Annotated in this window: 105 protein-coding genes, 6 tRNA genes, 1 other RNA gene and 1 pseudogene (2 of these 113 only partly in view); 56 read left to right on the top strand and 57 right to left on the bottom strand. The window is 44.3% G+C overall.

The window, feature by feature from the left end; translation table 11 throughout:
* Both Y697_RS02220 and guaA read left to right on the top strand, forming a co-directional pair.
* Window positions 1-319: the 3' end of a hypothetical protein gene (locus Y697_RS02220; protein WP_121550070.1), read on the top strand. The gene continues 509 nt to the left of window position 1, outside the view; the window shows 319 of its 828 coding nt (coding positions 510-828); the start codon falls outside the window, past its left edge; it ends in the stop codon at window positions 317-319.
* Window positions 320-497: 178 nt separating this feature from the next.
* Window positions 498-2,003 (top strand): glutamine-hydrolyzing GMP synthase, encoded by a 1,506-nt coding sequence (gene guaA, locus Y697_RS02215; protein ID WP_121550069.1) that lies wholly within the window; start codon window positions 498-500, stop codon window positions 2,001-2,003.
* A 215-nt stretch (window positions 2,004-2,218) separates the two neighbouring features.
* On the opposite strand, the gene Y697_RS02210 is transcribed toward guaA, so the two are convergent.
* The 3 genes from Y697_RS02210 to Y697_RS02200 all read right to left on the bottom strand — a co-directional run bounded on the left by Y697_RS02210 (window position 2,219) and on the right by Y697_RS02200 (window position 2,480).
* Window positions 2,219-2,293: transfer RNA gene (locus tag Y697_RS02210), tRNA-Gly, on the bottom strand.
* Between the two features lie 26 nt (window positions 2,294-2,319).
* Window positions 2,320-2,404: transfer RNA gene (locus tag Y697_RS02205), tRNA-Leu, on the bottom strand.
* Window positions 2,405-2,480 (bottom strand) — tRNA-Lys (locus tag Y697_RS02200). It lies immediately after the preceding tRNA gene.
* A 171-nt stretch (window positions 2,481-2,651) separates the two neighbouring features.
* On the opposite strand from Y697_RS02200, the gene Y697_RS02195 reads away from it, so the two are divergent.
* From Y697_RS02195 to Y697_RS02165, 7 genes are all read left to right on the top strand, one after another.
* Window positions 2,652-3,437 (top strand): type III pantothenate kinase, encoded by a 786-nt coding sequence (locus Y697_RS02195; protein ID WP_121550068.1) that lies wholly within the window; start codon window positions 2,652-2,654, stop codon window positions 3,435-3,437.
* Window positions 3,415-4,761, top strand: a complete 1,347-nt coding sequence (locus Y697_RS02190; RefSeq protein WP_121550067.1) for a radical SAM protein — start codon at window positions 3,415-3,417, stop codon at window positions 4,759-4,761. The genes Y697_RS02195 and Y697_RS02190 overlap by 23 nt, the downstream gene beginning before the upstream one ends.
* The gene (folK, locus tag Y697_RS02185) at window positions 4,751-5,281 is read left to right on the top strand and encodes a 2-amino-4-hydroxy-6-hydroxymethyldihydropteridine diphosphokinase (RefSeq protein ID WP_121550066.1); all 531 of its coding nucleotides are present in this window, start codon (window positions 4,751-4,753) and stop codon (window positions 5,279-5,281) included. Before Y697_RS02190 ends, folK begins: the two co-directional genes overlap by 11 nt.
* Window positions 5,278-5,787 carry a hypothetical protein gene (locus tag Y697_RS02180; RefSeq protein ID WP_121550065.1) on the top strand — a complete coding sequence of 170 codons (510 nt, stop codon included), beginning with the start codon at window positions 5,278-5,280 and terminating at the stop codon, window positions 5,785-5,787. The genes folK and Y697_RS02180 overlap by 4 nt, the downstream gene beginning before the upstream one ends.
* On the top strand, window positions 5,777-6,682 hold the full coding sequence (locus Y697_RS02175) for a TIGR01212 family radical SAM protein (protein ID WP_121550064.1): 906 nt from the start codon (window positions 5,777-5,779) through the stop codon (window positions 6,680-6,682). Before Y697_RS02180 ends, Y697_RS02175 begins: the two co-directional genes overlap by 11 nt.
* A 4-nt stretch (window positions 6,683-6,686) precedes the next feature.
* Window positions 6,687-7,015, top strand: an RNA gene (gene rnpB / locus Y697_RS02170) — RNase P RNA component class A.
* Window positions 7,016-7,032: 17 nt separating this feature from the next.
* A complete protein-coding gene (locus Y697_RS02165) occupies window positions 7,033-8,775 on the top strand; it encodes a YgiQ family radical SAM protein (RefSeq protein WP_121550063.1) in 1,743 nt (580 codons plus the stop codon).
* Here the strand turns inward: Y697_RS02165 and Y697_RS02160 are convergent.
* Window positions 8,707-9,990, bottom strand: a complete 1,284-nt coding sequence (locus Y697_RS02160) for an SLC13 family permease (protein ID WP_259462295.1) — start codon at window positions 9,988-9,990, stop codon at window positions 8,707-8,709. The two genes, Y697_RS02165 and Y697_RS02160, sit on opposite strands and share 69 nt — an antisense overlap.
* A gap of 114 nt (window positions 9,991-10,104) precedes the next feature.
* Between Y697_RS02160 and Y697_RS02155 the strand changes: the two genes are divergently transcribed.
* Entirely contained in the window at window positions 10,105-11,505 is a 1,401-nt protein-coding gene (locus Y697_RS02155; RefSeq protein WP_121550061.1) for a Do family serine endopeptidase, read from the top strand.
* 102 nt (window positions 11,506-11,607) lie between these two features.
* Here the strand turns inward: Y697_RS02155 and fabZ are convergent, their stop codons facing one another.
* On the bottom strand, window positions 11,608-12,015 hold the full coding sequence (gene fabZ / locus Y697_RS02150; RefSeq protein WP_121550060.1) for a 3-hydroxyacyl-ACP dehydratase FabZ: 408 nt from the start codon (window positions 12,013-12,015) through the stop codon (window positions 11,608-11,610).
* A gap of 132 nt (window positions 12,016-12,147) precedes the next feature.
* Between fabZ and Y697_RS02145 the strand changes: the two genes are divergently transcribed.
* The 4 genes from Y697_RS02145 to fabF are packed head-to-tail and all read left to right on the top strand — an operon-like array spanning window position 12,148 to window position 15,533.
* Window positions 12,148-13,101 (top strand): nitronate monooxygenase, encoded by a 954-nt coding sequence (locus tag Y697_RS02145; RefSeq protein WP_121550059.1) that lies wholly within the window; start codon window positions 12,148-12,150, stop codon window positions 13,099-13,101.
* Window positions 13,095-14,030 carry an ACP S-malonyltransferase gene (gene fabD / locus Y697_RS02140; RefSeq protein WP_121550058.1) on the top strand — a complete coding sequence of 312 codons (936 nt, stop codon included), beginning with the start codon at window positions 13,095-13,097 and terminating at the stop codon, window positions 14,028-14,030. The genes Y697_RS02145 and fabD overlap by 7 nt, the downstream gene beginning before the upstream one ends.
* Before the next feature lie 29 nt (window positions 14,031-14,059).
* Complete coding sequence (gene acpP / locus Y697_RS02135) at window positions 14,060-14,308, top strand: acyl carrier protein (RefSeq protein ID WP_121550057.1); 249 nt, start codon at window positions 14,060-14,062, stop codon at window positions 14,306-14,308.
* A 1-nt stretch (window position 14,309) separates the two neighbouring features.
* Window positions 14,310-15,533, top strand: coding sequence for a beta-ketoacyl-ACP synthase II (gene fabF / locus Y697_RS02130; protein WP_121550056.1), 1,224 nt, complete (start codon window positions 14,310-14,312; stop codon window positions 15,531-15,533).
* A gap of 129 nt (window positions 15,534-15,662) precedes the next feature.
* On the opposite strand, the gene trmB is transcribed toward fabF, so the two are convergent.
* Window positions 15,663-16,601, bottom strand: coding sequence for a tRNA (guanosine(46)-N7)-methyltransferase TrmB (gene trmB / locus Y697_RS02125; RefSeq protein WP_121550055.1), 939 nt, complete (start codon window positions 16,599-16,601; stop codon window positions 15,663-15,665).
* Between the two features lie 174 nt (window positions 16,602-16,775).
* Here trmB and hpt point away from each other — a divergent pair, with 174 nt between their 5' ends.
* The 17 genes from hpt to Y697_RS02040 all read left to right on the top strand — a co-directional run bounded on the left by hpt (window position 16,776) and on the right by Y697_RS02040 (window position 41,982).
* Window positions 16,776-17,309 (top strand): hypoxanthine phosphoribosyltransferase, encoded by a 534-nt coding sequence (gene hpt / locus Y697_RS02120; RefSeq protein WP_121550054.1) that lies wholly within the window; start codon window positions 16,776-16,778, stop codon window positions 17,307-17,309.
* A complete protein-coding gene (locus Y697_RS02115) occupies window positions 17,309-17,620 on the top strand; it encodes a hypothetical protein (protein WP_121550053.1) in 312 nt (103 codons plus the stop codon). Before hpt ends, Y697_RS02115 begins: the two co-directional genes overlap by 1 nt.
* On the top strand, window positions 17,617-18,513 hold the full coding sequence (locus Y697_RS02110) for a DegV family protein (RefSeq protein ID WP_121550052.1): 897 nt from the start codon (window positions 17,617-17,619) through the stop codon (window positions 18,511-18,513). The genes Y697_RS02115 and Y697_RS02110 overlap by 4 nt, the downstream gene beginning before the upstream one ends.
* The gene (recG, locus tag Y697_RS02105; RefSeq protein WP_310793763.1) at window positions 18,486-20,870 is read left to right on the top strand and encodes an ATP-dependent DNA helicase RecG; all 2,385 of its coding nucleotides are present in this window, start codon (window positions 18,486-18,488) and stop codon (window positions 20,868-20,870) included. The genes Y697_RS02110 and recG overlap by 28 nt, the downstream gene beginning before the upstream one ends.
* 1 nt (window position 20,871) lies before the next feature.
* On the top strand, window positions 20,872-21,429 hold the full coding sequence (locus Y697_RS02100; protein ID WP_121550050.1) for an RsmD family RNA methyltransferase: 558 nt from the start codon (window positions 20,872-20,874) through the stop codon (window positions 21,427-21,429).
* On the top strand, window positions 21,426-21,896 hold the full coding sequence (locus tag Y697_RS02095) for a Mut7-C RNAse domain-containing protein (protein ID WP_121550049.1): 471 nt from the start codon (window positions 21,426-21,428) through the stop codon (window positions 21,894-21,896). Before Y697_RS02100 ends, Y697_RS02095 begins: the two co-directional genes overlap by 4 nt.
* Window positions 21,874-24,588, top strand: coding sequence for an ATP-binding protein (locus Y697_RS02090; RefSeq protein ID WP_259462265.1), 2,715 nt, complete (start codon window positions 21,874-21,876; stop codon window positions 24,586-24,588). Before Y697_RS02095 ends, Y697_RS02090 begins: the two co-directional genes overlap by 23 nt.
* Window positions 24,566-24,928, top strand: coding sequence for a response regulator (locus Y697_RS02085; protein WP_121550048.1), 363 nt, complete (start codon window positions 24,566-24,568; stop codon window positions 24,926-24,928). The genes Y697_RS02090 and Y697_RS02085 overlap by 23 nt, the downstream gene beginning before the upstream one ends.
* A gap of 23 nt (window positions 24,929-24,951) precedes the next feature.
* Window positions 24,952-29,679 (top strand): SLBB domain-containing protein, encoded by a 4,728-nt coding sequence (locus tag Y697_RS02080; protein ID WP_121550047.1) that lies wholly within the window; start codon window positions 24,952-24,954, stop codon window positions 29,677-29,679.
* A 12-nt stretch (window positions 29,680-29,691) separates the two neighbouring features.
* The gene (locus tag Y697_RS02075) at window positions 29,692-30,354 is read left to right on the top strand and encodes a CpsB/CapC family capsule biosynthesis tyrosine phosphatase (protein WP_121550046.1); all 663 of its coding nucleotides are present in this window, start codon (window positions 29,692-29,694) and stop codon (window positions 30,352-30,354) included.
* A 14-nt stretch (window positions 30,355-30,368) separates the two neighbouring features.
* A complete protein-coding gene (locus Y697_RS02070) occupies window positions 30,369-32,579 on the top strand; it encodes a polysaccharide biosynthesis tyrosine autokinase (RefSeq protein WP_121550045.1) in 2,211 nt (736 codons plus the stop codon).
* A gap of 109 nt (window positions 32,580-32,688) precedes the next feature.
* Complete coding sequence (locus Y697_RS02065; protein ID WP_121550044.1) at window positions 32,689-35,463, top strand: O-antigen ligase; 2,775 nt, start codon at window positions 32,689-32,691, stop codon at window positions 35,461-35,463.
* A 60-nt stretch (window positions 35,464-35,523) separates the two neighbouring features.
* Entirely contained in the window at window positions 35,524-37,431 is a 1,908-nt protein-coding gene (gene metG, locus Y697_RS02060) for a methionine--tRNA ligase (RefSeq protein ID WP_121550043.1), read from the top strand.
* 22 nt (window positions 37,432-37,453) lie between these two features.
* Window positions 37,454-39,880, top strand: coding sequence for a DNA gyrase subunit A (gene gyrA / locus Y697_RS02055; RefSeq protein ID WP_121550042.1), 2,427 nt, complete (start codon window positions 37,454-37,456; stop codon window positions 39,878-39,880).
* Between the two features lie 31 nt (window positions 39,881-39,911).
* Window positions 39,912-40,538: a transcriptional repressor LexA gene (gene lexA / locus Y697_RS02050; RefSeq protein WP_121550041.1), complete on the top strand. Its 627-nt coding sequence runs from the start codon at window positions 39,912-39,914 to the stop codon at window positions 40,536-40,538.
* A 23-nt stretch (window positions 40,539-40,561) separates the two neighbouring features.
* A complete protein-coding gene (gene rpiB, locus Y697_RS02045; protein WP_121550040.1) occupies window positions 40,562-41,023 on the top strand; it encodes a ribose 5-phosphate isomerase B in 462 nt (153 codons plus the stop codon).
* A 38-nt stretch (window positions 41,024-41,061) separates the two neighbouring features.
* Window positions 41,062-41,982 (top strand): histone deacetylase family protein, encoded by a 921-nt coding sequence (locus Y697_RS02040; protein ID WP_259462264.1) that lies wholly within the window; start codon window positions 41,062-41,064, stop codon window positions 41,980-41,982.
* Between the two features lie 44 nt (window positions 41,983-42,026).
* On the opposite strand, the gene Y697_RS02035 is transcribed toward Y697_RS02040, so the two are convergent.
* From Y697_RS02035 to minC, 20 genes are read right to left on the bottom strand one after another with little or no spacing between them, the layout of a single operon-like run.
* Complete coding sequence (locus tag Y697_RS02035; RefSeq protein WP_121550038.1) at window positions 42,027-44,498, bottom strand: POTRA domain-containing protein; 2,472 nt, start codon at window positions 44,496-44,498, stop codon at window positions 42,027-42,029.
* The gene (locus Y697_RS02030; protein WP_121550037.1) at window positions 44,488-45,051 is read right to left on the bottom strand and encodes an ATP-binding protein; all 564 of its coding nucleotides are present in this window, start codon (window positions 45,049-45,051) and stop codon (window positions 44,488-44,490) included. Before Y697_RS02030 ends, Y697_RS02035 begins: the two co-directional genes overlap by 11 nt.
* Window positions 45,042-45,761, bottom strand: coding sequence for a PHP domain-containing protein (locus Y697_RS02025; protein ID WP_121550036.1), 720 nt, complete (start codon window positions 45,759-45,761; stop codon window positions 45,042-45,044). Before Y697_RS02025 ends, Y697_RS02030 begins: the two co-directional genes overlap by 10 nt.
* Before the next feature lie 6 nt (window positions 45,762-45,767).
* Window positions 45,768-46,103: an iron-sulfur binding hydrogenase gene (locus Y697_RS02020; RefSeq protein ID WP_121550035.1), complete on the bottom strand. Its 336-nt coding sequence runs from the start codon at window positions 46,101-46,103 to the stop codon at window positions 45,768-45,770.
* A gap of 1 nt (window position 46,104) precedes the next feature.
* A complete protein-coding gene (locus tag Y697_RS02015) occupies window positions 46,105-47,082 on the bottom strand; it encodes a CBS domain-containing protein (RefSeq protein ID WP_121550034.1) in 978 nt (325 codons plus the stop codon).
* Entirely contained in the window at window positions 47,057-47,419 is a 363-nt protein-coding gene (locus Y697_RS02010) for a hypothetical protein (RefSeq protein ID WP_121550033.1), read from the bottom strand. The genes Y697_RS02015 and Y697_RS02010 overlap by 26 nt, the downstream gene beginning before the upstream one ends.
* Entirely contained in the window at window positions 47,416-48,108 is a 693-nt protein-coding gene (thyX, locus tag Y697_RS02005) for an FAD-dependent thymidylate synthase (protein WP_121550032.1), read from the bottom strand. Before thyX ends, Y697_RS02010 begins: the two co-directional genes overlap by 4 nt.
* Window positions 48,098-49,270 (bottom strand): hypothetical protein, encoded by a 1,173-nt coding sequence (locus tag Y697_RS02000; RefSeq protein ID WP_121550031.1) that lies wholly within the window; start codon window positions 49,268-49,270, stop codon window positions 48,098-48,100. Before Y697_RS02000 ends, thyX begins: the two co-directional genes overlap by 11 nt.
* Window positions 49,267-50,061 carry a type I phosphomannose isomerase catalytic subunit gene (locus tag Y697_RS01995; protein WP_121550030.1) on the bottom strand — a complete coding sequence of 265 codons (795 nt, stop codon included), beginning with the start codon at window positions 50,059-50,061 and terminating at the stop codon, window positions 49,267-49,269. The genes Y697_RS02000 and Y697_RS01995 overlap by 4 nt, the downstream gene beginning before the upstream one ends.
* Entirely contained in the window at window positions 50,058-51,356 is a 1,299-nt protein-coding gene (gene trmFO, locus Y697_RS01990) for a methylenetetrahydrofolate--tRNA-(uracil(54)-C(5))-methyltransferase (FADH(2)-oxidizing) TrmFO (RefSeq protein WP_121550029.1), read from the bottom strand. Before trmFO ends, Y697_RS01995 begins: the two co-directional genes overlap by 4 nt.
* Window positions 51,353-52,249 carry a DNA-3-methyladenine glycosylase gene (locus tag Y697_RS01985; RefSeq protein ID WP_121550028.1) on the bottom strand — a complete coding sequence of 299 codons (897 nt, stop codon included), beginning with the start codon at window positions 52,247-52,249 and terminating at the stop codon, window positions 51,353-51,355. Before Y697_RS01985 ends, trmFO begins: the two co-directional genes overlap by 4 nt.
* Window positions 52,246-52,551 carry a hypothetical protein gene (locus tag Y697_RS01980; RefSeq protein WP_121550027.1) on the bottom strand — a complete coding sequence of 102 codons (306 nt, stop codon included), beginning with the start codon at window positions 52,549-52,551 and terminating at the stop codon, window positions 52,246-52,248. Before Y697_RS01980 ends, Y697_RS01985 begins: the two co-directional genes overlap by 4 nt.
* Window positions 52,551-53,330 carry an epoxyqueuosine reductase QueH gene (locus tag Y697_RS01975; RefSeq protein WP_121550026.1) on the bottom strand — a complete coding sequence of 260 codons (780 nt, stop codon included), beginning with the start codon at window positions 53,328-53,330 and terminating at the stop codon, window positions 52,551-52,553. Before Y697_RS01975 ends, Y697_RS01980 begins: the two co-directional genes overlap by 1 nt.
* A complete protein-coding gene (locus tag Y697_RS01970; RefSeq protein WP_121550025.1) occupies window positions 53,327-54,097 on the bottom strand; it encodes a ComEA family DNA-binding protein in 771 nt (256 codons plus the stop codon). The genes Y697_RS01975 and Y697_RS01970 overlap by 4 nt, the downstream gene beginning before the upstream one ends.
* Window positions 54,094-54,834 (bottom strand): sporulation protein, encoded by a 741-nt coding sequence (locus tag Y697_RS01965; RefSeq protein WP_121550024.1) that lies wholly within the window; start codon window positions 54,832-54,834, stop codon window positions 54,094-54,096. Before Y697_RS01965 ends, Y697_RS01970 begins: the two co-directional genes overlap by 4 nt.
* Window positions 54,831-55,820, bottom strand: coding sequence for a 3-dehydroquinate synthase (locus Y697_RS01960; protein ID WP_121550023.1), 990 nt, complete (start codon window positions 55,818-55,820; stop codon window positions 54,831-54,833). The genes Y697_RS01965 and Y697_RS01960 overlap by 4 nt, the downstream gene beginning before the upstream one ends.
* Window positions 55,817-56,827, bottom strand: coding sequence for a M42 family metallopeptidase (locus Y697_RS01955; protein ID WP_121550022.1), 1,011 nt, complete (start codon window positions 56,825-56,827; stop codon window positions 55,817-55,819). The genes Y697_RS01960 and Y697_RS01955 overlap by 4 nt, the downstream gene beginning before the upstream one ends.
* Window positions 56,824-57,864, bottom strand: coding sequence for a M42 family metallopeptidase (locus tag Y697_RS01950; RefSeq protein ID WP_121550021.1), 1,041 nt, complete (start codon window positions 57,862-57,864; stop codon window positions 56,824-56,826). The genes Y697_RS01955 and Y697_RS01950 overlap by 4 nt, the downstream gene beginning before the upstream one ends.
* Window positions 57,861-58,874, bottom strand: a complete 1,014-nt coding sequence (locus tag Y697_RS01945; RefSeq protein WP_121550020.1) for a M20/M25/M40 family metallo-hydrolase — start codon at window positions 58,872-58,874, stop codon at window positions 57,861-57,863. The genes Y697_RS01950 and Y697_RS01945 overlap by 4 nt, the downstream gene beginning before the upstream one ends.
* Window positions 58,871-59,614 (bottom strand): septum site-determining protein MinC, encoded by a 744-nt coding sequence (gene minC / locus Y697_RS01940; protein ID WP_259462263.1) that lies wholly within the window; start codon window positions 59,612-59,614, stop codon window positions 58,871-58,873. Before minC ends, Y697_RS01945 begins: the two co-directional genes overlap by 4 nt.
* A 62-nt stretch (window positions 59,615-59,676) precedes the next feature.
* On the opposite strand from minC, the gene Y697_RS01935 reads away from it, so the two are divergent.
* The 9 genes from Y697_RS01935 (at window position 59,677) to Y697_RS01895 (ending at window position 65,953) form a co-directional block, all read left to right on the top strand.
* Window positions 59,677-59,752: transfer RNA gene (locus Y697_RS01935), tRNA-Glu, on the top strand.
* 5 nt (window positions 59,753-59,757) lie between these two features.
* Window positions 59,758-59,832 (top strand) — tRNA-Val (locus tag Y697_RS01930).
* A gap of 7 nt (window positions 59,833-59,839) precedes the next feature.
* Window positions 59,840-59,915: transfer RNA gene (locus tag Y697_RS01925), tRNA-Phe, on the top strand.
* 99 nt (window positions 59,916-60,014) lie between these two features.
* A complete protein-coding gene (locus tag Y697_RS01920) occupies window positions 60,015-60,524 on the top strand; it encodes a transcription repressor NadR (RefSeq protein WP_121550019.1) in 510 nt (169 codons plus the stop codon).
* Window positions 60,525-60,535: 11 nt separating this feature from the next.
* Entirely contained in the window at window positions 60,536-61,813 is a 1,278-nt protein-coding gene (locus tag Y697_RS01915; RefSeq protein ID WP_121550018.1) for an MFS transporter, read from the top strand.
* A 349-nt stretch (window positions 61,814-62,162) separates the two neighbouring features.
* The gene (locus Y697_RS01910; protein WP_121550017.1) at window positions 62,163-62,537 is read left to right on the top strand and encodes a DUF2089 domain-containing protein; all 375 of its coding nucleotides are present in this window, start codon (window positions 62,163-62,165) and stop codon (window positions 62,535-62,537) included.
* Window positions 62,538-62,697: 160 nt separating this feature from the next.
* Window positions 62,698-63,612, top strand: coding sequence for an alpha/beta fold hydrolase (locus Y697_RS01905; RefSeq protein ID WP_121550016.1), 915 nt, complete (start codon window positions 62,698-62,700; stop codon window positions 63,610-63,612).
* Between the two features lie 17 nt (window positions 63,613-63,629).
* Window positions 63,630-64,598: a DUF523 and DUF1722 domain-containing protein gene (locus Y697_RS01900; protein WP_121550015.1), complete on the top strand. Its 969-nt coding sequence runs from the start codon at window positions 63,630-63,632 to the stop codon at window positions 64,596-64,598.
* Window positions 64,595-65,953: a deoxyribodipyrimidine photo-lyase gene (locus Y697_RS01895; RefSeq protein ID WP_121550014.1), complete on the top strand. Its 1,359-nt coding sequence runs from the start codon at window positions 64,595-64,597 to the stop codon at window positions 65,951-65,953. The genes Y697_RS01900 and Y697_RS01895 overlap by 4 nt, the downstream gene beginning before the upstream one ends.
* Here the strand turns inward: Y697_RS01895 and Y697_RS01890 are convergent.
* Window positions 65,916-66,734 carry a protease complex subunit PrcB family protein gene (locus Y697_RS01890; RefSeq protein ID WP_121550013.1) on the bottom strand — a complete coding sequence of 273 codons (819 nt, stop codon included), beginning with the start codon at window positions 66,732-66,734 and terminating at the stop codon, window positions 65,916-65,918. The genes Y697_RS01895 and Y697_RS01890 overlap by 38 nt on opposite strands.
* Before the next feature lie 189 nt (window positions 66,735-66,923).
* Here Y697_RS01890 and Y697_RS01885 point away from each other — a divergent pair, with 189 nt between their 5' ends.
* Genes Y697_RS01885 through Y697_RS01875 form a run of 3 tightly spaced genes read left to right on the top strand, consistent with a single transcriptional unit; the run spans window position 66,924 to window position 70,034 of the window.
* Window positions 66,924-68,204 carry an extracellular solute-binding protein gene (locus Y697_RS01885; protein WP_121550012.1) on the top strand — a complete coding sequence of 427 codons (1,281 nt, stop codon included), beginning with the start codon at window positions 66,924-66,926 and terminating at the stop codon, window positions 68,202-68,204.
* Between the two features lie 56 nt (window positions 68,205-68,260).
* Window positions 68,261-69,172, top strand: a complete 912-nt coding sequence (locus tag Y697_RS01880; protein WP_121550011.1) for a carbohydrate ABC transporter permease — start codon at window positions 68,261-68,263, stop codon at window positions 69,170-69,172.
* Window positions 69,173-69,182: 10 nt separating this feature from the next.
* Entirely contained in the window at window positions 69,183-70,034 is an 852-nt protein-coding gene (locus Y697_RS01875; RefSeq protein ID WP_121550010.1) for a carbohydrate ABC transporter permease, read from the top strand.
* Here Y697_RS01875 and Y697_RS01870 read toward each other — a convergent pair.
* Window positions 70,013-70,981, bottom strand: a complete 969-nt coding sequence (locus Y697_RS01870; protein ID WP_121550009.1) for a hypothetical protein — start codon at window positions 70,979-70,981, stop codon at window positions 70,013-70,015. The genes Y697_RS01875 and Y697_RS01870 overlap by 22 nt on opposite strands.
* A gap of 148 nt (window positions 70,982-71,129) precedes the next feature.
* Between Y697_RS01870 and Y697_RS01865 the strand changes: the two genes are divergently transcribed.
* The 4 genes from Y697_RS01865 to Y697_RS01850 all read left to right on the top strand — a co-directional run bounded on the left by Y697_RS01865 (window position 71,130) and on the right by Y697_RS01850 (window position 77,073).
* On the top strand, window positions 71,130-71,609 hold the full coding sequence (locus Y697_RS01865) for a hypothetical protein (RefSeq protein WP_121550008.1): 480 nt from the start codon (window positions 71,130-71,132) through the stop codon (window positions 71,607-71,609).
* Between the two features lie 118 nt (window positions 71,610-71,727).
* Window positions 71,728-73,737 (top strand): hypothetical protein, encoded by a 2,010-nt coding sequence (locus Y697_RS01860; RefSeq protein ID WP_259462262.1) that lies wholly within the window; start codon window positions 71,728-71,730, stop codon window positions 73,735-73,737.
* 22 nt (window positions 73,738-73,759) lie between these two features.
* Complete coding sequence (locus Y697_RS01855; protein WP_121550006.1) at window positions 73,760-74,953, top strand: BREX system ATP-binding domain-containing protein; 1,194 nt, start codon at window positions 73,760-73,762, stop codon at window positions 74,951-74,953.
* Window positions 74,947-77,073, top strand: coding sequence for a DEAD/DEAH box helicase (locus Y697_RS01850; protein WP_121550005.1), 2,127 nt, complete (start codon window positions 74,947-74,949; stop codon window positions 77,071-77,073). The genes Y697_RS01855 and Y697_RS01850 overlap by 7 nt, the downstream gene beginning before the upstream one ends.
* Window positions 77,074-77,158: 85 nt before the next feature.
* On the opposite strand, the gene Y697_RS01845 is transcribed toward Y697_RS01850, so the two are convergent.
* The 10 genes from Y697_RS01845 to Y697_RS01805 form a co-directional block, all read right to left on the bottom strand.
* Complete coding sequence (locus Y697_RS01845; RefSeq protein ID WP_259462261.1) at window positions 77,159-77,440, bottom strand: hypothetical protein; 282 nt, start codon at window positions 77,438-77,440, stop codon at window positions 77,159-77,161.
* A gap of 237 nt (window positions 77,441-77,677) precedes the next feature.
* Window positions 77,678-79,291, bottom strand: a complete 1,614-nt coding sequence (locus tag Y697_RS01840) for a dipeptidase (RefSeq protein ID WP_121550003.1) — start codon at window positions 79,289-79,291, stop codon at window positions 77,678-77,680.
* A 114-nt stretch (window positions 79,292-79,405) separates the two neighbouring features.
* Window positions 79,406-80,968 (bottom strand): dipeptidase, encoded by a 1,563-nt coding sequence (locus Y697_RS01835; RefSeq protein WP_121550002.1) that lies wholly within the window; start codon window positions 80,966-80,968, stop codon window positions 79,406-79,408.
* A 54-nt stretch (window positions 80,969-81,022) separates the two neighbouring features.
* Complete coding sequence (locus Y697_RS01830) at window positions 81,023-82,216, bottom strand: deacylase (protein WP_121550001.1); 1,194 nt, start codon at window positions 82,214-82,216, stop codon at window positions 81,023-81,025.
* A 13-nt stretch (window positions 82,217-82,229) separates the two neighbouring features.
* Window positions 82,230-82,406 (bottom strand): hypothetical protein, encoded by a 177-nt coding sequence (locus Y697_RS14535; RefSeq protein ID WP_183083680.1) that lies wholly within the window; start codon window positions 82,404-82,406, stop codon window positions 82,230-82,232.
* 13 nt (window positions 82,407-82,419) lie between these two features.
* Window positions 82,420-83,721 (bottom strand): TRAP transporter large permease subunit, encoded by a 1,302-nt coding sequence (locus Y697_RS01825; protein WP_121550000.1) that lies wholly within the window; start codon window positions 83,719-83,721, stop codon window positions 82,420-82,422.
* Window positions 83,722-83,771: 50 nt separating this feature from the next.
* Window positions 83,772-84,374, bottom strand: a complete 603-nt coding sequence (locus Y697_RS01820) for a DUF6305 family protein (protein ID WP_121549999.1) — start codon at window positions 84,372-84,374, stop codon at window positions 83,772-83,774.
* Window positions 84,375-84,873: 499 nt separating this feature from the next.
* Window positions 84,874-85,527 carry a 3-oxoacid CoA-transferase subunit B gene (locus Y697_RS01815; protein ID WP_121549998.1) on the bottom strand — a complete coding sequence of 218 codons (654 nt, stop codon included), beginning with the start codon at window positions 85,525-85,527 and terminating at the stop codon, window positions 84,874-84,876.
* Window positions 85,524-86,180 carry a CoA transferase subunit A gene (locus Y697_RS01810; protein ID WP_121549997.1) on the bottom strand — a complete coding sequence of 219 codons (657 nt, stop codon included), beginning with the start codon at window positions 86,178-86,180 and terminating at the stop codon, window positions 85,524-85,526. Before Y697_RS01810 ends, Y697_RS01815 begins: the two co-directional genes overlap by 4 nt.
* A gap of 191 nt (window positions 86,181-86,371) precedes the next feature.
* Entirely contained in the window at window positions 86,372-87,760 is a 1,389-nt protein-coding gene (locus Y697_RS01805) for an MATE family efflux transporter (protein WP_121549996.1), read from the bottom strand.
* Window positions 87,761-88,171: 411 nt separating this feature from the next.
* Here Y697_RS01805 and Y697_RS01800 point away from each other — a divergent pair, with 411 nt between their 5' ends.
* Entirely contained in the window at window positions 88,172-88,903 is a 732-nt protein-coding gene (locus Y697_RS01800; protein ID WP_121549995.1) for a Nif3-like dinuclear metal center hexameric protein, read from the top strand.
* Here the strand turns inward: Y697_RS01800 and Y697_RS01795 are convergent.
* From Y697_RS01795 to Y697_RS01705, 18 genes and pseudogenes are all read right to left on the bottom strand, one after another.
* A complete protein-coding gene (locus tag Y697_RS01795; protein ID WP_121549994.1) occupies window positions 88,900-89,433 on the bottom strand; it encodes a GNAT family N-acetyltransferase in 534 nt (177 codons plus the stop codon). The genes Y697_RS01800 and Y697_RS01795 overlap by 4 nt on opposite strands.
* 78 nt (window positions 89,434-89,511) lie before the next feature.
* The gene (locus tag Y697_RS01790) at window positions 89,512-90,819 is read right to left on the bottom strand and encodes a uracil-xanthine permease family protein (RefSeq protein ID WP_121549993.1); all 1,308 of its coding nucleotides are present in this window, start codon (window positions 90,817-90,819) and stop codon (window positions 89,512-89,514) included.
* 364 nt (window positions 90,820-91,183) lie between these two features.
* The gene (locus tag Y697_RS01780; RefSeq protein WP_121549991.1) at window positions 91,184-91,627 is read right to left on the bottom strand and encodes a ferritin family protein; all 444 of its coding nucleotides are present in this window, start codon (window positions 91,625-91,627) and stop codon (window positions 91,184-91,186) included.
* A 110-nt stretch (window positions 91,628-91,737) separates the two neighbouring features.
* Window positions 91,738-92,013 carry a stage V sporulation protein S gene (locus Y697_RS01775; protein WP_121549990.1) on the bottom strand — a complete coding sequence of 92 codons (276 nt, stop codon included), beginning with the start codon at window positions 92,011-92,013 and terminating at the stop codon, window positions 91,738-91,740.
* Window positions 92,014-92,131: 118 nt separating this feature from the next.
* A complete protein-coding gene (locus Y697_RS01770; protein WP_121549989.1) occupies window positions 92,132-93,286 on the bottom strand; it encodes a 2-oxoacid:acceptor oxidoreductase subunit alpha in 1,155 nt (384 codons plus the stop codon).
* Window positions 93,279-93,503: a ferredoxin family protein gene (locus Y697_RS01765; protein WP_121549988.1), complete on the bottom strand. Its 225-nt coding sequence runs from the start codon at window positions 93,501-93,503 to the stop codon at window positions 93,279-93,281. Before Y697_RS01765 ends, Y697_RS01770 begins: the two co-directional genes overlap by 8 nt.
* A 22-nt stretch (window positions 93,504-93,525) precedes the next feature.
* Window positions 93,526-94,502: pseudogene (locus Y697_RS01760) on the bottom strand (sodium ion-translocating decarboxylase subunit beta).
* 61 nt (window positions 94,503-94,563) lie between these two features.
* On the bottom strand, window positions 94,564-97,206 hold the full coding sequence (gene ppdK, locus Y697_RS01755) for a pyruvate, phosphate dikinase (RefSeq protein ID WP_121549987.1): 2,643 nt from the start codon (window positions 97,204-97,206) through the stop codon (window positions 94,564-94,566).
* A gap of 209 nt (window positions 97,207-97,415) precedes the next feature.
* The gene (locus tag Y697_RS01750) at window positions 97,416-98,300 is read right to left on the bottom strand and encodes a glycine betaine ABC transporter substrate-binding protein (protein ID WP_121549986.1); all 885 of its coding nucleotides are present in this window, start codon (window positions 98,298-98,300) and stop codon (window positions 97,416-97,418) included.
* 21 nt (window positions 98,301-98,321) lie between these two features.
* Window positions 98,322-98,963, bottom strand: coding sequence for an ABC transporter permease (locus Y697_RS01745; RefSeq protein ID WP_183083679.1), 642 nt, complete (start codon window positions 98,961-98,963; stop codon window positions 98,322-98,324).
* 4 nt (window positions 98,964-98,967) lie between these two features.
* Complete coding sequence (locus Y697_RS01740; protein WP_121549985.1) at window positions 98,968-100,095, bottom strand: betaine/proline/choline family ABC transporter ATP-binding protein; 1,128 nt, start codon at window positions 100,093-100,095, stop codon at window positions 98,968-98,970.
* 11 nt (window positions 100,096-100,106) lie between these two features.
* Window positions 100,107-100,769 (bottom strand): ABC transporter permease, encoded by a 663-nt coding sequence (locus Y697_RS01735; protein WP_121549984.1) that lies wholly within the window; start codon window positions 100,767-100,769, stop codon window positions 100,107-100,109.
* Window positions 100,770-101,067: 298 nt separating this feature from the next.
* Window positions 101,068-102,240, bottom strand: a complete 1,173-nt coding sequence (locus Y697_RS01730) for an MFS transporter (RefSeq protein ID WP_121549983.1) — start codon at window positions 102,238-102,240, stop codon at window positions 101,068-101,070.
* Window positions 102,241-102,513: 273 nt separating this feature from the next.
* Complete coding sequence (locus Y697_RS01725) at window positions 102,514-103,776, bottom strand: ABC transporter substrate-binding protein (RefSeq protein ID WP_121549982.1); 1,263 nt, start codon at window positions 103,774-103,776, stop codon at window positions 102,514-102,516.
* Window positions 103,777-103,814: 38 nt separating this feature from the next.
* A complete protein-coding gene (gene coaE / locus Y697_RS01720) occupies window positions 103,815-104,387 on the bottom strand; it encodes a dephospho-CoA kinase (protein WP_121549981.1) in 573 nt (190 codons plus the stop codon).
* Entirely contained in the window at window positions 104,387-104,644 is a 258-nt protein-coding gene (locus tag Y697_RS01715) for a hypothetical protein (RefSeq protein ID WP_121549980.1), read from the bottom strand. Before Y697_RS01715 ends, coaE begins: the two co-directional genes overlap by 1 nt.
* Complete coding sequence (locus Y697_RS01710; RefSeq protein ID WP_121549979.1) at window positions 104,641-106,005, bottom strand: glucose-6-phosphate isomerase; 1,365 nt, start codon at window positions 106,003-106,005, stop codon at window positions 104,641-104,643. The genes Y697_RS01715 and Y697_RS01710 overlap by 4 nt, the downstream gene beginning before the upstream one ends.
* A 14-nt stretch (window positions 106,006-106,019) precedes the next feature.
* Window positions 106,020-106,532: an adenine phosphoribosyltransferase gene (locus Y697_RS01705; protein WP_121549978.1), complete on the bottom strand. Its 513-nt coding sequence runs from the start codon at window positions 106,530-106,532 to the stop codon at window positions 106,020-106,022.
* 130 nt (window positions 106,533-106,662) lie between these two features.
* Here Y697_RS01705 and Y697_RS01700 point away from each other — a divergent pair, with 130 nt between their 5' ends.
* The 8 genes from Y697_RS01700 to Y697_RS01665 all read left to right on the top strand — a co-directional run bounded on the left by Y697_RS01700 (window position 106,663) and on the right by Y697_RS01665 (window position 114,800).
* Window positions 106,663-107,157 (top strand): NAD(P)H-dependent oxidoreductase subunit E, encoded by a 495-nt coding sequence (locus tag Y697_RS01700; RefSeq protein WP_121549977.1) that lies wholly within the window; start codon window positions 106,663-106,665, stop codon window positions 107,155-107,157.
* Window positions 107,157-107,534: a ferredoxin gene (locus Y697_RS01695; RefSeq protein WP_121549976.1), complete on the top strand. Its 378-nt coding sequence runs from the start codon at window positions 107,157-107,159 to the stop codon at window positions 107,532-107,534. The genes Y697_RS01700 and Y697_RS01695 overlap by 1 nt, the downstream gene beginning before the upstream one ends.
* A 17-nt stretch (window positions 107,535-107,551) precedes the next feature.
* The gene (locus Y697_RS01690; RefSeq protein WP_121549975.1) at window positions 107,552-109,351 is read left to right on the top strand and encodes an NADH-quinone oxidoreductase subunit NuoF; all 1,800 of its coding nucleotides are present in this window, start codon (window positions 107,552-107,554) and stop codon (window positions 109,349-109,351) included.
* 70 nt (window positions 109,352-109,421) lie between these two features.
* Window positions 109,422-109,919, top strand: coding sequence for an NAD(P)H-dependent oxidoreductase subunit E (locus Y697_RS01685; RefSeq protein ID WP_121549974.1), 498 nt, complete (start codon window positions 109,422-109,424; stop codon window positions 109,917-109,919).
* A 2-nt stretch (window positions 109,920-109,921) separates the two neighbouring features.
* Window positions 109,922-111,544, top strand: coding sequence for an NADH-quinone oxidoreductase subunit NuoF (nuoF, locus tag Y697_RS01680; protein WP_121549973.1), 1,623 nt, complete (start codon window positions 109,922-109,924; stop codon window positions 111,542-111,544).
* Between the two features lie 66 nt (window positions 111,545-111,610).
* A complete protein-coding gene (locus Y697_RS01675) occupies window positions 111,611-112,423 on the top strand; it encodes a transglycosylase SLT domain-containing protein (RefSeq protein ID WP_121549972.1) in 813 nt (270 codons plus the stop codon).
* Window positions 112,420-113,907 (top strand): glycoside hydrolase family 13 protein, encoded by a 1,488-nt coding sequence (locus Y697_RS01670; RefSeq protein ID WP_121549971.1) that lies wholly within the window; start codon window positions 112,420-112,422, stop codon window positions 113,905-113,907. Before Y697_RS01675 ends, Y697_RS01670 begins: the two co-directional genes overlap by 4 nt.
* Window positions 113,904-114,800, top strand: a complete 897-nt coding sequence (locus Y697_RS01665; protein ID WP_121549970.1) for a DMT family transporter — start codon at window positions 113,904-113,906, stop codon at window positions 114,798-114,800. The genes Y697_RS01670 and Y697_RS01665 overlap by 4 nt, the downstream gene beginning before the upstream one ends.
* A gap of 1 nt (window position 114,801) precedes the next feature.
* Here Y697_RS01665 and smc read toward each other — a convergent pair whose 3' ends face one another.
* Window positions 114,802-115,343 carry the final stretch of a chromosome segregation protein SMC gene (gene smc, locus Y697_RS01660; protein WP_121549969.1) on the bottom strand. 2,983 nt of this gene lie beyond the right edge of the window, so 542 of the gene's 3,525 nt are visible here — the last part of the coding sequence; the start codon falls outside the window, past its right edge — the gene reads right to left on this strand; its stop codon occupies window positions 114,802-114,804.

Here is a 115,343-nt window from a genome sequence, read left to right as displayed (position 1 = left end):
AATCGACCTACTTGCTGGAATAAGGTTCGTCCCAGATCCGTTCATGATAGGCCTTGAGTTAGGTACTAGAAACGGGATGGAAGTCAAGTATCTTGGTCTTTCAACGCAGTACACATATAAGAACCTCTTTTCGGCGCGTGCGGGAGTATCAGTGAATGCCGACCTCATACACAACATTGATTTCATTGTTGGAGGCGGTATTGAAGTTAGGGTGGGAGATATGATAATAACAGCCGGAGTAGGGGCCAACCTGACTAACAAGATAGAATCGCTCAGTTTTAAGAAGACCTGGAATGTGGGGCTTCTCGGGCAGTGGTGATTCACTGTTTACTAACACGTAGTGCAGTCTGTGAAACAAGGTGATACAATCCAGTAGCAAAATTATTCCTCAAATCGGTTTGGTCGGTTTGGCGGACTTCACTATGAGGCCGTAATCTTCTTTCTTGGGGAGGGCACTTCTACATCACCCCCTGTGGGTTTTTCTTTTTGGAGGAAAAATGGATAAAATAGCAGTTATCGACTTCGGATCTCAATATACTCTTCTTCTGGCAAGAAGAATTCGAGAGATCGGTGTTCTTTGCACGGTAGAGAGTCCAGATAGCTTCAAATTCGAGAAAGACATAAAAGGCGTGATTTTGTCTGGTGGACCCCAGAGTGTTTATGAAGAAGGCTCTGCAGGTTTCCCTGAACAACTGAAGTTCCTCTCAATACCGATTCTGGGAATATGCTATGGGATGCATCTCTTGGCAAAAGAAGTTGGAGGAGTCGTTTCAAGGGGATTGAGAGGCGAGTATGGCCTCACATCAGTATTAATTGAAAATGCTTGCCTTAGAAGTATCCCGGGCGAAATTATTGCATGGATGAGCCATGGCGATGAAGTGACTAAACTTCCAGATGGATGCCAGATCGTGGCGAGAAGTAGAAATGGGACAATTGCGGGATTCACAGATGGAAAGAATATCGCTCTCCAGTTTCACCCAGAAGTTCATCACACACAATTTGGGAAAGAACTACTCGAAGAATTCGTGATCGACATCTGTAAAGCATCACGAGACTGGAAGATTTCTGACATTGCTGATGAGAAAGTGAAGAGCATTCAAAGAATCGTTGGCGATCAAAGAGTTGTTGGAGGTCTTTCAGGAGGAGTAGATTCAACAGTAGCGGCAACGATAACTTCGAGAGCGATCGGCGAGAGATTCACCGGGATTTTCGTTAATCATGGATTAATGAGAAAAAACGAAGAGATTGAAGTTCCAGAGGCCTTGAGAAAACTGGGAATAAATGTAGAGACAGTTGACGCGTCAAAGGAATTCTTCCATGAACTGGAAGGAATACTGGACCCAGAGGAAAAGAGAAAGGTCATTGGGCGGACATTCATAAGAGTGTTTGAGAGAGAAGCTGGCAGACTGAATGCAAGCTTTTTGCTTCAGGGAACGATTTATTCGGATGTTATTGAATCCGGAGCTGCTTCCAAGAATGGTGAAAAGATCAAGAGTCACCATAATGTCGGAGGTCTTCCCGAGAATATGAGGCTGGAATTGCTTGAACCACTTAGAGAGCTTTTTAAGGATGAGGTTCGAAACCTCGGTCTCTCTCTTGGAATAGACAAATTCCTGATCAGCAGGCAGCCATTTCCCGGCCCAGGTCTTGGGGTGAGAATACTCGGAGAAGTAACTTCGGAGAAGGCACATATTCTGAAGGAAGTTGATTCTATTTTTATGGAAGTACTTCGCGAATCGGGTGAACTCGATAAGATATGGCAGTCATTTGCTGTCCTTCTACCAGTATCCAGCGTGGGTGTAAAAGGAGATAAACGATCATATGGTTATGTAGTTGCTCTTCGGGCCGTTAATAGTTCAGAAGGTATGACGGCATCTTGGTACGAACTTCCGCACGCGGTACTTAGGCAAGCTTCTTCAAGGATTACATCTGAAGTAAAAGAGATAGGCAGGGTCGTTTTCGACATTACTGACAAACCACCGGCCACAATTGAATGGGAATGAAATCAGAATAAAATCAAATAAAATCAAGAGAAAGAAAAGAAGGATCAGCATTTCAGAAGGGATCAACTTTTCTCGACCTGAGAATTCTCCGAGACAGGATCACACCTCTAGCCAGAAGGTTGTACGTTTGTATCGCTATAGGGTGATTTAACTAAGCTGATTGGTAAATAAGAGCAACAAATGTACACAAAAAAGACGCCCTTCCGGCGTCTTTCTGGAGCGGAAGACGGGGTTCGAACCCGCGACCCCCTGCTTGGCAAGCAGGTGCTCTACCACTGAGCTACATCCGCGAAAACTTGCTTTCCGTAAATCACTCTGGTGCGAGAGGAGGGACTTGAACCCTCACAGGTCTCCCCACTGGATCCTAAGTCCAGCGCGTCTGCCAATTTCGCCACTCTCGCTGGTGACTCGCGCGGGATTCGAACCCGCGACCCCCTGATTAAAAGTCAGGTGCTCTACCAGCTGAGCTAGCGAGTCGCTCCCACTTTCAGTCTCCAGCCTGCGCTGGCAGAAAGATTATATCATCACATCATCTGCCTATCAAGTGGAGAGAAATATTAAGAAAATGTGAAACAATATAGGCTCCTGAAAGAGACGTCAGTAGAAAGACCGACTACGAGATGTTAATATCTAGGTAGGAGGTTTTGCATGCTGTTACTTGCAGACATCGGAAATACGACAACCGTCTTTGGACTTGATAATGGAAGAGATATTGAGGCAGTTTGGAGATTACCTTCCTCCAGGATTGAAACAGAGGATGAACTCTTCGTAATTCTGGACGGATTACTGAGGAGCAGGGGAAGTTCTCTCTCCGAGGTAACCGGACTATGTGTTGCAAGTGTTGTGCCGAGACTCAATGGATCGGTGAATTACTTTGCCAGAAAATATCTGTCGAAACCAGCAGTTTTTGTGAAGGCCGACGAATTCATTTCGGTTGGACTCAACACTGACAATCCCACAGAGATCGGCGCAGATCGGCTGGCAAATGTAATTGGAGCCCGAGAATGTTACGGGGCAAACGCAATAGTCATAGACGTCGGCACGGCAATAACCATAGACATTCTTAAGGATGGAATCTTTGCAGGAGGCGCAATTCTTCCTGGTCCGGCAACGGCAATGTCTTCTCTCTTCTCTCACACCGCTAAGCTTCCTGAAGTTGAGCTCTTTTTTGAAGATCACTACTTTGGAACTAATACCGAAGATAACCTAAGAATCGGTATTGTAAACGGAACCTACTTTGCTCTCCAAGGTATAATAGGCAACATAATCAAGGAATTTGAAGAAAAGCCAAGAATCATTGGAACCGGCGGCGATGTCTATATGTTCATAGATGAAGGTGGTTTCATAGAAATCGACGATCCCATCCTTACCTTGAAGGGCCTAAGATCTTACTACAACAGAGTGAAGTTAGTTGAAAAGAATACTGCTGATTAACCCCTGGATTGAGGATGTATCGGCTTACGATTACTGGTTGAAGCCTCTAGGACTTCTTTATATTTCGTCTGCCCTCAAACATCTCGGTATTGAACCGGTTGTAATAGATTGTCTCGATAGATATGATCTTGAGCTTGTCTCGTTTGGTGCCGGACAGGGAGATAGACACTTCGGAACGGGAAAATTTCTTGAAGAGGAAATAGCTAAACCTCGATCCATTTCATCAATTCCAAGGAAATTCAAGAGATTCGGTTTCCCCGAGGGAATCTTGCGAAAGAAACTTAGGGAGTCGGGAAGTGTAGATGGAGTATTCGTGACTTCGATGATGACTTACTGGCACTATGGAGTAAGCGACACTATACGGGTAATTCGAGAGGAGAAGCCCGGAATTCCAGTTCTGCTGGGCGGAGTTTATGCTACACTGCTTCCTGATCATGCTAGGCAATACTCAGGAGCAGATTTTGTTTGCCCCGGAACTGGAATGAAACCGCTTGAGAAAGCTCTGGCTTATCTCGGCATCGACAGTACATTGCAAATTGACTGGTTCGAAGACCTTGATCCCGATTATTCTGTCTACGACTCACTTCGCTATGCAGTTGTTATTACAAGCCTCGGCTGTCCGTTCAGATGTACGTATTGCGCCAGTAATTCTCTCTGGAAAGGATTTCATAGTAGAGATTCAGTTAAGACCGCCGATTACATTCAGTTTCTAGTAGAGAAGAAGTATCTTTCCGACCTAGTCTTCTTCGACGATGCCATTCTAGTAGGTAATGGGTTTAAAGAACTGATGCGCGAAATAGATAATCGAAGAATTAGAGCAAGATTTCACTTACCAAACGGTGTCCATGCCAGATTTCTGGACATGGAAACTGCAGGTCTGATGTTCGAAAACAATTTCAAGACAATAAAGATCGGACTAGAGACTGTGGATCCAACTTTGCAGAACACGACGGGAGGAAAAGTAAGTTCAAGAGATTTCTATCAAGCAATTCAAAACCTCTATGAAGCTGGATTCACTTCTAGAGAAGTTAGTGCCTACATCATGGTGAATCTTCCCGGCCAGAGCGAAAAGGATGTTCTGAATTCACTAGAAGTCTGTGAAGAACTGGGAGTTAACCCGAGCGTTAATGAATTCACACCCATTCCTGGCACGATGCAATGGAGGGATTTAGTAGATAGAGGGATGTTTAGTGAAGAGATTGATCCACTGCTTCTCGACAATTCGATTCTTCCTCTCTGGTGGGAAGGGGGATTTTCTTTGAAAACCGTACAGAGATTGAAGGAAGCGGCGTGGGCATTGCGGAGGAAACTAAATGGAGAGTGATCTGTTCCTCGCCTTCGGTAGCAATATCGGAGATAGATTGCGTTACATTGTCAAAGCCTTCAAGAGACTCATAGAAATGGGGCTGTTTCCCTCAGCAGTCTCCTCTATTTATTACACTCAACCATATGGAAACACTGAACAGGAAGAATTCCTGAACTGCGTCGGGAAATTCCGACACACCGGAGACCCGGAGCTCTTGCTAAGAGAAATAAAGTGTGTTGAAAAGTCTGTGGGGCGAGTAGAGCGATTTCGATGGGGTCCGAGAGAAATAGACATTGACATTATTCTTTTTGGAGAAACTGTCGTAACTACAAAGGAGCTTACAATTCCCCACAACGATATAATTAAGAGGAAATTCGTTCTGGTTCCTCTGCTAGAAATAGAAAGCGAGATTAGGGATCCCAGAAATGGGGTCTTGTTTTCGGATTATTTAGAGAGGTTGGGGCAAAGTAACTGGCCCAAGATCTATATGAAAGCTAACTCCTTCAGAAGACTCATAGAATGGGAGGTGAAGAAATGAGAATTAGGCTACCCCACATAATAGCAGCATTTTCTATCCTGATAATCTTTATTTCTTCCTGCGGAAGCACACGGTCGGAACTGGTGCCGGGACGATTTGCGGGATTCACACTAAGTGAATATATGGATATCTCTACCTTAACTAGCGTTGGCGGCAAAGTTCTGGACATCAGTGTAGGTGATACTGCTCTGTTTCTTCAGAAAGAGTTTGCAAAGGGTACAAGAAAGCTCAGTGTTTATGTAGCGAAATTCGAAAACGTCTCTCAAAGCACGAGTTTTTGGTATACCCTAATAAGAGACGTCTCAAGTGAACTGAGAGCATTTGTAAGTGCCATTCCTTGGGTTTACGGAGAGTTTTCTGGGGAAATCGATGAAGGCTACATCAGAACGTGGTTTTCAGGGAAATGGTTCTACCTTTTTCTGGGAAACACAAAGGAAGAAGTGAATTCCTCTGTGGATGCTTTCAAAGAGTTTGAGAGAAGCCTGGTGAGATCTGTTGAATCGTAAGCCCTATAACGATCTAAAGACTCATTTAGTGCTCAAATACGGAGAACCCGTTCACAGAGTTCCCATCGATGCGGGTTTTTCTTGCCCGCACAAAATCAAGGGGACAGGAGGTTGCATATATTGTGATCCTTCAGGAAGCGGGTTTTCAATCGACTCTAGCCTTTCGCTTAGAGAACAAATGGAACAAAGGATATCACTGCTCAGGAAGAAAGGCATACACAAGTTTATGGCCTATTTTCAGCCAAATTCAAATACATTCGCTCCGATCGATATCCTTCGAAGAATTTATCGCGATGCGATTATTGATGACGTAGTTGTTCTCGACATATCTACGAGACCAGATCTTGTTTCTGACGATGTGCTCGACCTTCTTGAAGAGTTTAAAGAAGAAGTAGACGTTATTCTTGAGCTGGGACTACAAAGCATTAATCCAAATACACTGAAGACTATCAACAGAGGGCACACTCTGTCACATTTCATCGATTCGTCCCTGAGAGCCAAGAGCAGAGGCATAGAGCTTGTTGCTCACGTCATAGTCAATCTTCCGTGGGACACAGAGGAGGATGTATCTGAGGCGGCAAGGTTGATATCGGTGCTGAGAATTGACGGAGTCAAAATCCACTCTCTATATGTGGCTGAAGGTACCGAACTGGCAAGACAGTATCGGGCAGGAGAAGTCACAATTGGAAGTTTGGAGCAGTTTTTGGAGCGAGTGGTTATCTTCCTAGAAAACCTCAATAGTGAAGTGATTGTGCATAGGCTTGTTTCAGACCCGCCATTGGAGGGTACTATTTTTGGAAACTGGGGAATGTCAAAGATCAAGCTCTTGAATATGATTGAAAGAAAGATGATAATTGAAGGTAGAAGTCAGGGCTGCAAGGCTCTGAAGATTTAGTAGGGAAGCGAAATGTGTGACCGCGGATGATCCGAGGAAAGTCCGGACTCCATGGGCAGGGACGCTGGGTAATACCCAGGGAGAGTGATCTCCGGAAAGGGCCATAGAAAACGAAACCGCCTTCGGGCAAGGATGGAAAGGTGAAGGTAAGAGCTCACCGGCTGCCGGGCGATCGGCAGGCCTGGTAACCCCCGTCTGGAGCAAGTCCAAGCAGAAAGGGTCTGAGGTTGCCCACCGAACCCCTTTCGGGTAGGATGCTTGAGGGTCATGGCAACATGACTCCCAGATAGATGGTCACAATAACAGGATCCGGCTTACGGTTTCGCTTCCCTGCTTTTTGGAGTGACGTTATGATTTTTCCAATGACCAAGAGAGAGATGGATCAGAGAGGTTGGACTTTTCTTGACATAATACTTGTTACTGGCGATGCTTTTGTTGATCATCCATCATTTGGATCGGCAATGATCGCCAGAGTTCTTGAATCTGCTGGCTGGAAAGTAGGCGTGATTTCGCAGCCAGACTGGCGAACAACTGAAGACATTTCAGCACTGGGGAGGCCAAGGCTCTTCTTCGGCATAACCTCCGGAAATGTTGATTCTATGGTTGCTAACTACACTTCAACCGGAAGGAAGAGAAAGAGCGATGATTACACTCCTGGCGGGATTGGCGGAAAGAGACCTGATCGTGCAACTACAGTCTATTCAAATTTGATAAGGCAGGCTTTCAAAGACACTATCGTTGTCATTGGAGGAATAGAGGCAAGCTTGAGAAGGTTCTCGCATTATGACTGGTGGAGCAACAGAATAAGAAAATCCATTCTTCTTGACTCTAAAGCAGACTTGCTTGTATACGGAATGGGTGAGAAACCCATAACCGAAATTGCCAGTAAAATATCAGAATCAGGACAAATCCCTAAAGATGTCGAAGGAACCGTTTTCTGGTCGAGCGTAAAACCAATTGGAGTTGAGCTTCCATCTCATGAAGAAGTCTTACTTGACAAACGGAAGTACTTTAGACTTACAAGAATCATTCATGAAGAGACTGACCCTGTAAGGGGCACCTGTCTTTATCAGCTTCAGGATAATAGATATGTTGTACAGAACAAACCTCCACAGGTAAGTTCACAGGAATTGGATTCCTTCTATTCTCTTCCATTCAGTAGAAGAGTACACCCATGGTCTCTTTCGAAGGGAAAGGTCAAGGCGATTGAAACCGTTCGAAATTCGGTAACGAGTCACAGGGGTTGCTACGGTGAGTGCAACTTCTGTGCGATTGCGATTCATCAGGGAAGAACAGTAGTATCGAGAAGTGAAGACTCAATAATCAAAGAGATCGAAACCCTTACCGAAGACATTGAATTTCACGGAACAATAACCGATATAGGCGGTCCGACAGCAAACATGTATGGATTCGAGTGCTCTGTAAAGGAAAAAGCCGGGGCTTGTGCAGATAAGAGATGTCTCTTCCCAAAAGTATGTCGTTCTCTTAGACCCGATCATAGCAGATACCTCAATCTATTGAGAAGAGCAAAGAGAATTCCTGGGGTTAAGCATGTTTTCGTCTCTTCTGGAATAAGGTACGATCTCATTCTCAACGATGAAGAATCCGGTGGGGATTTCCTCAAAGAATTGATCGAAAATCATACCTCCGGACAATTAAAAATAGCACCCGAACATTCCGTTGATCATGTACTGAAGCATATGGGAAAACCATCAGAAGAGGCTCTCCGTAACTTCTTAAGAGAAGTAAGTCTTCTCTCAAGCAGAAATAGATACACTATCGGGTATTTCATTGCTGCTCATCCGGGATGCTCGATGCAGGACATGGTCGAACTGAAGACATTCGTGAACAAGGAAATGCATTACAACCCAGAGCAGGTTCAGATATTCACACCTACACCGGCAACGTACTCCACAGCAATGTACTACACAGGAATTGCCTCGGAAGATGGCGACCAAATCTTTGTGGAGAGATCGACCTCCGGAAGAAGAGAACAGAAAGACGTTCTCACGAAAAAGGAGAACCTAAAGCGAGAATCTGAGCAGAATATAGGCGGTACCGGCAACAAGCGTCATAATCGTAACTGGCATTGAAAATCTCAAAAAATCCCCGTACTTGAGACTCTCCTTTGAGTGTTTTTCTATCAGCCCAACTCCAACCATATTGGCGGCCGCGCCGGCAATAGAAAAACTCCCTCCAAGACAGGCCGAGATTGAGATTACCCACCAAATTTCGACAGGGACACCGTAATTTGCCGTCATTCCCTGTATAACTGGAATCATAAAAGTGACTGCGGGGACCGCGCCGATGAATCCGCTCATTACTGCCGACAACCAGTAAAGGGTAAGAAACAGCACTACTCTATTGCCCGAGAGTGTACCCAGAAGACCGGATATAAAGGAAGTAATACCAACCTCTTGCAGAGCGAATGCGAGAACAAAGAGCCCCATAAAGAAGAAGATTGTATCCCATTCGATATCCTCGGACAGACTGGAAAAACTTTTCCCATTCAGAATCATCGCGGCAGCAGCACCTGCGAGAGCGACAAGAGAAGGCTCGATTCCTATCAACCCATGGAGAAGAAACCCTGCTATGATTCCAAAAAACACTGCAAGTGATTTATAGAGAGCCGGTTTTGAGACTATAGCTTTGTTGGGATCCATGCTGGCAAGGCGCTGCAGCTTATCTCCCATTGATCTGTAATCCTTAAAGACCTTTCTATCAAGATATATAACAGTTATTAGTAGGGCAATGAGAGTGATTGGCCCATCAATCCTGAGAAAATCCATGAATCCAAATCCGCTTGCGGAACCGATTAAAATGTTTGGTGGATCTCCGATCAAAGTCGCGGTACCGCCGATGTTTGCTGAAAGAACTCCCGCCAGCAAAAATACCCGTGGTGAAACTTCGAGCGCATCGGCAACAAGAAAAATTATGGGTGCAAAGAGGAGTATCGTAGTAACGTTGTCAAGAAAGGCAGAGAAAAGAGCAATTGTAACCATGAAGAATACCAGAAGAGCTCTTACGTTACCCTTAGAGACTCTAACAACATGCACTGCAATGAATTCGAAGAATCCCGTTGTTCTTAGCGTTCCGACAACTATCATCATGCCGATGAGGATACTTATTGTATTGAAGTCTACAAGATAACCGAGCTCCTTCATATCGAAGTCAGGAATTATCTTAGACAAAAGTATTATGATTCCCGCAGCGAAGGCGACTGTGGACCTATTGAATTTTCCTGAAATAATCAGATAATACGCAACAACAAAAACGATCAGAACGAACAACCACTGCAACAGACTCACCCCTGAAAACATAACTTTATCAGTATATCACCTTCTCATTTTTTGAACAATGAATTCGGCCGATCAGTCAAATTACATACCGGAGTAGCCAAATCGAAGAAGGAGGTCAGAGTTATGAGGAAAGTTCTTTTAGTTGTGGTTGTTGTTCTGTTATCAGTGGCTTCTCTGGCCCTGGTTAATGAAGGCTACGAGAGTCCCGTGGTCAACGTAGTCCAAGCAGCAGGACCAGCAGTAGTAAAAGTAGACGTCGAAGCTACCAGAAAGTATTCAGTAACCGACCCTTATGGGTTTGAGGATTTCTTCAGGCGTTTCTTTGGAGAGATTCCTGATCAGAAAGTAACAGGTGTTGGTTCTGGATTTATTTTCAGCAAAGACGGTTACATTTTCACCAACGAACATGTAGTTTCTGGCGCCGAAAAAATCACAGTGTCTATGCTCGATGGAAACTCCTATCCCGCAAAATACATTGGTGGAGATGCAGAGTTGGACATCGCTGTTATTAAGATAAATCCCGATGGGATTGATCTTCCAATAGTGGAACTCGGTGAATCTGACTCGCTTAGGATAGGGGAATGGGCAGTTGCAATCGGAAATCCTTTCGGACTCAAACACACTGTGACGCTCGGTGTAATCAGCGCAGTTGGAAGGCAGTTGCCAAAACCTGATGGGAACGGGGTTTACTCGAATTTAATACAGACTGATGCGGCAATTAACCCCGGTAACAGCGGAGGTCCATTGTTGAACATCCATGGTCAGGTTATTGGTATCAACACCGCCATAATCTCCTCGGACGTCGGAACTTCACTAGGCTTTGCAATACCCATAGATGTGGCACTGAGATTTGTCGATTCGATAATAGAAACAGGATCGGTTCAGAGAGCCTATCTTGGGGTTTACATGGATACTGTCACAGAGGCCATCTCCAGATCGCTTGGATTAAAAGTCGATAACGGTGCTCTCATCACCGATGTAGTCCCAGGCTCTGCAGCAGAGAAGGCCGGAGTGAAGCCTCAAGACGTAATCATCGGTTTTGAAAATCTTGAGATCACAAATTCTTCTGAATTGAGGGCCGCCGTTCTTAACTACCCGGCAGGTTCCGAGGTTAAGATTACAATCGACAGATTTGGAGAGAGAATTGTGCAATCGGTAATTCTGGGATCACTTTCTCAAGAGAGTGAATCCTCATCACTCGATGATATTGAGGAATCCGAGATTTATGAAAGCTCTTTTGGAGTATCCGTTTCCGATTTAACTCCTGAAGACAGAGAACGGCTCGGACTACCTTCAGAATTCAGAGGAGTAGTTATAAGAAAGGTTGATTCAGAAGGAATCATCTACAGACTCGGCATCAGCAAAGATGATGTGATCACCCGTTTGAGTATAAATGGCAATCAGGAACCGGTCGAGAATGCGAACGATTTTAAGGCGCATGTCGAAAAGATCAAGAAGGGAGACTATGTGGCATTCTTTGTCTACAGAAGTGGCGTGAGATTCGTGGCTTCCTTCCAGTTCTAAATGAAAATGCCGCCACCCGGTAAAGGTGACGGCTTACCCCCTTTAATCCCCTGTGCAGGATTAACGCCTAGATTATAGCACAGGGGTTTTTTCTTTCCAAAATCATAATGAAGAAACAAGAAGTGTAGCTCTGGCACAAATCTTCCCTTCAACATGAGCAATGCCCTCTACCTTCACAATGTTCATCTTCTTTCCGATTACTCTCACGTTATATTCCAGTCTGCACGGTGGCCGCACTATTTCCTTGAATCGTGCGTGTTCAATGCCGGCGAAGAGTGGGGTCTTTTTCGGCTCCAGTAGAAGAATTCCCGCTGTCTGAGCAAGGCCCTCGATCATTAGCACGCCTGGATAAACTGGGTTGCCAGGAAAGTGACCTCTAAATATGGGATCCTCTTCAGACAAGTCCCTGTAGGCCTTAATCTCACTATCACCAATTAGAGTTACACAGTCAACTAGAAGAAAGGGATCCCTGTGCGGGATTTTACTCTTCACATACTCCTTATCTTTCACAAATCACCTCCCGTTTGATTTCCGGACTTAGGAATCGCATAGGGTTCGATATTCGTACTGAGATTACGTTTTTTGTCCCTGGTATGGCATTGCTAATAAACAGTCAGCATTTTCGTGCCAGGAGGATCAATTTTGGGACATAAGAGACAATCACTGACCGAGTTACTTGAAATCAAATATCCGATACTCCAGGGAGGAATGGCCTGGGTTGCAGACCACACTCTAGCTGCAGCAGTCTCAAATGCTGGCGGCTTGGGCATTATCGCTGGAGGCAACCTCTCCTCGGAGGAGCTGCTTGTCGAAATTCACGAGGTTAGAAAACTGACTTCCAATCCATTTGGAGTAAACATCATGTTGCTTTCCCCATATGCTGAAGAACAGATGGAAATAGTTCGAAAAGAGAAAATCCCGGTTGTGACTACTGGAGCAGGAAGTCCTTCTCGCTTTGTCGATGGACTTAAGTCTGCAGGGACAAAAGTGATCCCAGTAGTAGCTTCTGCAGGACTCGCCAAGAGATTGGAGATGCAGGGAGTCGATGCGGTTATCGCTGAAGGAATGGAAGCGGGTGGCCATATTGGAAAAGTGACATCCATGGTTCTCGTCCCGGCCGTTTCTTCTGCAACACAGATTCCGGTTGTCGCAGCTGGAGGTATCGCAGATGGAAGAGGATTCGTTGCGGCACTGGCGCTAGGGGCCAGTGGAGTTCAAATGGGAACAAGGTTTATCTGCACGTCCGAGTGTTCGGCACACCTTCGCTATAAGGAGAAAATTCTATCATCAAACGAGCTCGATACAGTTGTAACGGGAAATGCAAACGGCCATCCTGTTAGAGCCTTCAGAAACAGACTCACAAGATACATAGAGGAGCTTGAGAAAAGAGGCGAGGGATTCGAGGAAATTGAGAAAGTAGCCGTTGGTGCACTTAAAAGAGCCGTTAAGGAAGGTGATCTCAATTCAGGCTCTTTGATGGCCGGTCAATCTAGCGGCTTGATAGGGGAAGTATTAAGTGTGAACGAACTAATCAAATCAATTATTGAAGAGGCCGAAGAAATCATCGGCCATCTGGGAGGGATCGCAAAATGGTAGCATGGATATTTCCTGGACAGGGAAGTCAGTATGTGGGCATGGGAAGAGCCTTTTGCGAGGAAAGCGTACAACTCAAAGAATTTCTTGGAATCTCAGGCCGCATGCTGGGATTTGATTTGTTGAAAATGATGCTTGAGGGGCCGGAGAGAGAACTTACACTTACTGAAAATGCGCAGCCGGCTATCCTGTCTCTTAGCGTAGCTCTTTCAGACATCCTTGGAGAAATTGGAGCTAAACCGGACATTGTTGCGGGTTTATCCCTTGGTGAATTCACTGCACTTACAATAGCTGGGTCACTTGAATACGCCGATGCTCTTCGCCTTGTCAGGCTGAGGGGAATGGCCATGCAAGATACCATTTCTCCAGGCGAGGGAAGTATGGCGGCGATAATCGGTCTGCGAGATGAAGTTGTTGAAAGGATCTGCTCCGAGACTTCATCGAGTGAAGAGGTAATAGTTGCGAACTATAACTGTCCGGGACAGGTTGTGGTCTCAGGTCTTACAGAAAAAGTTAAAGTCGTAATGGAGAGTTCTAGAAGAGAAGGCGCAAAGAGATGTGTAGAGCTTTCGGTAAGTGCACCTTTCCACAGTCGATTCTTACAGCCTGTAGGAGAGATCTTGAGAGAATTCCTTGATGGTGTCAAGGTAAGCCCCCCGAAGATCCCGGTAGTATCTAATGTAACCGGTGATCTCTTCCCCGAAGATCCGAATGAGATAAAGGAGCTGTTGATTTCTCAGACATACAGCCCCGTAAGGTGGGAGCAATCTATAAGAAGGATGATTCAGCTGGGCGTTGACAAATTCATTGAGGTAGGTCCGGGAAAGGTTCTCAGCGGATTCATGAAGAAGATTGACGGGAGTATTACCGTAAACACTACAGACAGCGAAAGCCTTGAAACACTAAAAGAATTTCAGGAAATTTCTAACTAGACTGATTTTATTCATGAGAGGTGAATTAAATGGAAGGAACTTCAACAATCCAAGAAAGGGTTATTTCAATAGTTGCAGAAAATCTCGGGATCGATGCAGGTGAGATCAAGGGGAATTCCAGATTCATAGAGGACCTTGGCGCGGACTCGCTTGATCTAGTAGATCTGGTAATGGAGCTGGAAGACAAATTTGACATTCAGATCAGCGATAGCCAAACCGCAAGCTTCAAGACAATCGACGACGTAGTTGGATTTATACTTGCACTGGAAACTAAGTAGAATGAGAAGAGTTGTAGTTACGGGCATGGGAATTATAAGCTCTATCGGAAGCAACCTGGAAGAATTCTGGGAGTCCCTGAAGTCAGGAAGATCGGGAATCGATTGGATTGACACATTTGATGTTTCGGAATATGGATCTAAAGTCGCGGGTCGAGTCAAGAATTTCGACCCGACTTCCTATATGGAGAAGAGAGAAGCCAAGAGAACTGCCAGGTTTGTCCAGATGGCGATTGCAAGTGCCAGCGAGGCTTACAATGACTCCGGTCTAGAAGAAGAGCTTTTTGATTCGGAAATGGCTGGGGTCATATACGGTGTGGGACTAGGTGGAATGGACGTTATTGAAGATCAACATCTGATTCTTATGGACAAAGGCCCTTCTCGAATCACTCCATTTTTGATACCGATGACAATCGCAAATATGGCTCCTGGCCTTCTTGCTATCCGTTTCGGTTTTAAGGGAACCAATTTCACCATCTCAACTGCCTGCGCTTCTGGAACAAATGCAATCGGAGAAGCAACCCGGCTCATTAGAAGCGGAGTTCTTGACGTCGCAATGACTGGCGGCACGGAGGCGACGATTACACCTCTTGCTCTTGCCGGATTCTCGAATATGACTGCCCTTTCACGAGGAACTCCTGAATCGGCTTCAAGACCATTCGATAGTAAACGAGATGGATTTGTCATGGCTGAGGGTTCTGCAACACTAATAATCGAGGAGTATGAGCGCGCTTTGAGACGCGGTGCGAGAATTTACGGGGAAATCGTCGGTTACGGTTCTACTGACGATGCATTTCACATAACTTCGCCCGAGGAATCTGGAGATGGGGCATATAGAGCAATGAAAATGGCTCTAAAAGATGCTTGTGTTGACCCTTCAGAAGTTGACTACATTAACGCTCACGGAACTTCGACTCCGCTAAATGACGTAATAGAAACTAGAGCGATCAAGCGCCTTTACGGAATAAGAGAAAGCCTAAATATTAGTTCCACCAAGTCTATGGCTGGTCACGCTCTGGGAGCCGCTGGAGCTATCGAATCAGTGGCGACATTTCTCTCGATAAGGAATTCATTTGTGCCACCCACAATAAACTACTCTAATCCAGACCCAGAATGTGATCTTAACTACACTCCCAATTTCGGAATTGAAAAAGCCATAAATTTCGCAATGAAAAACTCATTTGGCTTTGGTGGTCATAATGCTTCTTTACTCTTCAAGAGGCTATAATCGATGCATTCCGGACGGGGCGACTACGCCCCGTTTTTTTTGATATCGGCTTACTTCTGTGGTGCAAAAGCCGGCGAAACCAATTGTTCAGATTCTAGCAGAGAGTTTCAGCCTGACTGACAATTCACTTCAAACCGGTTCTTTCCCGACTAGACTGGAAAGCGTCTTCAATGCGAATCTCACCGCCTGAGTTCTAATCGGTCTTAACTGACTGTCCAGTTGAATAAGCCATCCGGCTTCTCTCCTGGAAAGAGTTATGTTGAATCTCTGAGAGAAGCCTCTATCAACCGACAAGGTTTCGATCAGGAAAGCCTCACTTTCCAAGCTTCTATAAACTCCAAGAAACTTCACAAAAACCTCGTTTCTCGAAAAGGCTTCCCCAATAAGTCTCCCGAGTCGAACTTCGTCGACTTCTTTCAACCACAGATGTGACACATGAATCACGTCCTTTTCAATACTGACGACTCTTTCTTTTCTCTTGCAGTAAAACCTGAAGATCTCTTTCTCCATCGACAACCATTTTCTTTCGTACCTGGTTTTTGCCCCAGATGATGGGTTTTCTTCGAAAGTTAGAGTGCTAAACAACTTCGTTTCATTCACACTCAACATCATCTGGTGTACGAACTCTTTTGAGTCGGAATATAGTTGAAAGAACCCGTCCGGTTTCAGGACAGCGGCAATTTTCTCAACAAAAGCAGTGTCATTTAGGCGCCGACTTGAATGCCTCTTTTTTGGCCACGGGCACGGGAAGTTCATATATACTCCCGAAATCGAAGTAGGAGGAATTATATTAGCCAGGGCAAAGGATGCATCGATAAGAAGAACGCGTACATTGTCCAGAGAATTCCTGACCAGTGACTTCAATAGCTTTTCAGCGCTAATCATAGAAAGTTCAACACCCAGCAAGTCCACTCCTGGATTCTCAACTGCCTTCTGGACAAGAAATTCGCCGCTGCCGAATCCTATTTCTAAAAAGACGTCATTATCTCTTCCAAAGATACAGTTGAGATTCAGGGGCAAATCAAATTCAGTAGCGTCAAGATAGTTTCCAAGGTAATGAAGATTCATAACATCGCTCCGCTCAATTGATCCGCCCAGTTGCCGGGCCAGATTGTAATCGTTTCACAAAAAGCATTCTAACTCAATTCACCCAATATTTCCATCTTGAGCCCTCAACGAAGATAATCGTTTCATCCCCTTTTTGCGATGGTATAATTATCGTGACTCTCGGAGGTGAAGGAAATGCACTTTGACCCCGCTAAAATCGAAGTTCTATACTCTGAAGAAAAACTTAAAAGAATTGTTGATAGACTTGCTGAGAGAATCAATGAATACTATTCTCCAATTACAGATGAGATAACAGCCGTTTGCATCCTGAAAGGGTCAGTGCATTTTTACAGTGACCTTCTGAAAAGGATTGGTCTTAAAGTACGATACAACTTTGTCCATGTTTCTAGCTATGCCGGGGCTTCAACGACCGGAAGAATACGTGTAAAAACCTGGGTAGATGAATCGGTTACTGACCGTTATGTTCTATTGGTGGAAGACATAGTCGATACAGGAGGAACTCTCAGGTACATAATCAACTATATCTGGAAACAGAAACCTGCAGACGTGAAGCTCGTATCGCTATTTGAGAAGACTATTCACGATCACGGTGTGAAAATTGATTTCACTGGAGAAAGGATTGGTGATCAGTTTATAATAGGCTACGGACTCGATTATGACGAAGTATATAGAAATCTTCCTTATGTGGGTTGCTTGAAAGGTGAATAATGAAGAAAGGCAACATCGTTACACTAGTTCTCGCTGTACTGCTTCTGAGCATTTGTACGATAACTTCTCTCTTCGCATTGAGTGTAGTTAGTTCAAATCGAAAGAATACTCAGTTGATGTTAGAAGCTTCGATTATAAGAGGAGTAAGAGCTTCCGCAAAGAAACTTCTCGAGTTCAGTGCAGTTCGCGGCGAGCCATTGGCTGTCGTAATAAACGGGTATTCGCTTGAAACTGACCTGATTGACGGTAGATGGTGTGTGAGAGTTGGCGACGGGGACGAAGAAGAGATAATATTCGCCGAAGGCAGGTGAAAGATTTGATAGCAATATCCATTGATTCCGGTTGTGCACCCACGAGAGATTTCATTCAGTCCCACAGGCTCTTCTTCATGGGAATGAAAGTAATCATTGATGAAACGGAATATAACGATGAGTTTGATCTTATGGAAAATGTCTTCTACAGAGTTGTCGATAGCTCTAAGGAGTTTCATACAGCGCAACCACCTCTTGGCCAAGTCCTTGAGTATTACAATGATATAAAATCCAGGGGATTTACGGAACTCCTAGATATTCACTTTTCTTCGAAGATGTCTGGCCTTTACGATACTTGCTTAATGGCTTCGAAGATGGTTGAAGGACTGGAAGTACACGTGGTCGACACAAAGAAGGTCTCCATAGGGGCACATCTGGTTGCAAAAAGATTGATCGAACTTGCCGAATCTGGACTTAAAATCGACGATGTCATGAAAAGAGTACCCTGGGTTATTGATAACACATTCATGGAATTCAGCGTGCCCACTCTTAAGTATCTTATTAAGAATGGCAGAATAGGAAGGGCTCAGGGCCTCGCAGGAACTCTGCTGAACATCAAGCCAATTCTTTCAGTGGATGAAGAGGGTTTCATAAGCCCCATAGCCAAACTCAGGGGAATGAAACGACTGCAAGATGAAATGGTCTCAAATATCGTCGGGTTTCTGGAGAAAAGAAGAAGGTCGATAACTCTATACTCAATCTATGGAAGCGAAGAATACTTAGGAGTAATGAAAGAAACAACTGAGAGGGCCATAGAAACAATTGAGATGAATTTGGGTATTTCGAGAGAAGAGATCGAACTCATAAGCGGGAGAATCTGGCCAACAATTGCTTGTCACAGTGGCCCTGCAGTCTTTGGGTTGGCATGCTACGGGGAGAAAGAAATAGAGTAATGCTCTTTGAGCAATTCCTCGATAGATGCGAAGAGCTTTTTGAGACTTCTTTGACAGGGAAGAAAGAAGTAAGTCTTCTCCCCGAATTCAGACAACTTGTTTCGTTAGTGGATAAGGAAGAGCTTTCTTCCTATGTCTCGCTTGAGGATTACTTTTCGAAATTTACTTCATACTTTTCAAAAATCGACAACCTATCGAATGATCGCAAGTTCAGAAGGTTGAGAAACGGACTTGAAATGATTGAGAAACTGAGAAGGATCTTTCTTTTGCGTTCAACCGAAGAAATCGAATCCCTTCTCGGAAGACCTGTTTCTCACTCAACTCCGATCAAATTCGCATATTCTGTTGGCGAAGCAAGATCAAAAATACTTAAGAGAATGGATATCGAAACAATCGGAGATCTGATTCACTACTTTCCAAGAGACTACGAAGATCGCAGGATAATTGTCTCTATTTCCTCGATCGTTCCTGATTGCAAGGTAAGCGTGAAAGGTCGAATTCTAAATTTCTCGGTCAAGAGAGTCTCGGGATACACGATTATTTCAGCTGTAGCGAGTGACGGCTTTGGTCAATTGCTTTTGAAGTGGTTCAATCAGGACTATATTCTTCAAAAGCTGAAGAAGGAGAGAGAGTATTTAATTCATGGATTGGCAAAGAAGACTCCTTTTGGGCCCCTGGAGATGAACTCCCCGGAAATTGAGGAAGTTGAAGGCGAGGTACCAAGAGAGATTCTCCCGGTCTATTCTCTGACTTCGGGGATCTCAATGAAGATGATGAGAAAAGTAATAAAACGTAACCTTGGATTAGTTAGGTCGCTGGATAATATTGTCCCGCTTCCTTTTGTGAAGAGCAGAAACCTTCTTGATAGGAAACATGCCTTTGTTTCAATTCATTTTCCAAAGAGCCAGTTCGAAATAAGAAAAGCACACGACACTCTTGCGTATGAAGAGTTCTTCGTATTCCAGGCTGCAATCCTTCATAGAAGAAGGCAGATTCAGAAGCGTTATCAAGGCCTTTCGAAGGACATCAGTGGAGTTCTTTCCAGGAAATTGATTCAATCATTGCCCTTTGAGTTGACAGAAGACCAGGTGAAAGCCTTTAATGAGATTAGAGAAGACATGAGAGCCTCTTCGCCTATGAGCAGATTACTTCAGGGTGATGTCGGATCTGGAAAGACTCTTGTCGCAGAACTGGCAATTGTGGACAATTATGAAGCTGGTTACCAGAGTGCCCTCATGGTCCCGACTTCGGTCTTGGCAATACAGCATTACGAGAAAATCAAACGAGATCTGTCACCTATTGGAATTGAAGTAGCGTTGTTAACCGGTTCAATGAAAAGAAGTGAACAAGACTCTGTAAGAAACGCGATGATTACTGGAGCAGCAGACTTGGTTATTGGTACTCATTCTCTCATTCAAGAGGGAGTGGAATTCAAGAATCTTGGACTCGTAGTAGTCGACGAGCAACATAGATTCGGAGTGAAGCAGAGAGAAAATCTTACATCTAAGGGAAGTCTTCTAGACAGTCTAGTAATGACCGCCACTCCAATTCCAAGGACTCTTGCCCTAACGGCTTATGGGGATCTCGATATTTCGACTATTCTAACGATGCCGAAGGGAAGAACACCGGTGAGAACAATTCTGCTTGCCAGGAGTAGGTTGAGAGAGTTATACTCTTTCATCTCAGATGAACTGAAAATGGGGCATCAGGCCTTCTTCATATATCCTCTCGTTGAGGAATCAGAACAAGTCGATCTCAAGAATGCAACAGACGAAGCTGCAAGGCTTAGAGACAACGTTTTCCGTGGAGTAGGTGTTGAATTGCTACACGGAAGATTCACTGACACGGAGAAACAAGAGATAATGCAGAGATTCAGAACGAAAAAGAGCATGATTCTTGTTTCCACAACGGTCGTTGAAGTCGGAATTGACGTACCCTCGGCAACGGTAATGGTAATCGAACACCCTGAAAGATTCGGAATGGCACAGTTACATCAGCTCAGAGGACGGGTGGGAAGAAGCAGCCTCAAATCGATATGCACAATGGTTATGAATCGTTCAATTTCAGAAGAAGCTCTTGCAAGGCTAAGAGAATTTGCATCCACCTCAAGTGGGTTTGATGTTGCAGAACTTGATTTGAAGCTGAGAGGACCTGGAGAGTTCCTCGGGTTGAGACAGCATGGAATTCCCCAATTTAGAATTGGAGATATAGTTGCTGATCGAGATCTGCTTTTCAAGGCTAGAGAAGACGCAAAAAAGCTGATTTACGAAGATCCCGAACTCTCCGAACACGGCTCTCTACGAATTGAGATGGAGAGAGTCTATTCAGAAAAGATAAATTTGATAGAGGTCGGATGATATGTTGACAATAACAGGAGGAAAGTGGACCAGAAGATCGATAAAGACGACGGCCAGAAGAAATACCAGATATACACCACAGTCGGCAAGGAAAGCTCTCTTTGACATTGTGGATGTAACTTCGAAGACTTTCATCGATCTTTTTGCTGGAAGCGGAATAATGTCCTTTGAAGCAATGAGCAGAGGCGCTGTAAATGCAATGTCTGTCGATGTGTCGAAGAAAGCGTGCAACTCGATTCTTGATAATAAAAATGACCTCGATTCTTCAATGAATCTCAGGATCATTTGTGCCGATTTTCGAAGAGCGATCCCTTCGCTTGTTAGAAAGGGAGTGGGTGCCGACACTGTATTTGCTGACCCTCCCTTCGATGAAGAATACATTGAGCCTCTCTTTGCTGTTCTGAACCAGAACCCCGAACTCGTAAACAACCAGGGTCAATTGATAGTCGAAACTTCAGATAGAGAGAAGAGAGCTGTGCTGGAGTTTTCCTCGTTGTTCCGACTTGTTGATCAAAGAGAATATGCAGGCATAGTATTCTCAATTCTGGTGAGAAAATGAAGTTTCTTGTCGAAGATTCTTTAACAAAGCTGGCAAAAAAACTTCGACTAATGGGGTTTGATACCGAGATTTGTACTAGAAGCGAAATTAGCGAAGCATCAAGAGATAGAGAAGTATTTCTGACAAAGAGCAAGAAGTCACTGGAAATTGCCTGGAAAAACAAGATTAAGTGCTATCTCATAAAATCGGAAAACTGGAAGTCTCAACTGAGGTCAGTTATTCAAAGGTTCAAGATAGATGCAAACGATGTGCACTTCTTGAGCAGGTGTTCGAAGTGCAACGGTATGCTTGTTGAGGCATCTCCAAATGATTTGACTGACGTTCCGGAATATGTGGCACTCACGAAAGCCAGGTTCTGTAGATGTATACACTGTGGTCAAGTCTATTGGGACGGAAGTCATGTCGAACATATAAAATTGATGAATTCCTTCTTGGAGAAGAGTGGTGGTAGAACTGAAGAGATCTAATTTTGAGATTTCGGCCGATGAATTAATAAAGAGAATTCTCAGGAGAATTTCTTCAGAAGTCTCTTCCGATGCATTCCTGTTCATACTGGAAAAATACCGCGACGTGTTCAAAGAAGTTGATCCGAGAGATGGTCTTTCTCGAACGGGAAGAGAGATAAAGTTGACCAGCAATGACTTCCTCAGAAAGACGTCGGAGAATATCATCGAAGAGAAGAATGTCATCTTATCTTCCCGTCATGGAGAACAAGAGGAGCGGGTTAAACTAATACATCTTTCCTACAATAATGAACCCCTTGGTTTGCTACTGCTTTCTGCCGGCTCTGAAGTTAAGGACTCACTCAAAGCCTGGATTAAGGAACTCGAACTTGCATTATACTATTCTCTCAAGAGATCGGCTGAAGAAGAAGGGTACAGGAGACTGAAACTCGTATCTAGATTGACTTCAGTTCTTGAAACAGAAACTCATTCTGAAGAGTTGATCTACAAATCTCTAGAGATTGCAAGAGAAATGCTGAGGGTTAGGTGGATCTTTTTCCTAGAGAAAGTCGAGACCAAATTCCGCCTAAGAGCTGCCATAGGTGAAGGTACAAACCCTCTCAGAGGAATTGAGATTATGATTTCTGAGGAACAGCTCGATTTACTTTCTCAGGAGAGACTATTCGTTTCAGCCAGGAAGTCAGTGATTTCATCATTGATTTTCAGAGAAGAGATTTCGGTTGGCTCATTTGTTGCGATCCCTCTTACGGTTGAAAAAACTCTTGTTGGACTGATAATTGCGGCGGACAGGGAGGAAATTGAAGGCGAATTCAGGGCCTACAAACATCTCGATAAAGAAGACTTGAAGATGCTGGACGATATCAGCAGAAGGATGGCCGTCGCGATAAGCAAAATAAAGCTTACTTCAAAATTAGAGCTAGAGGTTAGAAAACTTAGACAACTTGGAAAGAAACATGAAGAACTTATAAGTGAGCAGAAAGAGCAGCTTTTCAAGCTTAGCGTACTTCATAAAATAACAGACGCTATGAAACGGAGCCTTGATCGAGAGAGAGTAGTCAGAATTCTTCTAGTAGGTGCAACCGACACTTCGGGGTTGAAATTCGACAGAGCGACATTCTTTAAAGTAGATACCGTCCGCTCCCTACTTGTTTCAGAAACCAGAGTCACTTCTGCAAGAAAAAACAGTGAACATGACAAATCTATATACAGCGATCTTTCCAGATATCTTCAGGACGCATCTCTTGAGCCATATGATGCTCAAGATGACAGGCAATTGGGTTCAATACCGTATCCGGGAAATCTGATTCTCGAGAGGGTGGTCCTCAGAAAGAAGATGGTTCATGTAACCCCGGAGATGTTGAGATTGAGAGTTGATGAATTGGCTCTTATGAATAGAATAATTGGAACCAATGAATACTTGATCGCTCCAGTAGCCGGTGAAGAGGACGTTCTGGGAGTTCTGGTAGTCGACAACAATGATTCCGGAAAGAAAATTAGCAGTGCAGATATGGAAATCCTTGGGCTGCTTGCCGATAGTACGGGAGTAGCCCTAGAATTGACTGAAAATTATAAAAGAATTCTTCAAATGGCTGAGAGTCTAGAGAAGGAGCGAAATCTGTCTAATTACTACCGCAAGTTCGTTTCAAGCATACTGCAGTCTCTCGAGTCCGCGATAATAGTCTGTTCCGTAGAAGGTGAAATAACAGAACTTAACAGAACAGCAGAATTTCTTCTAGACCTGAGCAGGGAAGAACTAATCGGGAAGAGCATTCGATCAATTCGAACGAAACTTGGTAGTATTATTGACCTGCTCTCTGATGCTATAAGAATTGGGGAGACAATTACGTTAACGGATCAACATTTCGAAGCTTTTGGCGAGAGACATTTCGATGTTCGAATCACCCCTTTGAGAGAAGAAAAGCGGAAGAGGCTTACAGGCGTAATTCTATCACTTGATGACATAACTAGGAGGAGAAAACTCGAACAAGAGCTCAAGAGCAGAGAAAAGCTTGCAGCATTGGGCGAGATGTCGGCAAAAGTAGCCCACGAAATCAGAAATCCAATAACAATAATCGGTGGTTTTGTGAAGAGAATACTGGCTTCCTCAGATAGGGAAAAAACTGAGGAATATGCAAGGATCTTGATGGACGAACTTCAGAGGTTGGACGGTATAGTAGGAGAAGTGCTGGAAATTTCCAGAAGAAAGGCCAAACCTTCCGAAGAAGAGTTTGATCTTGTTTCTGTCACACGCGAAATACTGGCAGGTTTTGAAGAAAAAGCCTCGAGAGAAAATGTTAAACTTGTCCTATATGCGAAAGAAGATAGAATTGAATATTACGGAAATAAAGATAGGATTAAACAGGTTATAATCAATCTTGTTCAGAATGCTATTGAGGCCTCGGAGAAAGCCGGGCAAGTTCTCATCACTCTAGAGAGAAAGGCTGAGTACGTTTATTTCTCGGCCAAGAACGGTGGGAATATTATCCCGGAAGAGACTCTGAAGCGAATCTTTGAACCCTTCTTCACAACGAAGACTTTAGGCACGGGTCTCGGCCTTTCTATATGCAAGAAGATCGTTGAAGAACACGGGGGAGAGATCCACGCCTCAAGCGGAATGGAAGGAACGGTTTTCACCTTCACTTTGCCGACTAAGAACTTTGGGAGGTTTGAACTTGAAAAGGATACTGATAGTTGAAGATGAAAAGAACATGAGACTGCTTCTCGAAGAAGAACTTGAGGAGTCTGGCTTCGAAGTGGTGAGCGCCAGTAGTGCTGAAGAAGCAATAGGAATTCTCAATCTTGATACTTCGTTCAACCTCATAACTATTGACATTGAAATGCAAGGGATGAATGGCCTCGAACTTGCCGGAACAATACGCAAGCAATACCCTGAGAAGAAAATTGTGCTTCTAACCGCCTACACACATTATAAGCATGATCTATCTTCCTGGGCTGCTGACGCCTACGTAGTTAAGTCTCCTGATTTTTCGGAGCTCAAATCGTTGGTTGAAGAGCTTCTCGGGGAAGAGAAATGATTACAATATAAGGAGGAAGTCATATGCGTGTGAGAATTATCTCACTTTCGGTCCTGTTATTGCTTACGGTCTTTCTGTTTGGATACTCGGTTAGACCGGGCGACCTCTTGACAGTTTCTGTCTATGGTTCCGCTGATCTTTCCAGCGAAGCCCTCGTGGGGCCAGACGGTACTGCTTCTGTGCGTCCGCTTGGGAATGTAATGTTACTTGGAAAAACTCTTGAAGAAATCCAGTCGTTGTTGTCATCCCAGTTTCTCAGCCAGGGCATATTGACATCAAAACCGCAAGTAACAGTATCAGTAAAATCGTTTGCTCCTTTCATGTTCTATGTTCTTGGTGAAGTAAGCAAACCTGGAGCCATAGAATGGCATGATACTACAATTGGGATTTCTCAACTCCTGGCACTTGCCGGTGGCCTAAGAGATGGTGCGGATCTTTCTTCTTCATTTGTTGTGGGAAAGGATGGGTCTAGAAAGCAAATTGACCTGTCTTCGATTCTCTATGGGGGAGCGGCTCTTACAGAAAGACTACTTGAGGGTTCAACTCTATTCGTACCTGCCGGTGCGCGGGCGTGGATAATGACGATGGGTGAGTTTAGATCTCCTACTCTTGTGAAGTTCAATCCCGGAATTACTCTAACCCAGGTGATTGCTAAGTCAGGAGGATTGACAGAAGGAGCCGACAATGAAGAGATCCTATTAATCAGTGATGATATTGAAGGCAACACTACCACAATAAACCTGAACGCTATTCTCTCCGGAAGAGACAAAGACATCCAGTTGCCTGCAGGAAGTATCGTCATTGCAAATGATTCCTCCTCAAAATCCGTAAAACTTCTGGGCGAGTTCAACAATCCAGCATCAATTCCCTATCATGAGAAACTAACTCTATTGCAGGCGATTGGAAAGGTTGGCGGGCTAAGACAGACAGCTTCTGATGAACTGTATATTTTAAGGATTGGCCTTACAGTACCTGAATCAGTAGAAGTTAGTTCTCTCTTTAGTGGCTCAGTCGAAGACATTTCCCTGAATCCTGGCGATACGATATTCGTTCCTCGTCAACAGGAACGATTTGTGTACATCGCCTCTGCATCATTTGGAGGAAAAGTTGAGTTCAGTACAGACGAAAAACTCTCTCTTCTGAGCGCGCTGGTGAAGGTTGATCTTTACGATCCCACAAATCAAGATTCGATAGTTGTGGTAGAGCCTTCAGGAGAGCGATTAGAGTTCTCACAGAAAGAAGACGCTGAACTGGAGCCTGGATCGATGATAATATTACCTCGCGGAGAGAAGAACGTGTTCGTAACTGGCGAGGTCATGAATCCCGGTTCAATACCATTTGCTAACTTCGAAGAGATTACTCTTGGAAAGGCAATTGCCAAGTCCGGAGGAGTCACTCAGAGCGCAGGTATGGTCGAGTTAGTAACCGAGTCAGGGACTAGATTGTTCTCTGTTGAGGAATCGACGAAAAGCCCTCTGATTCTAAGTCCTCAGTCAATAGTTAACGTCAAGGAAAAGGAACAACGATACGTGTACGTTATCTCTTCAACAGAGGGCGGAAGAGTCGATTTTAGCGAGAAGGAGTCCTTCACTCTTAGGAACTTGCTGGCGAAAATTAATCTACTTAATCTCAGTTCAGACAAGGAAATTTCAATCATTGACGCATCAGGCGGGAGTCAACTTTTATCAATTTCCAGACTATCTTTTGACGACTATGGCCTTGAAACGGGTTCGATTGTAATAGTCCCCGATACCAGTACCTGGATATATGTGTTCGGAGAGGTGGGAAGACCTGGGAAAGTTGAGCTTGACAAAGATGACCTCTTGTTAACCCGCGCGATCAGTACAAGTGGAGGCTTCACGCAGAATGCCGATATTTCTTCTATACAGATTCTCTCAGGTTCTGATGCTACCGAAATTGATCTTGATGAAGTTCTAAGAGGTGCTTCCAAAGACCCTTCAATCAAATATGATGACTTGATCTACGTTCCCAGAATTGATAATAGGTTTGTTTATGTAATCTCGGAAGAGAGTGGTGGTAAGGTTGATTTTTCAGCAGGAGAGAGTATCACTTTGAGAAATGCTCTTGCAAAACTGAATCTTGTGGAGATTTCATCAGAAAAAGAAATTCTGGTAATTTCGCCAGAAGGTGACAAGTTTGAGATTCCGGTAAGTTCTCTTGGACAATCCGATTGGAAGCTGGAAACCGGAAGTGTGATCTTCTATCCTCAGGCAAGCAATGTGGCAAATGTGCTTGGCCAGGTGCGAAGTCCCGGTACGGTCACCCTGAAGCCGGTCATTCCTTTCAATCTTTCGACAGTAATTGCCGCCGCAGGCGGCATTACCGATCTGGCCGACAGATACAATATTGCAGTAATTGACTCTAAGTCTGCTTCAACAGTCACTTATTCAGTAGAAGATCTTTCGCGTGATCCTATTCCCAGCATCCCAGACGGCGCCACCGTCTTTGTTCCTGAAATGGCTTCGAAATATGTCTACATTCTAGGCGGAGTGAGAGAACCGGGAATGAAGCTGATAAGTCGCGAAGAGTCAAACCCAACGTTAACTAAACTCATTGCCATATCGGGCGGTTTGACTGACCCTCTAACTGCGGAGATCGAAATTGTCGATGTGAGTGGGAGAAGAAGGCTTGATCTTCAGGAAATACTTAGAGGCTCAATTCAAGACCCGCAGATAGCGAGCGGCTCGTTAATATATGTTCCTGAGACTTACGGTAGATTTGTCTATGTAATCTCTAGAGAGAAAGGCGGAAGAGTCGATTTTGCAAGTAACGAAGAGATTACATTGAGAACAGCTCTCGCAAAACAGAATCAGCTCGACTTTGATTCAAGTGGTAGGGTCACTGTAATCCTTCCGGATGGATCAAAGAGGGAACGGCAAATTTCGGATCTCAAAGACAACGATATGATCCTGTCGCCAGGATCGATAGTTGTCTATCCAGATGTAGTACGCCAGGTCTTTGTGGTCGGTGCCGTAAATAATCCAGGGTTGGTGCAGTTTGAACCTGGAGACAAAATCACTCTGACAACTCTCCTTGCTCGCGCGGGAGGAATGACCCCACTGGCTCTAGGCAACAAGATTCAAATTACTGATCCCTTTGGAAGAACAACCACAGCGAGCGTTGACCCAATACTCCTTGGAAAGGCACTGGATTTGAGCCTGGAGGATGGTTCTTTCGTTTATGTCCCGATATATGAACCAGTTAGAGTAAGTGTAATTGGAGAGGTTAAGAACCCGGGTATGGTCGAATTTGCTAAAAATGAATCTCCAACAGTGCTACTGGCGATTTCAAAGGCCGGTGGACTAACTGAGAGAGCTGCAACCAACATCAAAATTAGTGATCATGACAGGGAGATTTTTTGGCTTGATCTTGTCGAAGGAAACGATGTGCCGTTGGCCGGTGGTCAAACTGTTTACGTAGCTGGAGATGATCGGTTCATATATGTCAGCGGTGAGGTTAACTCACCGGGCAAATACGAATTTGCATTGGAAGAGGAAATAACGATTCTGAGGATACTGGCAAGAGCCGGGGGAGAAAAGGCCTCTGCTGCTGATCAAATAAGGATTTTGCTGCCATCTGGAGAGATCCTCCCAATGAGTCTTTCTCAGATCAAGAACGAAGGAAAGGATGCCTCTATTGAGGCTGGCAGCACAGTTTTAGTGCCAAAGCAGGTAATTCGAATTACTGTTCTAGGTGCAGTTAACAGCCCCGGCCTGTACACTTTCAATCCCGATGAGAGTCATTCTCTATCTGACACACTGGCGAGGGCCGGAGGCCTCATAGATGAGAACATCGTTGACAAGATAGCAGTTCAGGATGGGAAGTTCTATAACGAATTCACTACATCTGTCCTGCAGAAGCGTGGAGATTCGCTTTCAGACAACTCGTTTGTCTATGTATCAAGCAAATCATCCATTTCTGTTACGATCCTCGGAGAAATCGCAAGGCCCGGAAAGTACGAAATCGATGGTGCCAGGCCTTCTATAGCGACGGTAATTGCAGTAGCGGGAGGACTTGATCAATCAGTGACTACGTTAAGCCTTGTAGGAAGTGACGGAAGAGTCCAGCTAATCGATGCGCGCAAAACTGAGGAGTTGGCCAGAAGCCACCTGGCAGATGAGGATACTATAGTTGCACTGAAGAACTATGAGTCTTTCGTCACAGTAATTGGTGACGTGAAGTCGCCGGGAGTGTTTTCGGTCTCGGAATATGGAGATCTATCACTTGCCGAACTTCTAAGCCTTGCTGGCGGTCTATCCAACTTTGAAACGAGAGGACGAATATTCATTTCTTCGGAAGGAAAAACCGAAGAGATATCCACTACACCAGAGGACTTCATCTCACTTACTAGAAAGGTCGTTTCTCCTGGATCAACTATCTACGTACCTTATTCTGAACCGGCCAGAGTGTACGTTTTCGGTGAAGTACAGAGACCTGGAGTAGTAAGATTCTATGAAGGCATGACTGCAATTGAAGCGGTAATCGAGGCCGGCGGTCCGACCAGTTATGCCGTACTCGGTAATGCGCTGCTATTCCAGAATCTTGAAGAGCAACCGCTTGTTCTTGACCTCGATCAGCAGAAGGGGAAGCCTGCAAAGGGCAGTGTTCCACTTTTGCCAGGCAACATCATATTCGTTCCTCAATCGTCGATCGTCAATATAAAAGATATAATGTCGATTGTTGCTTCATCCCTCAGCATAGTGAATTCTGCTGTCGGCATTTTCAAGTGAGGTTGAACTGTATTGAACATTGATTCTCATTGTCATCTGCTTCCGGCAGTAGATGACGGTGTTGAAAGTATTCAGGAGTCAATTACGCTCCTGGAAGAGATGAAAGTAAAAGGAGTCGAGAGATTATACTTGACACCACATTTCTTGTCTCCAAGGAGTCCAACAAGCACATCGGAGATCATGAAAAGGTGGAATGAATTTGAGTCTGAATTGAACGGTCATTCAGTCGAGGTATTGCTTGGCTCTGAGATATTTCTAAGGCCCGAGGTTCTTGAACGCAACCTGATTTCTATGGGTGAGTCCGATATTATTTTGGTTGAGCTTCCAACTCAGCAAAAACCTCATTACCTTTTCGAAGTGATAGAGAAGCTTCAAGCAAAAGGTTTCAGGGTTTTGCTCGCTCACGTGGAAAGGTATGATTACTTCTTCAAGAAAAGTGGATTCCTCTTTGGAAAAACGAAGCTTACAGGGGATATCTCGCGGCTTAGGGACATGGGAGTTCTATTTCAGGTAAACTGGAACAGTCTTGATAGAGATCCAAAAGCCAAAGCTCTTATTGAAGAGAGAACTGCCGACGTCACCGGAAGCGACAAGCACAGAATAAACGACGGAAGACTGCTCATAGATTTCGGCGATGATCGATACGAACTTTTTCTGAATGACTATTATCTATAGATGGAGGTGCTTTCGTGAGCGAGTTCGAGGGTAGCGATTATAGGGAACTAACTCTTGAAGACATTTTTAGAATGTTTAAGAAACGAATGATTCTTTTCGTTTCAATTGTACTGGCCGTGGTTGTTGTCACAGGAATTTACCTAATTTTCGCTACACCCATATATGAAGCCAGCGTCACCATCAAGGTTGATCCTACTTCTCAATCTTCAGTAGGTGATCTATTCAGTAGTTCACTTACAGGAAGTTCAGGATCAAACATCTCGACAGAAGTTGAACTGATCAAAAGCAGAACTAATATTGAAGAGATAATTGAAGTTTTGGGTTTGGTTGACAGGGTTTATTCAGAAGAAGCGAAGGCCCGGCTGCTATCTGAAGGATATTCGGACCGCGATCTTATAACCTCTCTCACGCGAAGCATTTCGTCGATGATAACCGTATCACCTGTTAAAGATACCAGGATTGTCAGAGTCTCCGTACAGAACAAAGAACCCATTCTTGCAAGGGACATCGCAAATACCCTGGCCGATGTTTACAACACTAAATTGGCAGAACTCTCAAAAAGAGACCTGACAAGGAAACGAGAATTCATTGAAGCACAGATTCCACTTCTAGAGAGCGATCTGAATGAGGCTACAGATAAAATTAAACAGTTTAAAGAGGAGACAGGTATCTATGTCCTGGACAAGCATGCCGACCAGCTCTTTCAGATGCTTAGCGGCTATGACAATCAGTACAATGAGCTTATGATATCTGCTGAGGAGAAAAAGGCCGAAATCGAAACTTATCAGAGTATGCTCGATGACTTCGATAGTGATGATTCGAAAAGCATAAAGGCACTTTGGGTGCAGACATCTGAGAGTTTTTCTGTCAATCCTGTGCTGACCAGTCTGAGGCAGAACCTCGCTACTCTTCAAGTTGAACTTGCTTCCTTGGAAGAACAGTATCCAAAAACCGACCCAAGAGTTAGATCGAAAATCACGGAGATTTCGAAGACTGAAAGCCTGATTGCAGAGCAAATTCAGAATGAGTTCATAGTCTCTGGGCAGGGTATGACGCTGAATCCCGCATACCAGCAGATAATAACAGGCGTCATCAGTTCAGAAGCCGGATTTCAAATCCTTCAAGCTTCGATTCAGGCGGTAGCTCTCCTGAGGGATCAATATCAGTCTGAACTGAGAAATCTACCCGCGAAAGAGCAACAGCTGCTCGATCTGGAGAGGCAAATAGCAGTGAAAGAGAGCCTGTACACTCTGCTTCTTGAGAGACTTGAAGAGGCGAAGATCAGTGAAGCTGCCGTAGTTGGAAACGCAGCTATTGTCGATCCCGCGACCGTGCCTCAGTCGCCCGTGAAACCTAACAAAAAGCTATCTCTGGCCATTGGAGGAGTTTTAGGGATTTTTCTTGGAATGCTAATGGTTTTTCTTGCCGAGTATCTCGACAAGACTCTCAAAACCGAAGAAGAAATCGAAAGATTCAGTAGGCAACCCATTATCGGTCGAATTCCAAACATTGAAGGCACAAGAGAAGAGATGTATGTCGAGAAAAACCCAACGGCACCTTCTTCAGAGTCGATAAAACTTGCAGCAAGCAACCTCTCCTTCACGATGGGCGAGGGAAAAACTGTGGCAGTTACATCGGTTCTACCTACTGAAGGAAAGAGTTTTGTAATTGCGAATATTGCCTATTCAATGGCAAACAGCGGTCAAAGAGTAGTTCTCCTGGACCTTGATCTGCGTCGCCCCAGGATCGAAAAGATACTTAAGGCAGGCAAGAGAAGCAAGGGCGCGGTAGATGTAATAATGGGAACTGCATCAATTGATGAAGTTGTCGAGAACTACGCTGAAAACATGGATTTCATAGGAGTGGGCAGCATTCCCCCGAATCCCACAATAGTCCTTTCGTCGAAAAAGATCGACACTTTCCTTTCTGAATTGAAGCAGAGATATGACAGGGTTTTGATAGATATGCCACCTGCCGTTGTCACTTCCGACGTATCTTTGGTTGGGAACAAGCTCGACGGAATTGTACTTGTGGTAAGACCCGGAAGAGCAATAAAGGATGGTTTGAGGATAGTCGTTGAGAACTTGAAGACAGTTGGGGTCAAGATTCTTGGGGTAATAGTCAATGGAGTTGATGAGAAGAACTCAAGCTATTACTACCACTACTATTACTATTACAATGAAGAAGGAAAGAAACAGAAAAGAAGAAAGCGCAAAGAGAAGTAATCAAAGGTATCAATAATACGGATAGTCTCGAATGATTTTGTTGAGAGAAGCTAACGCGATCAGCCGTACCATTTGAGAGCGGATGAAGTGGCTTAATGAGGTGGTCTAGATGACAGAGAAGAAACACCTGATAGATTTCGAAACCGTTGTTTATTTGATTTTGACCCTATTCATCCCTTTATTTGTGACCAAGGGATTTACGCATGAACCCTCAACAGGGAAGCATCTTTTCTACGTTGTAGGATTCGCAATTATCTTTCTTTCTATGGTGCTGAAAAAGAAAGAAATTCCCATCGAATTCGGATTCGTTCATCTAGCGTTTTTCGGGGTCGGAATCGCTGCTTTGCTCTCGCTTATTGTTGTTTCAATTGATAATCCCCAATATTTCAGGTATTCTCTAGAGATCGCTCTCTACATTGTCTTTCTCTCTTTCACAGCCCTTTACATTTCGAACAAATGGGACACGGTTGAGAAAATTGAGGTTGTAATGCTGTTCTTTGTTATAGGAGCAGCCGCAGTTGCCATAGATGCACTGCTCAACTTCTATCTGGGGTTCGATATCTTTCTAGGAAAAGTCGGAGAACCATTTGCAAGAGCCTCCGCAAGATCGACAATTGGAAATCCAAACTTCGTATCCGATTATATGGGGATGACCATCCCCATGATATTCTATTTCATAATTTCTAGAAAACCACTTGGCTTGCTCTTCAAGAAACCTGTTGGACAGTTGATTCTCAAGAGCGTCATGGTCATTTTTCTAGTTCCGATGGTCGGTTCTGTATTTGTTTCTCAGACTAGAACTGTCATAACAGCAATATTCTTCGGAAACCTTCTCTTCCTACTCCTCTATTTCTTCCTGAAGAGGGGAAAGAAACCCGAAGCGCTTGAAGATTCTGAAAGCAGGAAATTCAAAAGGCTTTCTCTGATCTTCCTTCTAATAGCTTTGATAATCATTGGAGTTTTATCGTACATGTACTTGACACCTTCTCCTCTGTCTGGAGATGGGAAAATCAATATAACGGCCAGGTTGGAATATGCACTGACTTCATCGGGATCGTGGAATGAGAGATTTTCGGCCTGGTACAACTCAATCTTCCAGTGGCTAGACGATAGCAACAAGTTGAGAATTCCCTTTGGCTCTGGAATCGGTACGTTCCAGCTCTACCATTTGCTGTACAGCCCTCAGGTGCTGGAACATAACCCCGACTACATGCTTGTCTGGAATAACTTCAAGAGGACTCATAATGATTACGTTCAGGGTTTGGGAGAGATGGGAATTTTCGGTCTCCTCTTCATTGTATTGATGGTGGGTCTGCTGGTATTCAGGTACCTCAAGAATTTGTTCAAAATCGACAACAAGAGGGATCTGTTGATTTATGGTTCCCTGGGAGCGGGGATATTTTCCCTGGCAGTTCACAGTTTTTTTGAGTTTCCTCTTCATATGCAGCCGAATCTCATGCTCGCAATTTTCCTGGGATCTGTTGCTGTAGGAAAGTACTTCAATCCAGATCTCAAGAAGAAAATTGCATCGAGGACTCTGACTGCAGTAATACTATTTACTCTGTCCGGTGGCTTGATCTTCCTCAAGACAACGGCCTTTCTTGGTGAAGGATTCTTCAGGACCGGGCAGACCAATCAACAGTATTATCTTGCTTACTTCAATCAGGCACAAAATCTTAATCTCAGTGCTCTCCAAAAAGCCAAGAGTGAAATTGCAAATTTCACTGGCAATTACTCATATCTGGCGGACGTTTCTAGTTATATGGATGTTAAGGGCACTGAAATCCGGTCAAAGTATCCGGGCGCAAATCAAATAGATCTTCTTGAGCAAGCCGAGAAAGAGCGTCAGAACGAGATTAGAAGATTGACTGATGAAATAGACAACCGTATCAACCAGTACAACTTCTACATTTCAAAATCGGCTGAATACTATGAGCAGGCTATTGCGGATTTCAAACTCTCAAATAGACTGTATCCCGTATTTGGTAAACCTCTTTGGTATATTGCCGGCCTGGGAACAAAGACACAACGACTTGAGACAGCAAGAGACAACCCGGAGCTCATGAAGGCCATTCTAACTGGAAAGGATGATTATACCTCTGACATAATACTTGAGTTCAAGGGAGATCCCGAAATAATTCCTGTTCACAGAACTAACATCAGAACTCTTCCATTCGGTGAGTTCTTCGAAAAGCATGCTTCGGTCTTCGACAATGCTGAGTTTGTATCGGGCTTACAGCTCTACTTTATAACACAGATTCAGATGATACTCGACGCTGCCGACTACTATGAGTCCTCAACAATATTATTCAGTGAGCGCCAGACCCCGAGGATTCTTGGACGACTCTACACTAGCATAAATAGCGAACTCAAAAAATACTACAACTTCGTGAATTCAAGAGAGAGCGTTATCAATGCGGCCTTCGGAGGGAGCGAAGAGTTTCGGCAGATTATTATTGATCTGGTATACGAAAGTAGCAATAGAGCTACGTACTGGTTTGATCTGGGAATTCATCTCCTTCCCGGCACCTGGAACAGATATCCAGATTGGGAAGACATTTATATCGAGTATTTGAATTCGATCCCCTCTATTCTTGACACAGTTGAAGAAAGGAAATTGAAGATCCTTTCTGTTGCAGAAAAACATGTATGGGCCTGTGAGAACATGGGACCGGCAACTCCAGACGAAACACTGCAATTCGCAGTACAGTGGGGCAGATCAAATCTCTCTGGAGAAGAATTAAGTAGCTTCGAGCAAAACCTGAAAGATGTTTTCGAAAGAGTGGTCAGTCTAAATAGGGATCTGATTGGGAAGACGCCCAATCTTCCGGAAAAAACCGTTGATCAGATACAAAGCTTAATCTCGCTCTTCGAAACGCTTTGAGTGATTTCTCCTGGTATACATTTAGCTAGGTAAATGATATAATACTTCTGGAGGTGTCCTGTGAAGAAGTTCTATGTTACCACGCCAATATACTACATAAATAGCGAGCCTCACATTGGCTCTGCCTATTCCACAATAGTTGCAGATGTGATCGCCAGATACAGGAGACTCTCCGGCTATGAAGTATTCTTCCTCACTGGCACCGATGAGCACGGTCAAAAGGTCTTAAATGAAGCTCTAACGAGAAATATCAACGCTCAAGAATATTGCGATATAATGGCCGAGAAATTCAGAAAGCTATGGAAAGAGCTTGAATTGACGAACGATGGGTTCGTGAGAACTACTGATGAGAATCACATGAGAACCGTGCAGGAATTCGTTTCACGACTAAAGGAAAACGGTGATATATATAAGGGAAGATACGAAGGGTGGTACTGCATACCAGATGAAACTTTCTGGAATGAGGAAGATCTGAAGGAAGGGAAGACTTGCCCAGAATGCGGCCGCGAAGTGAAATGGGTGAGTGAAGAGAACTACTTTTTTAGACTTTCGAAGTACAATGATCCTCTTCTCAAACTCTACAAAGAGAACCCAGAGTTTGTCCAACCGGATTTTAGAAAGAATGAAATGCTGAGAATTCTTGAATCCGGACTGAAGGATTTAAGTATAACGAGAACGTCTTTCAATTGGGGAGTACCGATGCCCGATGATCCAGAACACGTAATCTATGTTTGGGTAGACGCCCTCATTAATTACCTCAGTGCCATCGGTTTTCCTAATGACAACGAGACTTTCGAGCGATTTTGGCCTGCAGATGTACATCTCATTGGAAAAGAGATCAATCGTTTCCACTCTATTATTTGGCCCGCAATGCTTATCTCTGCGGGGATACCTCTGCCAAAACAGATTTATGCGCACGGATGGTTGACGGTAAACGGTCAGAAGATTTCCAAATCGCTTGGTAATGCTATCAGTCCAATGGCTTTTGTAAATATTTATGGAAACGACTCTTTGAGATATTACCTGTTGCGGGATATCCAGTTCGGTAGAGATGGCGACTTTTCTGAGGACAATCTAATAGGAAGGATCAATGCCGATCTTGCAAACGATCTGGGAAATCTTCTACATCGGACAATTGTTATGATTCAGAAGTTCAACAAGGGTCTTGTACCTGAAATGGGCATCGAAGATCCAGTAGATGATACTCTTAGAGAGCTTGCTGAACGCACATTCTCAACTTATCGGGAGTCAATGGATCAGCTGAAGTTTACTCAGGCTCTTGAAGGAATTTGGGAACTCATTCGATTTGGCAACAAATATATCGACTTGACTGAACCATGGAAGCTGGGAAAGAATCTTGAGAGTAAAGAACGGCTGAACTCTGTTTTGCACAATCTGGTTCGTGTCCTGAAAAACGTTTCGCTAATGATAGAGCCCGTGATGTTCAAAACGGCTGGCGAGATCAGGAAGAGACTGGCCCTTGATGAGAAAATGACTTTCAAAGATCTCAATTGGGCAGCCTTGCCTGCATGTAATGAAGTCCGTCACGGCGAGCCGATCTTTCCAAGAATCGATACTGAAAAACACAGGAAGGTGACAGAAGTGGAGAACGAAGACATGCTGGCAGAAGCTAAGGATAATCTTTTGATAAGCATAGACGATTTCTCAAAGGTTGAGCTAAGAGTGGCTAGTGTTATTGAAGCAGAGATTGTTCCTAAGTCAAGAAAGCTCATGAGATTGCAGCTTGATTTGGGAGAATTCGGAAGGCGACAGGTAGTTGCTGGTATTGCTCAGTTCTACAGTGCAGATGAGCTAATTGGTATGAAAATAGTTGTCGTTGCAAATCTGCAGCCTGCAAAGTTAATGGGAATAGAGTCGAACGGGATGATTCTAGCTGCAAAGATTGGAGACTCGCTTTCGTTACTGACTGTACATAAGGATCTGCTTCCCGGCGCAAAAGTTTCTTAACGATTAGAGGAGGATAACGTCTTTGCCTGAAGAGATAATTCATAAGAACATCGACGATGAACTGATTAATTCATATATGCTCTATTCAATGAGCGTAATTGTAGGTAGAGCTATTCCTGACTTGCGTGACGGTTTGAAGCCCGTGCAAAGAAGAATACTCTTCGGAATGTCGGAACTTGGTCTTCGCCATAACCAAGGCTTCAAGAAGAGCGCGCGTATCGTTGGAGAGGTCATGGGAAAGTTCCATCCACACGGTGACGCCGCTATATACGATGCCCTTGTCAGAATGGCTCAATCTTTCTCGATGCGTTATCCCCTTGTTGAGGGACAGGGCAACTTTGGGTCAATCGACAGAGATCCACCAGCTGCAATGCGATACACCGAAGCAAGGATGCAATCCTTGTCTGAAGAACTTCTTCAGGATATCGATAAGAACACAGTCCCAATGCTGCCCAACTTTGATGGGTCTCTTTCTGAACCAGATGTGCTTCCAACTAAGATTCCCAATCTACTTCTCAATGGTACTTCTGGAATCGCTGTCGGAATGATGACTAGCATTCCTCCGCACAATCTAATCGAGATTGTAGAAGCCGTAAATCTGCTAATTAGTGACCCTGAATGTACGGTTTCCGACCTTCTAAAATACGTTAAAGGACCTGATTTTCCGACTGGCGGCATGATAATGGATGCAGGATCGATTCCATCGATTTATCAGGAAGGAAAGGGCCGCATGACTGTCAGGGCAATTGCAGAGATTGAGGAGTCGGCGGGAAGTTCTCAAATTGTTGTTCATGAGATACCTTACAATACATCGAAAGCAGATCTCATACAACAAATCGTTAATGCCACTCAGAACCATCGCGATCTCCAGATAAGGAATATTAGGGATGAATCCGATCAAAAGGGACTCAGAGTAGTAATAGAGTTGAAACGAGGAGCCGACCCGAATGTTGTTCTTAATCTCCTGTTCAAGCACACCCAACTGCAGACGACATTCAGCGTGAACATGCTGGTTATCGACGAGAAGAAGCGCCCAAGAGTACTGAATCTCAAGCAAATTCTTCAGGGCTTTCTTTCTCACCGGTTCAATGTAATTAGAGCCAAGACTGAATACGACCTTGAGCAGGCATCAAGAAGAGCGCACATTGTTGAGGGTTTGACTAAGGCTACAAGATCCATCGATACAGTTGTTGACATTATTCGCAATTCGGCAAATGCTGAGGAAGCTTCAAAAAACCTAATGGAGACTCTTGAAGTAACCCAGGAGCAAAGTTCCGCAATTCTTGACATGAGAATGGGAAAACTGACAGGAATGGAAATTGAGAAGCTTCTCAATGAATACAGAGATTTAGTCGCTAAAATCAACGAATACAGATTGATTCTCGCGAGTGATGAGAAGGTTTACGAGATTATTCAGAAAGAACTCGGTGAGATAAAAGAAAAGTATGGTGATGCAAGGCGAACCAAAATTGATCTAGGAAACGGAACGGATTTCAACATAGAAGATGTGATCCCCGATGAAGAAATCGTTCTCATGGTAACGAAGAAGGGCTACATAAAGTCAACTCCTCTCGAAAGTTACAGGAAGCAAGGCAGAGGCGGTAAGGGTGTCATTGGAGTACGAACAGGTGAAGAGGATTTTGTCGTCAATATACTGACGACTACGAGGCTTAGCAAAACTGTTATCATAACTTCGAAGGGCAAAGCATACGTGCTGAGCAATCACATAATTGATCACTCTTCAAGGGACTCAAAGGGAAAGCTCCTTGCAAATTACATAAAGATCGACCCCGACGAAAACGTTCAGGCCGTTCTTTCAACAAGAAGGGAAGAGGTTAAAGGAAAGCATCTCGTCATTACAACCCGTTCCGGCAAGATAAAGAAGACTGAGTTTGAGGCCTTCCTTAATGTCCGTGTGTCCGGAATCAAGGCTATCAGCTTGAACGAAAGCGACAGAGTTATTGATGCGTCGCTTACAACAAAAGAGAATGACACAATTATTATCTCTACGAAAAATGGTATGGTGATTAGATTCTCTCTCGAACAGGTACGTTCGATGGGCAGGAGCGCCGCGGGCGTGATGGGAATCAGGCTGAAGAAGAACGATGAAGTCGTCGGAGCTAACATCGTAGCGGCCGAAGATGAGAGATTTCTTCTCACTGCGACTCAGAAAGGCGGCGGCAAGAGAACCCGCATTTCAGAATACAGATGTCAGAACCGGGGCGGCTTGGGAGTGAAGAATATTTATGGGCTGGAGAAGATTGGTCAAGTTATTGGAACTCTTGTGGTTAATGGCGATGATGGAGTGATACTTGCTACCAAGTCAGGGATGTCAATAAGAATCCCCATTTCCCAGGTTAGACCCACTGGAAGAGTGACCAAGGGAGTCAGGATAGTGGATCTAAAAGAAAACGATATCGTTGCGACGATGGCTGTAGTAGTTGACTGAGATCCCGGCCGAGAATAGGGGGTGTCATGAATTGACGCTGACGGAGAAACAGAAGAAGATTCTGGAGTACATCGAGAACTTCATTAAGCTTTATGGTTACCCGCCAAGCATCAGAGACATCTGTAGAGATTTTGACATTTCTTCTCCTCGGGGAGTGGCAAAACATCTCGAGTCTCTGGAGAAGAAGGGCTACATCGAAAGAACAGGTGTCTCTCGTGGAATAAGAGTCTTAAAAAGCCCAGACGGTTCTTCACTGACACCTGGCGAAGATGTGGTCATGCTCCCTGTCATCGGCAATGTTGCAGCGGGCGAAGCAGTACAGGCTGTTCAAACAGAAGAAGAGAAGATCCCAGTTCCTCTTTGGATGATTAGAAGAGGATTTGAGTACTATATGTTGAGAGTCACCGGCAACAGTATGATTGATTCCCATATAGTAAATGGCGACTTCGTGATTATAAGAAAACAGGAGTGGGCGAATAATGGCGACATTGTGGTGGCTTTAATAGATGATGAGTACGCTACTCTCAAGAAGTATGAAAACGAAGGACCAAAGATTCGACTTGTGCCTTCAAATCCGGAGATGCTTCCTATCGTCGTAGAAGCAAATAGAGTGAAGATACAGGGCCGGCTTTCCGGAGTCCTCCGCTGGTACAAGTAATTTGAAAAATTAGGAGTCATAAGATGAAGATTGCGATTGGTTCTGATCACGCTGCATATGAGCTGAAATCCTATCTCGTTAGATACATAGAGAAAAAGGGTCACACAGTATATGATCTTGGTCCGGAATCGGGCACCTATTCGGTGGACTATCCTGACTTTTCTCAGAAGGTATGTGGATCAGTAACGAATGGGGAAGCAGATTTTGGCGTTTTGCTTTGTGGAACTGGAATTGGGATGTCGATTGCGGCAAACAAGCACAGAGGCATTCGGGCAGCTCTATGCTTTTTCCCCGAGATGGCAGCGCTTGCCAGAAGACACAACCACGCTAACGTTCTTGTTCTCGGAGGCAGACTGATTGGCAGCGAACTGGCAAGTTGGATTGTTGATGCTTTTCTCAGCTCGTCAGAAGAAGGCGGCCGTCACCAGAAAAGAGTTGATAAACTTGAAATTAAGGTCGATGAGAATCGGGTGACAGACAGTTGATGGTTTTTTACGATAGAAGACATCTCTTTCATCTGCCAATGAAAGAGCTTGAAGATGGGATTTGGATTGAAAATCCAGACAAACCGGAGAGAATTGAGGCAATTCGGAGTGCTCTGGAATCGTCTGGATTCCAGATTAAGGAACCGCGTGACTACCATTGTTCTCATGTATACCAGGTTCATACACCTGAATATGTAGAATGGTTAAAAGAAAAGAGTCTATCTGTATCAAAAGACAGAGAATACTTTCCAGAGGTTTTTGGGTATGATAAGCTTTTTGACACAGGTACCCCAGTCACTTCGGGCTGCTATCTTGGAGCCCTAGCATCCGTCTCCACAGCCCTGAATGCTGTAGATTCTATTCTTGAAAGCGAAAGTGTATCCTATGCGCTATGCAGACCGCCTGGACATCATGCTGGAATATCGACTGGCGGAGGTTATTGCTACTTCAACAACGCGGCAATTGCTGCCAGGTATTACCAGAAGCACACGAGGGGTTTTGTTGCGATTCTGGATGTTGATTTTCATCATGGCAATGGTACCCAGGAGATTTTTTATTATGACGACACAGTCTTCTATGTTTCAATCCATGGTGATCCAAAGATATTTTATCCGTGGATAAGCGGTAATCCATGGGAGATAGGTTCAGATTCTGGAGAAGGGTTTAACATGAATTTTCCGCTTGCCGGCGGGACAGAAGGTCCTGAATACATGCGCACACTTTCAAAGGCTCTTCAGGAGATAGATGACTTTGCTCCAGACTTGCTCATTATTTCCTTGGGAATTGACGGCCACAAGAACGACGGCATTGGCCACTTCAATTTGAATGATGAAGACTTCTCAATGATGGGAAGGCTCATCGGTGAAATTGATGTTCAGAAACTGATAGTTCAGGAAGGCGGGTATAATCCAGTTGCCAACTCGTCCTCTGTTCTGAACTTCCTTCACACAATAAGATGATGGTATAGAAAAAAGCGCGGCAGACGCCGCGCTTTTTTGTTCTATCAGAAGGCAGGTCCGAAACCAAAGAAGGGTGTTCCATAATAGGGCTTCCCAGTCGTCGAACTTTGATCAGCCAGATAAGTATTATATCCATAACCCAGTCTGACTAGTCCAATCATAGGTATTGAGATATCCAAACAGAGACCGAAGTCTGCAAGGAAGTTACCTCCAATAACATCTCCACCAGAGGTATTGCGATAGAAAAGCAGATCGCCAAACCCTACAACGTCTACTGGTATTGATGAAGCTTCAGGCGTAAGCGGATATCTTAACTGCGCAGAACCGACGGTTACCCCGTACGCGTTTTGACCTATACTCTGTGAACCTCTTACCCTAATGAATGTGTCGGGGCTCAACAAATAGCTCCTGAAGACCCCCTGAGGAGAAAGAGGGAATAACTGCTGAGTTCTTATTCTGAATCCGAGAACTGGATCTCCTATAGACATGAAGTTCCTATATTCTACGTAACCTGATACAAATAACTTGTTTTCCTTTCCAAATATCCCTCTGACGTTCAACCCTGCAAGGTACTCGCTTCCCATCGTCGGCCTCATAAGATCATCACGAGTCGTAAGTTCGTAGCTCAAACCGGTGAAGAGACCGTCAAAACTTTCGGATAGTCTGCCTGTCTCTGTTCCGGTTGATGCCTTGGTCGCTGTGGAAACCTGACTCTCGGACATCAAGTATTCATAGCCGGCAGTGAATCCAACTTTCTGTCCTGGCGAGATATTGTAGATAGGAGTCAAGGAAAACATGAACTCAGTTTCCTGCGATGACTTTTCAACCAGGGTATCCGTTGAATCGACAGTCGTATTAAATCCGGTAAATTTTAGTTTGAAGGCTGTATCAAGATCAAGACGAGAGCCAGCGATTTTCGGTATTGAATAACCGATCGTAGCATCAAAGGCAGGTCTTCTAGTAGTTGTTTCAGTGGCACCGTTAGTGATAACTATTTCCTTATTATTAGGCATGGGAAGCGTAACGCTGAGAGTAGTTGAAATGTTCTGACCGTAACCCCAAACATTGAGAAGGCCGAGGTCCAGATAGAGATTCAGTCCATTCTGCCAGCCTCCGCCGCCGCCAATTTTGTTATTCTTATCGGTTTCCCTGAGCGTGATATTGACGTCGAGAGCATCCGTACCGACAGGTACGGGAACGATGTCCACTTTGGAAAAATAGCCTGTGTTGTTCAAGAACGCATAGGTGTTTCTAAGTTCATCTAAGGACAAGACCTTGTTCTTTCCTATAACTATCTTCTCACTAATCAGATAGTCCTGTGTCTTCTTTGGACCATCAAACTCGACCGTGACATCTCTGACTAGCGGCTCCGTAATCTTGAGACTGAAGAAACCTATCTTCTCATCGATTGCTGGCTCGATTCTCATGAAGGGATACCCACTGTCGCTGTACAAATCCTGAACAGCCTGGATAGCCTTCGTTGCGACTTCGTTGTCAACCTTTTGACCTTCGATAAGCCCGGTCTCCCGAAGGATTTCGCCTTTTTGGAGATTGACGTTTCCTTCAACAAAAACGCTCCTAAGACTGAAATCAGACTTCACATATTCTACAGGTGTAAAGGTTATGCTCATCGATAACGCGCTGCTTTCCTTCACCTCTTCAGGAAGGGTTACCTGCCTCACGCTTTTCAAAGCATTGTTCAACGTCACGATCATTGCTTGGTAAGTAAAGTCGTCAAGTCCCCAATGGCCATTTCGATTAGCGTAGTAAGTACTGTAAATTGTCTGAACAACTGTGTTTATGTCTTCTATCTTGGGGACGTACTTTTTCTTTGAATTAATCCACCTTATAAGAATCGAGGTATCGTAATATTTCTTCAAGTAATTTATCTGCAGCTTACTAGCGAGATAGGATTTTGCGTCATCGGAAATAGGTGCATCTATCGTAATTTCCCAGAGGAAGGAGACTTTGACTTTGAAGGTTACCTTCACCCTGTCAGAAATGTTGCCGGAAAAGATGTCTGATCTGCTCTTATCTGTTTCCCAATCTACTTTGACAAACGGTTCTATGTAACCGTTTCCGCTTAATTCAGCCTCAATGGCTTCCAAAGTGAGCGGAATGTCATACATAAGTCTGGAGGGATTCATAGGCTTGCCACTTTTAATAACTGAAACAGACTCCAGAACAGATTCTTCAACGACTTTTGGTCCATCGAACGCAACTACAACATCCACCACGGGATACTCTTTAACCTGTATTGATAAAAGGTTAGAGGATTCATCAAAGGAGTAGTAGACGTCGGAAAAATAGCCACTGCTCTTTACTCTTTCCAATGCATCTCTGATTTCGGAATCGCTGATCTCTTTACCACGTTGAATGTTCAACATCCCAAGAACCTCATTATCTGAGATCACTCTGTTGTCAAGAATTGTGATTCTTGTGGGAATCATAGTTGCTGCAGCAAAAGCAGAGGTCAGAACCAATGCAATAATTACAAACAGTCTTCTAGTAGACATTCGATAAACCTCCCAGTGATATTTCTGCCTCTTGAAGAATTCCTAGAATCATCTTCATTTTGACTGGAAAAGTGAAACAGTCGTTCCCCAAAGCTTCTCGAAACTGAGATGAAGAGAATTTATATCCATCTTCATCGAGAACTCTCTCTACTGTCCAGTCTACATCATCATTCATAGTAATTACAGCAAATAGAGTCGAGGGAATATCTCCCACGGGCTGACAATCCACACTGGAGAGCAAGAAAGACGCGGTTATCTCCGTACCAGATCCCAGTTTTGAATCAATACTGAATCTTCCGCCAGTAGCCTCCGCTGCAAATTTCAGCATTGGGAGGCCAAGGCCGAATTTCACTTTCTTTCTCTTCTCTGTATAGAAGGGATCTAGGACAGCCTCAAGAGATTCAGAAGGAATTCCCTTCCCCCAATCAATTACTGAAAAAGAGAAGCAATTTCCTCTCTTCTCCTGGATTCTTAGTTTAGCCTTTTTCGCTCCGGAATCTATTGCATTTTGAGCAATGTCAAGTATATGATCGGATATTGTTCTTAGTCCCATATTATTTCTAACGCCCTTCCAAACGAAAAAATCGCCGCCCTAAACTCTTCAAAACTCCTTGTCTTCGCCGAAATGGACACAGTGGGTGTGATTACATTCAAACTGTGCGCATCACTTGAGTGAAGGATGTTTCTTGCCTCAAAACCTTCAACTAAAGTCCTTCTAAAAGAGATCTCCATCGGTACTTCTCTGTACTCCTCGGGAATAACTCCGAGCTGAGTTATAAGGCCCATCTTTCTGTCAATATGAGCCATAACTGATATACCCCCGTTATCATTAACAGCTTCTAGAGTTTCTGAAATGCTCAAAGTAGTTGGTTGGCCAAGCCAGAATTCTTCCACGCCGGTAAAGGAATCATCATCATCAACAAACAACTGATAACCGGATATTTCTGGATCCACAGAAACATGCGGAAGCCTTTCCCTTCTAATCCAGTCAGAAAAAGCCTCAACTAGCGAAACCTCTGGAAAATATGCCAAAACATGAACATCTTCAACTGTATGAACTTCTATACCAGGAATTAAAGACACTCCAGCTCTACTCAGAACTTTACTGAAAACCCTGACATTCCCGGCACTGTTGTGATCCGTAATTGAAACCCAATCGATCCCTTTCGATACGCATACTGAAGCTATCTCACGAGGGGTCATCGTGATATCTGCACAGGGAGAAAGGCAACTATGAATATGAAAATCACAAAGAAATGACAAATCGATTCAACCTTTCAAACCACTCTTCATTAGCTTCAAAGCAAGATTGAAGGTCGTTTCATCGCTTTCAAGAAGCACAACACCTGTCTCGTCGGCTTTGCTTATCGTAGCTTCCTCAAAATGCAGACCATTACAAAGAACTATCGCTCTAGCTCCAACAATTGTGGCTACAGCAAGTATGTTCAAATGAGACTGAACAGTTAACCAGATTGACTCTGATGGGGCGTTCCCCATTACGTCGCTAAGCAAATCTCCGATGTAAGCGTCTGATATGTCTGTCTCCAGAGGTAAGCTTGTGATCACTCTGAGTTCACATTTTTGAACTAGTTCGTTCAGCTTCATATCATTTCCTCCCATTCCGATAGAAGTGCATTTCCACGACGACCCCTTTTCCTGCTTCAGAGACCACAACCATCTTGTCCGAATATCTCCTCATGTTTGGCAGACCCATTCCAGCGCCAAAACCAAGTTCTCGAACATGATCTGAAGCAGTTGAGAAGCCTTCCTTCATCGCCTGTTCAACATTGTCTATTCCTCTTCCATAATCCTCAACCCTTACTCTAGCAACGTCTTCATCGTACCAGGCAAAAATATAACCTTCACTTCCGCTATGGATTACAACGTTGACTTCAGCTTCGTAACAGGCAATCGAAACCCTTCTTATGAGGGTATCATCATCTGTCAGTGTCTTCAAATAACTCTTCAACTTGGCAGAGCCGACTCCCGCCGTGTCAATATCGGTATAATCAATGTGGTAGACGAAATCTGCACTGGTTTTTTCAACATAGTCACCTGAAATCAAAGACTTATCAAACCAGTCAACGCTTCTTTCCAGCACTTCCCTTCGTCGCGTGTCGTGAACGTAAATAAGCCTAAATTTGTCAAGAACCGCCCCGATTATGTCCTTCTTGGAAATTATGCCGAGAAGCTTTCCGTTAGAATCCACTACCGGAAATCTACCGTACCTGTAACGGTTGAATCGCTCAATTAACATCTCAAGATTAGTCTCCGGCGAGAAAGTTATTAGGTCCCTGGTCATGTGTTTTTCTATTGAATCTGTAATGTAGTTTCCTTCCAAAGCGACAATTATATCTTCTATGCTGACTATTCCTTCAAGCTGATTGTCACCATCGGTAATGGGGACACCCGAAATCTTGCAGATTCTCATGAGCTCCTTAGCCTGCCACATTGTTCTATCCTTACTGAGAGTAACAACGCTTTTTATCATTATGTCTTCTGCCGTAATATCGGCGAATAAACCCCTTAGTTTATCAAGAAGGTCATCAACATTTCTTTCAGCCAAGATGTTTGCCTTCCTCAAGAGAATCTCCAAGACCCTCTCTGAATAGGATCCCGCAGGCTCTGTACATCGACATCTTTGCATGAACAAGAGGCATGTCGAGTTCCTGGGCCAGCTCAATAGTGGTATCGGGAACATTTCTCTTTCTAATAATTACTACTGCCGCAGCTCCGACCACAGAAGCCGTTCTAACACATTGAGGAGAGTTCAAACCCGTCACGAGAATCATTCCGGGGCCTCCAAAAGCCAGTACGTCACTCATCAAGTCGGCAGCACCCACTGACTCTATCTCAGGATCTTCATCTTTGATGATGAGCACTTCACATTCGAGTAACTGGATGATTTTGGATAACCTCATCCCTTAACCTCCTTGTTGAGAAGATCACCTGTGTAGTTGTGCTGAATAAAGGCATCAAACGTCACAGGACAGCTGGTCTCAAGAATCTCTGCAATTGCGATTGCATACTGCTGAATTTCCTCTTGCGCATGTGAATCTGCCCTCTGGTTGAGGAAGTTCATCATCGACCTGACGTTTATAGTCCAGTAAGCTTCTGTGTACATTGAAGTTGGTAGAACAACCCTTGCCACCTCTCTCGCAACTCCAATTTCAAGAAGCTTAGAATAAGCATCAAAGGAGTTCTTATAGGCTTTGTTGATAATCTCGATCGCCGTTCTATTCAGCGTTGGGTCGTCACTAACAACAGAACCCTGCCTGTTGTCTTTGTCGGGAGTTCTTATTTCGCTCGGCAGATACCATTCTTCTGCGAACTCTGTATATCTACCACTCCGCTCGTTGATAGATGCTATCCTATGTCGAACAAGCTGTCTCATCACAAAGATTGGAAGTTTCAAATGGAACTTAAACACAATGTGTTCAAAGGGAGAATGATGACCGTTCTTCATAAGATAGTGGATTAGGCGATCGTCTCTCTCTTTGTTTGTTAATCCCTTGCCGTAGCTAGTTCTCGCAGCTTGGACCGCAGAATAGTCGTCACCCATCCGATCCACTAGCTCAACAAAACCTTTATCAAGAACATCAATCCTCATTGTTTCCTCCGTCTTCTCTCATTGCCTTCCGTTCTTGTGAACTCTTTCTCTTTCTACTAACGTATTCTAACAGAAAGAGTCCAACAACTACTACCACCGTCAGCGGAACCACTGTAACAAGTGCCAACTCAAATATTGCTCTCCTTCTCAGTTCCCTCAAGGCCGAGCTCACTTCAGAATCGAAATCTTCATAGCCACTAAGTTGTAGATAGAATCTTGCCAGATCATAGTAGTCTCGATCCTTGATCTTATAGTATGCCATTCCAAGATTCCTGATAGCCCGAGAATTGTTGGACCAAAACCTTACTGACTCCTGATATCGCTCAATGGCTCCATCAAAATCGCCTTCTTCAAGTTTCATGTCTCCAATTACCAAGGAAGCATTGGAAGCAAATCTAGGTGAAATCTTATTCAGATCAAGATCTTCGAGGATCTCAACACCTGCCAGAGATTCTCCGGTTTCAATGTACGACATTGCAGCGTAGTATCTTGAAAGAGGGTCCTCTGATCCCAGCCTCAAGAAATCATCTATTACAAGTTCTTCAAGTCCCGCCACAAATTCACTCTCTATCAGATCGTCTCCAAGCAACCCCTCAATATTCTCAGAAAATATTGTCTCACGAATTTCTAGAAGTCGCTGGACGTCCATTGAACCGCCGCTAGAATATAGCTCCAAAAGAGCTTTGTAAGGAAAATACTGACCAGGTCGGTCATCAATCAAGTCGTTGGCAGTCTCTTCGATCTGTTTCGCTGACCTGGGATCCCTTGTGTCGATCCAGTCATAGAAGAAAGTTCTCAATGCAATTGCTTTGATCAGATCATCATTACTCCCAGAAGAATAGAGCATATTTAATGCGGAGACGGTGGATACGAAGACCAGTTCCTCTACTATCTGAAGACCTTCCTGCAGCTGCGGAGAAAGAAAATTCACTTCAAGACCTGAATACAGGTTGGTGAACCACACTTTGTAATTCGGCTGAATTGTCTCTCTATATTTGAGCCCAATTGCTATGGCCAGGAATGCTTCAGCTTCTTGATCACGACTGTCTAGCGATTGCAATTCAATTAGGTACTCCTTGGAAAGGAGAAGATTGATGTTGTCAACCGCAAAGGCGAGAGCCAAAACGGTCAAAGCAATCACAACTGCCGCCACACGCTTCATATAGCCCCACCCCAGAACGGCCCCAAAGTAACCGCAAGAAACTCTGTGTCCATCTCGAATAGGTCATCAATAACAACGTATAAACTAGGCTTATCTCCGATTGTTATACAGATTCCCTTTCCGGAGAAAGAACAAGTCTTCTCGATTGAGAAATACTCCCACTCGAAATGATTCATTTTCTCCTCAAGCTTTGGCATGAGAAAGGGTTTGCTAACATTTAATGCTCTATCGAGGTTTAGTTCCCGCCCCCTGTTCCAGTCAAAGAGCCTGTAAGTAATATCGCTGTTTTGCTGAATCTCTATGAGCTTCGAACCGGGTCCTATTGCATGTACAATGCCGGCAGGCAGGGACAAAAGATCTCCTCGTCTCAGGTGAATATGATTCAGGTCTTTTTCCCTGATATCATGAATTGACTTTTCTCTTTCCTTCATTCCCGCAAGAACCTGGCCTTCCCCAAGGAAGTACCAGCACTCGCTTTTCCCCCAAGGCTCTCCTTCATTGAGTTTAGCAAGTTCATCGTCGGGATGGACCTGCACTGATAGCCATTCATTGGCGGAGATGTACTTAACCATCAGTGGAAATCTCGGCAAAGCATGTCCTACTAATTCCTCCACAATACTCTCTGGATAAACTGTTGTCGAGTCCGCAGTCAAGCCCGTTTTCATGTTTTCAATATCAGACAGAAGCCAGACCTCACCAATGGGTTCCTTTGAAGGAATGCCGTAAAGTCTGTTCAAGTTCTGGTCTCCCCAAGGTCTTGGCGAAAAAACCGGCTCACTGATAAGAATCATTTCTCCACCCCTTCCAGGAAGCGTTGCATTTCCTCTTGCGCTCTAATTACCTTCACTCTGTTCTTTTCTCTCCTGTTCCTTATTTTGATTTCGGGAAGCAAACCGAAATTCGCATACACAGGTTTCAGAGGACTTCTGCCCGAGACTGTGACATGATGTATCAATCCGCCTATCATAGTATCACTGGGGGGGATAAGGGTTTCGCAACCACGAACAAAACGATTTACATTCATCGCCACAATCCTACCGGAGACTATAGCCTCAACGTATCCCTCGAGGCCACTGATCTGTCCTGCGAAGAACAACCCCCTCTTGATCTTAGATTGTAGATCTGGGTTCAAGAGCCTCGGCGAGTCGAGAAATGTGTTCCTGTGCATTACCCCGTACCTAACAACCTCAACGGCTCTGAGGGCAGGTATAAGTGAGAGAATTCTCTTCTGTTCATTCCACTTGAGTCTTGTTTGAAAGCCAACAATGCCTAATAAGGAACCGGAAATATTTTCCTTCCTGAGTTGCACGACTGCATACGGTTCTTTACCAGTATCGGGCTCGATCAATCCGACAGGCTTCATAGGACCGTATCGAAGCGCATCGATTCCGCTTCGAGCAATCTCTTCAAAAGGTTGACAGCGTTCAAAGAGAAAACGATCTGTGAAATTCTCAACCTCTGCCACTTCCGCCATCACCAGTTCTTTCCAGAAAACCTCATAATCCTCTCTGGAAAGCGGACAATTCACATAGTCACCGTCCAATGCATATCGATCGGCGACAAACGCCCGCGAAAAATCAACTGAGTCTGCAGCAACTATTGGAGCAACTGCATCAAAAAAGAATAGCGAATCTCCAAACAGCTCAACAAGAAACTCTTCGAAACAACCGGAAGTAAGAGGGCCAGTACAGACGATATTAACCGATTCATCTAGGGAAAGCGTACAGATCTCCTGTCTTTTGATTTTGATCAAAGGATGGTTTTCTATTCTACTGGAGACTTCTTCAGCAAATGTCTCCCGATTCACTGCGAGCGCCTTTCCTGCAGGGACTCTGTGATGATTGGCAATTTGAAGAAGTTGAGATCCCAACTTACACCCTTCTTCTTTGAGCAACCCCGATGCGTTTTCCAGAGATTCCGATTTCAACGAGTTACTGCAAACTAGTTCCGCAAAGTTACCCGTGTGATGAACCTCAGTATTCTTAGCCGGCCTCATCTCGTAAAGAACCACTTCATTCCCATAATTGGCGAGGCTGAGCGCAGCTTCAGAACCGGCAAGCCCTCCCCCAATAACATTTATTCTCATTTAAGATCTCTTCCCAGTTTATGAGTTCTGTAGTATCTGAAGAGCGCTTCTTGATAGTATCCTCCATACGGCGAAAACGAATCCATTCCAAACTGCATAAGCTTCTTTGTGGAACCGCTGAAGGTGAACAAATCCTTCATAACCCTGCTAATCCATATATCAACCGGAAATGCACCAAGTTCGCCATAAGAAAAGAGAATTACACAACTTCCCACTTTGTAACCAATACCATCATGTTTTTTCAGTTCTTCAAGCTTCTCTTCCACTGTCAGAGTTGAAAGCTCTGAAAAGTAAGATTCTGTCTCTACTTCTGAGAAGAGCTTCAACAGCCATGGAACTCTGAAGCCAATCTTCAGGTCGGTCAAAGCTTCTGCCGAAATTTCCTTCAGCTGACTTAACGAAGGAAAGGCATAGTAGCTTTCTCCACAGAAATCAATTCTGTTCTCAGGAAAGAGTTCAGACAATCTATCGCTCATCCAGCGAATCATGGGTATGCTGTTGCGAGTTGAAAGGATGTATTCAACAACCATCTCAAATGAATCCTGTCTGAGAATACGTAGCCCAGAAGCTTCAGCCAGAGCCTTTTCGGATACAACTCTGACTTTCAAGTCGAAAGCTCGAAGTCTTTCTTTCAGAGTTGAATGAATCAACTGCAGATCATCTTCAAGACCAAGATAGTGTTCAATCCCCGAGTAGATATCTCTTCCCAGCAAAGACTCTGAAGAGGATCTCACTATGATGTCCTCGGCATTCTCTTTCAAGAAGAGAACAGTATCACGTACGACACCCTTCCACCACTCTCCGTCTTTTAGCCAACGAAAAGTCTGACCACAATCTAGCGTTGAATCAAGATCGATCTGCCGTCCTGTAGTGCTCAAGGAAAATTCAATCATAGATCACCCTCATAAATCTTTATTACCGTTCTCAGAAGCCTGTATGCATTGTCTTCAAGGAACTCTCCGAGCACTATCAAATAGCACCTCTCTCTACTATCTTCCAGATGAAGAGCGGTGATCTGAATTCCATCAACCACTGTTGAACTTCTTGAACCTGTGGCTTTCGAAAGAGCAAGAACGAGCTTAGGAACTTTGAAATCGATTTCTCCATCGTATGGAACTCCATTTTCATCCACAAGGCGAAAGATCATGCCGCACTCTTCTCCTAGTGTTCTGATCCTTTTAGCTAAAGCATCCATTACTCCTTCTCCCTGATTATTCGACAATTATAGCTACCAGTCTTTAGCCATCTTCTATCCCCAAGTTCAGTGTCTCGAATGTCATCGAAAAGCGCGGAGGGTTTGACTATCGCAATTATCTCTTTCAAATCCGAAATCTCCTTCAGACCAATCCTGCTGCGAGGGATCACGTTACCTCTGAAATCCCAGAGATCGACGAATCTCTTGAAATCTTTCTCAAGCCTTTCGCGATCTTTCGAATCCTTGATCTCTCTCTTCCTTATTGCTTCATTTTTGCTTGGCAGACAACCGCAGTAACTCTGCCTGTAAACTCCTTTTAGGAGATCTCTTAACTCATCTCTCTCCGCTCGAAAATTGCCGGAAATAAACTCAATATCAAACTCTGCGGCTAACTTCTCTCCTATCAAAGTTATTTGGCCGATTGACTTCCTGGGACTCGCCAGAAGCGTTGTAGTAAAACTCGAAGCACCAATCGATTTTGCTAAGCAAGCGGTCTTCCTAAGTCTGAGTTCTATGCATTTTGTGCATCTCGCACCGCCTTCCTGCTCGGCACCAAATGAATCGAGAATATCTGAGAAATCTTCGGAAAAGTAATGTTGTTCCGGGAGATCAAGAGCCATTTTCTCGCATACCTTTCTCAAAGCATCGTATCTCCTGAGGAATTCTTCACCTGGGAAGATATTGGGATTATAGAAGAATAGCTCGGATTGTCTGAGTTCCGCTCTCTTCACAACAGCACTCACAAGATCAGGCGCGCAGCAAACATGAAGTAGGTTCAAAACTCTACCAGCTCCTTAAGCCTTACAACAGTCTTTTCGCCAATGCCGCTAACCTTTGTCAGATCATCATATGAGCGGAATGGTCCAAAACTCTCCCGAAAATCAACAATTCTTTGGGCAATGGCTGGACCGATGCCGGGTAGGCGACAAAGCTCTTCCATATCAGCGACATTGATATTCACCTTCTTTGAACCTGACTGCTCTTCACATTCAGGAAGGGGAAGAATGTGGGCCAGAACCTCTGTAAGTAGTGAGGGACCTATACCCGGTATTTTTAGAAGATCTTCCTCATTATTTATCAATCCATTACGTTCTCTAAATTCGATTATCGCGGCTGCTTTGGCTTCACCAATACCTGGAATACTTTGTAAGGTAAAAGCGTCGGCCGCGTTTATGTCAATTAAGGTAGCTTCATGTCTTGATTCAGCGGACACACCTGAGGCAGATACCATTTCTCTGAAAGCGTTTAAGGTCTTCTCACCAATACCTCTTACTAGTAGAAGATCATCAACTGAACCAAAAGAACCCACTGAGGTTCTGTAATCTATGATTGCTTTGGCCTTTGCCGGACCAATTCCAGGAAGCAACTCAAGCTCCTTCTCGCTACAGGAGTTCAGATCAATTGGAAAATCTACGGACTCCTTTTTATCAACTCTATCTTCTGGAATCTCTGTCCCTCTGTAACCCGTAAGTGCAACAAAGCCCATGAGAACAAGTACTAGAACCGATCCAGTTACCTGCAACTCTTTAGCAGTTAGCTTCTTCATTTCAGCTGCCTCGGAAATCTGTCTGTGATGTTCCAGCCTGTTGTTTTCTGGAGAGCCTCGACATCAACGGTTGACGAATACTCACGAGCAGCCGTTGCATCGGGGAAAACTCCGAGAATTGCCGCATAAAATGTTCTTCCATCAGCAGTGATTGATTTATACACAAAAGCGGGAAAACCTATACTCCTCAGGTCCATGACTTGCGGAGCAATTCCATCGGAGACTGTATGAGAAACCAGCTGAATTCCGTATGCAGTTTTCGAATCATAGAGACCAGTAAGAGGATTTTCACCTACAAACATCACACCAAACCCGTCTCCCACTCTTGTAATGAAATACTTGCCGAGTCCCTTTTCCACGCACAACTTGAATGCAGTCTCTTCTTCCACAACAACGTATCCAAACTCCGAGCCTTCGGCCAGAAAGTCAAATGAGTTGATTATCAACCTTCTGTAATCGAAAGTCTCAAGGAAGAAGTTCTGGGTTTCAGGAATAGGTATTGTCTCCCTAATGATCTGCGTGCCCGTTGGAAGATTGACGGGGTTCTCTTCCATTTCAGGCTGATCAACTGTTGGAGAAAGAACCGAATTGCGGATTTCTTCAATTATGAGTTCCGACCTCTTGTTTTCTTCCCTTAGTACTATCGCGTAACCGCCAAGCGTGAGTACTATCGCAGATAGACCAAGAACTACAACAATCAGAGCCTTCAAAACATAATCGTGCGATCCTTCATTCATACAAAGCTCTCCAATCCCCTCCAAGTCTTTTCTCTGACAAACCTTTCAAACACTTTAGCCCCAACGTAGAGCGTTTTGTCAAGTCCCCCGTCGGGCATGCTGATTCTCACACCGCCCTTTTGATAGATCACATCCACTAGAGAAGACATGTCGATCCTTGAAGTCCAATCCTTTTTCCAAAGTAGCTTTACAGATTGAAAGAAGTCCTCGACAATCTTATTGTCACTTGCTCCCAATTCTACAGCAAGGCGCAATTCTATCATCGCTCCGACGATCAGAGAAACTTGATTTCCTGCCCTCAGCCTGGAAGCAGTTTCAATATGCTTTCCAATCTCGCCGCCAACAATGGATTTCCCAATCTCGATTCCAGTCAAATACGCTTTTGCTGAGGAGAAAATCACATCATCCCACAGCTCAGATGGCAATTCGCTGCCGGATAGTAAATGATTGAAGAGATACTTGAACAACCTCTTGTCGAAGGAAAGTGCGACAAGTAGCGGGAAGAGAAAATCGCTACGCGACGAGTGGCTGTAAGACCAGAAGCTGATGGATGAATCTATGAAAACCTTGTTAGGCACTCCTCTAGACGAGAGCAAATCTTTTACGAACTCGAAATTCACTCCGAATCCATTAAGAGCAGGCATTATTTGACTGACAGTTGTCGTGGGAAAGAGGAAAAGCTTCTCAACTTCCGCATGGCCGGCAGATGCGTAGCCTACAAGATCGATAATCGAACCTCCACCAATTACTGTAATAGTTTTGCTCTTGCACGTCCTTATCAGCTGATAGATTTCAAACACTCTGTCAACTGACTTTATGTGTTCACCGCCTGGCATCAAATATTCGCCTTCCAAACTCTTTCCAAAAAACTTCTTGAATCCCGAGTCAACTATTCTTACAGACTGAGGAAGCTTGTTAATGAGATCCTTTCCAAAAATCAGCTCACATCTGTCTGCCGACTCGCTTGTAAAAGCAATTCTTCTCATTCCACTCCTTCTTCTGCAAGAGCCTTCAATAGTCGCACGGCATTGAGAACGTCATCGTAGTCAACCATTTCGTGAGGAGAATGCACATATCTACACGGAATCGAGACGGTTCCCGAAGCTATACCTCTTCCAGTCGTCTGATATCCTCTCGCATCTGTACCTCCAAAAATCAATACTTCGTACTGAGTGGGGATATCCCTTTTCTCTGCAACTTCCTTGAGTCTGGTAACAACCCTCGAAGAGCTAATGCTTCCACGATCTTTAATTTTTATAGTCGGACCTCCTCCAAGCTTGAAACCCATTCGCTTGAAGGATTTGGGTGTATCCGGTCCTGCAGTTACATCTATTGCAACTGCCATATCAGGCATAATATCAAAAGCGGCAACACTGGCTCCTACGATTCCAACTTCTTCCTGGACCGCAAAGACAAAATAAACGTCATCTTCGGGTTGCTCAAGTTCTTTCACGACCTGAATCATTATTGCGCATGCAATCCTATCGTCCATTGATTTTGAAACCAGTCTCTTTCCGAGATCGACGAATGTTGAATCATATGTTCCAAAGGTTCCAACTGGAGCTTTCTTCTCGGCGTCGCCTTTATCAGTAGCACCAATATCAACGAAGATGTGGTCGTAGTCGAGACTTTTCATTGCCTCTCCAAAATCCTTGACTGTCTCCCCTTCAACATCTACAATTCCTGAAGCACCGGTTTCAAAGATTAGTCTCGAACCCAGAAGCATATACGGGGATAGACCTCCTATGGAATCCACTCTCAGAAAACCCTTTGAATCTACGTGTGTAACAACTACACCGATTTCGTCCATATGACCGTCAAACAACAGCTTTCTGCCACTCTTCCCTTTCTTGAGAGCGACAAGATTTCCCAGAGGATCTATCTTCATCTCATCAACGTAGGGTTTGATCTCTCCAGCTATTACTTCTCTTACTGCATGCTCTCTGCCGCTGGGAGAACTAATCGTAACCAGCTTTTCAATAAGCCTTTTCATCTAGACAGCACCTTCCCTTCCTTAACTAATATACTGGCAAGTTTGGCAACTCCAAGAAAATCGTTGATGTTTATTATTGAGGTTGGAGAATGAATGTATCTCGAAGGAGTGGAGATTACTCCCGAAGGTATGCCAGAAATGACTCTTGCAAGTCTCGCTGCGTCAGTACCTCCAGCTATTCTGCTTTTGTACTGAAAGCTTAATGAGTTCGACTTTGCGGTTTCTACAATAGTATCAAGGATCTTCTTGTCAAGAACGAGCCCACTATGGGCGAATGTTAACACCGGTCCTCTTCCGAGACTTGTGGCCCACCTGTAATCAGGAAGCTCTGGATTGTCTCCGGCAGTGGTGTTTTCAAAGACCAAAGCAACATCCGGCTTTATCTGATTTGCAGCGACTCCGCTACCCCTTAAACCTACCTCTTCCTGAACAACCCAGGCAAAGTAGAGATCGAAATCAGTCGAAGTTCCATCAAGGCTTTCAAGCACCCTTATGAGCACCTCACAACCAGTCCTGTCGTCAAGGGATTTTGCAACTGCGTAGTCACCTATTTCATTATATGGAGTATCGAAAAACACAGGATCTCCAATTCTGTGACTCTTAGAAGCTTCTTCTTTCTTGGAATAACCCAAATAGATCTTCAATTTACCCATACTGGGCGTTTTCAGTATAGATGACCGATCTTGAGTATGTATCGCTTCAAATCCGATCACTCCAGGAGTAAGGCTTTCTCCGACCAAGACCTTCTTACCCATTAGTACTCTGGGATCGACTCCTCCAATATTGGTGAAAGACAGTGTACCATCTTCATTGATTTTCTTTACCATTAATCCGACTTCGTCTGTGTGAGCCAGAAGCATTAGTTTCTTCGAAGTCTTGCCATTTCCCTTCTTTAGGGCAATCAAATTTCCAACTGTGTCTATCCAGATTTTGTCAACCCTGTCTTCAACTGTCTCCTTAATGAAGGAGGAGATCTTTTCCTCGAATCCGGAAATCCCCGGTAATTCACACAGCTTCTTCAATCTCTCAAGTTTCATAGGCTCTCTCCTCCATTCAGCGAGATGAAGAAACCTGCAAGCAATCGTGCCGTGCCTGCAACATCGCTAATCTGAACGACTTCAACCGGAGTGTGCATAAACATTTGTGGAAGGGAGAGAAGCAGTGTTGGAACACCACTTCCAGCTATCTGGACGTTGTCTGCATCGGTTCCTGTTCGTCCCGGTCCGAACTCATATTGAACTTTGAATTCTTGATCCTTCGCGTAGTCATCAAGTAACTTGAAATATCCCTTGTGAATGTTTGGACCGCCAACAGTTAAAGCAGGCCCCTTCCCGATCTCAATATCGCTCTCTTTTTCATGATGAGTTACATCCATCGCAACTCCGAGATCTATTTCCAGCGATTCTGCCGCACCCTTAGCCCCAATTGCTCCAACCTCTTCCCTTGTGGTAAACACGAAGTATACGGTGGGAGTTGAGAGATATTTCGAAAGCTCTTTCGCAGTCTCTATGCTGATGGCTGCGCAGGCTCTGTCATCTAGAGCTTTTCCGGAGATTTTTCCGTTCATCTCAAACGCCGAGAAATCTACCACTGCAAGATCACCAATGTCGATCTTTGAATAATCTGGGTTGATTGAAGCGTCGATGAATAGCTCGTCAAATGAAGGAACCTCTCCTCTAGTCTCTTTCTTCTGGAGATGCGGAGCAAGCATACCGATTACCCCGTATCTTTCCTTTCCATCTCTGCTCTTTATTCTTACCCTCTGAGAGATAAGGACCTTTGGATCTATACCTCCAAGCTCTTCGAATCTGGCGAATCCTCTCTCATCAATTTTGGAAATCACCAGAGACACTTCATCCACGTGAGTAAATATCCCTATTCTCTTTCCTGTTCCTTTCTTGACTGCAATGAGATTTCCAATTTCATCTGTATAGATCTCATCAACGAAAGGCTCTATTTCTTGCCTGATTACTGAATGTACTTCATCTTCATATCCCACAGGTCCAAAAGCATTGGAGAGATCCATTAACAAACGGGCTAAACTCAACTCGCCTCCCCCTTTACTTCAAACTTGACATCATCTGCCTCTTCAACTACAATCCTGCCGGTCCTAACGTGAGCAACCGCAGGCCCATCAAAATGATCGTATTCCTGAGTTAAAAAATTGCCTATCTGAATTAGCGAAGGCTGTAAATCAATTGCAGCAATGATTCCCGTCTCACCCTGAGAATAACCGGCTCTGAGAACACCTTTTGCACTTCCAAAAATGACTACACTTCCACCCGCAATAACCTCTGCACCGGGATGAACATTCCCAACAACCACTACGTCGTAGTTATGAACAACTATTTGTCCCGATCTTAGATTCCTTCTGATAATTTGGGCTCCTCGCACCTCTGTGATCTTTTCTCTAACAAGATCGTACTTCTGACCGACCTTTACGTCCTTTTGCTCCATACTTCCCACAAGAATATCTTTCACGTGTACTCCAAGGTCGCTCAATAAAGAGACAATCTTCACTATATCGTCCGGTTTGCTAGTATCCTGAGTGAGCATCAAGGAAATTTCATCGCCCTCAGAGAAAAAATCCTTGGCATCGGCAAACTTTTTCATGATATCCTGTCTCAGTTCATCGACGCTCCTGTACGAATCAATTAGAAGTATCAGCCCCTTCTTCGTCATTCTGAAGTCAATCGGCACCATGATCACCCCTTTCTTCAAGATTCTATCATGAAAAAACCCTCCCCAAAGCTGGTTGGACATCAGAAATTGGTGTGCTGCTACCACCAAAGAAGCTTCGACCTCTTGACCGTGAAGAGTTTATAGTGTAATATAAAATACGTGCTTCGGCCCTCATCGTCTAGTGGCCTAGGACACTGGCCTTTCACGCCGGCGACCGGGGTTCAAATCCCCGTGAGGGCGCCAGTGGTGGAAGCGTAGCTCAGAGGAAGAGCGTCTGCCTTACAAGCAGAAGGCCACAGGTTCGATCCCTGTCGCTTCCACCAGATTGATGGCGAGGTAGCTCAGCAGGTAGAGCAGCGGACTGAAAATCCGTGTGTCGACGGTTCGATTCCGTCCCTTGCCACCAGTTTTATTTAATTCTTTGATGTGCCCTTCGGGGCATATTTTTTTGATTGAACTCGATGTAAAGTAGCTGCTATAATCTGACTGTTGCAGGAGGTTAAAGGTGGAAAAGCGCGAAAGACAACGTTTCATTATTGAAGTCTTGAAACGTTCAACTGGTCCCGTAAAGGGACAGTCTCTCTCTATAGAAACCGGTGTCAGCAGACAGATGATTGTGAAGGATATAGAAGAACTGAGACAAAGAGAATTCAACATATTGGCGTCCACGAGAGGGTACGTTCTCAAAGGAAGAAAGAGCCACAAAATGGTACTTTCCGTGAAGCATTCAGAAGAGGATATTTATAAAGAGCTTTCAGACATAATTAGAGCCGGAGGGCGCATCATCGACGTAAGCATAATTCATGCCGTATATGGAGAACTGAAAGGGAAATTGAACCTGTCAAACATGGACGATCTTAACAGGTTCATCGCAGCTTTGAAAGCATCTCATGCAGCACCACTTCTTAGCCTTTCGAAGGACGGTGTCCATCTTCACACAATAGAGGCAGACACCGAAGACACTCTTAGAAGTATAAGAGAGAAGTTGGAAAGAAATGGCTTTTTGGTTACCTGAAGGAGGCTCTCATGAACATTGACGAAGTAATTCAGAAGTACGTAACTACTGCCAGAAGAACCAGGCTGCTCATTTTGACTTCTCTTGAGTGGATGCTCGTGGCCGGTGGAGTAATGATCACCTCATTAACACTTCCATCGATTATCGTCGATCTTGCTGGCACTGCTGGAAATCAAAACATGATGGCCAGCTCAGTCTTTGCAGGAATGCTATTAGGTGCACTCTTCTCCGGTGCAATTTCCGATAGATTCGGAAGAAAATGGACAAACCTTTTTCTTATGTTGATTGCCGGTCTTGCAACAGGTATTACAGGAGCTTCACTTTCAATGAGAATGTTCTCCTTAGGAAGGTTTATTTCTGGTTTCGGTTATGGTGGCATTCTGCCTGTAGTCAATGCATACTTGACTGAGTTTTCATCAATAAAAATCCGAGGTCTGTATCTTGCTCTTCTAGAATCTAGCTGGGCAATTGGAAGCATTATTACCGGGGGATTCACAATGATCACATTAAACTCTCTCGGATGGCGCTGGTCGTATTATTTCCTCGCAATATTTAGCATTCCTCTTCTAATAATCTCCTTCTTCCTTCCAGAAAGCCCCAAATACGAGTTCATGAAGAAGGGTAAATCTGCGCTGGAGAAGATACTTGGAAAGAGCATAAACGAAGAGATAGAAATGCATAGGATGTCAAAGCAACCACTGCTTGGTCTTTTCAAGAGTGGCCTGGCCAGAAGAACTATCATGATCTGGATAAGCTGGTTCTCTGTAAGCTTCGTCTATTATGGAATTTACACATGGGCACCAAAGATCTTCATGTCAAAGGGCCTGACTCCTGTCTCATCACTCTGGTACACTTTCTTCATGTTGATTATGCAGCTTCCCGGGTATCTGACCGCAGCACTACTTATCGAAAAGATCGGAAGAAAGCCCTCACTCACATTCTTTTTCGGCGGGATGGCAGTCTCTTCAATTGTCATCGCCTTTGTGAGCAGCTCAGGGCTTCTCTTGTTCGCAAGCATCTTGATTTCTCTTTTTGTTCTTGGAGCATGGGGAATGGTTTACGCCTATACGCCCGAGTTATATCCGACGGAGATGCGTGCACTAGGAAATGGAACATCAGGAGTAATGGCACGAGCAGCAGGGATAATCGCACCATACTTCACAAGCTTGATTATGGGAATCACCGGAAGCGTCCTTGTCGTAATGGTATTCATGTCTTCTCTTAGTATCTTTGCGGCGATAATCGTATCAAAGTTGGGTATAGAGACCAAACAGACGATCATAGAATAGAGAATTAACTGTTAATTCTCGAAAAACTCTTATTACTTGGCTCCTGAAAGCATCTTATAGAAGGCACCCTCAGACAATAAATGTAGAGGATTTTAGCTTAATTTTCTATGATCTCACTGATCAACGATCGACAGGGAAGAAATCCCGACAGTTCTTCGTATATAATGTCTGTTTTACAACCTATGAGTTAAATATTATAAATTAAACCTCCACTTTTATTAGGTAAAGCATTGAAATATGGATTTTTTCAGTATACTGATTTCTTTTCCATTGACTTTTTACTGGTAAAGCTGATATTATTTTTTGATCAGGGGTGTAGTCTCTTTGCTTACAGGATGGAGGGGTCTCGATGAAGAAACGACTTGACAAGTGTCCTAGCTGCGGTGGTGTTCTAGCAATCACGGAGTATACCTGTCAGAAGTGCAAGACTAAAATAATCGGAACGTTTTTGCAAGACGAACTGCTTTCCCTTCCTGACGAGCTACTAGACTTTCTAAAGATTTTTATCAAGAACAGAGGCAATCTTTCAGAACTTCAGAAGGAGCTGAACATTTCTTATCCAACGGCAAGGAGCAAACTGGAAGAACTGGTGACGAGTCTGGGGTTCGAACTTGCAGATCGTCAGATTCAAGAGGCTTCAAAGATCATCAGAAAACTCGAAGAGGGTGATTTAAACCCGGAACAAGCAGCTGAACTTCTTAGTAGAATGAAAAAGAGAAAATAGTGATGTGCTCGTCGATACTTTTTTCAGCGATTTCTTGCAGATCTTAATGGTGACAGGGTCTTGAATCACCGGCTTTTGTATCACAAGCTTTGAAACGACCTTCACAACAAAAAATGGTATATTATTGTTACTTCAGAACTTCCCGAAAGGGGTGTCCCAGATGAAAGTATTTAAGTCTCTCTTTTTGATTCTGCTCATCGTTCTGGCGCTTTTGGTAGTAAACAGTATTTTTAGCGTAACGATGGCAAGAATCTACTTTAACCGGATAGAAAGAGACGGAAGGTACTTAAAAGTTGATGAAGAGGAGCTCTTCTTGAAGATCCTTGGAGAAGGGGAGCCAATTTTGATGATTCATGGATTTCCAGGATCTCATGTCGAGTTTCAAGAATTGGCAGAACTTCTTTCATTGAATAGAAGAGTCTACATAATAGACCTACCGGGATTTGGTTTGTCTGGTGCTTCTAACAAAGGCGATTATTCAAAGAAAGGATATGCCGACCTTACTATTGATTTGATGGATCTTCTGAACATTGAAAAGGCTGATATTATTGGCCATTCATTAGGGGGAGAAATAGGTCTGAACATGGCGTATTATTATCCGGAAAGAATTGAAAGCCTTGTTTTAATTGATGCCTCTCCATATGGAGAGAGAGATTTTTTGCCCGACTTTGTTTCAAGCAGCAAAGTTCTTACATGGGCAGCAATGAGGTTCTTTTATCAGACATATCCGATTCAAAGATACATCTACCTAAAAAGATTTGGAGATCGAAGCAACTTCGAATCTGAGGAGTTTGGGAAGTACTTTGCGTTGGTAGATCGCATGTCCATCTCTTTCTTATTTGAGTTCATGAAGGGCAACGGCGGAGGGTCCTTTTCACAATCACTTGGTGAGATCGATTGCAGTGCACTGATTCTTTGGGGGGAGCGAGACGAGATTTCTCCCCTTGACTATGGAGAAAAGCTATCTAGAGAGCTTTCTGAAAGCGTTCTAACAGTAATTGAGGGCGCGGGGCACGCTCCCTTCATCGAGTATCCCGTAAGAGTAGCTGAAGAGATAACTGGCTTTCTAGAGTGAAAAGGGAGGCTAATTAGTTGGCGCAGATCAGACCGGAAGTCGTAGTAAGTAGATGTCTAGGATTCGAGAGCTGCAGATATAACGGGCAGACTATTCCCAGCAAGTTCGTGAGTAGGTTGGGCAAATATGTAAATTACTCAACCGTATGTCCCGAGTTTGATATTGGGCTTGGTGTTCCCCGGGCGCCCATAAGGATGGTTTCAAAAGCCAGTGGAATAAGGCTTATTCAGCCTCTAACAGGCATCGACGTTACTGAAAGGCTTTCGGCCTTTGCAAATGAATTTCTCGACAGCCTGGAAAGAGTGGACGGCTTCGTTCTCAAAGCGGCTTCACCTACATGTGGAGTGAAGGATGTGAAGATCTATCCTGGAGAGGGCAAAGTGGTATCCACAGGTAGAGACGCCGGGTTCTTTGGAGGAGCTGCTCTTGCAAAATACAGCTGTCTTCCGATCGAAGACGAAGGCCGATTATCCAATTACATCATAAGAGAACATTTCTTAACAACTCTTTTCACAGTTACGCGCTTCAGGGATCTTTCTCGCAAGCTTACCAGAAAGGGCCTTGTAGAGTTTCAATCTGAAAACAAGCTGCTTTTCATGTCCTACAATCAGAATGAAATGAGAATTATGGGGAGGATTGTAGGAAACATGGATTCCGGAGAACTTAGAGACGTTTATGATGACTATGCCTCTCACTTTTACAAAATGATGTCCACCCCACCAAAACACACTTCGCATATAAATGTATTGATGCACGGGCTTGGTTACTTTTCTGACTACATATCCTCTTCAGAGAAGAGGTTCTTTCTCGATACTCTCGAAAGATATCGAGAAGGAATGATACCGCTTAGCGTTCCTCTCTATATTCTTCGCTCATACGTTGTGGCCTTTGAAAGCGAGTATCTATCACGTCAAACATTCTTTGAACCGTATCCTTCAGAGCTTGTTGAGATAACTGATTCGGGCAAAGGAAGATCGGGTAAATGAAGACAGAAAGAATCCACAGGCTCAATGAAAAAACCAGTGGACGTGGAGAATTCGTTTTGTACTGGATGCAGGCCTCTCAGAGGACAGATGAGAATCATGCACTTGAGTTTGCAAAACAAGAAGCAAAGATTTTCGGAGTCCCACTTGTTGTGCTTTTCATAATAGTTGTCGATTACCCATCAGCTAATCTAAGAAGCTTCAGCTTCATGCTTGATGGTTTGAGAGAAGTTAAGTATCGTCTGGAGGATTCCGGAATACGATTCGTCATCCTTAAAGGTAATCCCACAGATATATTGCCATCGGTATCGGAAAACTGTGCCGAAATCATCACAGACGTCGGGTATCTCAAGCACCAAATTGCTTGGAGAAAGAAGCTAGCAAGTGCTGTGAAGTGCTCTGTGTTAGCAGTTGAAACCAATGTTGTTGTCCCTGTAGAAACAGCCAGTATAAAAGAAGAATACAGCGCAGCCACTTTCAGGCGCAAGGTAATGGAACTGGTACCGGAATTTGTCAATGATTTTTCACCCGTAGAATTCAAATCAAGCAGCCTGAGAATTGAATTCGAAGGTTCACTTAATCTAGAAGAATTCTCTCTTGCTGATATGGATCAGAGTGTACCCGAGGTCATCGATTTTCGTGGAGGCCAAGAAGCAGCAAAGGCTACGCTTCAGAGATTCATTGCAATCAAAATAGATAGGTTTGAAGAAGACAGAAACGATCCAAACTGTGACTGCCTCTCGCAGATGAGTCCTTTTCTCCACTTCGGACAAATCTCTCCATCCTGGATCGCCAGAAAAGTCTTCGAGTCTCATTCGCCGGGAACAGATGCCTACATCGAAGAGCTCATTGTAAGGAGAGAACTAAGTATGAATTTCGTTTTCTACAATCCTTACTACGATTCCTTTAAATCGCTCCCCTCTTGGGCTCAGAAGACCCTGAATGATCATAGAAATGACAGAAGAGATCCGGTTTACTCCTTGTCGCAACTCGAAAGAGGAGAAACCGATGATCCCTACTGGAATGCCGCTCAAAGTGAAATGGTTATAAATGGAAAGATGCATGGCTACATGAGAATGTACTGGGGAAAGAAACTGCTTGAATGGAACTCTGATCCACAGACTGCAATACGCGTGGCAATTCACCTAAACGACAAATATGAAATCGACGGCAGGGATCCCAACGGTTATGCCGGGATTCTCTGGTGCTTCGGAAAACATGATAGAGCGTGGCCCGAACGCCCAATATTTGGGAAAGTCAGGTATATGAACTCGAATGGGCTGAAAAGGAAATTCGATGCCGACGCTTATGTCCGAAAGATCAATGATATGATTCCTCGACGGAGAAACTTGAGTTGAACAGAGCAGTCTCGACCAATTCCCCATCCTTGAGTGATTCAAGCCTAACTGAAAGACTGTAAGCTCCAGCTCGGAGATCCATTATCTTGATTGCCTCATTTGGATATGTGAAGGCCTGAGTAACAAAGTCACTGCTACCCGGCAACTGCAGTTCAGCAATGATTTCGATAGTGTTGTCTTCGATAAGGCGGACGCTCCTAATTCCTATATCGTATCCTCCTGTGGGTTTCTCTCCAGCCTCAATTATTACAATTGCTTCTCCGCTTATAGTGCTGGTCTCGATGAACCCCTGTTCGCGAATCTCTCCCAGTAGAAGCCCCGGATCGCTCCTTCTTTCTGTCTGCAAGGAAACACTCTCGAAGTTTAGTTCTTTCACTTCAACCTCCAACTGTCTGTTATAGTCTATTCTAAGCTCCATAACTGCCAATGAATAACCACTTTCAAATGAAAGAAGGAAGGGGTCTATCACGTAATACATACCTTCTCTAGCCATCGCGATTCTTCTCTCATAATACTCTCCGTTACCAATCAACTGGATCGAAGTCTCTAGCTCTTGTTCATCGTTTGCGGGATCAAAAACCCAGCCGGAAATAATTACACTGACTGCGTAGGAATCTCTCTCCGAAAGAACAGAGAAGCTTACACTCTTTGTCTTGCTACCGATGCTTTGCTCGAAGGCAAAAGACTCCGCTGTCGCAAGCCCCGTATAGCTAACGTGAAATGCCGAAAGAAAAGAACAAGAAACAATCATTACTAGCATAACGACCACTGTTTTTTTCATTAGGCCACCTCCCTGGAATATGACTTGCAATTGCTTCGATTTGTTTGCATGAGTTAATACTACATCACTCTCGCTGCAAGAAAGGCCTTCAATGGTCTTTATCGACCGAAAATAATCTTCTGATTTCGAGATAAAGGTTGTATCATGTAATTAGGAGCAATTGCTCCAATTCCACGGGGAGGTGTTTTAATGAATAGGCGTTTACTTCTTGTTCTACTCATGGCTTTTCTTCTAAGCTTTACAATGCTAATTGCAAACACCATCGAACTGGAGTTTTGGACTCATGAAGACCCTAACAGAACGCCACTTGAGGAACGTTTCATTGAGGAATTCCAGGAAATGTATCCCAATGTCGTAATAAAGAGGGTAACCCAGTCTTCAACGAAGATTCAAGAGCTTATACTCACAGCTTTTGCTGCTAATCAAGGGCCAGATATCTTCAATATGTCAATTGAAGATGAGTTTGCTTACATCGCAAATGCCAGAGTCGCTCCAGTAAGTTATGAAGCGGCAGGATTCGCTAACAAGGAAGATTTGCTCGCGTCCTATTTGCCCGGGACACTGGATCCTGTGATTTATGAAGGTGAGGTTTATGGGCTTCCTCTTGAGATTACGAACTGGTGCATCTTCCTAAACAAAAAAGTTTTCAGAGACGCCGGTCTCGACCCAGAAGTCGACTATCCTAAGACGTGGGAAGAAATGATGGAAGTATCAGAGAAACTTACAATAAGAGAGGGCGAGATCATCACCCGAAGAGGCTTCGACTTCAGATATCCGTACTATCTGGTTGCGTTCATGCCATTGGTCGAACAGATGGGCGGAAAACTCGTCAGTGACGATGGGAAGACGGCGATAATCAACGATGAAGCTTGGCTTAATTTCCTCGATTACATGGCCGCGTGGGGACCGAATGGGCAAAATCTCGGTTCTCCAACTTACCAAAACGCTCGGAAATTGTTCAATATGGACAACAACGACATCGGCATGTGCACAACAGGACTGTATCAAATAGCAAGAATAAAGGCAGATAACCCGGAATTCTATAATAGCGGCGAGTTTATGGTCGTTCCCTTCCCTCAGTTCGAAAACGCTGTAAATTATGTCCCGGCACACTACTATGGCCACTACTATATGGTCAATTCGCAGAAACCGAAGGAAAACCAGGAAATGGCCTGGAAATTCATTTCATATATGCTCAGTCATGCGGAGGAATATCTTGAAGAGGTAGCGATCATAATACCGACAAACGACCTTCTTGAATCAGAGACATTCAAGAACTATCCTTATTCCGATGTCTTCATCTCTGATCTTGAAAAGTCTACAGTCGTCTATTTCTCTGAGAGCTCTGCAAAGATTCAGTCTCTAATAAAGGAAGCCGTGGAATCTGTAATGCTTACTGGGACGAGCTCCCAAGAAGCTCTAAATACACTTCGCAGAAAGGTCCAGGAAGTATTAGACGATCAGTACTAAATAGTTTGCCCGCCTTTCGGCGGGCAATTTCTTTCAGAAAGGGGTGAGCCTTACCTTTGAAACGCATCTTCAATAGGGGTATAGAACACAAAAAAGCAAGGTGGGGCTGGTTTTTTGTTCTGCCTTCTCTGGCGTTTTTTGCAGTCTTCTCCTTTTACCCAATAATTAACGCTTTCTATACAAGTCTCTTCAGAAAGAGGCTGCTTGATCTTCGTCCACCCACATTTATTGGATTTTCAAACTATGAGTATCTCCTGAAATCTCCGGATTTTTGGAATTCCGTAAAGGCGACTTTTATATTCACATTGGGAACATTTATCCCGATAGTGATCTTCAGCCTTCTGCTTGCTGTATTCATAATGTCAAGACGGAGATTTCATAAATTCTTCCAGATGGCCTATTACTCACCCGCAGTACTTTCTTCTGTCGTCGCAGCAGCTATCTGGCTGTTAATATTCGACCCCAGAGGTCTGGCCAACACTACTATGAATACGTTGCTTGGAACTGTGGGCAAAGACTACAAATGGCTAGCCACAGCAGGAATGGTTAGACTGTCTACAATACTGGTATATTTCTGGAAGTACATCGGTTACTTCACAATCATATTCATTACCGGACTGGCCAGCATTCCTCAAAGCCTTCACGAAGCTGCGAGAATTGATGGAGCCGACGGCTGGAAAGATTTCTGGCACATAACTCTCCCTTTGCTGAAACCGACAACTGTTCTCGTATCTATTATGTCAATGCTCCAGTGTCTGAAGACATTTAGCACCCAGTATCTATTTACTCAGTCTGGAGCGCCGACCGAACCAATTAACGTAATAACACTCAATATCTACAATACCGCTATAAGGGACCACAATATTGGTCGAGCAAGCGCGATGAGTATACTGCTTTTCGGGCTAATGTTATTCTTCACCTGGTTCCAGTTCAGAGTGAGCAGATCGGGTGGAGAAGTCGACTATTAAGGAGGTTATGATGAAGACAATTAAGAAACAATCAATCGTATTCGACGTCTTGATTTGGGCCTTCCTTATTATCACTGCTATTGTGATTCTGGCTCCCATATTGTTCATGTTCACCGCTTCTTTGATGCCTTCAAAAGAAATCCTAAAGATGCCTTATCCATGGATCCCCAAGGATCTATATACAGAGAATTACTGGCAGGCAATCAAAGGAAACGATGGGAGTTTCATTTTTCCCAGGAATATTCTTAACTCTTTCATTGTAGCCGGTGTAGTATCGATTTCTACCGTTTTTCTTTCTGCACTCACAGGATACGGATTGGCGAAGTTTCCTTTTAGGGGTCGAAATCTTGTCTTTCTTCTGATAATGGCCACGATGATGATCCCCTTTGAAGCCATTATGATTCCTCTCTATCTGGTAGCCACATCACTGAAGATTCAGAACTCATATATTGGCCTGATTCTCCCATTTCTAATTAATGCGTTCGGCATCTTCTTGATGCGACAATACCTTATCACTTTTCCAGATGAGATAATTGATGCCGCAAGAATAGACGGTTCCGGTGAATTCAGTATCTTCTTGAGAATAATTCTTCCCAACAGCACGCCGGCCGTCGCAACTCTGGCAATTCTAACATTCAGGACCCAGTGGGATAATCTTCTATGGCCACTATTGATTTCGCAAAGCGAAGAGATGAAGACCATTCCCCTTTACATCGTCAAGTTTGCAATGGAAAAGCACACAAATGAAGGTGCAATGATGGCGGCTGCTGCCATTGCGAGCATTCCCATTCTCATCCTGTTTCTCGCACTTTCGAAGTACTTCGTCAGTGGTGCATCTCTTCATTCTTCGAGAAAGGGGTAGTCGAAGAGATATCTCGGCTCTACTATACCGAAAAAGGCACCTTTTAGTGAAAATAGTTCCCTAAAATCATCTCTACTGAAAACGGAGATTGAATCATCAAAGCGGCACAGAAGAAGCTTCCTGTTATGCTGCCAGTCGTTGACGGGCACAACCTCTCTAGGAGTCCCGTCTGTGCCAAAGCTTTCTTTGAGAACATTATCTGCCTCAGCGAATATTTTTATCTTGCTCTCCCTTGAATCTGCTACGAAAATCTCCCCATCGAGAACTGCTACATCCATTGCGTAGCTGACAGGAATTTCAGATTTCTGTTTGAGAGTCAATCCGTCTTTCTCAAACACCAGAACTCCCCGGTCTCCGGCGGCAACGCAGAAAGAGGATTTCGAGCCTGAAATAGCGTTTACCGTTATTCCTCTTTCTGTATCATTTATGTGCCGCGGTAGAATGTGGTCGACCAATTCGAACCCCTTCTCTCCTCTCCTCACTACAAACAGCCCATCAAGTTCGCTGCCAGCAAACACGTAATCGTCAATGTACGAGACAGAGCTTATCCAGCCTTTCATAGGTATCGTTTGGACGTGTTTGTAGAAATTCGGTCCGAAGAACTTGAAAATCTCTAGCCCATGAGTCCCATCTGCAACGAAGACCTCCAGTCTTTCGATATTTACATCGATCGCTTCGCAGTGAAAAGTGTTCACTATGCTGTGGTTTTCGGGTTGAAGTAGGGAGACAATCGCGAACCCCTTATCCCTGAGTACATTGAAGATTAGGCCCCCAGCACCGACTCCTCCACTAGACAATGAAGTTACGGGAATGATTCTGACTCTCCACTCCTGGTCTTCGACGGAAATTTCCAGCAACCCATTGAACCCAAACCCAAAGTGGAAAGCGTTAGCACATAGGATAACGGCGGCAAAGAGAACAATAATTACCGGAACTGCTTTTCTCATAGTACCACCTCCAGATGAATTCTAATACAATCGAGTCCAATAACCCGCCTATTCTGAGAACATCTAGTCGACCGAACAGGTTTCTGACTCTGCTGCCTGTTCTTAAAATGCTGAGAAACTGGATATATAATTGAGGCGAGGTGATCCTATGAGCAAGAAGGACTTTTTGCGTAAGCTTCTCTCCGAAGGTCGCAGCGCCGATGATATTGCCAATCTGTTTGGAATAACTGCGGAAAGAATGGAGAAGTATCTTGAAGACCCTTCACAATCTAGACTGGCAGTGGCAGAGATCAAGACGGAGCTCAGAAGGCTTGAAAGCTTACCTCTAGACACGAAAGAAGACATTCTGCTTTTCTCATTCAAAGTGATACTCGAGTCGATCAACTTTCTCTTTTCAGACATTGAAAGAACAGAATACGACAAGTCAGAAAAACTGCCCGTAATCGTAAGAAAGCTGATTGATGGGGCATACCTTCTGTTGGCAATTTCCAGATTGGAGAAGGTTGGGGAGAGTCTCCCATCTCTGGTATCAGATCAAAGATTCTTGAGAGCATGTCAAAACAAGACTCTCATAGCGGAAAGGTTGATGGATCTTGCGGAGATGATCGATCGGCAAGTTGGACGCTAGAAGATCGATTCTGCAGCTGCGAACCGGCCTTCTCAAGTGTAGTATAATCAACTTGGAAGTCACCTTAAGTGAGGGATATACTTTGTCTAATTCTCGTTATCGGGAATTCTTAACATTTTTGTCTGAAGAAGACGTTATTGAGAAAGCCAATGAGGGTCTTGAGGGTAGGAACTGGAAGCCGCTTATAGAAAATTCAAATGCTGCTCTAGTATCTCTCAAAGCTCCGCTGGTGGCGAATATTTTCAAGAAACTATTCGATACTAGATATTCTTTCATATTTAGGAATGCTGAAGGCGAACTGCTTTCCGAAACATCGGACAAAACTTCCGACCTAATAGAAGTGTTCTTGAAAGCAGCCACGGAAAAAACACACTTTGAAGAGAGCTTTCTGGGTTTCCTAGATTACTTCAAAGAGGCACCTCAGATTCTTGAGAGAATAGTAATACATTACGCCAATCAAATAGTCGACGAATCTGAATCTCTTGTAACAGGTCTGAGGGAGCTCAAAATTCTCTACGAGAGAGTGCGGCGAACCGCCGATCAATTAGGGGTCTGCCTTCCCCTGAATGGAATCGTATCAAGTCTTTTCAGCCTTGATTGTTCATTGCTTCCGATGATTGAGTCCGATCTGGTTGATTTTCTTTCACAGTTTCCGCCTGAGGAAGAAGGAGTCTGCAAATTTCTGGAGAATCAGATTAAGCTGGCAGTAGGCGAATATGATGAAAGCAACATAGAGGTTCAGTTATCCCGACTTGAAACAATAATTAGAGAGATAAAGAAATACAGTTCAACTTTCATGCACTGGCTTAAAGTCCCTGACAATCTCTTTGTATCCTTCCTTGAAAAGGGGTTGAGAAGGCATGGTACTCTCGCTTCATGGCTAGAAGGAATAAAAGAGGCAAGGACGGAGTACGGGCTTTGTCAAAGCCACTGGGAGGAGGCCCGAAAGTGGTATTTCGAAAGGATAAGCGGCCAGATCCTCCCATCTTTTCAGAAGGCTATTACCGGTTGGGCTTGCTGGACAATAGTTGAAGAGCGACAGATCAAAGACCCTCTGGCTCACGCAGGTGAGACAATGAGGTATTCAGCAAGAAGGAGTGAGTTTCGCACAGTAAAGGGAGAAGAGAGCAACGGAGTCTTTGTTCTTTGTACGGTTGATGATCTTACAATAACATCGTCGGGCCTCAAGAAAGCAGGGAGAAGCTTCCCTTTCAACTCAATTAGGACAAAGCTGGAAGAGCTAAAGCTTTCTAGAGAAGCTTTTCTAGACAGTAAAGACGCACTTTTCGTCGGGTACACCTGGAAGTATCTCCTTCCCGGAGGGGGTCCTGACAAAGAAGCTAAGAACAACGAAAGGGTAGAGTGTTTCAATTACTATGTAGTGACCGTCTCTGCTACGGGTTACGGGGTTCCGTTAATCAAGCTTTTCTTTGCGAAAGAAGAGAGCGCAAGGACTTTTATCGAGTTCTTGAAAGAAGCTCGAATTATGTCTTCTTGGAAAGAGTATCCCCAAAATGGCCTTCCCGCGTCTTTGAAAGCGAAGAACAGGAATAAGGCAGAGTTTCGTGAGGAAACTTCAGAATACAGTGATGACGATAAAAAAACAGTCGAAGATCTGATAGTGCAAAGGCTAGTAGAGGAGGGCGAAGATACCGTAATTCTTGAATCATCCGGATTTGAGGAAGAAGATCCCATAACTGCAGATTTACTGGAGAAAATCAACTCTCTTCATTATGAACTCGAATGGTCTGCCAAGAGAATGAATGAGCTGGAGTGGGCATATCTCTTTCCTGAATTAGAAAGAAACGAGGCTAGCCATGTTTCTTCGGAGCCTGTTCATGAAGAGAGAAACGGCTTTAGTGAGCTTGAAGAGAAAATTGAAGCACTCGCGGGAAAGACACGGAAGACTGTCTGCAAAATTCTTTCTTGTGAGCCGGAAAAGGAATACACACTTCAGGAACTCGGTTTGACTTTCTGGAGCGTTTTTGTGGTTGCGCCGAAAGTTACCAGCGGTGGAAAGGCGCTTATTGAAGTAATTAGCGGTGATGTCCCGAAGCTGGTCTGGGGATGTAATTTTGATGAAGAAACAAGGGACCTGCTTAGGGCGAGATTTGCTTCAGATGAATAATGCAAAGTGAAAGGAGATTTCTGTGGATTACCACCCCATGTTTGAGGCAATAAGGGCCGGAACCGCCGTTCCGGTTGATTATGTAAAGGAGATTTTGACTGGTCGAGAAAAATATACAATGGAGATAGAAAATGACATTGACTATGTTCTCTCAGGAAAGAGCAAAGTTAGGGTCTTTCTAGGTGAATACGGTCTGGGTAAGACGACTCTAGCAAGATACGCCGAATATATCTCAAGGGAAAAGGGATTGATGATTTCCTGCCTTTCAGAAAAGGACTACGACACTCTTCACAAACAGGATGAGTTTTTCAGGTCGATAATGAAGAACATGACAATGGTGGGAATCAACGGCAACCCTTTGAAAATGTTTCTCAGAGCATGGGCAGAAAAGACTATTACTGAACTGGATGAACTGAAGATCCCTGCTGATGATGTGAATTCAGTAAGAGAATATCTATCAACCAGAGACAATTACGATCCTAATGGAATGTTCTCTCACTTTTGCGCAGCCTATGTTGCCAGCGCAGGCAAGGGGGCTCCTGGCGAAGAATTTTACGCATATCTCGTTGGAGACAGTGTGGACAGAAGAACTATGAAGAAACACGGGATATACCACTTCCTACAGGATGATGGTTGGAACTTCTTGAAGTCTTTTACTTCTTTGATGGGTACTTTGCAAGTACCCGGACTAATAGTAATTATGGATGAACTTGAATCAACTATGAATAGAAGGAGAGATGTTAGGGATAGGACTTTCAATCAGCTTCGTGAGATAATCGACAAGATGTCTTCAGGATTTCTACAGAGTACCTACTTTTTGTGGCTTGGGACGGACATATGGTTCGAGAATAAACACCGGGGAATAGCATCTTACCACGCTTTGTACGACAGGATGAAAAATATCTCCGGTGATAGCAGTGGAAAAACCATGATTCTCAGTCTTGAACCACTCGGAAGAAATGATCTTAAACAGCTAATTAAACAGATCAAGACGCTATACTCTAACTGCTATTCATTCGCGGCAGACTCCGCTTTTGAAGAAAAGACTATCGATACCCTCATGAAACAATACACGGGAATCGATGGAAAATTAAGACCTTCCATCAGAGAAGTGGCAAAGCTTACTGTTGAACTGCTTGACTCTCTGAGACTCGGTAAGAAGTCCGATGAAATTGGAGACCCGGATTCGGTGAAAGCTGCTGATCAGCTGTGGTAATCGATCCAAGACTTAATCAGAAACTGATAGACCTCTTCTCATATAGATACCGCTGGCAGAGTTTTAGAGAGATTCAGAGCAAGACTATTCCGTCAGTTCTTGACGGAAAGAATCTGTTGTTGATAGCGGGGACTGCTTCTGGCAAGACAGAAGCTGTGATGATTCCCGTCATTAACAGACTGCTGGAGCTTCCCGCTGGACTGAAATGCATCTACTTTGCCCCGCTCAAATCGTTAATCAACGATGTTTCATCTCGCCTTGAGCTTATGCTTAGACCATTTGGATTAGTAGCGGCTAAATGGCACGGAGATTTGACAAGATCAGAGAAGTTGCCTATTGCAAGAGAAGCCTCGATACTTGTCACTACACCTGAATCAGTTGAAGGGATCTTTCTGAGTGAGAATAGTGATCTGCTTTCCTCTCTTGAATTCATAATTGTGGATGAGGTTCACGCCTTTATTGACTCTCCGAGGGGTGCTCAACTTGCTTCACTCATGGAGAGGATCAAGATTCTTTCTGGTCTAGATCAACAGAGAATCGCAATGTCTGCCACGGTAGGAAATCCTGAGTTGCTTTTGGAGTGGCTAAGGGGGAGTTCTAGAAGAGATTCAGTGATCGTGACCGATGAAAACAGAAGGGAGAAAACGATTGAAGTTCTCACCGAAGGAGAAGTGGTTCCTTCTGAATATCTTTCGAAGCTTCTTGAAGAAACCGATGATAAGATTCTCGTCTTCTCGTACTCAAGGGCGCGCGCCGAGGAATTCGCTGCAAGAGCTAGAGCTCTTGGAATAGAAGTCCCCGTTCACCATAGTTCAGTATCGAAAACACTCAGAGTTGAGATAGAAGAGGAATTCAAGCAAGATAACAAACTAAGGGCGATAGTTGCTACGTCGACTTTGGAAATGGGCATAGATATAGGTGACATTGATAGAGTGATCTTCCTTGAGATTCCGCCGTCTACTGCTTCTTTTCTTCAAAGGGCCGGACGAGCGGGAAGAAAGGGAAACAAGTCTTCAATTTCCGTCTTCGTAGAGGATCCACAAAGCCTGTACAACCTTCTGGGAATTTTGGGAATGTTAAGTGAGGGATCTGTCGAACCGCTTCTACCCAGCGACCATCATCTTCCATTGTTGGGTCACCAGTTGATTGGGCTTGCCAGAACCAGGGGCTTTCTCTCTGCGGTGGACCTTGCAATTCTCAAAGAAGCCTTCCCTTTCAAAAAGGTCGAGACCGAGGAATTCGAGATTCTGGTGAATCACCTTGTAAAAGAGGCCTTTCTTGCCAGGAGAGACCTTTCAATAATCTCTGGGGCCGCCACGGCGGAGATTGTAGGAAGCGGAAAGGAAAAGATGGATTTCGTTGTGCTCTTTCCAGGCGGATTTGAATATTCGGTTCAGCTCAATGGACATGAAATAGGAAAGATCCATCCTGCAGTTCTCAGTAGCTCTTCAGACGATGAAGTCAGCTTCCTTCTAGGTGGACGATCTTATTTGGTCAAGGAAGTCAATTCAGGTAGGAAAACCGTAAACGTTATTCCCGGAAGCAGTGGAAAGACTCCTTCATGGTTTGGAGGCAGCTCGTTGATGACAAAAGAATTCGCGCGATCCATAAGATCCTCGTTGAATGACCTGAAGATTCCCGATGGAGTTTTCCTATCATCGGACGCTTCACATATGATACTGGACTTCCTCAGTAATCACCAAGCTTCTTCAGCTTTGATTTCACTTTCAAAACTTAAGAAGAGCATAGTAATAGAAACCTTTGCAGGCGATATGTCAAACATCTTTCTTTCTCTGTGCATAAAGGCTGTTTCCGGTCTAAAAGCAGTTAGTGCTAACTGGCACAGTGTAGTTGTGAGGAATGGGGCAGACACTGACGAGCTTCACGAGATGTTGTCGTTAATCTCCAATATGGAACGTGGAGAAATATCAGGGCTTTTGTCAACCTATCTTTTAGGAACGCCGAAGGAGTTAAGAAAACAATATGATCTCTTTGGCGAGAAATTGGACAAATTCGTTCCGGATGAGCTTCTGGTGAAATATGTGATTCATAGGCTATACGACTCCTCATTACTTGAAGAGCTATCGGAGGCTATCATTGTTTATCCTTCTGATACTTGAACACGTGCTTCCATGCCGATCCTTCTGACTTTATGCCGAGCTTGTATAAAAAAAGGGGCCGAACGGCCCCTTGATTGAAGCTGTATCACTCTTCTTCAAAATCCTCTTCGATCTCAACGACGGAATCGTTTAATCTCTCAAGATCACCCTTTAGCTCGAGAATCGACGCTTGCAGCTCTGGCAATCGAGCAATGATCTCGTCAAGGCCGTCAATCCACTCCTCAATGCTCGATCTCAACTCAGTAACTTCATCCTGCTCCATATCTGGCAACGCCTCTGTAAGTTCCTGAACATCTGCAATTTCAAGTTCGTCGAAAAGCTCCTCTACGAGATCCATGATCTTGTCTATGTTCTGCACCTTTGCCACTCCTTTCCAGTTTGACTTCCATACTGAGAGATGTTATCACAAGTTCGGCCACTTTTGTACAGGAAGAGAGTCATTTTCGAAAAACTCTTTTTATATCAATTGCAGAGGCAATCAGGTGTCTCTTCAACCCGAAAATGAAGTCTGAAAACTCTTGTCGCTAATAAAGCAGAGATTAATAGTGGTCTGGGAACATGACAAAAAAAGCGGCCGCAAGGGCCGCTTTTGAATCAAAATCGTTTATCTTTCAGGGAACCCGTAACCGATTGCCTCGTTCCACCAATCGGGATATGGAGATGACCTGAAATTAACATATCCGAGAGCATAGTTTCCAAGAAGTCTGTCTCCAAGCAGTTTCCATTCTTCAAACCACGCTACGGCATTCATGAAAGCGTAATTTGAAACAAGATCGATTGCTGCTTCGGGATCTGTTTCGTACATCTCTGTTGCCAGTTCGAGCATTTTTGGAGTAACCTTGTATAGAACCTCCAACTTCGGATTTCTGTAATTCCTGATATCCTCAATTGCCAGGTTGTAATGGAGTTCAGCCATCTGCTGCACGTAGGAACTGACCCACCAGCCGGAGTCTCTTCTGAACTCTTCATACCTGCTTCCAGTTTCGTAGAACTTCGGAAGCTCTCTCATGATAGGCCAAAGAGGAACGATGTAAGCTGTATCAGGTGCGCCGTAGCCGTACCAGGAAATGCCTCTGAAAGGCTCCGCGTAGGCAGAATTTGTCTGGCCGATGTGAACGTAGCAAGTTCTGTGCATGTTTATGCTTCTCTCCCAGGAGCCGGTCCTGCCTGAATTTGCATATCTGAGAGGGTCGCCCCAGGGTCCGGCGGCAAGTCCTACAGTAAGATCGTAATCCGTTCCCTGATAGTAATCGCCTTTGATAGTGAAAATATCGTGAACCGTAAGCAGTCTGTCAGGCTTGACAGAAAGAGGGAATCTTACATCGTGTGGGCTTAGACCCAGTGATGGAGCCACTAGATCAAATGCTCTCCACTCTCTTCTTGTAGCGTAAAGGTTGTCATTTGGAGCATAGATTTCGGCGACATTGAAGGGTTTGCCGGAATTGGGATCGTACCAGCCCTGCTCAACAGCAAAGGACACGATGTTTGGAGAAGCCATTACGTTGTCAGTATCTTCGAAATCGACTTCCATGATCCTTGCTCTGTTCGCAGCAACTGTGAAGTGATCGCTAGGAATTCTTACGCCAACCCAGATATCTCTTCCGTAAAACTCAACAATCCAGCACTCTTCACCGTCGGCAACGGTCATCGTCTCTCCGCCGCCACCAACAGTGCTCCATCCGTACTGCTCGACAAGGTCTCCCATGACTCTTACGGCCTCTCTTGCAGTTGCCGCTCTCTCAAGAGCTATGTCCTGGGCGGTCCAGCAGTCGATGATTCCCATGCTGTCTGTCCAGAGAACCTTTCTCACTTCCTTGCCGTAGTCTGTGCTAGTGTCGATGCTGAATGTCGACTCACTTACTGCAACTCCCTTTTCATTCATGAAGGAGTATCTCGAGTGGAAGTACTGGTAAGTATGGGCAACCTGAGGAATCTGTGCTATAAGAGTGCCCCTTGTACCAATATTGACTTCCGGGTAATTGCCGTAATCGATGTAATTGTGGGAATCGAGAACGATGTCTCTCATGGAACCTTCAGGCCAATCCATCGCCGGAATGATCCACAGACGGAAATCGGCGCTTGTGGAGTCATCGTTGTGTGTAATTATGGTAGTTCCGTCAACCATTGCATCCTTACCAACACCAAGGATTGTACACGCTACGGCGCTGCTTCCTAAAGTAATAAGTGCCACAATCAGGACTATTATTGCTTTCTTCATAAAAGTACATCACCCCAACTAGAATAAATTTGTTGTTGCTGAAAGAACTTTACAGCTTCAGTAATCTGACTCTGATCCCACCTCCCAGATGAAATGCAAGTTAGTCGAAGATCCTTAGGAATCCTGGTTATTCAAGGAGTCTAGGACTTCTCCCCACTCTTTAGGCAAACCTGTCCCGAAGTTAATCCTGTCTGCACAGTAATTGCCCACCAAATAATCTCCGAACTTTAGCCAGTCGGCCTGCCACGCAACCGCTGTGTTGTACGCATAATCACTTATGATTGCAAGTGCGGCATCCTTATCGGTCTTGTAAATTTCTGCGGCGTATTCCTGAAGGGTTGGCACTGTTTCATACACAACCTTCATCTTTGGATCTCTGAAGTTCCTGAGATCAACAATCGCATCACTGAATCTTAGCCTCGTCATTTCCTGCACATAGGTGCTGGTCCACCAACCTGAATCCCGCCTGAAGTCTTCATATCTTGATCCAACTTGATAGAATTCAGGGAGCTCTGCCATTGCTGGCCAAAGAGGTGTGTGATACTGTGTCCCGCCTCCACCGTAACCAAACCACACTACGGATCCAATTTCCGGTGGCAACCAGTTCTTGATTTGACTAATCTGTACGTAACAACTCAGGTAAATACCTATGGGTCTCTGCCTTCCTCCCACTCTGTAGCTTGCAAATGGATCGCCAAATGGTCCAGCGCCAATTCCTTTCGTAAGATCGAATTCAGTTCCTTCGTACCAATCGCCCGAAATAGTAAAGATGTCAAAGACAGTAAGCTTTTTGTCTGGCTTGACCCAAAGTGGGTAATGTACCTGACCGTATTCAAGGCCAAGTGAAGGCGCAAACCAGCTAAGAGCTCTCCACTCTCTGATGTTCATGCTCGTTCGAGGCGCATAGACGTCTGCAGGCCTGAAGGGTTCGCCTGAATTGGGATCGTACCATCCTTGCTCAACTGCATAGGAGATGAGGTTCGGAGCATACATAACGTTTTCCGCATCTTCGAAATCAACATCGCGGATTCTCATTGTATTTGCCCCAACAAATACACAATCATCGGGCATTCTTACCGCAACCCAAAGATCGCGTCCATAGAACTCGGCTATCCAGACCTCGTTTCCGTCAGTCACGTTGATGATTTCACCCGAACCATACCAACCGTAATTCTCGACAAGATCTCCCATTATTCGGACGGCCTCTCTTGCCGTCGTTGCTCTTTCGAGCGCGATATCTTGTGCTGTCCAACAGTCGATCATCCCTAGGGTATCTCTTAACTCTCTCCTACAACCCGCGGTGGATTCTCCCATTGCCACTCCCATTTCGTTTATGAATGAATATCTGGAATGGAAGTACGCATAGGTGTGCTCAACCTGCGGGATTTGTCCGACTAGAACCCCTCTGTCGCCAATCTCGACATTAGGATAGTCCCCGTAATCGATGTAGTTGTGCGAGTTGATTACGATATCTCTCATCGAACCTTCCGGCCAATCCATTGCCGGAATGATCCATAGACGGAAATCTGCAGATGTAGAATCGTCGTTGTGCGTAATTACTGTAGAGCCATCCGCCATTGCATCTTTACCCACACCAAAGATAGTACATGCAAGCGCCAATCCACTTAGCGTGATTACTACTGCCACAGCCAAAAGTCTTCTTACCTTAATTCCCATATCCTACCCCCTTTCGGATTGTGGAACCGTGTTTCCTGAATCGCCGTTCTGACCTCAGTTTTCAAATACTCTAGATTTATCTGCTTGCGATGGATCGTGAAGGTATTTCCCAGTACCGTTTTCCATGATTTCGGCGTATCCGGGGAACGAAACACTCATCGCCTTTTCCGGGAAGAATTGATTTAGCCAGTTGATGGCCTCCAGAGTTCCAGATAGATGCCTCCCGACTCTGTAGTCAAGAGGAGCTCCAATAATTGTGTTTCCTAGTGCATCCTGGAACCCTTCTTTGATGTCGTAGTCACAGTAAAGAAGACCCTTTTCCGCGGCAGTCTGAAGGAATTCATCGATACCTTCAACCATGAGGTCTTCTGTCATCTTCCCAACCACTCTGTCGATAAAGGGCTCAGGTGTCTCCATTAGCAAAGCAAGTGTATCGCTGAAATCTCCAACTTCTCTGTGAGTCAAGCCCCTCAGGTTCTTCGGCGAGGCTTCAATCTTCATGGGAAACTGTGTGGCGCTAAGCATCATTGCTGCCATCATTCCAATGTCCATCGAATCATCGTGCGCAACGTAAGTGCTCACAACCGGGTACATCAGGGAAGCTTCATGGTAATCAAAGAAGATGTCGATATTCTCGTTTCTGATTAGTTCCATAATTGCGAACGATATCCTTTCAGTAAGAGTACCGTTTTCTCGCCCCGGGAAGGTTCTGTTTAGGTTTCTGATGTCCTGGTAGGCGAGATTCTGACCCGATGGATAGTGAACGTATGTGAATGGATCGGGCCACTGATCTAGGGGATTCGTACCTCTGTCTCCGATTCTGTATTTCTGCTCTCCCCAAGGCGTCTCAACTGAGAAGTACTTGGGATAAGCATTGCCCAGCATTCCAAGGGTCGATGCACTCATATTTGCATGAGGAATAATGTAGACTTTTCCGCTTTCAACATCAATGTTCTCCATTATCACGTAAGCGGCAACCGTAGTAATCGGCTCATACGGATGAGTTCCCCCAAGAATGAGCATTGATCCTCCGGGAACTCCTGAATCATATATGTATATGGGAGTATCACCCCAGGTGCCCTTCAGGCTTGGAAGGTATTCACTCAACATTATCTTTTCGGTGAAGTCTTCAGAGACAACTACAGTCTCTTTGTAATGTCGAAGCTCCCAGAACTCGACTCCACCGAGAATCCCTAGAATACCTGAGAGGACAAGAAAGAGAATTTTTAGACTGATTGAATTCTTCATATCATTCAACCCCTCACTTGATCCCAATTATCCGGAGGATAAAAGTCATTATTACATAAGAATAGACAATGTCGTAAACCCAGCCCTTTCTTCTCTCGCGTTTGAACAGATTCCTAAGAAGCAGAAGGGCAAAAACACCGGTCATTATGAAATAAAGGTAATAAATCACTGTGTCAAGAAAAATTAGCATCATCTCACCCCCATCAATAAACCACAAGGAAATCTAGCTGGTTTGGGAAGATTAGCATCAACAAGCCAACTGCACCCATGAACAGCCATGGAATTGCTATTGCTTTCAGAAAAGACATATAGCTCCCTTCGTAACCCACCGTTTCAACCGTAAGCCTTCCAACGATTCGAGAAGGTGGCAAGCAGTCACCAAGGGGGAATAGAAAACTGAGCGCAGCAGCAGTCACAGTGACATTCAGTCCCATCGAGTTGAAAAGAAATATTATCGGCGTACCAAGAATAATCGCGCTTCCATAACTAAGCGCTCCTTGAGCAAACGGGGCGAAAACCAAAGCCGTGATATAGATGAATGCCATCGGAAGAGTAATAAAGGTTATTGCCAGAAGACCTTTCACTCCCGTTGCCGTCATTATATTCACAAGCACTCCAACGCTAATTACGGTAGCAAGAAGCGGGAAAACCTGATCGACGGTCTTCAACATGACTCCATACCATCTCCGGATCTTCAAGCGATCGCGATCCATCATGACTGCCACGAAAGCACAGATTAGGAAAGTAAGTGGCAATCCAATGACAGGTATATTGAATGCAGCGTATTGCATCAGGAGGATTATCACAATTAGAGCGGCAAACGGGAGAAGAATCTTACCCCAATTCATCCCTGTCAGCGGCTCTGGAAGCTCCTTAAGTATCTCTTCCTTTGATTTCCTCGAAGGTGTCTTGCTGAACCCAGTGTAGAGAATAGTAAACAAAGCAATTATTACTATAGGTACAAGCAGTACTACATTAAAACCAACATACGGCATGTTCGCCTGAGCGGCCATCAGCATCGCCCAGAGATTTATTGGCGGAGCAACTGCGGCAAGCATAGCGAACAGATAAATGAAAGCTGCGACTCTCTTCTTAGAGAACCCCATATAGTTCATTACGGAGGCCACCAAACCGCCAACCACAAATATGGACACACTGCCCGCTCCAGTCAGTGCACCCGGAATAATCAACAGTATTCCAAGAAGAACAAGCATGAACCATTTTCTGTCGTAGAATTTCTTCACTATCCAGCGAACGAGAGCGTTCATTGCTCCGGTCTCGGAATAGATGTTAATGAAGACCGAGGCCGTCAAGAATACGAGGCCAACGTCAAAATAAGTAAACATGCCCTCTACAAGTAGTCTGGAGGGGAAACCAAACCCGCCCACAAGTGCACCTACAATGGCTGTAATTACCATCGAGATTTCAGGCGACTTGAGCTTCCAGCTAGCTATTGCAAAGGTTGCAACCATAACAATTGCCACTATTGTCGTTTCAAGATACATCTAGACTCCCCCCGAAAGTAGCGAAATCATTTTCACCGTCGCTCACTCGCCTATTCGCTCTTGAACATCTGCTTGATGACTTCCATGAAGTCAATTGTGTTGTCAATCAAGGTAAGAGGAACATTGTTTTCCTGAGCAATTTTCGTGAATTTACCATCGAGATTACCGCTCTTCACTACTATTAGGTAATCAGCATAGGGAGCAATAGCATCAATTGACTGCTCGTCAGCGCTTCCCGGATTTCCTCTTCTCTCTTTACCCTCGATATGTGCCGCAATTATGTAGAGCCCCAATTCCTTTGCCTCGGCGATCATCTTGTTCAAGCGTGAGATTTCCTCCTCTATCGTTATACCTGAGGCTCCGAGGCCTTTCGCAGAAGATCCAATTATTACGAACAGCATTTTGTAATCTCTTGTAACTAGATCGTCGGGATTGTCTCTTAATGGCTCTGCGTTGTAATCAAAGTCCGTCTCTTCAATGGCTTTCGACTGCCAGATCAAGAGCCTTGCCATCTTTCCACCGGGACCCTGGCCAGCGTTAGTGAGAAGGAAAGGTAGTTCGCCCTTAACGGGCGCATCGCCACTAATAAGTGCAAATAGAGATGTAGTTGCCAGAATCGAGAAAGCAATAAGTACTAGCAGTGTCTTCTTCATGTTGTACCTCCTGGAAAAAAATAGAATAAGTGATAGGTTTCAATCGCAAGAACAGACGTTTGGGACTACATTCAAGTATGCATCCCTTACAGAAAGCATTTTCTGAGAAAGTTTACCACAATTCTTCGAAATACTCTTAGGCTTCATTTTGACAGTGAGAAACTATCTGAGGCAAGTATAGGTAATTATTGAGCAAATATTCTGATTTTCTTTGTCAGTCTAGTACGTAATCCAAATCAAAAATCTTAGACATGTAGAATTTACAACCTCTAAAGTCCTTCCATTTATGGCTTGGAGAAAAAAACTCCTTTCAGAGCACTTTGCGGAATTATTTACTTGGATTCCAAAGGGGAATCGGTAAACAATCGATGTCTTGCTCTCAAGAATTGGCACAACGAATTCACCAAAAAAAAATCCAAAAAATACATGCAGCAAGACTATCCCAGCCGGAGTTTCTACTATAGACGGAACAAACCAAGTTATTCCGAAAATCGCTCATTTAATCAAGAATGTCTTTGAGATTATCGCTGACTATCAATCGTGCTTCTGTTAGCTTTACAATTTCTTCGACAGTAACTTCTCTAGATTTTTCTCTGAGAAGTAGTCCTGCCTTAGTTGGCTGAATTACAGCTATTTCTGTCACTATTAGATCGACTGGTCTGTTTGAAGTGATAGGAAGTGAGCACTCCCTGACAATCTTCGGATTTCCCTTCGATGTGTGGGTCATTGCAACTATCACACGCTTTGCTCCAGTTACCAGATCCATGGCGCCGCCCATTCCGGGCACCATCTTGCCGGGCACCATCCAGTTAGCGAGAATCCCTCTCTCGTCAACTTGTAGACCTCCTAAGACAGTTATGTCAAGATGTCCGCCCCTTATAATTGAAAACGACATCGCGCTGTCGAAGATTGCAGAACCTGGCAGAGCTGTAATACATTGACCGCCCGCATTGGTCAAGTCTCTATTCTCCATCCCTTTTTCCGGAACTGGTCCCATTCCAACAATACCGTTCTCTGACTGAAAGTATATACTTACACCTGCAGGTAAATAGTTCGAAACAAGAGTGGGTATACCGATTCCCAGATTTACCAAATCTCCGTCGCGTAGTTCAGCTGCGATTCTTCTGGCAATCAGTTCTTTTGCACCAATCATCCGACGACACTCCCTACTGAAACATAATCAACAAGAACACCGGGAATATGAATCTCATCTGGAGAGATCGAGCCGACAGGCACAATCTCTTCCACTTCAACAATCACTGTGTTACAGGCAAGAACGATTAGTGGATTGAAATTCCTCGCAGTTAAAGAGAAGACCAGATTACCGAAGTAATCGGCCTTCTTCGCTTTCACAAGTGCAAACTCAGCTCTGAGCGGCAGTTCCATTAGATAATCTTTCCCATCAACTGCGATAATTCTCTTTCCTTCTTGAACCACGGTTCCAACACCAGTTGGCGTAAGAATCCCTCCCAGCCCAACGCCCCCGGCCCTTATTCTCTCCGCTAGAGTGCCCTGGGGAACAAGTTCCACATCCAGTTCTCCCTCAATCATTTGGCGTTGAGTCTCCGGATTTGTACCGATGTGAGAAACAATGACTTTTGCTGCACACTTGCCGACAACTATCTTTCCTATCCCTCTGTCTGGAAAGGAAGTGTCATTAGCTATTACAGTCAAACCCCGAGTTTTCCTTTCTACGATCCCTTGAATTATGTTGTCTGGAGAACCACAACCCAAAAATCCTCCTATCATTACAGAAGAGTTGTCAGCTACCGCTGATACGGCCTCGTCAATTCCTACCACTCTCAAAGAGACTCCTCCTTTGGCGTACACAGTTGAGGTCGGTGAAAAAACCCCTAAACATTACACTATCTTACCAAAAGCGCCTTAAAAGACCAAAGCAATTACCGAATTACAGGATTCAGAGAAGAGATAGTATGTTGGTAGTTAGTTTTCGGTGCAGTCTACCAGATTTTCAAGTTCCGCGTGGAGACCAGACTTCAGTTTGATCTTGCCTGGATAGAATCTGCAGTACTCTCCCATTTGCCTGAGTAGAATCTGATGAATTTAAGTGTTGTTCTGAACGCCATGTCGGCCATCATTCCAATCCAAGCACCAAATAGCCCTAGGTCCAAATACCTAACAAGCACAAAGCCAACAGGGAGCCGAATAAGCCACATCGCCACCAGGGATGCTTTCATAGGGAATGCTGTATCACCCATTCCTCTAAGTGCACCGGTCACCGCGTAATCGGTGCCCATAACCACTTGGAACAAACCGATTATTCTTACGGGAAGTCTTCCTTCTTCAATTAGCGCCGCTTCATTTGTGAAAATTGATATGAAGAGATCTGGAAAAAGGGTAATGGCCATTCCGATTATTGATGAAATTCCGAGGGCAATGAACCACCCCTGCCTTACCACACCAATAGACAACCTCCTCTTCTTTCCCCCATTGTATATTCCTACAAGCGCGGTAACGGCCACCCCCATTCCCCAAGCTGGCATGAAAGAAAGTGACTCAACTTGAATTCCTATTCTGTGAGCCGCGTACGCCTGGGGACCAGCAATGAAGAGGATATTCGCAAAAACCAGGACTCCAAACGAGAATCCAAAGTTTTCTACTGCAGCTGGCAATCCGAGAACGAAAATCTCTTTGATCAGCCATTTCGAAAATCTCTGAGGCCTTTTCGAAATTGATATCCTTCTGTTTCGAAACAACAGGATTACTATGATTATAGATCCGACTACTCTAGAAATAACTGTTGCGAGCGCCGCTCCAACGGCACCCATCTCAGGGAAACCGAATTTGCCGAAGATCATCGCATAATCAAGAAAGACGTTCAAGACGTTTGCGGCAAGAGCAACAATAAGCGGTGATCTTGTATCACCGGCTCCTCTCAGTGTGGCCCCGAGCACAATCATTATGCTCATTGCTGGAAAACCGGCCATGATAATTCTAAGATAGTTGCTCCCGTTCACCTGCATAAAGGAATCGCTGGAGGGAAAGAGCAGCGAAAGAAGGTTCTCAGAAAATAGTGAGCTAAATGAAAGGACGAGACCGGTCATCACACTCAGATAGATTGCGTGCCAGGCGATGAGATTCACTCTCTGACGATTACCAGCTCCATAGCTATTTGAAATCAAGACCATCGACCCTGTCGAAATAGCTACTAGAACTGCCTGAAAAATGAAAACTACTTGATTGGCAGTGCCGACTGCTGTCATTATTCTCCAATCATAATGACCAAGAAAAGCGGTGTCTGAGATTCCTAACAGCATTTGGAGGACGTTTTCTCCTATGGCTGGAAGTGCCATCACAAGAAGTGACTTTCTGATCTCCTTAGCTTCTTCAACATTGAGATAGGATTTTAGAAGACTGTAAGCCATCTACGCCTCCACAGTAAGGAATCCGTACTACTAAGTTTAGCATGTACGAACCAGCTCCGAAAGAGGTAATCCAAAATTGACGATTCAGTTCCTGATAATGATGAATAACTGGATAAACATGATAATTATGGAGACCATAATTAAATTTTATGATCTCTAGCTTGACTTATAATCTATATTATGTTATATTATTCAACATGTAAAGCATAAGCACATAATAATTTGTACGCTAATTAATATATATGTGCTTGTATTTAAATAGATAAACCCCTTGTTTAGAGATGTGGATTATTGTGGTGCACTGCACCACTCTTTTTTACTGGGAGACGATTTTCTGACAGCCTTCTCTATGATAGAATATTCTCTGTCTGGAAAACACCCTATTATGTAATTTGCAGCAAAGGAGGCCACATGAAACCGATAGAAGTTGAGAAGTTCTTAAACTCGGTTCTGGAACCAGAAAAATTTGATGATTACTGTCACAATGGAATTCAGATTGAGGGAGACCGAGATATCAAGAGGATTGTGACTGGAGTGTCTTTCAACGAAGCTTTTGTTGAAAAGGCTATACTCTCGGGAGCAGATGCCATATTAGTTCACCACGGGATTTTCGGTAAAGATTTCTTCAGACTCACCGGTCACTTGAAAAGAAGAGTTGACAAAGTGTTGCGTTCAGGGATTACTCTTATGGGTTATCACCTACCGCTTGATTCAAATATCCCTTACGGAAACAACTATGCTATATCGGAAAGGCTGGGGCTTCGGGATCTGGAAAGATTCGATGTTGGCCTCATTGGAAAGCTGTCGGAGGCGACGTCTGTTCATGAGTTTCGAAAGGTTCTTTCACTCCTGTTTCCCGATCAAGATATTGGTTGCTACAAAAACACTGATTTGATCAGGAGGGTCTGCATAATATCGGGTGGCTCTTCATCTTCCCTGAACAAACTTGAAGGTGTCGTTGACACTTTCGTATCTGGTGAAGTACGTGAGCCAACCCGAGAAATGTCAAGAGAAATCGGAATCAACTTCTTCTGGGTCGGGCATTATGCAAGTGAACGCTTCGGAGTAATGAATCTCGGACAGCTCTTGAAGGACAAGTTCTCACTTGAAGTAGAGTTCATTGAGCTTTACAATGAAGTTTAGTCATCCCTTTGAAGTTCAGTTTTCAGAATTCCCATTATGATTTCTTCATGGAATGCTCCATCCCTGAAGATTTCTTGCCTCAGTGTTCCCTCAATCTGGAAACCACATTTTAAATACGATTTGATTGCACGTTTGTTGAAGGAGTAGACGTTAAGCTTTGCTTTGTTCATATTCATCTGGTCAAAGATGAATATCAGAAGCGTTTTCATTGCGTCCGTTCCAAACCCTTTGTTCCAGAACTGCCTTCCGAGAAAAATCCCGACCGTTGCCACCCTATTCTTCCAGTCAACCTCGTTGATGCCGCATCCCCCAATGTATTCGTCATTTTCAATCTTCGAAACTGCGAAGTTATATGTATCCTTGAAGGCACTCTGAGAATCATACCACTTCTCTTCCTCTTCCAGCCTGAGAGGAAAGGGAATCCCAGGAACCAGCATTCTCCTAACTTCGTAATCGTTTATGTACTTGTGAGCAAGAGCAATGTCGCTCTTCCGATATTCCCTGAGATAGACTAGCCGACCCTTTAACACCAAACTCACCTCCATTTGAGATAGTATAACAAAAGAGGTGCCCACTTGGCACCTCTATGAAAAATTGCGCGGTTTTCTCTATTCTTCAGGAGCCTTTGTCACCACAAATATTCCATTTAGGACTAACCCTACGAGTGCAGCAAGTCCTATCCCTTCGAATCTCACTGGACCAATTCCTATTGCTGCACCACCTATACCAACCACAAGCATTACCGATATCACTATGAGATTTTTACCATCAACTTTCACCCTGTTTTCTATAAGTGTCTTCATTCCAACGGCAGCAATCATTCCAAACAGCAATATCTCAATTCCGCCCATTACTGCAGTGGGAATTGACTGAATCAGTGCTCCCACCTTCGGCACAAATGAGAGTATCACTGCAAATACCGCGGCTATCCTCATTACTACAGGATTAAAGACCTTCGTAATCGCAAGAACACCGGTGTTTTCACTATAGGTAGTATTAGCGGGACCTCCAAAGAAACCGGCAACAGCAGTGGCGATTCCGTCTCCAGCTAGCGTCCTGTGTATGCCCGGGTCATCATAGAATTTCTTGCCAGTGATGGCCGACACCGCAAAGATATCTCCGAAATGCTCTATTGTTGGTGCTAGCGCTACAGGAACAAGAACCGTAAGCGAGTAAATTGAGAACTTAGGAAGCACAAAGGAGGGAATCCCAACCCAACTTGCCTGATTTACCGCTTCGAATGAGACATTCCCCGTTACTGCAGCCACAATGTAACCCACGATTATTCCACACATAACGGGAATTAGCCTAGTAAATCCCTTTACGTAAAGTCTGACAATCACCGCTGTACCCAGAGAGACAACCGCAATCCACCAGTTGGAACTCGCCATACTTATCGCAGTTGGGGCTAGATTCAAGCCTATTACTGCAATTATTGTTCCGGCGACAGCCGGTGGGAAAATCTTCTCAAATTTGCTTACCCCAAGCACTTTAATTAGAATTGCGATTCCCACCTGAACAAGACCCGCTATCAATATTCCTCCCGTAGCATAGGCGATCATGTCGGGAGTAATCGCAAATCCTGCAGAAATTGCTTCCGGTACTGAACCGAAAGTGTCGGCCGCATTAGCGTGATAAAGAATGACGGCATTAATTGGAGCTATGTACGCAAAACTTGACCCGAGGAACACCGGTACTTTCCACTGTGTTAGCAGATGGAAAAGAAGAGTGCCCACGCCTGCAGTAAATAACGCCACATTTACGGGAACGCCAGTAAGGTATGGTACTAAGACCGTTGCCCCAAACATCGTGAACGCATGCTGCAGACCAAGTACAAGAAGTCCCCCTTTGCCCAGACCTTTACTTCTGTCTTCCTGCTCCCTCACTTCCTGATAAGCCGATTTTTCATTGCTCACAAGATCCCTCCTCTTATTATGAATTATCACCCAAAAAAAAGAGACCTCACGAATCTTCGTGAGGTCTCTTATCGGAGTCTATTACATTCACAATCTTGATTATTACCATCTCGATTGAATAAATTATTCGAGAGAGTGACATCCTGTTACAAAGAGGACAAAAGTGACTCCCGCACCGGTCGGTGAACAAAACAGTTCCACAGTCAACAATCGTTTCCGACATAGAAGTCACTCTCCAAGAAAAATCATCCATCGGTAATTGTATCACAAAGATGATCAATATCAACCACCGGCAACTCTACTCTAGATTTCTAAACAAACAGTCACCTAAAAAGACTAATGCATTGGCCGCTGGCTTTGTTATCTACAAAGAACCATAAAGCTTAACGAGATCGTGAAGATGTCTGCGCTCTTCCTCGATTATCTTCTTCAGTTCATTACTGTCGGGAATGAAGGAGGAAAGATCGGAATAGAATATGATGCTGTCCTTCTCCACTTCCATTGCGCTACTAATCGCCTTGTTCAAATTCTGTGGAACCTCGGAAGACTCGATTCGGGGGAAAATTGATATTTCGGCATAAGATTTGAGATAACCGACATTGTCGTCCCAGTCCTGCGTTGTTGAAGTCTTTCCCACATCCTTGAGAAGTTCTCTGAATTTGTCTGCGTGCTCTCTTTCCTGCTCAGCCAGCCTTAGAAAAAGAGCCTTGACTTCTCCAGAAGTTCTTTCACTGAGCTTTTCATAATATGAGTAACCCGCGCTTTCGATCTTCAAGGCTATACCTAGCATATCGCTTACTGTAAGCATTCGCTACCTCCTTCATTTCGTAATACTGACTTCATTGACACACTCCTAACATAAAAAAGGAAGAGATCAAAGACCTCCCCCCCCGACTATCAGAGACTATCGAACCCCCATTACTTACTTTCGTCTTTCTCAGAAACAATCTTAATGGTGATCCCCGTTCGCATCTCTTCGCCAATTTGAATCTCCACAAATCCAGGGACCATATATACCCTAGTACCCTGTTCTCTGAGGAATCTGGAAGCGATGGCAACTGCCTTTACTGCTTGATTCACAGCACCAGCGCCAATGGCCTGAAGTTCTACTTGCTCGTTCTTTGAGATTACCCCGGCTATGGCACCTGCTACCTTGTTCGGATTAGATTTAGAACTGACCTTCAGGATTTCCATTGAGATTTCCTCCTTTTGCAGGTAATTTCGCTGTAATTCTACCACAGAGGCCGCTCAATTAGCAAAAGTTTTAACATACTGTTCGCAAAAAGAAGGAAGAATCATTGTATTTGAATCTCTATAGATCCATTATCTCGGACTTAACCCTCGATATAGCGTCGAGAACTTCCTGTGGAGTTATTAATTCACCATTAACTTTACTCAGATGCTCAATTTTTGCGCCACGCTTGTTTAATCTGGACACTTCATAGAGAATTTGCCCAAGGTTCATCTCGGCAACAATTACGGCACTTACTTTTTTCAGGAGCTGCCTGAGTCTTGTACTTGGAAATGGCCAAATGGTAACAGGTTTGAAGAGTCCAACATTGATCTTGTCCTCTCTTGCCATCTTTACGGCCTTGATTGCGCTTCTAGCAACCGATCCATATGCTAGAACAAGTATTTCAGCATCCTCTGTCATATACTCATCATATATGACTATTTCATCACTGTGAAGTCTGATCTTGTTGTCAAGCCTTCTCAGCAGCCTGGCAGAATCAGATGGTGATCCAACAGGAAACCCCGACTCGTCATGAACAAGGCCGGAAACATGAAATCTCGACTTCCCCATCTTAACAAGTGGTGTGGCCATCATCTGATCATCACCTTCAAAAGGATGGAAGATATCATCTTCGGCCATTTCTGTCTCACCCACTCTTTGAACTTCCATAATTTCTGAATCATGTGGGAGATAAACACTTTCCCTCATATGACCCAGAATTTCATCCATCAGAAAGATTACCGGCGTTCTATATAATTCCGCATAATTGAAGGCGGTGATAATATACTTGTAAACTTCTTCAACATTTGAGGGGTAAATGGCAATAATCTGGTGATCCCCATGAGTGCCCCATCTCGCTTGCATGATATCTCCTTGAGCCGTCTTTGTGGGCATACCTGTTGAGGGCCCGCCTCGCTGTACGTTAACTATTACGGTAGGAGTTTCAGTCATAGCCGCGTATCCTATGGCTTCCTGCATCAGAGAAAAACCCGGACCACTAGTTGCAGTCATTGATTTCTCACCTGCGAGTGATGCGCCAATTATTGCTGCCGCACTTGCAATTTCATCCTCCATTTGAATGAAAGTTCCTCCAATCTTTGGAAGCTCTCTTGCCATAGTCTCTGCAATTTCTGTGGCCGGCGTAATTGGATAGCCGGCGAAAAACTTACATCCAGCCTTTATCGCTCCAAGTGCACATGCTTCATCACCCTGAAGCAGCATAAACTCACGCATTTTCTTTCACCGCCTCTATCTCATGAACATCGATCGCAAAATCAGGACAAGCGTTTTCACACATAAGGCAACCAATGCAGGTCTTATGATCAACTATCTGTGGCCTTCCCAGCTCACCCTTAGTGATCGTTTTCGTGGGACATATCCAATAGCATATGCCGCACTTCTTACACAGAGTGTGATTGATATTAACTTGAAACTGCTTCTTTTCGGCCATTATGTCCTCCTACTCAACATTATCATATTATTGAAAGGAATACCCCCGCAGCAACTGCCGATCCGATCACACCAGCGATGTTCGGCCCCATAGCGTGCATAAGAACGAAGTTTGTCGGATCTTCCTCCGATGCTACTTTCTGTGCCACCCTTGCGGCGGTTGGAACAGCAGAAACACCTGCGGCGCCTATCAAAGGATTCACTTTGTTCACTGAAAACATATTCATCAGCTTTGCGAATAGAATTCCCGAAGCAGTTGCTACAATGAAGGCAGCGCAACCCAATCCCAAAATCATTACATCAACATCCCAACTAACGGAAGTGCCTGAGGAACGATCAGCGAAATCGCAATAGTTGCGACAATCGGGAAGACAATTCTTTCGAGCTTAGATACTTTCCTGAGCTTCTTTCCCATTGTTATCGAGCGTTCCTTCCGAGTAGTGAGAGCTCTCATTATTGGTGGCTGAAGAACAGGGATCAATGCAATATATGAATAAGAAGCTATTGCAATAATGGGAAGAAACTGGGATTCCAAAATGCTTGCAACGTAAATGGAAGTAGGTCCGTCGGCTCCACCAATGATTGCTATCGCTGCGGCATCTGCAATTGAAAATCCCATCCAGTTCGCTGCAAGAAAGGTAATGAAAATCCCTATCTGAGCAGCAGCCCCCAGAAAGAGTGTCTTGGGATTAGCTAACACGAAAGAGAAGTCAGTCACCGCTCCAATACCGAGAAATATCAAAGGGGGATATATTCCTAGCATCAATCCCTGTTGCAGAATCCACATAATGCCAGTGCCAGGAGTAAAAACTCCAGTGACCTCTGGAGGAATATTTGCAATTACCATTCCGAATGCAATTGGCACAAGAAGAAGCGGTTCAGCATCTTTCGCAACCGCAAGATAGACAAGAAGACCCGCAATTGCAAACATTACCCAATTCTCCCAGCTTACCGTGGCGAATCCTGTTTGTGCTAGATATCCCGAGATCAACGCTGCCATGATAGGCAAACCTCCAAAATAGTAAAGGCCGCGCACCCTCGGGCGCGGCCTGAAGTAATGATTATCTATTCTTCACTACTGCTTGAGCTGCCGATAACCTAGCCACGGGAACTCTGTAAGGAGAACAACTGACATAATTGAGACCCACAATATGACAGAATTCAACCGACGAAGGCTCTCCACCATGCTCACCACAGATTCCAACCTTAAGATCGGGCCTGGTTGAGCGTCCCTTCTCTGTTCCCATTTTAACGAGCTGTCCAACACCAGTTCTGTCCAACTTCTGGAATGGATCACTCTCTAGAATGCCCTTCTCCAAGTAATGGCCGACGAATTTTCCATAGTCGTCTCTACTAAACCCATAGGTCATTTGAGTAAGGTCATTTGTCCCGAAGCTAAAGAACTCTGCTTCTTTGGCTATTTCATCTGCAGTCAGTGCGGCTCTCGGAACCTCAATCATTGTTCCAACCTTGTATTCAAGCTTTGTACCCGACTCAGCAATCAGCTCCTCGGCCGCCTTAATGATTATCGATTTGACGTACTTCAATTCTTCTATTTCGACAATTAATGGAATCATTATTTCGGGAATGACTGATTTTCCTTCCTTCACTAACCGAAGAGCTGCTCCAATTATCGCCTTAGTCTGCATTTCAGCTATTTCAGGATAAACTACAGCAAGTCTGCAACCTCTGAATCCCATCATCGGGTTGAATTCATGAAGATCTTCAATAGTTGCCTTGAGTTCCTCATAGGTCATACCCATCTCTTCGGAAAGCTCTTTCACGTCCTCGTCATCTTTTGGAAGGAATTCGTGAAGAGGGGGATCGAGAAGTCTTATTGTTACAGGAAGGCCTTCCATAGCCTTGAATATTCCATAAAAATCCTCTTCCTGCATCGGAAGAATTTTTGCCAGAGATTTTTCTCTCTGCTCTTTGGTATTAGAGGTAATCATCTGTCGGACAGCAAAAATCCTGTCTTCCTGGAAGAACATGTGCTCGGTTCTCGTAAGACCTATTCCTTCAGCACCGAATTCCCGAGCTATCTTCGCATCATTCGGAGTGTCGGCGTTGGTCCTTATTCCGAGCTTCCTGATTTCGTCTGCCCAACTGAGAAGCTTTGCTAGAGGCCCTTCAAGACCCTGAGGCTTAACGGAATCCAGCTTGCCCATAAAGACTTCACCAGATGTACCATCGATACTTATCCATTCGCCTTCCTTTATAATCTTTCCATTCACCTTCATGACTCTTGTCTTCTGATCAACTTCAACTGCTTCACAGCCTACAATACAGGTCTTGCCCATTCCTCTGGCGACGACTGCGGCATGAGAAGTCTTGCCTCCAGTGGAGGTCAGAATCCCCCGGGAAGCCGCCATTCCGGCAATATCCTCTGGAGAAGTCTCCGGCCTAACAAGAATGACAGATTTGCTATCTTCTTTAACCATTCTTTCTGCCGTTTCTGGGTCAAAGGCAATTACTCCGGCCGCCGCTCCCGGAGATGCTGCTATTCCCTTTGCGAGGAGCTCTGCACTCTCCATAGTCTCTTTGGTGAAATAGGGGTGAAGAAGAGTCTCAATATGTTCGGGAGTGACTCTCATAACTGCTTCTTCTTTGGAAATTCTCTTTTCATCAGCGAGATCAACCGCGATCTTGACGCTTGCGTAAGGAGTCCGCTTTCCATTACGAGTCTGAAGCAAATACAGAACCCCGTGTTCAACAGTAAATTCAATGTCCTGCATGTCTCGATAATGATTCTCCAGTTTGCTGAAGATATCTAGCAACTGATCGTAAACTGCCGGATTAATATCCTGGAGTTTTGTTAGAGGGAATGGTGTACGCGTTCCGGCAACAACGTCCTCTCCCTGAGCGTTAGGCAAATACTCTCCATAAAATTGCTTCTCGCCGGTATTAGGATCTCTCGTGAATGCAACTCCCGTTCCACTATCTTCTCCCGTGTTGCCAAAAACCATTGCCACAACGTTAACCGCAGTTCCCAGGAGTTCTCCCTCTCTTATTCCATTGAGGGCACGATACTTTATCGCCCTTTCATTCATCCAACTTCCAAATACTGCGTCGGTAGCCATCCACAATTGTTTCCAAGGATCCTGAGGGAACTCTTTGCCAGCCTTCTTGTAGACCTCTAAATATCTCTTGACAACCTCTTTCATATCTTCTGCATCGAGTTCCGTATCAAGTTTCACGCCTTTTTCCTTCTTGATGCTCTTCAGTGCTCCTTCGAACTCGGAGTGCTCGATTTTCAGAACAACGTCTCCGAACATCTGAAGAAATCTTCTATAGGCGTCGTAGCAGAATCTGGGATTGCCTGACTCTCTGATCAAACCATTTACAGTGTCATCATTGAGACCAAGATTCAGAATCGTGTCCATCATGCCAGGCATTGAGATTGCCGCTCCTGACCTCACCGAAACAAGCAATGGTCTCTCAGTAGAACCAAATCCCTTTCCGGTTTCTACTTCCAAAAGCTTTACAGCTTCTTCTACTTCATTCTCCAGGCTTTCTGGATATGTATTACCATGCTCGTAGTAGTACTTGCAGACCTCTGTGGAAATAGTGAAGCCCGGAGGAACAGGTATCCCTATCTTAACCATCTCGGATAGGTTTGCTCCCTTTCCGCCAAGAAGATTTTTCATCTTCGCGTCGCCTTCGGCCTTCTTCTTTCCAAAATAGTACACAAATTTCTCTGACACTTTGTTTCCTCCCTTCCTGAAAGCATATTCGACTGATTATATCATAGCAAGCCAGACGGGGTGTCTACCTACAACGCCACTGAGAAGGTCTGTTTCGTTGGCTTCAGTGAACATAGAAGCCGCCACAACATTGCGAAATTAATCATTATTCAGCCGGTACAATAACAAAGCCGCCCTGAGGCGGCTCTCTAAATCCAATATGAACTAACTTAATCTATCAGACCCAATCCCTTAAGGAATCCTTCGGCAACTTCATCTGGCTCATAACCACCGGCGTCTACCAAATAATTCAACCTGATCATTATTGGTTCTGTAAGATACACGGATATTGGTCTCAAGATCTCTTCTATCTCGGGATTGTTATCCAGTACTTCCTTACGTACAGTAACGGCAAGATTGTATGACGGGAAGAAATTCTTTGTATCTTCGAGTACTAGAAGATTGTATTTCTCCAGCTTTCCATCAGTTGAAAAGACCATGGCAACGTCTATCTGATTCTTGTCAAGTGCCTCATAGGTTAGCCCTATCTCCATTGTCTTAACTTGCCTCTTTTCCACAGCAAAACCGTATGTCTCACTCATCGGCCAGAACCCATCATCTCTTTCGAGGAATTCGTATACGATTCCAAAAAGCAGATCTGGGTTTTCATGCGTAAGTTCTGCAAGATCTTCAAGAGTTTGTAGTCCATGCTCAGCAGCGAAATCCCTTCTTACAGCCAAAGCGTATGTATTATTGAAATTGGCCATGTCAAGCCATACGATTCCATTTTCAAGATCCTCGGCCTTCACAGCATCATAAAGAGCAAGGGGATCTCTAATCATCTTTTCATGACCTAAATATGTGGGCCAGGCAGTACCCGTGTAGTCAGCATAAAGATCAATCTGCCCGGTCTCGAGTGCACTTCTTGCAACAAATGAACTCATTCCAAAATTCTCGGTCACTCTAAACCCTGCATCTTCCAGAAGTTGCGAAATCATGCTACTGACGATATACTGTTCCGTGAAGTTCTTTGCTCCAACATTCAGCCTTGTCTGGCCAAACGACATAGCTGTTGCCATTAATACTACCAGCGCAATTAGAAATAGTCTCTTCAAAACTAAACACCTCCATGTTTCCTATGTTCTGAGGCCTTTCGAAGTAAGAGCCTTCTCCGAAAAACCTAGGATTATATCTACTGCTATCGCCAGGAGCGTCACAGGAATTGCTCCTGCAATTATCATCGGACCCTTTGTCATACGAAGTCCTGTGAAGATAATTTCTCCGAGACCCCCCGCACCAATTGATGCGGCGATAGCGGCAGTACCGATATTTATTGTTGCCGAACTTCTAATTCCCGAAAGCATTGTTGGAACTGTTACAGGCATTTCCACCTTCCACAATATCTGCCTGTTAGTCATTCCCATTCCTTTAGCAGCCTCTTTCATCTTCATCGAGACATTCATTAAGCCTGAAGCAGTATTGAAAACTACTGGCACAAGACTGTAAAGGAACAGGGCAACAACGGCAGGTGCGGCTCCAATTCCCATGAACAGAAAGACAAGAGCGATCACTGCGATACTGGGTACGGCTTGAGTTGCTCCTGTGATCGAAAGAACCAGGTTACCGGCTTTTCTATGACCTGGCCTGGTAACGAAAATTGCAATTGCAACTCCCGCCACTACCGCCATACTCCAGGAAGCGAGGAATATGAAAATGTGTTCAAGAAACCTTTCCATAATATAACTAGAGTTCTCGACCATATATTCTATGACTTCCATAGCCTCACTCCTCATCAGATGATTCATAAGAGCCTACTAGGTTCACAAGGTCTCTGAACCTCAAGATGCCAAGTAGCCTCTCTTTATCATCTACTACCGGTAATGAGGAAAGCCCGGTATTCATGATCAAAGACATCGCCTCCATCAAATTCGAAAGAGGTTGTATGGTCTCGATCGATCTCAAGTACTTCTTCAATGGTTCTACATCAGACGCTTTGTTAAGCTGTTTCAGCATCACATAGCCCTTAAGCCTCTTGTTACCGTCGACAACGTAGGCAAATTTCCTTCCCTCATTGTTTAGGAAATCCTTTGCCTTCTTCACATCGCAGTCACCTGCATCTTCGATCCACTTTCCACCGGGAACGTAGGTCTCCCTTACTCGCACAAGTTCAAGACCCTTCAACGCTCTGTCTGCACCAAGAAGATCTTCAACAAACTCGTTAGCCGGTTCCTGAACCACCGTCATGGTGTCGGCATACTGAACTAGCTTTCCGTTGTCTAGAATAGCTATCCTATCACCCAATTTGATCGCTTCTCGAATATCGTGAGTAACAAAGATAATCGTCTTCTCGATCTTCGACTGAATCTCGAGAAACCCGTCCTGAAGTTTTTCGCGATTAATAGGGTCTATTGCCCCAAAAGGTTCATCCATAAGAACTATCTTGGGGTCAGAAGCCAGACCTCTCGCAACTCCTACTCTCTGGCGTTGACCACCCGAAAGCTGGGCTGGATATTTCTCCGAATAGTCGGAAGGTTCAAGATTAACCAGATCCAGCAAATCAAGAACGTGTTTCTTGATTCTTGACTCATCCCACTTCATTAGTCTGGGAGTAACGGCAATATTATCGAAAACGGTCATGTGAGGAAAGAGTCCAATCTCCTGAATCACATAGCCAATGCTTCTCCTCAATTTGATGGGATCAATTTCGTCAAGAGAAGTCCCGTCGACAATGATTTCCCCGCTTGTCTTTTCAATTAATCTGTTGATCATCTTCAGAGTGGTTGTCTTTCCGCAACCAGAAGGACCGATGAGTATTGTAAGTTTCTTATCTTCAAATGATATGTTCAGATTGTCCACTGCTCTCAATCCGACTTCATATTCTTTAACTACGTTCTTGAATTCTATCGACATCAATCTCCTCCTCACTTATCCCGTTCAATTTTCAGACCTTTAGGAGTAATGGCCTCTTCCAGAGCCAGCAAACCGTAGTTCATTCCTATTCCCAATGCCGAGACAATAATCGCTCCAAGAAGAACCATATTGAAATTCGATCTTCCGAGTCCGGAGAAGATGAAGTATCCGAGCCCTCTCGCACCTATAAGATAGGCGATAGTCGCGACACTCACACCCATAACCGCCGCATTTCTAACACCTGCCATGATAATCGGTATAGTAAGTGGAAGTCTGACTCTGAAAAGTATTTGGCTATTAGTCATTCCCATGCCTTTGGCCGCCTCTATCATTCTGGGATCGACCGAATTCACTGCCACCACTGTATTCCTTATGACAGGCAGGAAGGAATAGATCACTAGAGCAATGACTGCCGGTGTTACACCAATTCCCGCTTTCAGCGGCGCCAGCAAGACCACCATGTAACCGAAGAGGGCGAGACTGGGAATCGTCATGAGAATTCCCGCTCCGTAGAGAGCTATCGATGAAACCTTCTTGTTTCTTGAAACGATTATTCCAATTGGTACGCCAATCCCAATTGCAATCGGTACCGCTATCGCAATAATCTTTATGTGATTAAGCAGCTCTATCAGCACCAGGTCGTAGTTTCTTGCCAGATACTCAAAGAAACCCATACACTTCTCCTTCCAAATCTTCCGACAAAAAGTAGGTGAACGGAATGATTAAGACCTTCCCCAATAATTCAGTATTAACTTTCAGCTTAAGAATTATTCGTTACTGAGCACACAATATAGACAGGACAAGATCTTAATCAGGAATATTAAGTCACTAGACTCACAACAACGCGTCTATTATAACACAGAACACGATTGAATTCTTAGTTAGACAGACTCTCATTGGGAATTACATATTAGCTTGGAAGTGCTGTTCACGAGAAGTACAACTATGCGGCAAGTCGTATAGGGTTTGTTACTACTCAGAACTGATCTTTCTGATGAAAGTCATTTGACTTACGATAACGATGATAATCAATCCAATTGACATAAGGCCAATGCTCCTCAGACTGGCCCAAATTTGAAGAAAATACCCCCCTATAAGCGGACCGACACCGAAGATAATGCCTACCATCGACTCATGTATCCCTCCCTGCTTTCCATGATCGTCATCTCGAGAATTCAGCCCATAGAATATCGCAAATATGTAAGGCACCGCATAAGTCGCGCCTGAAAAGAGAGTCGCCAGGAAGAACGTCAGAGCGGTTTCGGGCAGAAAAAAGGTCAGTAGTGCAGCTCCAAATACGGCAATCATTGTTAGAAAGGAAATTCTAGGACTGCCAACCCAAAACCGGAAGAAACTCATGAAAACAAAGGACAGAAAGACTCCGATGTTGGCACCTACGGTCAAGAACCCGACATTCTCCAAAGGTATCCCAGTTGATGAGATTAGTTTTGGAAAAAGCGCCATTCCACTAGTATAGATAATTCCTGCCAGTAGAAAAGTGAATCTATATACTCTTCTGTACTCCTTAATCTTTGGGAAATCTATTTCGCCAAGAGAATTCTTCAATCTGTCGTGGAATGGACCGGGAAGAATTTCACCGTATCTCTTGATGTGTGATCTTATATGGAGAGTTCCAATCAAACAGAGCGTTATCCCATAAGAAAACACCGCTACCGGGTGTTTTTGAATTAGAAAAGGGCCAAATGCCATCCCAACAACGTTTCCTGCGCTCCAAGAGAGAACGAACCGGATGACAGTCGCCGCAGGATCAACCCCAGCAGCTTTCTCCGACTTAGAAAGCAAGCCTTCAATTGACGGGAAAAAGAAGCCGAAAAAGACGTTCATTCCGATTACCGATATAACCAGATGGATGGGAAGAGCCCAGAAGAATCCGAAGGCAAGTGATATCGCCATCAAAAACATGCCATTCGACAGGCTTCTCTTAAAGCCGACTTTGTCCCCCATCCTGCCAAATATCAGAGCAGAGACTACATAGAAAGCACAGCCTAGAAAGTTAATTAGACCTATTTCTATATAAGACAGCCCCCAATCTGCAGCCTTAGTGTTGATGGCCGAAGTCAGAAGGTAAAGAAGTATGGAGAACGAAAACGCATAGAAGTTGAACGCGTGAAAGTATCTCTTCATTTTTGAACCGCCTTTCAATGATCCTGACACGAAGAACCGCAGCTTCACAAATCACATACATTCTACCCCAATCACAGGAAGACGTGGCAACTGTCATTCTTCAATAATAGCATTCAAGATTTCTGGCTTTTGCCTCTTGGGTGTCACCAGAAAAACCAGATCAGTATCTCTCCTAAAAAAATTTGACTACCATTCTTGAGCTTCTCAAAATGGACAACCGTTGTGACAAAAAAAAGGAGGCCTAAGGCCTCCAACTACTCTTGACTTATGCTTCTACTGCTCAGCAACCTTCAGAAGGATTTCCTGTTCGGCCCAGGCGAGTCCTTCTTCGACGGTTCTCTTCTGGTTAATTACATCTCCAACCATCGTTCCGAGAACAGTCCTGACATCGTCCCAAAGAGCAACATTCGGATCTACCGAGCCAAATGGAATCTGGCTGATAGGAACTAGGACAGTCGGGTTCTGTTCTTCATATGCTTTCCACTGAGGGGTCGTCAATGCAATTTCCGTTACCGGCATGTATCCAGTTTTAACTGACCAGTAAGCCTGGATCTCAGGGCTTATAAGGTACTTCATGAACTTCCAGGCAGCAGACTTTTGCTCCGGTGTGATACCTTTAAACATAACGACATCCGTACCAGCAAAGGGCGGTGCCTGAACTTCCCACATCGGAACTGGTGCCCATGCCCAACCATGCTTTCCTCTTGAACCGGAATCGACATAAGAAGCGGAAGCGATTGTTTCAACAAACATGGCAATCTGGCCATCACCAAATGGCGCATCAAGATATCCTCCCTGGAAGAGAGCGACCTTATAAGTGTGAGCCATGTCATACATTAATTGAAGGGCTTCCTTAGCTTCAGGAGAATTTATAATGACCTCTACCGAACCATCTGGCTTTATCTCAATTGCTTCGCCACCATTGGCTCTCAGGAATATCATGAAATGATCAATTGTAGTTCTGAAGCCAAAGCCGTACTGATCAATCTGTCCGTCGTTATTTTTATCCTCAGTGAGCATCATTGCTGCAAAAAGGAGATCATCCATTGTCTTAGGAACTTCCAGACCATATTCCTCAAAGAGGTCTGTATTGTAGTAAAGGACATATGTGCTCTTGTTGAAGGGAAGAGCGTATACTGTGTCGCCCCAGGTAACCATTCTCTTGAATGGACTCCAGATGGCCGCCCACTCTTCATCGGTCAATCCCGTTTCAGGATCAGCAATCAACGAATCAAGTTCTTGTACAGCATTTCGAGGAATGAGTCTTGCAGTCCAATTTCCATAAGCCTGAGACAGAGCTGGTAGAGTATTACTCTCCGCACTGACCAGGAGTTTCTGCTGCAAAGCACTGTAATTTCCCACATAAATGGCTTCTACCACAATATCAGGGTTTGCCTCATTGAAAGATGCCACGATTTCATTGACTGTGGTTCCCTGGGCACCACCCATCGCGTGCCAAAACTCAATCTCCGTCACAGCAAAGGTGAATACTGCAAAAGAAACGATAAGAAGTGCAAGAATTAATCTTTTGCGCATTTCCCTACCTCCTTATAAGAAATGTTTAATTGACCTAATTATACCACTACGCCCCACTCAAAAAGAACCTCTCTTACCTTCTCGAAAGTCTCATCAATACTGCCTGATGTCGAGACCTCAGCATTGACTCGCTCCTTCATTGAATCAAGGTGAGACTGTGAATGGAGTATAGACTCCGCTCGGACCCTGCTCATTCCTCTCTTCATGAGTCTCTCAACAGAAGATTTATTCGTACATTCAAACCAAATGACTTTGTCGCAATAGTCAGCAAGCCCTATTTCGTGGATCAAAGCCCCATCGATTATACAGAGCTTCGAATGGCATCTCTCAAGAGCTTTCAATGCCTTTCGTCTAATAACCGGGTGAAGTATTTCATCCAATTTTTGCAGGAGTTTGCTGTCTTCGAAGACCTTCTTTGAAAGCTTTTTTCTGTCAACTTTGTCGCAAGTAAGAATGCTCTTCCCGAAAGAGTCAGCTATCTGCTTTTTCTCTTCTTCCAGTGCATCGTGGCCAAGCTTATCCAGGGAGATTATTTCCGCACCGAACCTTTCAAAACGCTCGGCGGCAGTAGACTTACCACTGCCCGCCTTTCCCACAAAGCCAACCACCATTACAGCAGTTTCTCTCCCGACTCGATGACATTCAATACTGCTTTGGAAATATCGCTATTCGCGCTTTCCAGTTTCTTTCTCTCATCCGGGCTGATCACGATGATGTCCGCCTCGATCTCTTCCATTTCTCCGATCTTCTGAAGAAGGTCCTCGGATTCGACTGAGACTATTACAAAGGTTGGTATAGGTTCTCCAGTAGTGAAATACACTTCCTCGACCGAAAAACCCTCGATAATTTTCATAAGCTCAGACTTCATAACTCAAACCTCCAGGAGGTTTTCTCCTCATATCTATCCCTTACTTCCTCGAATCCTTTTCTTCCCATAAAAGCATATGTCAATTTCTTTCCTAACTCTACTCCAGGCTGGTCATAAGGATTTACTTTCAGCAAGAAACCCATTAATGCAGTCTGTATTTCATAGGAGACGATGAACTCACCGACATGAGCTTCGTCTATCTGTGGAAAAGAAATAGTGATGTTGGGTACTCCGTTCGCAGCAAGTGCAATCGATGTTCCCCTTAGCTCCGCATTAAGTAATTCTCCAACCTCAACTCCATTGAGATAAGACAAAGCTTCGATGTCCGAATGTATGAACGGTATTGTAAGCTGGTTTCCAAAATCCTCTACCTTCAAGAGCGTCACTATCTTGTCTTTAGGCCCCTCATTGTATAGTTGAACTTGAGAGTGCTGGTCGATTGCACCCAGAGATTTCGCTGGAGTTTGCCCTGTATGAACGATTCTTCCGGAGACATCGAATTTCTTTCCCAAAGACTCTGCCCATAACTGTCTATACCAGTCGGCAATAGTGTATAGTCTGTTTGAATACGGCATCATTACTGAGATATTGTGCCCTTTTTTTAGATAAGCATAGTGTATTAGCGCACTTACAGCTGCAGGGTTTGATTTGACGTCATCTCTGAGATATCTTTCCTTTCCAAACCTAGCCCCCTCGTATAAAAGACTTATGTCAATTCCTTCCGCAATCGCCGAAAGCAAACCTACGGGTGTTAAAACGCTAAAACGACCCCCTACATCTTCCGGAATAGTGAGGGTTCTTATACCCTCTGCGTCTGCGATTTGTCTGAGTACACCCTTATGTTTATCGGTAGTAAATATGAAATGGTCTTTAATAGGAAGATCGAGTTTTTCAAGTAATCCTCTAACGATGAGATAATTCGCCATGCTTTCAGCAGTAGTCCCGGACTTCGAGATAACGTTGAATATAGTGTTTTCTAGATCCAATTCTCCTAACACAGATGCAATCATATCAGGATCTACATTGTCGAGCAAGAACACTCTGGAGTTCCCGTCTCGCTTCTCCTTAACGTAAGAGTTCCAGCTAACCGGTTTCAGTGCGGAGTGCAAAGCCTGATTACCAAGTGCCGAGCCTCCAATTCCAATTACTACGAAATTGTCGAAATGTTCCAGCCAAGATCTGTACGCCTTGACTTCTTCAAGAATTTCATCGCTTTCAAGAATTCGCAGAAAACCGGGCAGTGGTTGAAATACTCTTTCAAAATTCGTAGAGAGCGTCTTCGAAATATCTATCATTTCATCAAAAGAAAGCCCGCTTTCAAGGGTCTCTTTGAACGCAAAAGAGAAATCATATTTAAGCATTCCTGCAACCTCCGTCAATAAGTAATTAAGGTCTCCACTTTGTGGCCTGAAAGCCTCTTTCTTGGATTAAGAAATCCCAATTCAGCCAGGCATAGAATTCCAACTACTTCTCCACCACTATCTTCAATGATACGAGCAATTGCCTCCATAGTCCCTCCGGTTGCGAGAATGTCGTCTACTATCAGTACCTTATCACCATTACATATCGCATCCACATGCATTTGAAGAGTCGCCTTTCCATACTCAAGTTCGTACTCTATCTCTTTAGTCTTGTAAGGAAGCTTTCCTGGCTTTCTAACAGGTACCAGTGCTTTTCCCATTTCATAAGCTAGAGGAGCCGCAAAAATGAACCCCCTGGCTTCAGGAGCTACCATGATATTGAAATCAATCTTCCTTGCCCGTTCCGACATTTGCAGTATGCACTCTCTGAAAGCCAAAGGATCCTTTAACAATGGAGTGACATCTTTGAAAACCACACCTTCCTTTGGGAAGTCCGGAACGTCACGCACAAAGGCTTCTAGATCCATCTAATCTCCTCCTTATACAGCTCCTTGGACATGGGTTATTTTAACACAGGAATCAGCCCATTTCTCTAGGTGCATGTTATAATGCATGTGTGAAATAAATAACATTCTTTCCTCAAAGGAGGTGCAAGGTTTGTCTCAAGTAAATTGCCCGGATTGTCAGAAGCTTTTTGAAGAACTTGATGAGTATATTGATTCTGTCAAAGGCAACACGGGTGTTTTAATTAATGTACTCCATAAGGCGCAAGAAATCTTTGGATATCTTTCGGAAGAACTGCAACAACACGTATCTGAGAAACTCGATATTCCTTTAAGTCAGGTATATGGAGTTGTGACTTTTTACAATTTCTTCAGTATGAAGCCAAAGGGAAAGAACCAGATAAAAGTCTGTCTAGGAACCGCCTGCTATGTCAAGGGTGCCGATAAGATACTGGAAAGGCTCCGGGACGAACTGGGCGTTGAGATGAATGAACCGACCTCCGACGGACTCTTTTCTATTCACGCCGTTAGATGCCTCGGTGCCTGCAGCATGGCTCCAGTGGTTTTGGTAGGCGAGGATGACTATTTCGGGAGAGTAACCCCTGATGAGGTTTCAAAGATATTAGGCAAATATAGGAGGGCCGAGTGATGGCAAAGATTAAGAGCCTTGAAGAACTTATGAAAATCAAAGAGAACGCAATGAAGGGTCTTAAGATGCGTGACTCAGGCAAGAGAGGAAAAGTAATCGTGGCAATGGGAACTTGCGGGATTGCCGCAGGTGCAAAGGATACGTTAAGGGCGATAGTAGACTCACTTGAAGAGAAGGGAATTGAGGATGTCGCTGTCGTTCAGTCCGGCTGTTTTGGTCTCTGCGATGTTGAGCCCACAATTGAGGTTCATCTCGAGGGATCAGAGCCGATAATTTATGGCCACGTGACCCCCGCTCAAGCAAAGAGAGTGGTTGAACAGCACATTGTCGGCGGTAAAGTAGTCGGAGATCTTATTGTGAAAAGAGGAGAACTATAACGAAGAGGTGATTAAGGGTGCCCGCTGTTGAAAACACGGTGCTTATTTGTGCCGGAGGAGCTTGCATTTCTGCAGGCGAGAAGAGCGTAAAAAACGTATTTGAGGAAACCCTGAAAAAGTACTCATTGGAAAGCGTAGTCAGGGTGGTAGAAACGGGATGTATGGGTGCTTGTGACCTCGGACCCATTTTGGTGATCTATCCTGAAGGAGTATTCTATCAGAAGATCACGGCAGAAAATGCAGCTCGTATTGTAGAAGAACATATTCTTAAAGGACGAGTAGTAGAAGATCTTTTGTATAAAGGCGACTCAGGAAATCTTACTGAAAAACCTCAGGAAGAGCTTCCTTTTTTCACTGAGCAAGTGAGAATCGCAACGAGGAACTTAGGAGTGATTGATCCTCTTTCAATAGATGAATATATTGCCAGAGATGGCTATTTCGCACTACATAAGGTCCTTTCTGAACTAAGTAGAGAAGATGTTGTAGAGATACTGAAGAAAAGTGAGCTCAAGGGACGCGGTGGAGCGGGATTTCCGACTTGGATGAAGTGGGATCTGACGAAGAAAGCACAAGGCGACACGAAGTATGTAATCTGCAACGCTGATGAGGGCGACCCTGGAGCCTTTATGGATAGGGCGGTTCTTGAAGGTGATCCTCACACAATTGTAGAAGCTATGACAATAGCTGCAAGAGTAGTCGGAGCTCAGAAGGGATTCGTATATGTTAGGGCTGAGTACCCTCTTGCAATAGAACGGTTGACTCACGCGATGAAAATGGCCAGAGAGTACGGATTTCTTGGCGAAAACATTCTCGGAACTGGGTTCTCGTTTGATCTTGAGATAAGAATTGGAGCAGGCGCGTTTGTCTGTGGTGAAGAGACGGCTCTCATAAACTCAATTGAAGGCAAGAGAGGAATACCCAGAGTGAAACCTCCCTTTCCTGCAAGTAAGGGGTTATGGGGAAAACCAACTCTGCTTAGCAATGTGGAGACCTACGCTAACATTCCTCCGATTATCACAAATGGCGGCGAATGGTTCAGTCAGTACGGAGTGGATGGTTCCAGGGGGACTAAAGTCTTTGCTTTGGCTGGAAACGTAAAGAACACAGGTCTCGTCGAAGTTCCCATGGGGATCACACTTAGAAAGCTGATCTTCGATATTGGGGGAGGCGTCCCTGGAGGGAAGAAGCTGAAAGCTATTCAGACCGGAGGTCCTAGTGGAGGATGCATACCCCTAGAATTGATTGATACACCAATAACATACGATAACATGAAAAAACTGGGCACGATAATCGGTTCGGGTGGAATGATCGTTATGGATGAAGATAGCTGCATGGTTGATGTTGCCAAGTACTTCCTGGAGTTCACTGTGGAGGAATCTTGCGGTCAGTGCACACCTTGTCGTGATGGAACACGTAGAATGCTAGAGATTCTTGAAAGAATAACTGAAGGAGAAGGTACTATGGAAGACCTTCAACTTCTGAAAGATCTTGGCGATAATATAATGTCGACTTCACTTTGCGGGCTTGGACAGACTGCGCCACAACCAGTGATATCAACAATGCGATATTTCTGGGATGAGTATGAAGCTCACGTGAAAGAGGGAAGATGTCCGGCAAAGAAGTGCAAATCTTTGATGCGGGTAGTAATTGATAAAGACAAATGCGTTGGTTGTACCGCATGCGCCAGAGTCTGTCCCGTTGAAGCGATAAGCGGTTCAGTAAGAAAACCTCACGAAATAGACTCAGAAATCTGCACAAGATGTGGGAGTTGTTTGGCCGTATGCAAATTTGGGGCGATTAGCAAAGTTTCACCATAAATGGCTTTCCGGAACCCCCTTAGTGGGGGTTCTTTTGCTACTTACAAGAGGGTTGAAGGGAGGAATTTGTATGTCTGCAGAAAATGTCCGTGAAATCGTAATTGATATCTATGATAACATTAGCAGCCAGAGCCTTGAAAAAGGCGATGTGCTTATAAATACTCTTCACGCAATTCAAGATCACTTTGGCAACTTCATACCAATCGAAGCAGCTGAAGTTATGAAGGATCTGACGGGATTGCCTCTCTCAAGAATTTATGAAGTTCTTACTTTCTATACTATGTTCTCGACTCACAAGAGGGGAAAATATGTAATTCGAGTCTGCAAAAGTCTTCCATGCCATGTGACCGGAGGACAGGCAGTAGTCGACTCCTTAAAGAACATTCTGGAAATTGATTTTGGCGAGACTACCACAGATGGCTTGTTTACTCTTGAGGAGACTAGTTGTCTTGGACTCTGCGGAGTATCCCCGGTAATGATGATAAATGATGAGGCTTACGGAAACCTTACTCCAAAAAGAGTCTCTGAAATTATAGACGGCATCGTCTCGAAAGAGAGGAGTGAGTAATTGTGAGTAAACCAATAACCGTCCTCGTATCAATAGACTCGAACAGCTTGGTTCTCGGTGCCAGACACTTCAAAAATTATTTGAGCACCCTAGCGGAAAGATACAATTTGAATTCCATGGTTGAAATCCTGGAGACTGGATCTTTTGGAGATTATGGAAGAGGAGTTCTTTTTCTCATTCTCCCAGACAATGTAATGTATTCTGTTAAGAATGAAGCAGACATTGAAAAGATGGTATTGGAGCACCTTCTTAAGGGAAGAAGAGTTGAGGATCTGATTGTCACAGACTTCGAATCGGCAGGACATGTTGAAGCGACAGAAGCAACAAGAGAAGAGAGAATCGTGTTAAGAAATGCCGGTTCAATCGATCCCCGAAATCTTGAGGAATACATAGCCCTTGACGGATATCAAGGCCTTGCAAAAGCGTTGAGACTGAATCCAGAAGAAGTTATTGAAGAACTTAAGAAGAGCAATCTGAGAGGAAGAGGTGGGGCCGGTTTCCCAACCGGACTGAAATGGGAATTCACACAAAGAGTCGAGTCAGATGAAAAATATGTCATTTGTAACGCTGACGAAGGTGAACCGGGAACCTTCAAGGATCGATTGATAATGGAAGGCGATCCTCATTCAGTGATAGAAGGGATGATAATTGCCGGATATGCAGTTGGGGCCGACAAAGGATATATATATATTAGGGGAGAATACTTTGAATCTGTCGCAAGCCTTAGAGGTGCAATCAGCAAGGCTTATGAGTATGGCCTTCTGGGGCAGTCGATTCTTGGGACGAATTTTTCATTTGATCTATCTGTAAGGCTGGGCGCGGGAGCATATGTTTGTGGAGAAGAAACAGCCTTGATTGAATCAATTGAAGGTAGATCGGGAAGACCAAGACTGAAGCCACCTTATCCTCCAGTTAGCGGTCTATACGGCAAGCCAACCGTAGTAAATAATGTGGAGACTTTTGCCTGTATTCCGCCAATAATTGATAAGGGAGCAAGCTGGTTCAAGTCTATTGGTACAGCATCGTCTCCTGGAACAAAGGTTTACTCTTTATGTGGTGATCTTGTAAAGAGAGGAATAGTTGAAGTGCCTATGGGCACTTCTGTTAGGGATCTTGTGCAGAAATTTGGTGGAGGAATTCCCAATGGTAGAACTCTAAAAATGATACAGACTGGTGGAGCAGCAGGAAGCTTTATCAAACCCGAAGAAATGGATGCTGAGCTGGATTTCGACTCCTTCAAAAAGTATGGTGCCTCTTTGGGATCTGGGGTTATTCTCGCTATTGACGACACTCACTGCGCTGTAGATATAGCTAAAAACCTAATGGAGTTCTTTGCCCATGAATCCTGCGGAAAGTGTGCTCCATGCAGAGAGGGGACCCATGTAATTGTACACATTCTGGATGAATTTTCAAAGGGGAGAGGAACATCCGAGATGCTAAACCAATTGTACGATATATCTGAAACCATGGAAGAATCATCCTTCTGTGGACTTGGCCAATCAGTCCCAGTACCTTTGAGATCGATTCTCGATAGATTCAGAGATGAATTCCTCGCGCACGTGAATTCTCCACAGTGTCCAGTAGGTGTTTGCAAATTCGAAAAACCCACAAAGAAAAAGAGATAGACAGACTGTAATGAACGGCCGGGGCAACCCGGCTTTTTCTCTGCTATAATTTCCGAGAGGTGAATTATGGACAAGGGTAAGAAGATAGATTTGGTTGTTCTTGTGATTCTGCTTGCCTCCATTATTGCTATCGTAATGATACTAGCTTCCCTACGCGCGAAGAACAGACTTGAAAGAGTCGCGGCTCTTTCCGTTCTTTATAATGCCGGACTTGGAGCTGATTACAAATCTCTTCTTACAAGTCCTTCATACTTTTATGATGATCGAGTACTAGATGCCTATACTTACTTTGCCGACATTGATGACTCGTCAGAAATCGAGTTAAGCAACTCAATAAAGATGCACAATGTTCCTGAGAGTTCACTTTTCGATTACAACCAAACAATATCAAACCTCTCATTGGGAAAATCAACAAAGGAATACCCCGCTCTGAAAACAAAGATATATTCACTGATAGAGTCTAGTAATCTGCTTTCGGATAGACCCGACACATTTAGAACTCGTCTCTCAGAGGAGATTTACAATGCGTTAATTGAATTCAGAGAAGTAAAGGTAGATATCATCGTCGGTGGTGAGATCCGTACTCTCGATTTATCCCGGCTGGATCCTGCAGTTGTGCTATCCATCATGGCGGTTGAATCTTCACTTAATCCCTTCGCTCTGATGGAGGAAAGGAGCATCGATGAGTCTTTCGCGGCCTTCGTCTATTCCAGGGGCCTCATGCAGATCTATGAGATAACTCTCTGGACACTGAACTCTTGGCTCAGACAATCTCAGATTAACGTTAAACCTGAAGAGCTCTGGTCGGTTAGAGATAACATCTTTTTAGGCATGGTATATCTTGCCTATGCCAATGAACTGCTCGAGGAGAAGAGATGAGAGACTGGCAAAGAGATGCGATCGTCTATCAGATATTTCCAGATAGATTCAATATTGGAAAAGGGAAAACTGTCTTTCAGAAGAAGCAGGATGGCCATTACTCACTCCCAGGACAGAAGGTTAGGAGGTGGGATGAGAAACCCTTTCCATCGACTGATAGCAGCCACCAGTACGATTTTTGGGGTGGCGATTTGATTGGAGTAATTGAAAAACTTGATTATGTAAAGGAGCTTGGTGCAAATACAATCTATCTTAACCCGATTTTCTGGGCACACACAAATCATAAGTACGATACAATCGACTATTTCACGATTGACCGCGATTTAGGATCTGAAGAAGAATTCATCGTCCTTCTGGATGAAGCTCATAGGAAGGGGATCAGGGTAATACTTGACGGAGTGTTTAACCATGTCGGGACTTCCGGAAGATGGTTCAACGGCCTTGGAATATTCGACCAGCCCGGTGCAGAACAGGGAAATGAGAAGTTCGAGAGTTACTTCTTCAAAGGAGAGAAAGATTTTAGGGGCTGGATGGACTCTGACAACCTTATCGAATTGAATCTTGAAGACCCGGAACTCGCTAAAATCATATACGACGGAGAGAATTCAGTAGTAAGTCATTGGTTGAAGCTAGGAATAGATGGCTGGAGGCTTGATGTTGCATATGACTTGGGTCCCAGGATTCTCAAAGCCCTGGTTCACTCAGCCAAAACCACCAGATCAGATTCATGTGTAATAGGAGAGATCTGGAATTATCCAGGAGACTGGCCTGAAAGATCGGGACTTGACGGATTGATGAACTACTACTTTCGATTAATAATCTGGGAGGTATTTATTGGTTACCTTTCAGGAAGAGATGCCCTTCAAATTATCAATGATGCCATAAGAGACGCCGGACTCGAATTCGTATCCAAGTCATGGACCGTTCTCTCATCACACGATGTGCCAAGACTAAGAAATGAACTCAAATCATTCGAGAGAATAAGCTCTGCGCTTACCCTTCAGTACTGTCTCCCTGGCATACCTTTGATCTACTACGGAGAGGAGATTGGAATGGAGGGTGGAAATGATCCTGAGAACAGAGCTCCAATGGAATGGGAAAATATTCACATCGAAAAGAATACCCTGGAGCTATACAGGAAACTAAATTCGATCCGGCAGAGAAAACCATCCTTGCGGTCCGGTGATTTCAAACCTCTGATCTCTTCTGATGGATCCCTCGTTTCTTTCAAAAGAATTACCGGGGCGATCGACGATTTGGTAGTCTGTGTTGTTAACCCTACTGGAAACATTGTCAGATCAAGAATTTTCTTGCAAGAGGGCTTCCTAATGAACGGTACTGAGATGAAGGACATGGTTACGGGCAAGGTCTTAAAAGCATCCTTCGGAACAATATCTGCAGAGCTGCAGCCGTACGAAGGACTGATACTGGAGCCAGTCATTTCCAGGTCAAAGACTCACTACACGCCCTACAAGAGAATATGAAGAGAATTGAGAGGAGATCTTTCGGTCTTGTCATCCTGGCAGCAACTGCAATGATTTGGGGAGGATCATATATCTTCACGAAAGTGGCCGTTGAATCACTCCCACCGATGCTGTTGGCATCTATCCGATTCGGCGTAGCTATCGTCATTCTCTTTCCTCTCTCAGCAAGAAAGAGGGGGTCTTTCGGTACAGTTAGCCACAGAAATGCCGCATTGGCAGGTCTATTCGGCATAACGTTTTATTTCCTCTTCGAGAACTATGGTTTGACAATGACAAACGCTTCCGATGCCTCTCTGATAGTGTCCACCGCTCCAATACTAACAATAATTCTCTATGATTTCGTTAGGAGAAGATTCGATCTTTTCGAGTACATAGGCGGTTTTATTGCTTTTTCCGGGCTCTTTGTGATTATCTACTCTGGAAGTTTTTCCGAAGGCTCGAGCGTTTTCGGGAACCTTCTATCGTTCGGTGCCGCAGTCTCGTGGGCGGCCTATACATTTTTTTATGAGAAGATTCATAACAGTTCTATATGGACGACTCTAGAAGTAATGCTTTGGGGGCTGCTATTCTCAGTACCTTTTGCAATCACGGAAGTCTTTGTCTTTAAGAGGTCAGTGGAGTTCTCACGCAGCGCAATTTTCGGAGTGTTGTTTCTCAGTATTCTAGCTTCGGCTCTCGGCTACATTCTTTGGAACAAGGGAATCGCTCTCTGGGGTGGAAAGGCGGCAACTCTCTGGGTTTACACAATCCCGCTTTTCACAATTGTGGCCGATATTGCTTTGCTTAAGAATTCTCCTTCCCTGCTTTTTTTCATTGGATCTATTCTCGTTGGTCTGGGAATGGTTGTGGTTATCATAAGAGAGTTCCGACAGTCAGGACCACTTAGGGATTGAGTTAGCCGATTACCGTTTCAACCGATTGAAGTTCGACGGGAATCACTCTAGACAGACCATCAGTCATCGTAACACCGTGAAGAACATTGGCAACTTCCATGACAAGCTTATTGTGAGTGACCACAAGAAACTGAGTGTCGGTCGCATGTTTCTTCAGCAATACTCTGAATCTCTCCGCATTGAAATCGTCAAGAGGTGCATCAACTTCGTCCAGGACATAAAACGGACTCGGCTTAATGCTCAACAAAGAGAATACGAGTGCTATACCCACAAGCGCTTTCTCTCCGCCAGAAAGGAGTTGCAGTTTCTGAACCTTTCTGCCGGGTCTCCTGACAGTGATCTCCAGACCTGTCTCAAGGAGATCCTCGCCGGGAATTATTTTGATCTCTCCCTCACCACCATCAAAGATCTCCTCGATATATTGACCGAAATTACTGTTCACGTTGTTGAAAGTCTCCATGAAGATACTCTTAGCCTTTGCATCGGTTTTCTCGATCAGTTCAATTAGCTTGACCTTTGCATCTTCGAGATCTTGTTTCTGTT

The organism is Mesotoga sp. BH458_6_3_2_1 (assembly GCF_003664995.1).
Taxonomy (GTDB): Bacteria; Thermotogota; Thermotogae; order Petrotogales; family Kosmotogaceae; genus Mesotoga.
This window is presented reverse-complemented; position numbering and strand designations above follow the sequence as displayed.

What these genes read in the sequence shown, in the direction of transcription:
- Y697_RS02035 (WP_121550038.1), bottom strand. Translation starts at nt 44,498, where the DNA reads ATGTCTACTAGAAGACTGTTTGTAATTATTGCATTGGTTCTGACCTCT.
- Y697_RS01910 (WP_121550017.1), top strand. Translation starts at nt 62,163, where the DNA reads ATGAAGAAACGACTTGACAAGTGTCCTAGCTGCGGTGGTGTTCTAGCA.
- Y697_RS01865 (WP_121550008.1), top strand. Translation starts at nt 71,130, where the DNA reads ATGAGCAAGAAGGACTTTTTGCGTAAGCTTCTCTCCGAAGGTCGCAGC.
- Y697_RS01875 (WP_121550010.1), top strand. Translation starts at nt 69,183, where the DNA reads ATGAAGACAATTAAGAAACAATCAATCGTATTCGACGTCTTGATTTGG.
- Y697_RS02010 (WP_121550033.1), bottom strand. Translation starts at nt 47,419, where the DNA reads ATGAGGTTATCCAAAATCATCCAGTTACTCGAATGTGAAGTGCTCATC.
- Y697_RS02065 (WP_121550044.1), top strand. Translation starts at nt 32,689, where the DNA reads ATGACAGAGAAGAAACACCTGATAGATTTCGAAACCGTTGTTTATTTG.
- Y697_RS01670 (WP_121549971.1), top strand. Translation starts at nt 112,420, where the DNA reads ATGAGAGACTGGCAAAGAGATGCGATCGTCTATCAGATATTTCCAGAT.
- Y697_RS01905 (WP_121550016.1), top strand. Translation starts at nt 62,698, where the DNA reads ATGAAAGTATTTAAGTCTCTCTTTTTGATTCTGCTCATCGTTCTGGCG.
- Y697_RS01765 (WP_121549988.1), bottom strand. Translation starts at nt 93,503, where the DNA reads ATGGCCGAAAAGAAGCAGTTTCAAGTTAATATCAATCACACTCTGTGT.
- Y697_RS02020 (WP_121550035.1), bottom strand. Translation starts at nt 46,103, where the DNA reads ATGAAGCTGAACGAACTAGTTCAAAAATGTGAACTCAGAGTGATCACA.
- Y697_RS01735 (WP_121549984.1), bottom strand. Translation starts at nt 100,769, where the DNA reads ATGGGTTTCTTTGAGTATCTGGCAAGAAACTACGACCTGGTGCTGATA.
- acpP (WP_121550057.1), top strand. Translation starts at nt 14,060, where the DNA reads ATGGAAGGAACTTCAACAATCCAAGAAAGGGTTATTTCAATAGTTGCA.
- rpiB (WP_121550040.1), top strand. Translation starts at nt 40,562, where the DNA reads ATGAAGATTGCGATTGGTTCTGATCACGCTGCATATGAGCTGAAATCC.
- Y697_RS14535 (WP_183083680.1), bottom strand. Translation starts at nt 82,406, where the DNA reads ATGCTAATTTTTCTTGACACAGTGATTTATTACCTTTATTTCATAATG.
- Y697_RS01890 (WP_121550013.1), bottom strand. Translation starts at nt 66,734, where the DNA reads ATGAAAAAAACAGTGGTCGTTATGCTAGTAATGATTGTTTCTTGTTCT.
- Y697_RS01775 (WP_121549990.1), bottom strand. Translation starts at nt 92,013, where the DNA reads ATGGAAATCCTGAAGGTCAGTTCTAAATCTAATCCGAACAAGGTAGCA.
- Y697_RS02100 (WP_121550050.1), top strand. Translation starts at nt 20,872, where the DNA reads ATGTTGACAATAACAGGAGGAAAGTGGACCAGAAGATCGATAAAGACG.
- Y697_RS01710 (WP_121549979.1), bottom strand. Translation starts at nt 106,005, where the DNA reads ATGCTTAAATATGATTTCTCTTTTGCGTTCAAAGAGACCCTTGAAAGC.
- folK (WP_121550066.1), top strand. Translation starts at nt 4,751, where the DNA reads ATGGAGAGTGATCTGTTCCTCGCCTTCGGTAGCAATATCGGAGATAGA.
- Y697_RS01970 (WP_121550025.1), bottom strand. Translation starts at nt 54,097, where the DNA reads ATGAAGAAGCTAACTGCTAAAGAGTTGCAGGTAACTGGATCGGTTCTA.
- Y697_RS02195 (WP_121550068.1), top strand. Translation starts at nt 2,652, where the DNA reads ATGCTGTTACTTGCAGACATCGGAAATACGACAACCGTCTTTGGACTT.
- Y697_RS01950 (WP_121550021.1), bottom strand. Translation starts at nt 57,864, where the DNA reads ATGAAACTTGAGAGATTGAAGAAGCTGTGTGAATTACCGGGGATTTCC.
- Y697_RS01825 (WP_121550000.1), bottom strand. Translation starts at nt 83,721, where the DNA reads ATGTATCTTGAAACGACAATAGTGGCAATTGTTATGGTTGCAACCTTT.
- Y697_RS01915 (WP_121550018.1), top strand. Translation starts at nt 60,536, where the DNA reads ATGAACATTGACGAAGTAATTCAGAAGTACGTAACTACTGCCAGAAGA.
- recG (WP_310793763.1), top strand. Translation starts at nt 18,486, where the DNA reads ATGCTACGGGGAGAAAGAAATAGAGTAATGCTCTTTGAGCAATTCCTC.
- Y697_RS01955 (WP_121550022.1), bottom strand. Translation starts at nt 56,827, where the DNA reads ATGAAAAGGCTTATTGAAAAGCTGGTTACGATTAGTTCTCCCAGCGGC.
- Y697_RS01980 (WP_121550027.1), bottom strand. Translation starts at nt 52,551, where the DNA reads ATGGATGCTTTAGCTAAAAGGATCAGAACACTAGGAGAAGAGTGCGGC.
- Y697_RS01830 (WP_121550001.1), bottom strand. Translation starts at nt 82,216, where the DNA reads ATGAAGAATTCAATCAGTCTAAAAATTCTCTTTCTTGTCCTCTCAGGT.
- Y697_RS01715 (WP_121549980.1), bottom strand. Translation starts at nt 104,644, where the DNA reads ATGAAGTCTGAGCTTATGAAAATTATCGAGGGTTTTTCGGTCGAGGAA.
- thyX (WP_121550032.1), bottom strand. Translation starts at nt 48,108, where the DNA reads ATGAGGATTGATGTTCTTGATAAAGGTTTTGTTGAGCTAGTGGATCGG.
- Y697_RS02180 (WP_121550065.1), top strand. Translation starts at nt 5,278, where the DNA reads ATGAGAATTAGGCTACCCCACATAATAGCAGCATTTTCTATCCTGATA.
- Y697_RS01835 (WP_121550002.1), bottom strand. Translation starts at nt 80,968, where the DNA reads ATGGGAATTAAGGTAAGAAGACTTTTGGCTGTGGCAGTAGTAATCACG.
- Y697_RS01665 (WP_121549970.1), top strand. Translation starts at nt 113,904, where the DNA reads ATGAAGAGAATTGAGAGGAGATCTTTCGGTCTTGTCATCCTGGCAGCA.
- Y697_RS01685 (WP_121549974.1), top strand. Translation starts at nt 109,422, where the DNA reads ATGTCTGCAGAAAATGTCCGTGAAATCGTAATTGATATCTATGATAAC.
- Y697_RS02080 (WP_121550047.1), top strand. Translation starts at nt 24,952, where the DNA reads ATGCGTGTGAGAATTATCTCACTTTCGGTCCTGTTATTGCTTACGGTC.
- Y697_RS01840 (WP_121550003.1), bottom strand. Translation starts at nt 79,291, where the DNA reads ATGAAGAAAGCAATAATAGTCCTGATTGTGGCACTTATTACTTTAGGA.
- Y697_RS01800 (WP_121549995.1), top strand. Translation starts at nt 88,172, where the DNA reads ATGAAACCGATAGAAGTTGAGAAGTTCTTAAACTCGGTTCTGGAACCA.
- Y697_RS01965 (WP_121550024.1), bottom strand. Translation starts at nt 54,834, where the DNA reads ATGAATGAAGGATCGCACGATTATGTTTTGAAGGCTCTGATTGTTGTA.
- Y697_RS02030 (WP_121550037.1), bottom strand. Translation starts at nt 45,051, where the DNA reads ATGGGACTAAGAACAATATCCGATCATATACTTGACATTGCTCAAAAT.
- Y697_RS01780 (WP_121549991.1), bottom strand. Translation starts at nt 91,627, where the DNA reads ATGCTTACAGTAAGCGATATGCTAGGTATAGCCTTGAAGATCGAAAGC.
- Y697_RS01885 (WP_121550012.1), top strand. Translation starts at nt 66,924, where the DNA reads ATGAATAGGCGTTTACTTCTTGTTCTACTCATGGCTTTTCTTCTAAGC.
- Y697_RS02165 (WP_121550063.1), top strand. Translation starts at nt 7,033, where the DNA reads ATGATTTTTCCAATGACCAAGAGAGAGATGGATCAGAGAGGTTGGACT.
- Y697_RS02155 (WP_121550061.1), top strand. Translation starts at nt 10,105, where the DNA reads ATGAGGAAAGTTCTTTTAGTTGTGGTTGTTGTTCTGTTATCAGTGGCT.
- guaA (WP_121550069.1), top strand. Translation starts at nt 498, where the DNA reads ATGGATAAAATAGCAGTTATCGACTTCGGATCTCAATATACTCTTCTT.
- Y697_RS01995 (WP_121550030.1), bottom strand. Translation starts at nt 50,061, where the DNA reads ATGATTCTTATCAGTGAGCCGGTTTTTTCGCCAAGACCTTGGGGAGAC.
- Y697_RS02040 (WP_259462264.1), top strand. Translation starts at nt 41,062, where the DNA reads ATGAAAGAGCTTGAAGATGGGATTTGGATTGAAAATCCAGACAAACCG.
- Y697_RS01740 (WP_121549985.1), bottom strand. Translation starts at nt 100,095, where the DNA reads ATGTCGATAGAATTCAAGAACGTAGTTAAAGAATATGAAGTCGGATTG.
- Y697_RS01895 (WP_121550014.1), top strand. Translation starts at nt 64,595, where the DNA reads ATGAAGACAGAAAGAATCCACAGGCTCAATGAAAAAACCAGTGGACGT.
- fabD (WP_121550058.1), top strand. Translation starts at nt 13,095, where the DNA reads ATGGTAGCATGGATATTTCCTGGACAGGGAAGTCAGTATGTGGGCATG.
- Y697_RS01870 (WP_121550009.1), bottom strand. Translation starts at nt 70,981, where the DNA reads ATGAGAAAAGCAGTTCCGGTAATTATTGTTCTCTTTGCCGCCGTTATC.
- Y697_RS01805 (WP_121549996.1), bottom strand. Translation starts at nt 87,760, where the DNA reads ATGGCTTACAGTCTTCTAAAATCCTATCTCAATGTTGAAGAAGCTAAG.
- hpt (WP_121550054.1), top strand. Translation starts at nt 16,776, where the DNA reads ATGCACTTTGACCCCGCTAAAATCGAAGTTCTATACTCTGAAGAAAAA.
- Y697_RS01730 (WP_121549983.1), bottom strand. Translation starts at nt 102,240, where the DNA reads ATGAAGAGATACTTTCACGCGTTCAACTTCTATGCGTTTTCGTTCTCC.
- trmB (WP_121550055.1), bottom strand. Translation starts at nt 16,601, where the DNA reads ATGAATCTTCATTACCTTGGAAACTATCTTGACGCTACTGAATTTGAT.
- fabF (WP_121550056.1), top strand. Translation starts at nt 14,310, where the DNA reads ATGAGAAGAGTTGTAGTTACGGGCATGGGAATTATAAGCTCTATCGGA.
- Y697_RS01820 (WP_121549999.1), bottom strand. Translation starts at nt 84,374, where the DNA reads ATGAAGAAGACACTGCTAGTACTTATTGCTTTCTCGATTCTGGCAACT.
- Y697_RS02000 (WP_121550031.1), bottom strand. Translation starts at nt 49,270, where the DNA reads ATGAAGCGTGTGGCGGCAGTTGTGATTGCTTTGACCGTTTTGGCTCTC.
- Y697_RS01725 (WP_121549982.1), bottom strand. Translation starts at nt 103,776, where the DNA reads ATGCGCAAAAGATTAATTCTTGCACTTCTTATCGTTTCTTTTGCAGTA.
- Y697_RS01770 (WP_121549989.1), bottom strand. Translation starts at nt 93,286, where the DNA reads ATGCGTGAGTTTATGCTGCTTCAGGGTGATGAAGCATGTGCACTTGGA.
- trmFO (WP_121550029.1), bottom strand. Translation starts at nt 51,356, where the DNA reads ATGAGAATAAATGTTATTGGGGGAGGGCTTGCCGGTTCTGAAGCTGCG.
- Y697_RS02115 (WP_121550053.1), top strand. Translation starts at nt 17,309, where the DNA reads ATGAAGAAAGGCAACATCGTTACACTAGTTCTCGCTGTACTGCTTCTG.
- coaE (WP_121549981.1), bottom strand. Translation starts at nt 104,387, where the DNA reads ATGGTGGTTGGCTTTGTGGGAAAGGCGGGCAGTGGTAAGTCTACTGCC.
- Y697_RS01695 (WP_121549976.1), top strand. Translation starts at nt 107,157, where the DNA reads ATGGCAAAGATTAAGAGCCTTGAAGAACTTATGAAAATCAAAGAGAAC.
- Y697_RS01705 (WP_121549978.1), bottom strand. Translation starts at nt 106,532, where the DNA reads ATGGATCTAGAAGCCTTTGTGCGTGACGTTCCGGACTTCCCAAAGGAA.
- Y697_RS01815 (WP_121549998.1), bottom strand. Translation starts at nt 85,527, where the DNA reads ATGATTGGTGCAAAAGAACTGATTGCCAGAAGAATCGCAGCTGAACTA.
- Y697_RS01960 (WP_121550023.1), bottom strand. Translation starts at nt 55,820, where the DNA reads ATGAGAAGAATTGCTTTTACAAGCGAGTCGGCAGACAGATGTGAGCTG.
- Y697_RS01985 (WP_121550028.1), bottom strand. Translation starts at nt 52,249, where the DNA reads ATGATTGAATTTTCCTTGAGCACTACAGGACGGCAGATCGATCTTGAT.
- Y697_RS02095 (WP_121550049.1), top strand. Translation starts at nt 21,426, where the DNA reads ATGAAGTTTCTTGTCGAAGATTCTTTAACAAAGCTGGCAAAAAAACTT.
- Y697_RS01745 (WP_183083679.1), bottom strand. Translation starts at nt 98,963, where the DNA reads ATGGAAGTCATAGAATATATGGTCGAGAACTCTAGTTATATTATGGAA.
- Y697_RS01675 (WP_121549972.1), top strand. Translation starts at nt 111,611, where the DNA reads ATGGACAAGGGTAAGAAGATAGATTTGGTTGTTCTTGTGATTCTGCTT.